The 102234-nt window shown below is 39.4% G+C and carries 90 protein-coding genes, 1 pseudogene and 2 other annotated features; of the genes and pseudogenes, 31 read left to right on the plus strand and 60 right to left on the minus strand.

Features of this window, described 5'->3' with window-relative positions; all coding sequences use genetic code 11:
• Positions 1 to 247: 247 nt before the first annotated feature.
• Together ACFQ19_RS11915 and ACFQ19_RS11920 are read left to right on the plus strand one after the other, a co-directional pair.
• Entirely contained in the window at positions 248 to 589 is a 342-nt protein-coding gene (locus ACFQ19_RS11915; protein WP_379592334.1) for a P-II family nitrogen regulator, read from the plus strand.
• Positions 590 to 607: 18 nt separating this feature from the next.
• Positions 608 to 1978: an ammonium transporter gene (locus ACFQ19_RS11920; RefSeq protein WP_379592336.1), complete on the plus strand. Its 1371-nt coding sequence runs from the start codon at positions 608 to 610 to the stop codon at positions 1976 to 1978.
• A 54-nt stretch (positions 1979 to 2032) separates the two neighbouring features.
• Here ACFQ19_RS11920 and ACFQ19_RS11925 read toward each other — a convergent pair whose 3' ends face one another.
• Positions 2033 to 2635 carry a GNAT family N-acetyltransferase gene (locus ACFQ19_RS11925; protein ID WP_379592338.1) on the minus strand — a complete coding sequence of 201 codons (603 nt, stop codon included), beginning with the start codon at positions 2633 to 2635 and terminating at the stop codon, positions 2033 to 2035.
• 139 nt (positions 2636 to 2774) lie between these two features.
• Entirely contained in the window at positions 2775 to 4007 is a 1233-nt protein-coding gene (locus ACFQ19_RS11930) for a putative glycoside hydrolase (protein ID WP_379592340.1), read from the minus strand.
• Positions 4008 to 4228: 221 nt separating this feature from the next.
• Positions 4229 to 4400, plus strand: a binding site (T-box leader).
• A 116-nt stretch (positions 4401 to 4516) separates the two neighbouring features.
• Between ACFQ19_RS11930 and trpS the strand changes: the two genes are divergently transcribed.
• Entirely contained in the window at positions 4517 to 5506 is a 990-nt protein-coding gene (gene trpS / locus ACFQ19_RS11935; RefSeq protein WP_379592342.1) for a tryptophan--tRNA ligase, read from the plus strand.
• A 48-nt stretch (positions 5507 to 5554) separates the two neighbouring features.
• Here trpS and ACFQ19_RS11940 read toward each other — a convergent pair whose 3' ends face one another.
• The 6 genes from ACFQ19_RS11940 to ACFQ19_RS11965 all read right to left on the minus strand — a co-directional run bounded on the left by ACFQ19_RS11940 (position 5555) and on the right by ACFQ19_RS11965 (position 10768).
• A complete protein-coding gene (locus tag ACFQ19_RS11940) occupies positions 5555 to 6316 on the minus strand; it encodes a DUF3603 family protein (protein WP_379592344.1) in 762 nt (253 codons plus the stop codon).
• 149 nt (positions 6317 to 6465) lie between these two features.
• Positions 6466 to 6672 carry a hypothetical protein gene (locus ACFQ19_RS11945; RefSeq protein ID WP_379592346.1) on the minus strand — a complete coding sequence of 69 codons (207 nt, stop codon included), beginning with the start codon at positions 6670 to 6672 and terminating at the stop codon, positions 6466 to 6468.
• 126 nt (positions 6673 to 6798) lie between these two features.
• Positions 6799 to 8043: a beta-ketoacyl-ACP synthase II gene (gene fabF / locus ACFQ19_RS11950; RefSeq protein WP_379592505.1), complete on the minus strand. Its 1245-nt coding sequence runs from the start codon at positions 8041 to 8043 to the stop codon at positions 6799 to 6801.
• A gap of 26 nt (positions 8044 to 8069) precedes the next feature.
• Positions 8070 to 9008, minus strand: a complete 939-nt coding sequence (locus tag ACFQ19_RS11955) for a beta-ketoacyl-ACP synthase III (RefSeq protein WP_379592348.1) — start codon at positions 9006 to 9008, stop codon at positions 8070 to 8072.
• A 182-nt stretch (positions 9009 to 9190) separates the two neighbouring features.
• A complete protein-coding gene (locus tag ACFQ19_RS11960; protein WP_379592350.1) occupies positions 9191 to 10147 on the minus strand; it encodes a BMP family ABC transporter substrate-binding protein in 957 nt (318 codons plus the stop codon).
• A gap of 18 nt (positions 10148 to 10165) precedes the next feature.
• Entirely contained in the window at positions 10166 to 10768 is a 603-nt protein-coding gene (locus ACFQ19_RS11965; protein ID WP_379592352.1) for a hypothetical protein, read from the minus strand.
• A 202-nt stretch (positions 10769 to 10970) separates the two neighbouring features.
• On the opposite strand from ACFQ19_RS11965, the gene ACFQ19_RS11970 reads away from it, so the two are divergent.
• Together ACFQ19_RS11970 and ACFQ19_RS11975 are read left to right on the plus strand one after the other, a co-directional pair.
• Complete coding sequence (locus ACFQ19_RS11970; RefSeq protein ID WP_379592354.1) at positions 10971 to 11147, plus strand: DUF2929 family protein; 177 nt, start codon at positions 10971 to 10973, stop codon at positions 11145 to 11147.
• A 463-nt stretch (positions 11148 to 11610) separates the two neighbouring features.
• Positions 11611 to 12432: an undecaprenyl-diphosphate phosphatase gene (locus ACFQ19_RS11975; RefSeq protein ID WP_379592356.1), complete on the plus strand. Its 822-nt coding sequence runs from the start codon at positions 11611 to 11613 to the stop codon at positions 12430 to 12432.
• Positions 12433 to 12549: 117 nt separating this feature from the next.
• Here ACFQ19_RS11975 and ACFQ19_RS11980 read toward each other — a convergent pair whose 3' ends face one another.
• Together ACFQ19_RS11980 and ACFQ19_RS11985 are read right to left on the minus strand one after the other, a co-directional pair.
• On the minus strand, positions 12550 to 12861 hold the full coding sequence (locus ACFQ19_RS11980) for a metal-sulfur cluster assembly factor (RefSeq protein WP_379592358.1): 312 nt from the start codon (positions 12859 to 12861) through the stop codon (positions 12550 to 12552).
• Positions 12862 to 12923: 62 nt separating this feature from the next.
• Entirely contained in the window at positions 12924 to 13688 is a 765-nt protein-coding gene (locus ACFQ19_RS11985; RefSeq protein WP_379592507.1) for a prolyl oligopeptidase family serine peptidase, read from the minus strand.
• Between the two features lie 152 nt (positions 13689 to 13840).
• Between ACFQ19_RS11985 and ACFQ19_RS11990 the strand changes: the two genes are divergently transcribed.
• Both ACFQ19_RS11990 and ACFQ19_RS11995 read left to right on the plus strand, forming a co-directional pair.
• Entirely contained in the window at positions 13841 to 14683 is an 843-nt protein-coding gene (locus ACFQ19_RS11990) for a Cof-type HAD-IIB family hydrolase (RefSeq protein WP_379592360.1), read from the plus strand.
• Positions 14684 to 14780: 97 nt separating this feature from the next.
• Positions 14781 to 15044 carry a NifU N-terminal domain-containing protein gene (locus tag ACFQ19_RS11995; protein WP_379592362.1) on the plus strand — a complete coding sequence of 88 codons (264 nt, stop codon included), beginning with the start codon at positions 14781 to 14783 and terminating at the stop codon, positions 15042 to 15044.
• A 58-nt stretch (positions 15045 to 15102) separates the two neighbouring features.
• Here the strand turns inward: ACFQ19_RS11995 and ACFQ19_RS12000 are convergent, their stop codons facing one another.
• Positions 15103 to 15522: a hypothetical protein gene (locus tag ACFQ19_RS12000; protein WP_379592364.1), complete on the minus strand. Its 420-nt coding sequence runs from the start codon at positions 15520 to 15522 to the stop codon at positions 15103 to 15105.
• A gap of 15 nt (positions 15523 to 15537) precedes the next feature.
• Positions 15538 to 16380, minus strand: coding sequence for a YitT family protein (locus ACFQ19_RS12005; protein WP_379592366.1), 843 nt, complete (start codon positions 16378 to 16380; stop codon positions 15538 to 15540).
• Between the two features lie 95 nt (positions 16381 to 16475).
• Between ACFQ19_RS12005 and ACFQ19_RS12010 the strand changes: the two genes are divergently transcribed.
• The gene (locus tag ACFQ19_RS12010) at positions 16476 to 17333 is read left to right on the plus strand and encodes a DegV family protein (protein ID WP_379592368.1); all 858 of its coding nucleotides are present in this window, start codon (positions 16476 to 16478) and stop codon (positions 17331 to 17333) included.
• Between the two features lie 80 nt (positions 17334 to 17413).
• Here the strand turns inward: ACFQ19_RS12010 and tyrS are convergent, their stop codons facing one another.
• Positions 17414 to 18691: a tyrosine--tRNA ligase gene (gene tyrS, locus ACFQ19_RS12015; RefSeq protein ID WP_379592370.1), complete on the minus strand. Its 1278-nt coding sequence runs from the start codon at positions 18689 to 18691 to the stop codon at positions 17414 to 17416.
• Positions 18692 to 18788: 97 nt separating this feature from the next.
• Positions 18789 to 19000: a binding site (T-box leader), on the minus strand.
• Between the two features lie 120 nt (positions 19001 to 19120).
• Here tyrS and ACFQ19_RS12020 point away from each other — a divergent pair.
• The 4 genes from ACFQ19_RS12020 to ACFQ19_RS12035 all read left to right on the plus strand — a co-directional run bounded on the left by ACFQ19_RS12020 (position 19121) and on the right by ACFQ19_RS12035 (position 24373).
• Positions 19121 to 21643, plus strand: coding sequence for a transglycosylase domain-containing protein (locus tag ACFQ19_RS12020; protein WP_379592372.1), 2523 nt, complete (start codon positions 19121 to 19123; stop codon positions 21641 to 21643).
• A gap of 266 nt (positions 21644 to 21909) precedes the next feature.
• A complete protein-coding gene (locus ACFQ19_RS12025; RefSeq protein WP_379592374.1) occupies positions 21910 to 22542 on the plus strand; it encodes a GNAT family N-acetyltransferase in 633 nt (210 codons plus the stop codon).
• A gap of 29 nt (positions 22543 to 22571) precedes the next feature.
• Positions 22572 to 23219 (plus strand): acetoin utilization AcuB family protein, encoded by a 648-nt coding sequence (locus ACFQ19_RS12030; RefSeq protein ID WP_379592376.1) that lies wholly within the window; start codon positions 22572 to 22574, stop codon positions 23217 to 23219.
• Positions 23216 to 24373: an acetoin utilization protein AcuC gene (locus ACFQ19_RS12035; RefSeq protein WP_379592378.1), complete on the plus strand. Its 1158-nt coding sequence runs from the start codon at positions 23216 to 23218 to the stop codon at positions 24371 to 24373. The genes ACFQ19_RS12030 and ACFQ19_RS12035 overlap by 4 nt, the downstream gene beginning before the upstream one ends.
• A 68-nt stretch (positions 24374 to 24441) precedes the next feature.
• Here ACFQ19_RS12035 and ccpA read toward each other — a convergent pair whose 3' ends face one another.
• From ccpA to ACFQ19_RS12080, 9 genes are all read right to left on the minus strand, one after another.
• Positions 24442 to 25437, minus strand: coding sequence for a catabolite control protein A (gene ccpA / locus ACFQ19_RS12040; RefSeq protein WP_379592380.1), 996 nt, complete (start codon positions 25435 to 25437; stop codon positions 24442 to 24444).
• A gap of 328 nt (positions 25438 to 25765) precedes the next feature.
• A complete protein-coding gene (locus ACFQ19_RS12045) occupies positions 25766 to 26842 on the minus strand; it encodes a bifunctional 3-deoxy-7-phosphoheptulonate synthase/chorismate mutase (RefSeq protein ID WP_379592382.1) in 1077 nt (358 codons plus the stop codon).
• Positions 26843 to 27024: 182 nt separating this feature from the next.
• Positions 27025 to 27567, minus strand: coding sequence for a YtxH domain-containing protein (locus ACFQ19_RS12050; RefSeq protein ID WP_379592384.1), 543 nt, complete (start codon positions 27565 to 27567; stop codon positions 27025 to 27027).
• Positions 27568 to 27586: 19 nt separating this feature from the next.
• Entirely contained in the window at positions 27587 to 28000 is a 414-nt protein-coding gene (locus ACFQ19_RS12055) for a DUF948 domain-containing protein (protein ID WP_379592385.1), read from the minus strand.
• A gap of 501 nt (positions 28001 to 28501) precedes the next feature.
• Positions 28502 to 29797 carry a UDP-N-acetylmuramate--L-alanine ligase gene (gene murC / locus ACFQ19_RS12060; RefSeq protein ID WP_379592387.1) on the minus strand — a complete coding sequence of 432 codons (1296 nt, stop codon included), beginning with the start codon at positions 29795 to 29797 and terminating at the stop codon, positions 28502 to 28504.
• 408 nt (positions 29798 to 30205) lie between these two features.
• Complete coding sequence (locus tag ACFQ19_RS12065; RefSeq protein ID WP_379592389.1) at positions 30206 to 32806, minus strand: DNA translocase FtsK; 2601 nt, start codon at positions 32804 to 32806, stop codon at positions 30206 to 30208.
• 132 nt (positions 32807 to 32938) lie between these two features.
• Entirely contained in the window at positions 32939 to 33544 is a 606-nt protein-coding gene (ytpR, locus tag ACFQ19_RS12070; protein WP_379592391.1) for a YtpR family tRNA-binding protein, read from the minus strand.
• Between the two features lie 11 nt (positions 33545 to 33555).
• The gene (locus ACFQ19_RS12075; protein WP_379592393.1) at positions 33556 to 34365 is read right to left on the minus strand and encodes a DUF1444 domain-containing protein; all 810 of its coding nucleotides are present in this window, start codon (positions 34363 to 34365) and stop codon (positions 33556 to 33558) included.
• Between the two features lie 16 nt (positions 34366 to 34381).
• The gene (locus ACFQ19_RS12080) at positions 34382 to 34699 is read right to left on the minus strand and encodes a thioredoxin family protein (RefSeq protein WP_379592395.1); all 318 of its coding nucleotides are present in this window, start codon (positions 34697 to 34699) and stop codon (positions 34382 to 34384) included.
• Between the two features lie 1373 nt (positions 34700 to 36072).
• Between ACFQ19_RS12080 and ACFQ19_RS12085 the strand changes: the two genes are divergently transcribed.
• Positions 36073 to 36513, plus strand: a complete 441-nt coding sequence (locus ACFQ19_RS12085; protein ID WP_379592397.1) for a YtoQ family protein — start codon at positions 36073 to 36075, stop codon at positions 36511 to 36513.
• 147 nt (positions 36514 to 36660) lie between these two features.
• Here the strand turns inward: ACFQ19_RS12085 and ACFQ19_RS12090 are convergent, their stop codons facing one another.
• The 3 genes from ACFQ19_RS12090 to ACFQ19_RS12100 all read right to left on the minus strand — a co-directional run bounded on the left by ACFQ19_RS12090 (position 36661) and on the right by ACFQ19_RS12100 (position 38832).
• Complete coding sequence (locus ACFQ19_RS12090) at positions 36661 to 37044, minus strand: hypothetical protein (RefSeq protein WP_379592399.1); 384 nt, start codon at positions 37042 to 37044, stop codon at positions 36661 to 36663.
• A 206-nt stretch (positions 37045 to 37250) separates the two neighbouring features.
• Positions 37251 to 37763 (minus strand): DUF84 family protein, encoded by a 513-nt coding sequence (locus ACFQ19_RS12095; RefSeq protein ID WP_379592401.1) that lies wholly within the window; start codon positions 37761 to 37763, stop codon positions 37251 to 37253.
• A 4-nt stretch (positions 37764 to 37767) separates the two neighbouring features.
• The gene (locus ACFQ19_RS12100) at positions 37768 to 38832 is read right to left on the minus strand and encodes a M42 family metallopeptidase (RefSeq protein WP_379592403.1); all 1065 of its coding nucleotides are present in this window, start codon (positions 38830 to 38832) and stop codon (positions 37768 to 37770) included.
• Positions 38833 to 39085: 253 nt separating this feature from the next.
• Between ACFQ19_RS12100 and ACFQ19_RS12105 the strand changes: the two genes are divergently transcribed.
• From ACFQ19_RS12105 to ACFQ19_RS12115, 3 genes are all read left to right on the plus strand, one after another.
• Complete coding sequence (locus ACFQ19_RS12105; protein WP_379592405.1) at positions 39086 to 39400, plus strand: PepSY domain-containing protein; 315 nt, start codon at positions 39086 to 39088, stop codon at positions 39398 to 39400.
• Between the two features lie 326 nt (positions 39401 to 39726).
• Positions 39727 to 39909: a hypothetical protein gene (locus ACFQ19_RS12110; RefSeq protein ID WP_379592407.1), complete on the plus strand. Its 183-nt coding sequence runs from the start codon at positions 39727 to 39729 to the stop codon at positions 39907 to 39909.
• On the plus strand, positions 39906 to 41375 hold the full coding sequence (locus ACFQ19_RS12115; protein WP_379592409.1) for a sodium:solute symporter family protein: 1470 nt from the start codon (positions 39906 to 39908) through the stop codon (positions 41373 to 41375). The genes ACFQ19_RS12110 and ACFQ19_RS12115 overlap by 4 nt, the downstream gene beginning before the upstream one ends.
• Positions 41376 to 41415: 40 nt before the next feature.
• Here ACFQ19_RS12115 and ACFQ19_RS12120 read toward each other — a convergent pair whose 3' ends face one another.
• The 7 genes from ACFQ19_RS12120 to ACFQ19_RS12150 form a co-directional block, all read right to left on the minus strand.
• Positions 41416 to 41604, minus strand: coding sequence for a hypothetical protein (locus ACFQ19_RS12120; protein ID WP_379592411.1), 189 nt, complete (start codon positions 41602 to 41604; stop codon positions 41416 to 41418).
• Positions 41605 to 41757: 153 nt separating this feature from the next.
• Entirely contained in the window at positions 41758 to 42807 is a 1050-nt protein-coding gene (locus ACFQ19_RS12125; protein WP_379592412.1) for an FUSC family protein, read from the minus strand.
• Positions 42808 to 43184: 377 nt separating this feature from the next.
• Positions 43185 to 44570, minus strand: a complete 1386-nt coding sequence (locus tag ACFQ19_RS12130) for an NAD-dependent succinate-semialdehyde dehydrogenase (protein WP_379592414.1) — start codon at positions 44568 to 44570, stop codon at positions 43185 to 43187.
• Positions 44571 to 44701: 131 nt separating this feature from the next.
• On the minus strand, positions 44702 to 45868 hold the full coding sequence (locus ACFQ19_RS12135) for a hydroxymethylglutaryl-CoA synthase (RefSeq protein ID WP_379592416.1): 1167 nt from the start codon (positions 45866 to 45868) through the stop codon (positions 44702 to 44704).
• A gap of 171 nt (positions 45869 to 46039) precedes the next feature.
• Positions 46040 to 49126, minus strand: coding sequence for an AAA family ATPase (locus tag ACFQ19_RS12140; protein ID WP_379592418.1), 3087 nt, complete (start codon positions 49124 to 49126; stop codon positions 46040 to 46042).
• A 285-nt stretch (positions 49127 to 49411) separates the two neighbouring features.
• A complete protein-coding gene (locus tag ACFQ19_RS12145; protein ID WP_379592420.1) occupies positions 49412 to 50560 on the minus strand; it encodes an exonuclease SbcCD subunit D in 1149 nt (382 codons plus the stop codon).
• A 62-nt stretch (positions 50561 to 50622) separates the two neighbouring features.
• A complete protein-coding gene (locus ACFQ19_RS12150; protein WP_379592422.1) occupies positions 50623 to 51837 on the minus strand; it encodes an EAL-associated domain-containing protein in 1215 nt (404 codons plus the stop codon).
• A gap of 641 nt (positions 51838 to 52478) precedes the next feature.
• On the opposite strand from ACFQ19_RS12150, the gene qoxA reads away from it, so the two are divergent.
• From qoxA to qoxD, 4 genes are all read left to right on the plus strand, one after another.
• Positions 52479 to 53357, plus strand: a complete 879-nt coding sequence (qoxA, locus tag ACFQ19_RS12155; RefSeq protein ID WP_379592424.1) for a cytochrome aa3 quinol oxidase subunit II — start codon at positions 52479 to 52481, stop codon at positions 53355 to 53357.
• 160 nt (positions 53358 to 53517) lie between these two features.
• On the plus strand, positions 53518 to 55467 hold the full coding sequence (gene qoxB / locus ACFQ19_RS12160; RefSeq protein WP_379592426.1) for a cytochrome aa3 quinol oxidase subunit I: 1950 nt from the start codon (positions 53518 to 53520) through the stop codon (positions 55465 to 55467).
• A complete protein-coding gene (qoxC, locus tag ACFQ19_RS12165; RefSeq protein WP_379592428.1) occupies positions 55467 to 56069 on the plus strand; it encodes a cytochrome aa3 quinol oxidase subunit III in 603 nt (200 codons plus the stop codon). Before qoxB ends, qoxC begins: the two co-directional genes overlap by 1 nt.
• 1 nt (position 56070) lies before the next feature.
• Positions 56071 to 56358 carry a cytochrome aa3 quinol oxidase subunit IV gene (gene qoxD, locus ACFQ19_RS12170; protein ID WP_379592430.1) on the plus strand — a complete coding sequence of 96 codons (288 nt, stop codon included), beginning with the start codon at positions 56071 to 56073 and terminating at the stop codon, positions 56356 to 56358.
• Positions 56359 to 56429: 71 nt separating this feature from the next.
• Here qoxD and ACFQ19_RS12175 read toward each other — a convergent pair whose 3' ends face one another.
• Positions 56430 to 56654, minus strand: a complete 225-nt coding sequence (locus ACFQ19_RS12175) for a hypothetical protein (RefSeq protein WP_379592432.1) — start codon at positions 56652 to 56654, stop codon at positions 56430 to 56432.
• Positions 56655 to 56851: 197 nt separating this feature from the next.
• On the opposite strand from ACFQ19_RS12175, the gene ACFQ19_RS12180 reads away from it, so the two are divergent.
• Entirely contained in the window at positions 56852 to 57634 is a 783-nt protein-coding gene (locus ACFQ19_RS12180) for a processed acidic surface protein (RefSeq protein ID WP_379592434.1), read from the plus strand.
• A gap of 103 nt (positions 57635 to 57737) precedes the next feature.
• Here ACFQ19_RS12180 and ACFQ19_RS12185 read toward each other — a convergent pair whose 3' ends face one another.
• Positions 57738 to 57977, minus strand: a complete 240-nt coding sequence (locus tag ACFQ19_RS12185; protein ID WP_379592436.1) for a hypothetical protein — start codon at positions 57975 to 57977, stop codon at positions 57738 to 57740.
• A gap of 265 nt (positions 57978 to 58242) precedes the next feature.
• Here ACFQ19_RS12185 and ACFQ19_RS12190 point away from each other — a divergent pair, with 265 nt between their 5' ends.
• Positions 58243 to 59058 (plus strand): ZIP family metal transporter, encoded by an 816-nt coding sequence (locus tag ACFQ19_RS12190; protein WP_379592438.1) that lies wholly within the window; start codon positions 58243 to 58245, stop codon positions 59056 to 59058.
• 60 nt (positions 59059 to 59118) lie between these two features.
• Here ACFQ19_RS12190 and prpB read toward each other — a convergent pair whose 3' ends face one another.
• From prpB to mmgD, 3 genes are read right to left on the minus strand one after another with little or no spacing between them, the layout of a single operon-like run.
• Entirely contained in the window at positions 59119 to 60030 is a 912-nt protein-coding gene (gene prpB / locus ACFQ19_RS12195; protein ID WP_379592440.1) for a methylisocitrate lyase, read from the minus strand.
• A gap of 16 nt (positions 60031 to 60046) precedes the next feature.
• Positions 60047 to 61480 (minus strand): bifunctional 2-methylcitrate dehydratase/aconitate hydratase, encoded by a 1434-nt coding sequence (locus tag ACFQ19_RS12200; RefSeq protein ID WP_379592442.1) that lies wholly within the window; start codon positions 61478 to 61480, stop codon positions 60047 to 60049.
• Between the two features lie 13 nt (positions 61481 to 61493).
• Positions 61494 to 62603, minus strand: a complete 1110-nt coding sequence (gene mmgD / locus ACFQ19_RS12205; protein ID WP_379592444.1) for a citrate synthase — start codon at positions 62601 to 62603, stop codon at positions 61494 to 61496.
• A 201-nt stretch (positions 62604 to 62804) separates the two neighbouring features.
• Here mmgD and ACFQ19_RS12210 point away from each other — a divergent pair, with 201 nt between their 5' ends.
• Positions 62805 to 63674 carry a LysR family transcriptional regulator gene (locus ACFQ19_RS12210; protein WP_379592446.1) on the plus strand — a complete coding sequence of 290 codons (870 nt, stop codon included), beginning with the start codon at positions 62805 to 62807 and terminating at the stop codon, positions 63672 to 63674.
• Positions 63675 to 63678: 4 nt separating this feature from the next.
• Here the strand turns inward: ACFQ19_RS12210 and ACFQ19_RS12215 are convergent, their stop codons facing one another.
• Positions 63679 to 64596, minus strand: coding sequence for an AEC family transporter (locus ACFQ19_RS12215; protein WP_379592448.1), 918 nt, complete (start codon positions 64594 to 64596; stop codon positions 63679 to 63681).
• Between the two features lie 182 nt (positions 64597 to 64778).
• Here ACFQ19_RS12215 and ACFQ19_RS12220 point away from each other — a divergent pair, with 182 nt between their 5' ends.
• Positions 64779 to 65207, plus strand: a complete 429-nt coding sequence (locus tag ACFQ19_RS12220; protein WP_379592450.1) for a thiol-disulfide oxidoreductase DCC family protein — start codon at positions 64779 to 64781, stop codon at positions 65205 to 65207.
• Positions 65208 to 65364: 157 nt separating this feature from the next.
• Here the strand turns inward: ACFQ19_RS12220 and ACFQ19_RS12225 are convergent, their stop codons facing one another.
• The 3 genes from ACFQ19_RS12225 to ACFQ19_RS12235 form a co-directional block, all read right to left on the minus strand.
• The gene (locus ACFQ19_RS12225; protein WP_379592452.1) at positions 65365 to 65655 is read right to left on the minus strand and encodes a DUF378 domain-containing protein; all 291 of its coding nucleotides are present in this window, start codon (positions 65653 to 65655) and stop codon (positions 65365 to 65367) included.
• A 143-nt stretch (positions 65656 to 65798) separates the two neighbouring features.
• Positions 65799 to 66995 carry an ornithine--oxo-acid transaminase gene (locus ACFQ19_RS12230; RefSeq protein ID WP_379592454.1) on the minus strand — a complete coding sequence of 399 codons (1197 nt, stop codon included), beginning with the start codon at positions 66993 to 66995 and terminating at the stop codon, positions 65799 to 65801.
• A gap of 383 nt (positions 66996 to 67378) precedes the next feature.
• Positions 67379 to 70519, minus strand: coding sequence for an SNF2 helicase associated domain-containing protein (locus ACFQ19_RS12235; protein WP_379592456.1), 3141 nt, complete (start codon positions 70517 to 70519; stop codon positions 67379 to 67381).
• A 219-nt stretch (positions 70520 to 70738) separates the two neighbouring features.
• Between ACFQ19_RS12235 and ACFQ19_RS12240 the strand changes: the two genes are divergently transcribed.
• Positions 70739 to 72310: a peptide chain release factor 3 gene (locus ACFQ19_RS12240; RefSeq protein WP_379592458.1), complete on the plus strand. Its 1572-nt coding sequence runs from the start codon at positions 70739 to 70741 to the stop codon at positions 72308 to 72310.
• Positions 72311 to 72410: 100 nt separating this feature from the next.
• Here the strand turns inward: ACFQ19_RS12240 and helD are convergent, their stop codons facing one another.
• From helD to trmB, 14 genes are all read right to left on the minus strand, one after another.
• Entirely contained in the window at positions 72411 to 74735 is a 2325-nt protein-coding gene (helD, locus tag ACFQ19_RS12245) for an RNA polymerase recycling motor HelD (protein WP_379592460.1), read from the minus strand.
• A gap of 288 nt (positions 74736 to 75023) precedes the next feature.
• Positions 75024 to 76193, minus strand: a complete 1170-nt coding sequence (locus tag ACFQ19_RS12250) for a M24 family metallopeptidase (RefSeq protein WP_379592462.1) — start codon at positions 76191 to 76193, stop codon at positions 75024 to 75026.
• Positions 76194 to 76373: 180 nt separating this feature from the next.
• On the minus strand, positions 76374 to 77435 hold the full coding sequence (gene dctP / locus ACFQ19_RS12255; protein ID WP_379592464.1) for a TRAP transporter substrate-binding protein DctP: 1062 nt from the start codon (positions 77433 to 77435) through the stop codon (positions 76374 to 76376).
• Between the two features lie 86 nt (positions 77436 to 77521).
• The gene (locus tag ACFQ19_RS12260) at positions 77522 to 78814 is read right to left on the minus strand and encodes a TRAP transporter large permease (protein ID WP_379592466.1); all 1293 of its coding nucleotides are present in this window, start codon (positions 78812 to 78814) and stop codon (positions 77522 to 77524) included.
• Positions 78815 to 78875: 61 nt separating this feature from the next.
• On the minus strand, positions 78876 to 79370 hold the full coding sequence (locus ACFQ19_RS12265) for a TRAP transporter small permease (RefSeq protein ID WP_379592468.1): 495 nt from the start codon (positions 79368 to 79370) through the stop codon (positions 78876 to 78878).
• A gap of 49 nt (positions 79371 to 79419) precedes the next feature.
• Positions 79420 to 80154 (minus strand): maleate cis-trans isomerase family protein, encoded by a 735-nt coding sequence (locus tag ACFQ19_RS12270; protein ID WP_379592470.1) that lies wholly within the window; start codon positions 80152 to 80154, stop codon positions 79420 to 79422.
• A 191-nt stretch (positions 80155 to 80345) separates the two neighbouring features.
• Positions 80346 to 81647 carry an aminotransferase family protein gene (locus ACFQ19_RS12275; RefSeq protein WP_379592509.1) on the minus strand — a complete coding sequence of 434 codons (1302 nt, stop codon included), beginning with the start codon at positions 81645 to 81647 and terminating at the stop codon, positions 80346 to 80348.
• A 157-nt stretch (positions 81648 to 81804) separates the two neighbouring features.
• Positions 81805 to 83241, minus strand: coding sequence for an aldehyde dehydrogenase family protein (locus tag ACFQ19_RS12280; RefSeq protein ID WP_379592472.1), 1437 nt, complete (start codon positions 83239 to 83241; stop codon positions 81805 to 81807).
• A 4-nt stretch (positions 83242 to 83245) separates the two neighbouring features.
• Positions 83246 to 84469, minus strand: coding sequence for a M20 metallopeptidase family protein (locus ACFQ19_RS12285; RefSeq protein ID WP_379592474.1), 1224 nt, complete (start codon positions 84467 to 84469; stop codon positions 83246 to 83248).
• 393 nt (positions 84470 to 84862) lie between these two features.
• On the minus strand, positions 84863 to 86554 hold the full coding sequence (locus ACFQ19_RS12290; protein WP_379592476.1) for a PucR family transcriptional regulator: 1692 nt from the start codon (positions 86552 to 86554) through the stop codon (positions 84863 to 84865).
• A 234-nt stretch (positions 86555 to 86788) separates the two neighbouring features.
• Positions 86789 to 88018 (minus strand): Zn-dependent hydrolase, encoded by a 1230-nt coding sequence (locus ACFQ19_RS12295; RefSeq protein ID WP_379592479.1) that lies wholly within the window; start codon positions 88016 to 88018, stop codon positions 86789 to 86791.
• Positions 88019 to 88037: 19 nt separating this feature from the next.
• Positions 88038 to 89225, minus strand: a complete 1188-nt coding sequence (locus tag ACFQ19_RS12300) for a hypothetical protein (RefSeq protein ID WP_379592481.1) — start codon at positions 89223 to 89225, stop codon at positions 88038 to 88040.
• Positions 89226 to 89845: 620 nt separating this feature from the next.
• The gene (gene uraA, locus ACFQ19_RS12305) at positions 89846 to 91111 is read right to left on the minus strand and encodes a uracil permease (protein WP_379592483.1); all 1266 of its coding nucleotides are present in this window, start codon (positions 91109 to 91111) and stop codon (positions 89846 to 89848) included.
• A gap of 1063 nt (positions 91112 to 92174) precedes the next feature.
• Entirely contained in the window at positions 92175 to 92810 is a 636-nt protein-coding gene (trmB, locus tag ACFQ19_RS12310) for a tRNA (guanosine(46)-N7)-methyltransferase TrmB (protein WP_379592485.1), read from the minus strand.
• Between the two features lie 83 nt (positions 92811 to 92893).
• Between trmB and ACFQ19_RS12315 the strand changes: the two genes are divergently transcribed.
• Positions 92894 to 93181 carry a YtzH-like family protein gene (locus ACFQ19_RS12315; RefSeq protein WP_379592487.1) on the plus strand — a complete coding sequence of 96 codons (288 nt, stop codon included), beginning with the start codon at positions 92894 to 92896 and terminating at the stop codon, positions 93179 to 93181.
• A 16-nt stretch (positions 93182 to 93197) separates the two neighbouring features.
• On the opposite strand, the gene ACFQ19_RS12320 is transcribed toward ACFQ19_RS12315, so the two are convergent.
• The 5 genes from ACFQ19_RS12320 to ACFQ19_RS12340 all read right to left on the minus strand — a co-directional run bounded on the left by ACFQ19_RS12320 (position 93198) and on the right by ACFQ19_RS12340 (position 98327).
• Positions 93198 to 94016 (minus strand): phosphotransferase, encoded by an 819-nt coding sequence (locus tag ACFQ19_RS12320; protein ID WP_379592489.1) that lies wholly within the window; start codon positions 94014 to 94016, stop codon positions 93198 to 93200.
• Positions 94017 to 94399: 383 nt separating this feature from the next.
• A complete protein-coding gene (locus ACFQ19_RS12325; protein WP_379592491.1) occupies positions 94400 to 95344 on the minus strand; it encodes an NERD domain-containing protein in 945 nt (314 codons plus the stop codon).
• A gap of 46 nt (positions 95345 to 95390) precedes the next feature.
• Positions 95391 to 95960 carry an RNA 2',3'-cyclic phosphodiesterase gene (thpR, locus tag ACFQ19_RS12330; protein ID WP_379592493.1) on the minus strand — a complete coding sequence of 190 codons (570 nt, stop codon included), beginning with the start codon at positions 95958 to 95960 and terminating at the stop codon, positions 95391 to 95393.
• The gene (locus ACFQ19_RS12335; protein WP_379592495.1) at positions 95960 to 96697 is read right to left on the minus strand and encodes a pseudouridine synthase; all 738 of its coding nucleotides are present in this window, start codon (positions 96695 to 96697) and stop codon (positions 95960 to 95962) included. The genes thpR and ACFQ19_RS12335 overlap by 1 nt, the downstream gene beginning before the upstream one ends.
• A 13-nt stretch (positions 96698 to 96710) precedes the next feature.
• A complete protein-coding gene (locus tag ACFQ19_RS12340; protein ID WP_379592497.1) occupies positions 96711 to 98327 on the minus strand; it encodes a putative polysaccharide biosynthesis protein in 1617 nt (538 codons plus the stop codon).
• Between the two features lie 257 nt (positions 98328 to 98584).
• On the opposite strand from ACFQ19_RS12340, the gene ACFQ19_RS12345 reads away from it, so the two are divergent.
• From ACFQ19_RS12345 to istA, 5 genes and pseudogenes are all read left to right on the plus strand, one after another.
• Positions 98585 to 99856 carry a BaiN/RdsA family NAD(P)/FAD-dependent oxidoreductase gene (locus ACFQ19_RS12345; protein ID WP_379592499.1) on the plus strand — a complete coding sequence of 424 codons (1272 nt, stop codon included), beginning with the start codon at positions 98585 to 98587 and terminating at the stop codon, positions 99854 to 99856.
• A gap of 117 nt (positions 99857 to 99973) precedes the next feature.
• Positions 99974 to 100168: a hypothetical protein gene (locus ACFQ19_RS12350; RefSeq protein WP_379592501.1), complete on the plus strand. Its 195-nt coding sequence runs from the start codon at positions 99974 to 99976 to the stop codon at positions 100166 to 100168.
• Between the two features lie 471 nt (positions 100169 to 100639).
• Complete coding sequence (locus ACFQ19_RS20335) at positions 100640 to 101140, plus strand: conjugal transfer protein (RefSeq protein WP_449290092.1); 501 nt, start codon at positions 100640 to 100642, stop codon at positions 101138 to 101140.
• An 11-nt stretch (positions 101141 to 101151) separates the two neighbouring features.
• Positions 101152 to 101220: pseudogene (locus ACFQ19_RS20340) on the plus strand (hypothetical protein); the annotation flags it as partial.
• Positions 101221 to 101363: 143 nt separating this feature from the next.
• A partial coding sequence (gene istA / locus ACFQ19_RS12360; RefSeq protein WP_379592503.1) for an IS21 family transposase occupies positions 101364 to 102234 on the plus strand: 871 nt, incomplete at its 3' end.

Genomic DNA, 102234 nt, shown 5'->3' on the forward strand with positions numbered 1-102234 from the left:
GTTAGCTGAAGCCGTCCCCATGGAAAGCGGAATGTTTTTCCGTAGCGGTCATTATCCTCTAAATTTAGTTGATTTTGATGAGGAGCTCTGATGAAGCCAAATAAGTTGGCTGTGAATAGTAACTTTTGAAAACGTTCTTATAAAAATATTTTTATAAAAGTCTTGCAATTGAAACAAGATACCATTATGATAAATAACATAACTTATTATGTTAGGTTTTCTGACATAAAGAAGGAGGATGCATTTATTGAAAAAGGTGGAAGCAATCATACGACCGGAAAAATTTCAGGACTTACGGCAAAAATTGTCCGCAATCGGCTTTGATGGGCTGACAGTGACAGAAGTTGCCGGGACAGGGAAACAAAAAGGCAAAGTGGGAGTTTATCGTTCCACCGCATTTGAGGTGACCTTACTTTCCAAACTGAAAATAGAATTAATTGTATCGGAAGACAGAGCAGATGAGATTGTCGGCCATATTATGGATGCTTGTAAAACAGAACAAATTGGAGATGGGAAAATTTTTATTTCGCCTGTCGAGCAGGTCATTCGGATAAGAACCGGTGAGAGTGGAACAAAAGCAATTTATTAAAAAGAAGGAGGAAACCATATGTTCAAAAAGGCTTTGTTATTCACAGTCCTATTATTTTTATGTACTACACCCGTATACGCCCAAGCACCGACACCCGAATCCTTGGAATTATCGATTAATCTTGTTTGGGTCATGTTAGGAGCCATTTTAGTTTTCTTTATGCATGCAGGTTTTGCCATGGTCGAATCAGGTTTTACGCGTTCGAAAAATACATTAAATATATTAATGAAGAACTTTTTAACTATCTGCACAGCTGCTTTACTATTTTTTATAGCCGGATACGGTATTATGTTTGGTTCTTCTACCGGTTCTATTATTGGAACGAACGGTTTTTTCTTAAATGGTGTAGAAGATATTGGATTTTTTGTATTCCAGGCGATGTTTGTGGCAACATGCGCTACCATTATTTCTGGAGCTGTTGCAGAACGCATTAAATTAGGAAGTTATATACTTATCGTTGTCGCGATGACTGCATTTATTTATCCCGTCGTCGGTCATTGGATTTGGCAGGATAATGGATGGTTAACAACTTTGGGATTCAGTGATTTTGCAGGTTCTACAGTTGTTCACTTAACCGGAGCAACAGGGGCATTAGTAGTGACACTCGTTCTTGGTCCAAGAATTGGAAAATACAGTGGCAAGAACGTAAATGTTATTCCAGGACATAATTTACCTTTAGGAGCTCTTGGTATTTTTATACTTTGGCTGGGCTGGTTCGTATTTAACGGCGGAAGTACTCTAGCTGCCGACCCGTCCCTGGTGCCATATGTTATTGGTACAACACTTTTATCAACATCCGCAGCACTCATATCTTCTTCATTCTATACAAAGCTGCGTTTTAAAAAAATGGATGCATCATTATCCATGAACGGTGTTTTAGGAGGTTTGGTCGGTATCACTGCCGGAGCGGCAGAAATTTCATTAGGCGGGTCTATTATTATCGGCTTGGTCTCCGGGATTTTATTAGTCGAAGCCATCCGATTTATCGATACTAAATTACGTATCGATGATCCAGTGGGAGCTATTGCCGTACATGGAGTTTGTGGAATTTGGGGTACTTTGGCTATCGGATTTTTCTCTATGGATACAGGGTTATTTTACGGCAATGGGGTTACCCAGCTAGGGATTCAAGCAACCGGTGTTTTATCAGTAATGATTTGGGTTTCTATCACAGCAGGAGGTTTTGCTTACGTATTAAATAAAATTTCACCAATCCGTGTATCTGCGGAAGAAGAGGAAGCCGGGTTGGATTTTACAGAACATGGATCCAGTGCATACCATTTTAAAGACAATTTGATGGAAGGAACAACAACCTTAAAAGCACCTGTTGGACTTGCGGATCGTTTGAATCAGGGTACATCCGGCCAGCCTTCAGCCAAATCTTCTTAAAAAGAACAGACTGCAGAGATCAAAACAATCCTCTGCAGTCTGTTCTTTCTTCCATTACTTGTTATCTTCTGTTTCTTTTTCCTCTACTCCAGCTAACAGATTATCTGCCTTTTTATCTTCATTATAATGTAATACTTCTTCAGAAGGCTGATATTTTTTTCCGTAGATTTCTTTGTCTTTGTATGTATGAATATCTTCATACATCTTTTTCATTTGACTGTAAATGACTTCTTCGGAATCATTTTCTGGCGACCAGTATAAAATCTCCATAGGCGTTTCTTCATCCGTTGCCAGCGATTTGCGGTTATATCCAATTGACGTTGCATGATGAAAACCTTCACGCGAATAAAATTTTAATCTCTTCTTAGAGTCTGTATCTTCATATTTAACTGGTTCTACTTCCAGTATAATCGCCTTGCCTTTTTCTTTCAGCTTGTCCATCAGCTGATGACCAATCCCCTGCCCTCTTGTATTTGCAGAGACCCAGAGATAGTCAATAAAAATAAACGTATCAAATTCTGCATACATCAATACATGCTTCGGGCTCTCATCTTTAAAATAAACATCGCTCTTTTCTGCCAGTAAAAGCTCCATATGCTGTTTAGATTTCATTTCTTCTACCGGAAAATAATCGTTCAGCTTTTCATACCAGTTCATACAAGTTGCTCCTTTTTCGATTATTGAGTTTTATTATAACCGATTATATTTTAATTGTGAAATCACAACTGGATGAAGTAACTGCCAGATACAAAAATAACAAACACAAAAGCCGCAGAATCCTCTGCGGCTTTTGTGTTTACTCCTCTTCTTCTTTTCCTTTTAAATAATCGACACCTTCTGTATACGTATTATTAGCATTCCACAGTAAAAATTCGTCGATGCCATTTTCATATAAGGCTTCAATTTGTGCTTCTACTTCGGCTTGCCCATATTCAAATGTTGATCCGCTATATAACCATGGAGCACTGAAATCCTGCAGCCACGGCCTGGACAGCGGCGGTTCATCCAAGTCGCCTAATACGTCATTTTCCACTTGAGAATATTCATCAACAAGAGCATACGGTTCTTCATCCGGATTATCAAGTCCGAAGTAAGGACCCCAATGGCTTGGATAAATCATAGATGAAATAATATCCACGTTCTCCGAGATTTTCGAGAAGTTTTGACCAATTCCAGGTGTTTCCTCGATCGTGGCTGCATATCCGAAAATGTCCACGGAAACATCTACATCATAATTACTCAGTTCTTCCCGGGCATAACTAACAAAATCAGTTACCGCTTCAACACGTTTTTGCGTATTATCCATGTCTAAGTCTGCATAATCTCCCATTGTATATTCCAAATCTTCGTCTCTTGTTTCAAAGCCTTCCGGAAAACGGACATAATCAAATTGAATTTCTTTAAAGCCCATTTCTGCTGCCATTTTAGCAATTTCTACATTATAATCCCATACTTCTTTCTCAAATGGGTTAACGAAAGCATCTCCCCCGCCATTTGTCCAAACTTCTCCGTTTTCTTGAAAGGATAAATCGGGACGCTCTTCAGCTAATATACTATCTTTAAACACAACGATACGTGCAATCGGATAAATTTCTTCCTGTTCCAAACGCTCCATCATCGCTTCCGGATCGGAAATATATGTTGTTCCGATATCTTCATAAACCGAACCTTCTTCCGGAGCATATGTGATATTCCCGTAATCTTCTTTCACGTCAATGACCATGGAGTTTAGCGACGTAGAAGATATTAAATCTATCAAACCATCAAACTTTTCTCCTCCAGCTGAATGGCCAGTAACATACAGACCCCGGACTGCATCTGGATATGTAAAGTCATAATCTGATGTAATGAGAAATCGGCTTAACTGCTGAGATGTATCTATTTCTTCTAAACTGGTGGTCCGCTCTTTATGAGATGTTGCTGTTACGTCTGCGCCATCTTCTGCACGAACTTCTTCTGCTTGCCCCATACCGACAAATGCTGCACCAGCAACAGCACAAGTCATCACCAAGCTCTTCCATTTCCTCATCCAATCAATCTCCCATATGTATATATTTTCTTACTATTATAAAGGAATTTTGAGCGTTTTTAAAAGGAAAAATCGAAAAAAGAGGAAAAAAGTTTTATTTTGTTATGATGGAAGGCTGCTTAAATGATTCAGGAAAAAAAGGCAGGGATTATCTTGATTTCTCATGTATAAGTTCCCTTGCAATTTGGCAAAAATAAACTTATAATAAACTTAATTTAATACCAAAAGCATAGAAGAAGATAAAGTACATTTTTTCCGCTGATTGCAGAGAGCTTGTGGTGCTGGAAACAAGTATCAAGGGAAGATGGAATTGGGCTTTGGAGCTTTTTAACAATGAAGTGATTCTATTTTATAGAATAATCAGGGTGGCAACACGGTTCATTCGTCCCTAATTTAGGGATGAGTGGGCTTTTTTATTGCCTGGGAAATAATTCAACCTTCCCCCTTGATGACGAAACCTTCTCAGGTGACACTATTTTTACTTATAATAAATAAATGAGGTGAAGACTTTGCAAACCATTTTTTCAGGAATTCAGCCCAGCGGTACTTTGACTCTGGGAAATTATTTAGGCGCACTACAACAATTTGTCGAGTTACAGGATGAGTACGATTGTTACTTCTGTATTGTAGATGAACACGCTATAACTGTTCCGCAAGACAGATTGGCATTAAGAAAAAATATTAAATCATTAGCTGCACTTTATTTGGCTTCAGGAATTGACCCGAATAAAGTCACCCTTTTTATCCAATCCGAGGTTACGGAGCATGTTCAACTGGCTTGGATTCTGCAGTCCATCAGCTATGTGGGCGAATTAGAAAGGATGACACAATATAAGGATAAATCACAAGGGAAAGAAGCTGTTTCTTCTGCTTTGCTGACTTATCCATCTCTGATGGCAGCTGATATACTATTGTATAATACAAATGTTGTTCCGGTTGGAGATGATCAGAAGCAACATTTGGAGCTGACTCGTAACTTAGCACAGCGTTTTAATCACCGCTTCAACGACATTTTTACCATCCCGGAAATCCGTATTCCTAAAGTTGGTGCACGTATTATGTCCTTGCAAGATCCAACGAAAAAAATGAGTAAATCAGATACAAATCAAAAGGGATATATCTCTATGCTGGATGAGCCAAAGCAAATCGAGAAAAAAATCAAAAGTGCCGTGACAGATTCAGAAGGCATTGTACAATTTGATAAAGAAAATAAACCGGGCGTTTCGAATTTATTAACAATTTATTCCGTTTGTACCGGGGAATCCATTGAAAGTATCGAAGAAAAATATGCAGGTAAGGGATATGGTGACTTTAAACAAGGCACAGCGGATGCTGTTATCAATGTTTTAGTACCAATTCAAGAGAAGTATAACGAATTAATCGACTCTGAAGAATTAGATGTTATCCTGGATAAAGGAGCAGACAAAGCTTCCTTTACTGCAGGTAAAACATTAAAAAAAGCGAAAAAAGCTGTAGGATTAGGCAGAGTCAGAAAATAAATAAATCCCGGGGAGTGTATAAGTTTGCACTTCCCAGGATTTCATAGTTTAGTTTTGCTTCGATGTATTTTCTTCAGATTCCATTTCAGCTTCCCACATTCTTTCCAAGAAATCCTGCCCGCGGATTAATTTCCTGCAGAGCTCTTCATGCGCCTGACTCCAGCCATTTTTCAAAGCCGTATACAGCGCTTCCCAAACTTCCTCTTCATCCATATATTTAATAGACGGATATTTTTTTGGATTCCATTCAGTAAGCCAGTATCGTAATTCTTGTTTATCATTCGTTGTCTTTAACTGATCTAAACCAATCATTAGAAGTTGTTTAAGCTGGCGTTCTCTTCTTGTCAGCCCATAAACAAAAGACGGCGGCATAGAAAGCATATGATATTCTTTTTGATAGTTCTCATATTGCAAATCGTATGTTTTTTGTTCTGCTTTTTCAATCATGCTATATACTAATTGCTCTTGTCTGGGAATTAATCTGCTTTTTCTCACTGGAATATAATATCCTGCCGTATCAAAAGCGAGAATTTCCATCCCGTCTGTTATCACAGCGGCATACTCCAACACCGTTCTTTTTTGTCCTTTTCGTATTGTTGCTCTTTTGTAAATCGAATCGAGTAGATCTTTTGGAAGTTCAAGAATATCGTTTTCGATATATTCAAAAAGCTCACTCGATATGTACAATAGTGGCACTTGATCCAACAATTCAATAGAATCAGATTTTCTCCATTCATGAAAGGGGCAGACATTATATCCATTTTCTTCCCCTTCAAACCAATTTACCCATGCATCATGTAAATATAACATTTCCCTAACCCCACCTTATCTGCCATTTTAAATCTCTTCGTTCAAAAAAGAATGCTTTCCAGCCATAACATACTGTAGACGTTTATTCTCTTTGAACTTGAAGGTTAAAATACATTATGACCATCTCACATATTTTTATGCGAAAACACTTATTTTTCTACGTTAAAATGACGGAGTGAAATCAATAACAGGAATAAGCCTAAAGGAAGAAAGTAACATTCCAAGCGTCCTGCTATAAACACAAAATAATCAGTCCATGTTAATCCGGCAGGGAGAAAATTAAAATAAGCTATCACGGTAACGCTTCCTGTAACTGTCATTCCGAATCCGACTAGAAATAAAAAGAAAGAACCCATCGCCTCGCCTCGCTTGCTTGTCCGATTAATATCATTCTATGTGCTTGTCCCTTAGAAAATACAAATTTTTATGACTTACATAAAAGAAAAAGCCTACCTCTTCTATAAGAGATAAGCTTTCCACCTTTAAGCTTCATATTTTTTAAATACGAGTGCTACATTATGTCCGCCAAAACCTAAGGAATTACTTAAGACTGCATTCACTTTCTGTTCTCTGGCTTCGTTAGGAACATAATCTAAATCACATTCAGGATCTGGATATTCGTAATTCACTGTTGGAGGGACAATACCATCAATAATTGCTTTAATGGAAATAATTGCTTCAACTGCCCCTGCAGCTCCCAATAAATGACCTGTCATTGATTTTGTTGAAGAAATAGCAAGGCTGGATGTTTTTTGCTCACCAAAAACATCTTTAATCGCCTGGGTCTCAAATTTATCATTTAAATCCGTGCTTGTCCCGTGCGCATTCACATAATCAATATCATTGGATTGCAGTTTCGAATCCTTTATTGCTTCTTGCATCGCACGCGCGGCGCCTTCCCCATTTTCAGCAGGTGCTGTAATATGATATGCATCCCCTGTTGCTCCATAACCGGCAATCTCTGCATAAATGTTTGCACCGCGTTCTAGGGCCGATTCAAGCGATTCTAAAATCAGAATACCAGAGCCTTCTCCCATGACAAAACCATTTCTTTCTTTATCAAATGGGCGGCTTGCTTTTTTCGGATCCTCTGTTGTACTTAACGCTTTCGCTGAAGAGAATCCGGCAAATGCCATATTACTGATTGGCGCTTCCGTACCGCCTGTAATCATGGCATCAGCATCTCCTCGTTGAATTGCTTTGAATGCATCTCCAATGGAGTTTGCGCCAGAAGAGCAGGCTGTCACTGTACAAGAGTTAATCCCTTTTGCTCCTAATTGAATGGATACTTGGCCAGCAGCCATGTCCGGAATCATCATTGGTACAAAGAAAGGGCTGACACGCTTTGGACCCTTCTCTAAAAATTTAGAATGCTGGTCCTCCCACGTTTTCATTCCGCCAATACCAGAGCCAATCCAGACACCAACACGGCTTGCATTTTCCTCTGTTATTTCTAATTTTGCATCATCAACTGCCATTTGGGCAGCTGCAACTGCAAATTGCGTAAATGGATCCATTTTACGAGCATCTTTCTTGTCCATATAGTCGCTTGGATCAAAATCCTTCACCTCAGCAGCTGCTTTCGCCGTAAATAACTCTTTATCTACCTTTGTTACAAAGTCAATACCCGATTTTCCATTACGTATACTCTCCCACATTGCAGCAACATCATTGCCGACGGGAGTGATAGCTCCTAGTCCTGTTATTACAACTCTTTTTTCCACGATTGTTATCCTCCTTAATTAAATAAGAATCAGCTTCCCCAGCGCAAAGCAACAGCTCCCCAGGTTAAGCCTCCTCCAAATCCAACTAATACGATTAAATCATTATCTTTTATTTTACCTTCTTTTACTGCTTCAGACAAAGCCATAGGTATCGAAGCAGAAGAATTATTTCCAAAACGCTCAATCGATTTTGCCATTTTGTCTTCGGAAATACCTAAACGCTCTCTGGCAGCCTCCATAATCCGGATATTTGCCTGATGCGGAACAAGATAATCCACATCTTCACGGGACAATCCTACTTTCTCAACAACATGAATAGTAGACTCCGGCATTTGCCGTACCGCAAATTTAAACACTTCTCTTCCATTCATAACAATATGGTCTTCTTTATTTAAATAAAGTTCCTTCCCGCCAGCACCATTTGCACCTAGTTCAAAGGATAGTATCCCTTTTCCTTCAGATACTTCCCCGATAACAGCTGCTCCGGCACCGTCACCAAATAAAACACAGGTGGAACGGTCTGTCCAATCCGTTATTTTCGACAGCTTCTCAGCCCCGACTACAAGTACTTTTTTGTATGCACCGGCAGCCACAAATTGATTTGCTGTAATGACTCCATACATAAACCCGGCACAGGCTGCACCGACATCCATTGCAGCAGCATTTACAGCGCCCAATCGTTCTTGAATCAGGCAGGCAATGGATGGAAAAGCTGTATCTGGTGTTACCGTTGCTACTAAAATTAAATCAATATCTGCTGCAGGAACATCCGCTTCTTTTAATGCTTCTACGGATGCTTCATATGCCATATCTGAAGTATCAATATCATCTGTAGCTAACCTTCTTTCATGGATTCCTGTTCTGGTTCGTATCCACTCATCATTCGTATCCACGATTTTCTCCAAATCATGGTTGGTAACTACATTTGTAGGTAAATAATGGCCGGTTCCTATAATACCGATACTCATCTAACCGCACTCCTCTTCTGTATAACATTAATATCAAACATTATGACTTGGTACTAATTTTAAGGTAAAATGCATGGGATAGCAAGTTACAATTTTCATGGAGTATACAAACGTTGCTACCCATTTCATCATATTACGGTCCTCTCCGTATGAGTTTATCTAAACAGCATCTCAAACCTGCATCAATATTCATTCGGTAACAAACCTGTTTCCATATATGCCTCAATATCATCTTCCACCTGCATTTGTACATCATCGGGGACAGAAGGATGAAATTCACCTAAAGAAATAAATTCATCATTGAAATCATAGGTGTAGATTTTCCCTTCTAATTCCTGCTGATTAAAATTATCTGCTACCAATTGGTATAGTTCACCAATATGCTGAATTGTGCTGGTTAAAACAGCATTAGGAGCAACTTCTCGCTGGTCAGTCATATAACCGATAGCATAAAGGTCATCTTGTTCAGCCTCTTGCAGGATACTTTCACTAAAAGCATCTCCAGTCGGATAAAAAACATCTACATTTTGCTCTTTCATCTTTGTATAATTATCCAAAGCTAGTTCCGTATCATTCCAGTCATTTAAGTAATCCAACGTAATCTCTGCTTCTTGATTTACATAATTTACACCTTCAAAAAAACCTTCTACTTCCGGCTGCCAATAATAAGCCGAAATAACTCCTATTTCATTGCTTTCTGTCATATTTCCTGCTACCATACCGGCAAAAAAACCCATTGCATGCGCATTAAAATTTAAAGAGGTTACGTTCTCACCAGATTCACCGCCATTTACATATACAAATTGGACGTCCGGATAACTTTCAGCAAGCGACATAAAATATTCTCCGTAGATATTGCTATGACCGTAAATCAGGTTAACACCATTATTTACAAATTCATCAACCGTTTCTTGCACTTGGTGCATGGTTTCTATCTTTTCCTCATAATACACATTAATATCGTAGGAATCGCCGATTTCTTGCATTGCTTCATATCCTTGTTCTGTCCAAGGATTATTATCTATTTCTGTATCCGTTATAAACCCGACATTTTGTATTTGATCTGCTTCAAAATAAGAACAAGCAGACAGTGTGCAAATCAGGGAGAAAAGGATTAGGGAATAGTAGATATATTTCACGTTAGCACACCCATTCTGTTATCGCAGTAGCTTATTAAATGTTTGTATTGCTTTGATGACTGTTTCTATACTTCTATTTTCCAGTAGAACCTGCTTTTTTTCAACTTTTGTGATTGTTACGTTATCATTAATGGAAATAATCTCTATGAAGGCAGGCAAATCAGTCAATGTTATCCATTGCATAAATACGCTTAAAAAATCTTTCATGTATAGAGCCTTCTTTTTCCATTGTTCATCTGTAAAGGACAGGGTACTGCCATCCAGAATCAATCCATTCTCATCCATTTCCATCCCCTCGCCAATCAGATATGGCGCATAAATGATTGTTGTACGAGGCGTTTTCAGTTTCACATTTAATTGACGGTTTGTTTGAATCTGAAATATTTTCTTTGCATGCCGGTCTAACGCTTTTATTTCTGTATGATTGATAACTATTGCCAGATCATACTCTTTTTTCACCTGGTCCACTTCTTGAAAATGACTGTTTCGTCCAAAAAAATCTTCTAATTCCGAATCAATTTGCTTATCACGAATACCATCAACATAACAACCATCCTCCAAGAACTTTGTTACAATATGATAGCCTGCCCAATGATTGTGGGGTATAACCAATATATGCAAGTAAAACACTCCCTTCTATTTCGAGTTATTCCAAATGTTTGTGTCTCTGCTCAAAGGTTATTTCGAAAAAGATGGCCATCTTCCGGATAAGATTTATTCATGATTTTTTAATTTCTTTCAAGCAAGGTAAGATTTTTCGTGTTAAAATGTTATTATATGAAAAGGATGTTTTTTAGACAAGTTAGTAAAGCGAGGTGGACATATGCGTTTTATTGGAACTATTTTTTGGGCTGTAGTTATTGCTTTAGCCGTTGCTTATGTATTAACAAGTATGGGAGCGCAGCCGTTTGTTATTCGTGATGCACTCATTGTAGCAGGCATCTTTTCTGTATTTGTTTTTGCTATAGCCGGTTTCGTATTGAAAGAAGACACCGAATAAGGAAAAACCCCTTGTCTTAGTATATGCGGCAAGGGGTTTCAATATTTCAGCGGAATCTGTAAAGATATTTATATACTCAACTTACGCATTTTAAAAGTAACTTCCTTTCCATAGGAACAGGAGCTGGTTGTTTCTTCCATCTATCTGTTGATAAATGTGGGAAGGGTGAGGTGTGAGGTATAAGAATACCGCTGCGGCGGACCGTTTCGCGTCGGAAAGCGGAGTGGTTGGCCGGAGCGGAAGCTGTACACCATACCCTGTTCAAAAAATAAAAGGATGACTTAACTCAAAGCAAGCATGATAATAGAGAGCCTGTTTATCTTGAAACAGCAAGGTTTATACGCTTATTCTTAAGTGCGAAAGTAGGGTACAAAAATAAAAGTTCTATGTCTGTATTTTTCAGCATATTTACATATAAAGGACATGCTCGAAATGAAAAGTAAAATAAAGGAAGGTATTTAAAATGGATGCTTTAAGTAATTTATGGACATTGATCCAGTATTTTATTCTTGGTATCGTTCAAGGAGTAACCGAACCAATTCCGGTATCCTCCAGCGGACACTTAATTATTATCAGGGAATTGTTCAATATCGAAGCCAGAGGGCTTTCTTTTGAAATATTTGTTAACTTTGCTTCCCTGTTAGCAGTTATGCTAATTTACCGTAAAGATATTGTGCGTTTAATCGTCAATACGTGGAATTTTTTATTCAAAGGGGATAAAACCGTCAAAAGTGATTTTATGTTTGTTGTTTATCTCGTCATCGCAACGATTCCAGTAGGGTTTATCGGTTTGCTGTTTGGAGACGTGCTTGGCGAAACATTAAGCGGCACAAATGTAGTTGGAATTACATTACTTATTACCGCCCTTTTTCTTTGGATTATTCGTAACCTCAGAGGGCGCAAACAAGATGGAGACCTCTCCACGAAAGACGCTGTGATTGTCGGTCTTGTTCAATCCATAGCTGTCACACCAGGGATAAGCAGATCCGGCGCTACCATCGTCGCTTCGATGCTTGTCGGCATGAAAAAGGAAACAGCTTTACGTTTTTCTTTCCTGCTTTATATTCCGGTAAGTCTTGGCACGGGTATTCTTGAAATCCCTGAAATCGCTCAGGATCCAGCAATTGGGCAGCTGTGGGCGCCTTATCTGGTGGCATTTATTACCGCATTTATTGCCAGCTTCTTCGCCCTTAAATGGTTTATGAATATCATGCGCCACGGAAAATTAGAGTATTTCGCATACTACTGTGTCGTCGTTGGTCTTCTTGTATTGCTTTTTCTATAATATTTTGTATAAAAAGAAGGCATCTGCAAAATGAATATAATGCAGATGCCTTCTTTTATTTAGCAAGGAGAACCGTTGTCACACTCCTGCGTCAAAAAGAACATGAAATTCAGTTTATCAATCCGGAATGCCTAAGGCAATTTTCGCATAACGTGACATATTCTCTTTACCCCAAGGCGGATCCCAAACAATATTGACATTCACTTCTTTTACCTCTGGAATATCTGATAAAGCATGTTTGATATCCGCTTCAATATGCGCAGACAGCGGACATCCCATCGCAGTTAATGTCATGGTAACTTCACATATACCTTCTTCATCCAAATCAACACCATATATTAAACCAAGATTGACAATATCAATACCCAATTCTGGATCAATTACATTTTCCAATGCTCCCATAAGATATTCTTTCATTGATTCATCCATGTGCGTTATCCTCCTTTCCCTTACTTCTATTAAACCATACTTTAACATGTTATAAAATCATTTTACAACAGATGCCACTCAAACCAGTCTGCAGCATAATGCATTGCTGGAACACTTACTTTATGTTCCCTGCCTTTTTCCCCAATAAATTGAAGGTTTTCTTTCTTTTTATAAAATGACTGTACTGTCTGATAAAAAGTATAGGACTGTTCAAAAGGCACTACTTTATCATTTTCACCATGCCAGAACATCAACGGGCGTTCTTTTAGCGAATCCATATGAGCAGATAAATCAATATCCGTCAGCTTTTGGAATAAATGATCCAAGTCTTCCCGTGTAAATGGAGACTGTCCATTCTTTTCCACATAATGCAATAATTGTTTAGCGTACATTTCCAGTTTTGGTGTCCCCATCATAACCGCTGCCGCATTCACCCAAGGATATTTGACAAGCGCAGCACTTGTGGTTATACCTCCCATACTCGTTCCGGCCACACCTAATGCGTTTTCTTTTAAAAGATTATTATCCAAGAGATACTGATGAAAGATAGCCAGTTCACTTATGTTTTTTAATACGATTTCAAAAAAAGCCAGTTGCCGCTTTTCATCGGACAAACCGCCGTTTCTCTCGCCATGATGCAGCGCTTCCGGCAAAAGCACACGAAAACCTTTTTCAGCAAGCATATAAGCAATAGGCAAATTCTGTTCTTTTGCGCTTGTAAAACCGTGAAAATAGATAACAGTCGGCCGCGCTTCTCCATCATATTTTTGATCCATAACATGTAAACAAGGTATCCCCTTAATTGGTTCCTGATAAATCCCTATCATCTTTGACACGCTTCCTTTCACTTAGCTACATACTACCTTTATTGTAAAGTTTTTGTAATATTTTTCGCAAATAAAGCAGCTTTTATTTAACTTTTCTTTACTTTACATATTCTCAAATCATGGTAGGATAAAGTTAGATGAGAGGTGAAGGAATGGAAAACAAAAACAGACATTTGATCGCACTTGATTTGGATGGCACCTTATTAAGTGATGACAAGAAAATAAGTAACCGGAATAAACAAGTAATCGCACAGGCTATTGAAGAGGGGCACGTGGTTGTCATTGCTACCGGCAGACCCGGCCGCGCCAGTATACAATACTATCAGGAACTCCAGTTAAAAACGCCCATGGTAAACTTCAATGGAGCTTTTGTACATCACCCTCTGGATACCAGCTGGAAAGGGATTCATACCCCGATGCCTCTGCCTACCGCGCATCGGATTATTGATGTTTCCAACGAAGTGAAAGTAAATAATATATTAGCTGAGGTACAGGATCAGGTTTATTTAGATCAATATAGTGAGGACTTAATGTCGATCTTTCAAGGCTTCCCGGAGGAATCTCCCTATATTATCGGGAATATTAAGTCGAAATTAAAAAATGATCCGACTTCTGTTCTTATCTATCCAGATGCCTCTCAAGTACAACGATTACGGGCACATTTAAATGATTATCACGCGGAGGTAATCGAGCATCGTAAATGGGGAGCGCCATGGAATATTATTGAAATCATTAAAAAAGGCATGAACAAAGCAGTCGGACTGAAACGTATAGCGGACGAATACCATATAGCAAGAGAAAATATCATTGCTTTTGGTGATGAAGACAATGACTTAGAGATGATTGATTATGCCGGTGTCGGCGTTTCTATGGGAAATGCGATTGATGAACTTATCTCCGTTTCCAAACACCAGACCCTGTCGAATGAAGAAGACGGTATAGGCGTGTTTTTAGAAGAATATTTAAATCTGAATAAGAAAAATATTATTATATAATTTTTGGAAAGCTGCCATTTGCAACTTTCCTTTCTTTATCTCTTTTTGATTTTCTGTTAATATAAACTTACGAACAATTACTTGAGGAGGTAAGTACATGGCAATACATATTTCGCCGACACCGAATCCAAATGCGATGAAATATACAGCAGACAGTGTTATTTTTTCAGGCACAAGCAGTATTTCTGTCATGCCCGGTGATGTAAGTGAACATGAAATTTTAAATGAACTAATGAAATTGGAAGACGTTGATAACGTTTTTGGTTACCAAAATTTTATTACAGTAAATAAACATTTTGACGCGGATTGGGAAAATATCAATCCAAAAGTAGAAGAAATACTTGCGAATTTTGGTTATTAAAAAAAGAGGCTGGGAATCCCGGCCTCTTTTTTTACTGTCTAAAAGCAAGTTCCAAACCTTATTCTTCTGTATCTATCGGTACATAATTTGGATTTATTTCCTCATTATCCGCGTCTTTTCCATACATTACAACAACTGGGGGCTCTTCTTGATTCAGTGTTTCTTCCGAGAAACTCTCCATGATTTCAAATTGTTGAAAAGAATCTGATTCTGCTTCTTCCAATTCAATCATTTCTTCCTCTTGAATCGTCTCATCATCCTGCTCTACTCGATAAAAGAAAGCCTCTGCGTCTGTCTGCACTTGACCAATAATATGGAACTGTTCTCCATCTGCTGTAATATCAATTTCCTGGAACATTACTGTGCTTGCTATTTCATCATTCTCACCGGGTGCAGACGGTTCAATTACTTCTTCCTCCCTATTCCCGCAACCTGCTAACAACATTACTGCAGCAATCATAACATACCAACGTTTCATCCTATACACACCTTTTTAATCTTTTCTGAAGAAACCATAAACACCGGCGGTTTCCACAATATTTGTAAATGCTTCCGGGTCTACTTCATTTATAATTCTTTCCAAATCATACAGTTCATATCTCGTCACAACCAGATACATCAGACTTTTATCCGCTTTTGTATAAGCACCCTTTGCAGGTAAAATAGTTATTCCGCGAACCATTGTATCATGAATAGCTTTTTGAAGCTCGTCAGTTTTCTTGGTAACAATAAATGCCGTCACTTTTTCATAACGTGTATGAATAGTATCAATGACCCGGGTTGTTACATACAATGTCAGCATCGTGTATAAAGCATTTTCAGGTTCATACAAAATACCGGCAATAACAATAATCAAAGAATTCATGATTAAAAAATATTTCCCAATCGGTTGATCTTTCAAACGGGATAAAATCATGGCAATAATATCCATACCGCCTGTAGAAGCACCTGCTTTTAATGTTATCCCGACAGCGACCCCGGCGATAACACCGCCAAACACCGCATTTAAAATAATATCTTCTGAGATCGAAATCAATGGCAATATTTCTAAAAATAAAGTAGAGAAAAATACGGATATAACACTATAAATCGTAAACCCTTTCCCTACCTTTAACCAGCCCAAAATCAGGACAGGAATATTTAGAATGGCTAATAGAATACCTGTAGATAAACCAATTCCAATGAAATCGTTAAAAATACTGGATAACAATTGGGCGGCCCCTGTAAAACCGCTGGCATAAACATTTGCTCCAATCAGGAAGAAATTTAGAGCAACTGCATTCAGTAATGCCCCAATGATAACAATACTTATCCTTTTTGCTTCAACATAAAACACAACACAGCCTCCTTCAGTGAAATTTTTGACTAAATATACAATGCAACGTAAACTTAATATATAATCTTACTCTTAAAGAAATGGATGTGGTTATAATGACAGTCACTATTCTGGCAGACAGTGCATGTGATTTATCCGAACATTATTATAACGAATATAATATTGAAATGATACCTTTAACTGTTCACCTGGAGTCAAAAGATTATCAGGACAGTATTGACATTTCCTCGAAGACAATTTATGATGCCATGCGGAAAGGCGAAGCACCAAAAACTTCGCAGGCGTCAGCAAATCAGTTTAAAGACATCTTCACATCCTACACAGAAGCTGGAAAACCTTTACTCTATATTGCATTTTCTTCCGAATTATCAGGAACCTGTCAAGCTGCTAAAATGGTAGAACAAGAAATCAAAGAGACTGACCCGGAAGCACCTCTGCATATTATTGATTCCAAATGTGCCTCCCTGGGACTTGGTCTGGTTGTACTGGAAGCTGCTAAAATGGCGCAGAAAGGTTTTTCCTTCCAGGATATTATTGAACAAACGGAAAAAAATACTGCAAAAATGGAACACATATTTACAGTGGATAACTTAGAATATTTGTATCGTGGCGGCCGTGTCAGCAAAACAGCAGCTTTTGTCGGCGGCTTATTAAATATAAAACCGCTCCTGCATGTAGATGAGGGAAAACTTATTCCTCTGGAAAAAATCCGCGGCACAAAAAAAGTACTTAAGCGTATGGTCGATGTCATGGACAAGCGCGGCAGCAATTTGCAAAAACAAATCATCGGCATCAGTCACGGAGATGATTTACCGCGGGCCCGCGAACTGTCAAAAATGATACAGGACAGATTCGGAGTAAAAGAAGAAAACATTATCATCGAAATGGTCGGATCTGTAATTGGTGCCCATTCCGGCCCTGGAACACTGGCGCTTTTTTTCCATAATACGTAAAACATACACATTCCTTTGAATGAAAAATAGATTTGACGTTTTCTGTTTAGCGTCAAATCTATTTTTTTGACCTCTCTTCTTTACTGAAAACGAATTAAGAAGTATTTTTTCTTTCCTCTGCGGATGACTGTGAAAGCATCACCTAAACGGTCCGCTTCATTGACGGTATACGCTGCATCTTGAACACGTTCCCCATTGATGTAGACAGCTCCATTTTTCACATCTTCCCTTGCTTGGCGTTTGGATGAAGAAATAGAAGCATCCACTAGTAAATCAACCAGTCCGATTGGTTCTTTTACTGTATCATAGTTTGGAACATCCTTAAATGCCTGCTCTACTTCATCCAGCTGCAACTGTTTAATATCCCCGCTGAATAATGCTGCGGAAATTCTCTGTGCCTGCTCTAGAGCGGCTTCATCATGAATGCTTCGAGTCATTTCTTCCGCCAGACGGCGTTGCGCAACACGTTTTTCCGGCTGTGTTTCTACTTCTTTTTCCAATTCTGCGATTTCTTCATCAGCTAAAAAAGTAAAATATTTGATAAAACGGATGACATCACGGTCATCGGCATTAATCCAAAACTGGTAAAATTCGTATGGTGACGTTTTTTCAGCGTCTAACCAGATCGCGTTTCCAGCGGTTTTTCCAAATTTGGTACCGTCTGCTGTTGTAATCAATGGCACGGTCAAACCGTAAGCTTCAGCCGTCTCCCCTTGATTTTCTCTGGAACGTCGAATAAGTTCCAATCCAGCTGTGATATTTCCCCACTGATCACTGCCGCCAATCTGTAATGTACAATTTTCTTCTTCATATAATCGTAAAAAGTCTAAAGATTGCAGAATCATATAAGTGAACTCTGTAAAGGTAATTCCCTGTTCCAGTCTTGCAGCAACTGAATCTTTGGACAACATGTAATTGATCCCGAAGTGTTTTCCCGCACCGCGCAGGAAATCAATAATTGTCATATTCCCAAGCCAGTCATGGTTATTACGAGCTACAACTTGGTTATCACTGGATGAGTCATCCAGATCCACAATTCTGGCGATTTGCTTTTGGATACTTTCGGTAAATCCAAAAACAACTTCTTCTGTATTGAACCCCCGTTCACTGGAACGTCCGCTGGGGTCACCGATCATGCCGGTCCCGCCGCCGACTAATGCAATCGGCTTATGGCCAGCCCGCTGAAATCTGCGCAACATCGTTAAAGGAACCAGATGCCCAATATGCAAGCTGTCTGCCGTCGGATCAAATCCGCAGTATAATGTTACTTGATTATTTTCGAGATGTTTCTTTAATCCATCCCGATCTGTTACTTGATTTACTAGCCCTCTGTTTTCTAAATCCTGCAAAATATTCATGTTCTTTCCTCCATTAAGATGTTTTCGTTTTAACAGTACCTCTTGCTGCTAATCTGCATATTTCAGACACAATAAAAACCCGCCTCCTTTCCGGTGAGAAAGGGACGAGTTGAATTCGCGGTACCACCCTTGTTGCTATCATAAAATAGCCGCTTAAGATTTGTTAACGATGTTTTGCACCGTTCTTTTTATACAAAAGAAAAAACTCCAGACTGTAATTCGCACGTGAATATATACTGACTTACACCAGCCGTCAGTTCTCTGGGACAGGGATTCAGCAATGCTACTTCGATCTTTCAACGTTTATATAAAATAAATGGATATAATACTATTCATAGCATATATTCTTCTTCTACGCAAGCCATTTATCTTCTTACTATCAAATTATATTTTCGCTATGTTATAATAAATGTTGAATTAGGAGGTTTAATGTCAATTATGAAAGAAAAACTGCAACGTTTTTTGCATACTGTTCAAAACTGGTGGGAGAAGGGCATCCTCCAGCGGACATCAAGAATTACGTACGACGTTGTTTGGAATATTATATTATTTGTTATTGTTATTGGCGTTATCGGTGGCATTTTTGCCGGTGGAATCGGGCTTGGATATTTTGCATCTCTCGTTTATGAAGAGCCTTTGCGAAGTGAAGCGTCGATGGAAGAGGACATTTATAATTATTCAGAGACGTCCAGTATTTATTTTGCAGATGAAATCTATCTAGGAGATGTCCGAAGTGATTTATACCGGGAAGAAGTAGGTCTTGATAATATCTCTTCTGTCCTGACGGATGCTGTTGTTGCTACAGAGGATGAATACTTCTCGGAACATAACGGAGTGGTGCCAAAGGCTATTTTAAGAGCGACAGCACAGGAATTTCTTAATACTTCTGTCCAGACAGGGGGAAGCACGCTGACACAGCAGCTTATCAAAAATCAGGTTCTTACCGATGAAGTGTCCTTTGATCGAAAGGCGAAAGAAATCCTGCTGGCAATGCGACTGGAAAATTATTTTACGAAAGATGAAATTATGGAAGCTTATTTAAATATTATCCCTTATGGAAGAAATTCATCCGGTCGTAATATTGCAGGTATTCAAACAGCCTCCAAAGGCATTTTTGGTGTTGAAGCTTCAGAATTGACGCTTCCGCAAGCTGCTTACCTGGCAGGACTCCCGCAAAGTCCGTCTGGATATACCCCCTTCACCTCAGCTGGCGAGTTAAAATCTGAGGAAGAGTTACAGCCTGGTATTAATCGTATGAAAACTGTTTTAGACCGTATGCACGATATGGAATTTATCACGGATGAAGAACTGGAAGAGGCAGTGAATTATGATATTGCCAGTGACTTTACTGATCCCGTCCCTTCTTCTAGAGATCAGTATCCTTATGTTACTTATGAAGTAGAAAAACGCACAACCGACATTATTCAGGAAATGTTAATGGAGGAAGACGGCGTTACCGAGGAAGATTTGGAAGAAGATGACGATTTGCGCGCAGAATATATCGAGCGCACGGAAAAAGAATTACGTGACGGCGGCTATCAGATTCATACAACCATTAATAAAGATATTTATGATGCGATGCAAGAAACGGCTCAAGACTATTCTGATTATGGTTATGCCAGAACCTTTACAGCTACCAATAGCGAAGGAGAAGAATATGAAGTAACACAGGAAATTCAGACCGGAGCTATTATGGTCGAGAATAACAGCGGAAAAATTATTTCCTTTATCGGCGGACGCGGATTTGATGAGGAACATCAGGTGAATTTTGCAACAGACACAAGGCGTTCCATCGGCAGTACGATTAAACCGTTACTGGATTATGCACCAGCATTGGAAGAAGGTATTATTCAGCCGGGAACACCTATTGCAGACTATCCACGGTCGTTCGCTGACGGTTCATTTTCACCTGGAAACTATGGAGGCGGGAATTATGGGCTGGTTTCTGCCCGTACTGCACTTGCCAATTCCTATAACATTCCGGCTGCTGCTATCTATATGGAAATGATTGATGATGATCCTGCTGAAACGTATTTGGAGAAAATGGGTGTCACTTCTTTAACAGAAAGTGACCATTCTATCCCGTCCCTGTCTATCGGTGCGATGGATTACGGCATATCTGTAGAGGAAAATGTTAATGCCTTTTCTACATTCGGCAATAACGGAAAGTTTGCAGATGCTTATATGATCGATAAAATCACAAATGCTGAAGGAGATGTCATTTACGAGCATGAAACAGATCCAGTAGAAGTATTTTCTCCGCAGGCATCTTACTTAACGATAGACATGATGCGCGATGTTATTGATAACGGCACAGGTGGTTATGTGAATTCGCAGCTTCAAAATACGAATGTCGACTGGGCGGGAAAAACCGGAACATCCCAAGATTATCATGACGCCTGGTTTGTTGCTTCAAATCCGAATATCACATTTGGTACCTGGATTGGTTATGAAACGCCTGCATCAATTAATCATCCGTATCATCTTTCCTATAGTGAGCGGAATATGAAATTGTGGGCGGAGGTCATTAATGCTTCTGCACAGGTCGATCCAGCCTTAGTTACTCCAGAAACAACGTTTGAACGCCCGGACGGTGTTGTAGAGGAAAGTTATTGCGCTGTTTCAGGAATGCAGCCATCTGATTTATGTGAAGATATTGGACTTGTTAAAACAGACTTATTTGACTCTCGCTATACACCAAGCGAGGAAGACAATAGTTTAACAAGAGGAAGCCGGCGTGTATTAGAATCTGACGACGATGGAAACTCCTTCACCAGGGACAATGGGATTATGTTTAACCCAGATTGGCTGAACGAAGAAGGCTATGATGACATGGATGACTTTTCCATGCTTTATCCGAGAACAGAAAGTGATAAATGGCTTAGAATCGGTATACCCGCCAACATGTCATCCAATTCCGACGATGACAATGATGATGACGAAGACGACTGATGAAATCAATTTATTTAAAAGCTTCACGCTATACAAGGGCAGCGTGAAGCTTTTTTCTATATAAGAGGACAAGCCCACGGAAAGTGTAGTGTTTTTCCGTAGCGAGCAGCAAGGGTAAAATATTAATTTCAAATTATATAGTTTTAATAATTTAAATTATATATCTTGTTTTTGCTGACAATTCTTAAAAAAGACTAAAAAAACACAGCTATTTTCTGTATAATAGAAAGTAAGCATATTTTGTATTTCATAAAGGTGGTGGATGAATGAAACACACAAAGGAATTTGATACGATTCTTTTGGAGACAGCGGCAGGAACATTGACTGTCGAAGGTCCCGTTTCACGCTCCCAGCTGGAACAATATCATTTCCATAACGAATTGACTGCATTCAGACCGGCTGACAAACAAATTGAAGCATTATTAGAGATTGCCGATTTAAAAGAAGCAAGAATAATTATTGCCCGAACATCAGATACCATTATCGGCTATGTAACTTACTTGCACCCTGACCCGTTGGAAAGATGGTCCAATTTCAACATGGAGGATTTAATTGAATTAGGTGCTATTGAAATCATCCGGAAGTACCGGGGAAGCGGAGTTGGTTCTGCCCTGCTGCGGCAATCCATGAAAGATCCTTACATGGAAAACTATATCGTTATTTCCACGGAATATTACTGGCATTGGGATTTGGATTACAGTCAGTTAAGTATTTGGGATTATCGTAAAGTAATGGAAAAAATGATGGCAGCTGGCGGACTGCTTCCAGTTCCAACAGATGAGCCTGAAATTAACTCTCACCCGGCTAACTGTTTAATGGTGCGCATCGGAAGTAATGTGCCGCAAAAATCAATCGAGTTATTTGATAAATTGCGATTTTTGGGACCGAATCATTATTAACAGAGATATAACTAAAGGGGGATTCTAAGATGCTAGTAGAAGAATTAATGAACAGAAATATGATAACGCTTCCACCGACAGCAAGCATTAACGAAGCTTTACAACTGCTGGAAAAACATAAAATCAGGCATATTACAATTGTTGATCAAGATATGTACGTTCTTGGTATTGTCTCTGATCGCGACGTCAGAGATGCGAGTCCATCCACTTTTTTGGATACGAGTGATTTTCACATCCTCAATAAAGAAATCCAGACCATTATGACAAGCCCTGTTATTACGATTCATCCAATGGATTTTGTGGAAGAGATTGCTTATATTTTCTATGATAAAGAGATTGCCTGTTTGCCTGTGGTAAGCGGTGATAAACTGGTCGGTGTCGTAACAGAAAAAGATATGCTTTATAAATTAATCCAATTAACTGGAACGCATGAACAAAGTTCCCTTATTGAAGTGAAAGTTCCTGACCGGCCGGGCGAGCTCCCCAGAGTTGCAGGTGTTTTCGGTAATCATAACGTCAATATTGTTTCTGTATTGCTGTATCCTTATAAAGATCCTGACTATAAAATACTTGTATTCCGTGTCAAAACGTTAAACCCGATGCCTATTATTAACGATCTTCGTAATGCCGGCTATACGCTCCTCTGGCCAAATAATATTATGGAGCCGAAAAGATGATAAATCAAGCCGGTTTTATTTATACCCCTGCTTTTTTACATTATCAGTTCTCTGAAAGCCACCCCTTTAATCATAAGCGGGTGCAGCTTACCAAAGAATTGCTCGAGGGGCAATCCACATTAGCTCAAGCGGATTTAATCACGCCGCGCATAGCTGCAGATGAAGAGATTGCTCTATTTCATGATACAACTTATATTGAAGCGGTCAAAAGAGCCGCGGGCGGTGAATTAAAAGAAGATCGGGCACAGGAATATGGCATTGGGACAGAGGATACACCTATTTTTCCAAATATGCATCAAGCTGCTTCCAATTTGGTAGGAGGAAGTCTTACCGCGGTGGAAAAAATATTGAACGGAGATTATAAAAAAATAACAAACATAGGCGGCGGGCTGCATCACGGATTTCAACGTAAAGCTTCCGGATTTTGCGTTTATAACGATTGCGCTATTGCGATTAAGTACCTGCGGGAGCAAGAAGATTTGAAAGTACTTTATGTTGATACAGACGCACACCATGGTGATGGCGTACAAGCGGGATTTTATGATGATCCTAATGTATGCACCTTTTCCATACATGAAACAGGCCGTTATCTTTTTCCAGGTACGGGAAATGTCAATGAAAGAGGGATAAAAAGCGGACACGGGTACAGTTTCAATTTACCTATCGATGCTTTTACAGAAGATGATTCCTACTTGGAATTATACGAAACAGCACTGCGGAAAATTGCCGCGTTTTTCAAACCGGATATTATCGTTTCACAAAATGGAGCTGACAGTCATTGCCTGGACCCTTTAACACATTTATGCGGAACCATGAAGATATTTGAAAGAATACCTTTGCTGGCTGCAGAAATTGCGGATGAATATTGTAATGGCAGATGGCTTGCTTTTGGCGGCGGAGGTTATGATATGTGGCGTGTTGTTCCACGTGCATGGGGACAGGTATGGAATGTCATGAAAACAGGCACATACTGTGAAGGAGCCTTACCTGCAGATTGGTTGAAAAAGTGGCAGCAAGAAGCCCCTGTCACGCTTCCAGCAAACTGGCAGGATACAGCAGACATACAGCCGGTTATCCCGCGCAGAGCAGAAATAACAGAAAAAAATAAATTACTGTTAAAAGATATGCTGAAATACACTGCTATGATTCAATAATTGATCATCATAAAAAGCCAAAGGCGCCCTTACATTCTAGCGTGCCTTTGGCTTTTGTTGTTTCATGTTTATTTTGTGGAATCTCTGTACTCCATACGATGCGGCAATACAACATTATTTTCGTCTACTTCTTCATCGTTCATATATTTTGTCAGCAGGCGCATGCCTACTGCTCCAATATCGTACGTAGGCTGAACAACCGTTGTCAATTTCGGACGAATCATACTTGCCAGGCGGATATTATCAAAACCGAATACCTCTACATCTTCTGGCACATGTAATCCGTTATCTTGCGCTCCGTGGATAACCCCTAGCGCAATTTCATCATACATCACAAATACAGAAGTCGGACGTTCGTCTAATTTTAAAAAGTATTCCATTGCTTCTATACCAGTTGAGTATGCATAAGCATCTTTGTAGATATATTCTTCATCCGGTTCTATTCCAGCCTCTTTCAGCGCACGCAGATAACCATTGGTTTTCAATGCATTCACACTGGTATCTGATTCGCTCCCTACTAATGCAGGCTGTTTATTGGATTTGTCAATTAATGACTTGGTAGCTTCATATGCAGCCAGTTCATAGTCAATGTTTACAGAAGGAATGGTATCTGTCGGGTCATACGTAGAAGCAAGAACAACCGGAACAGAGCTTGTCTGAAATTGGTGAATATGTTCTTCTGATATATTTCCACCCATGAATAGAATACCATCCACCTGCTTTTCCAGCATGGTATTGATTAATTCCAATTCTTTATCCTTATTTTGGTCGGAACTGCTCAAGATAATATTATACTTATACATTGTTGCTATATCTTCAATTCCACGGGCGAGCTCGGAAAAGAAGATATTAGATATATCCGGGATAATAGCGCCGATGGTTGTTGTTTTCTTGCTCGCCAGACCACGCGCTACTGCGTTAGGGCGATAGCCTAATTGTTCTATCGTTGCCAATACTTTCTTTCTTGTTGTCGGTTTTACATTCGGGTTTCCATTAACAACACGAGAAACGGTTGCCATCGAAACATTCGCTTCTCTTGCTACATCATAAATTGTTACTGTCATGTTTATCTACCTCCTAAAATTCAATATATCGCAGTTCGACTAATATTCAGCAGGGCTATCGTCCACTGAATAAAGTTTCACTTTATACAAGAACTAATGCTGCATCTATTTATACATCATACGCTACTATGAAAAAAAATACAAAGTTTTCATGAAAACAAAATGAAAATTTTCATGAATGCGCTATAACTATAATATACCTTTATACCATTATATCCAAACATGAAACTTTGAAAACATTTTCACGAATGCATCTTGGTGCATACCCTGTATTTTTCACAAAAAACTGCCTCAAAAATTATAGCCCTAATTTTTGAGGCAGTCTTTATTATTGTCCTAAACGATTTTCTACATTTTTAATTTCTTTGAAGAACGAATCAAATGTCGGAATATCCATTTGTTGAGCGGAGTCAGACAGTGCAACTGCAGGGTCCGGATGAACTTCAGCCATTACCCCGTCTGCACCGACTGCAATGGCTGCTTTAGCTGTCGGTAATAGTAAATCCCTTCTGCCTGTTGAGTGAGTTACATCTACAAAAACAGGTAAATGAGTTTCTTGTTTTAAAATAGGTACCGCAGAAATATCCAACGTATTGCGTGTTGCTTTTTCATAAGTGCGAATTCCTCGTTCACATAACATAATATTTTTGTTTCCTCTGGACATGATGTACTCTGCCGCATTGATAAATTCCTGAATCGTTGCAGATAATCCTCGTTTTAACAGTACAGGTTTTCCGGCATCTCCTGCAGCTTTTAACAATTCAAAATTCTGCATATTTCTTGCGCCAATCTGAACAACATCGATGTAGTCTACTGCTTGTTCTAAGTCAGCAGGGTTTACAATTTCACTGATTACAGCTAAATCATATTCATCTGCTACCTTTTTCAAAATTTGCAAGCCTTCAATTCCAAGTCCTTGGAAATCATATGGAGATGTTCTTGGTTTAAATGCACCGCCGCGAAGTAATTTTAAACCTTTTTCTTTTACTGAAGCAGCTACCGCAGCAACTTGCTCATATCCTTCAACGGCACAAGGACCAAATACATAGCTGAGGCTGCCGGCGCCTACTTGTTCTCCTTTTAGCTCCACTACTGTATTCTCAGGCTGTTTTTTCCTGGATACTAAAAGTGCTTTACTATTATCTTCTTCTTGCAGCTCAAGACTTGCTTTAAAAATCTCTTTAAAAATATGTTCAAGTGTTGAATCCTGAAAAGGACCACTATTATTATTTTTAATTTTATCCAGCATTTCCCGCTCACGAACCGGATCGAAACGTTTCATGCTCTGCTTGGTTTTTAAATCACCAATTTCTTGATTAATACTTGCTCTTTTATTAATCAATTCCAATATTTCCAAATTAACCTTGTCCATTTGTTCTCTAAGTTGTTCCATTTCGTTACTCATTTTGCACGCTCCTCAAATCGCTTAATTATTATAAATATTGTAGAATAATTAGAGACCATTATAGCTAAGATTTTTCTGTTTGTCACCATTTAATTAATGTAAAATTATAATTCTTAATGAAAATCCGATAATAGCAGTAAAAAAAACATTGATGAGTGCAATCTCATCAATGTTTTTAAGTATTATGATTTCTTATTTGCTTCTTTTTTTACTTCACTTGCTGCTTTTTTAGTTTCTTTTTTTACTTCTGCAGCTTTTTTAGTAGCTGTTTCCTCTGCTTCTGCTTTTTTATCAGCAGCATCTTTTTTAACATCTTCTATTTTATCAGAAACGTCATCTTTTACATCTTCCGCTTTGTCTTGCACATCGCTTATTTTGTCGTCTACTGTGTCTTTTAACTCAGCTGTTTTCTGCTTTACATTTTCAGTTACTTCCTGTGATTTGTCGGCAACTGTTTTGGTGAAATCAGAAGTTGCATCTACCGCTTTCTTGGTAAAATCAGACGTCGCTGAGTATGCTTTGCTAGTCAATTCTTCCCCTTTTTCTTGGGCAGCTCCTGCTAATTCTGTTGCGCGGTTTTTCACTTGAACAGCTCCATCATTAAGATCACCGCGAAGTTCTTTACCAGATTTTGGTGCAAGCAATAATGCTGTTGCAGCTCCTACAAAACTTCCTACAAGTGTTCCAATAATAAAATCCTTCGTGTTAATTTGATTATCTGCCATCCGTATAACCTCCTAAGATTTAATTTGACTCCTGTTTCCGCTTATTCCAATACTCAAAGAATGAAGCACCCCATTTGACTGCTTGGGCAGCTTTTTCCTGATCCTCTTTTGAGTGCTTTGAAATAATATTAGATAATTGCTGTAATGACTTATTAAAGTCCTCTACTGTATCACCTATCCCTCTTGCTCCTTGGATTATACCATCAAGCTGGTTTGATTTTTGCGTTAAATCATCTACCAATCCTTTTGATTTCTGAACAACCTCCGTTGCTTCTCCGGTAACATCCTTCACTTGATGATCAATCTTACCTAATGTCTGCAGAACCTCGTCCATGGTTTTCTTGGTGTTGAATAATAAAATGACCATATAAATAACTAATATGAGCAAGGCTGCTATTGCAATTGCCAGCGCACTATAGAGGATAACTTCCATAAACTTATATCACTCCTTTATTTCCATATTCGCTAGAAGGGCACATGTTTTTTAAGGGATAGTATGTACTTTCAAACAAAAAAAGTCGTCCACTCTTCTTGTCAGAAATGCAATCGAGGATAAATACTATATATTTTAGTTTATCCCGCATCATACACAAAATACGAAGCCTAATTTATTCTTACCCTTCCTTTTCTAAGAATAAACCACCATTCCCTAAAAAAATAATCCATGTTCTTATTGTATCTTATTTTTCTGTTAAAATACAACATCAACCTAAATATAGGGTGAAACAAAGATTGTTTTCTTTACAGCGGTAATTACAGCAATTTTATCAAATATATCTTTACTCTACATGATACGGCTATATTTTAAAAGCCCTGTATCCGATGATTGCTAATAAAAAGCCGTATTCTATGCAAGTTTTTCCCCACAAATCCTTTCTACACCCTTTTCTCTAAATGAAAAAAAGCAGTGAACTTTCTCACTGCTTTTTTTCATTTAGACTAGCGTTTCCTCATAGGATTTTTGGAATTTTTGAATGTCTCCTGCTCCCATAAAAATTAGCACACTGTCCTTATATTCCTGTAATACATTTGTTTGTTTTAATTCTAAAATTTCACTTTCAGGAATCAATTTTTGCAAATCCTCGATAGTCAATTGACCGGATTGTTCACGAGCTGATCCAAAAATATCACATAAATACACTTTATCTGCCTGATTTAAACTATCAGCAAATTCCTGTAAAAATGTTTTTGTGCGCGTAAATGTATGTGGTTGAAAGATAGCAACCACTTCCTTATCCGGATATTTTTTTCGAGCTGACTCCACCGTTACTGCTATCTCTTTAGGATGATGCGCATAATCATCAACAACTACTTGCGAACCGATTGTTTTCTCTGTAAAACGGCGTTTCACCCCTTTAAAGGAGCTTAATTCTTTCATACACTCAACCGGAATGCCTTCATAGTGGCAAATCGCAATCACAGCAAGTGAATTTAAAATCGTATGATTTCCAAATGTCGGTATAAAGAAATGCTCATAATACGTGCTGCGGACAAATACATCGAATTCCGTACCCTCAGTTGTCTCTGTTACATTTTTTGCTTGAAAATCGTTGGTTTCATTGAATCCATAATAAATAATCGGCACTTTGGTGTGTATGCCTTGTAATTCTTCATCATCACCACAGGCAACAATTCCTTTTTTCACACGGTCAGACATAGATTGAAAAGCATCTACGACATCATCCAGACTGGTAAAATAATCCGGATGGTCAAAATCAATATTTGTCATAATTGCATAATCCGGTTCATAACTTAGAAAGTGTCTGCGGTATTCACATGCTTCAAACACAAAATATTTACTGTCAACATGTCCACGTCCTGTACCGTCCCCGATTAAATAGGAGATTGGATAAGCACTTTCTAAAACATGCGACAATAAACCGGTCGTTGTTGTTTTTCCGTGTGCGCCTGTTACAGCAATACTTGTATATTGTTTTAACCATTCTCCTAAAAATTCGTGATACCAATAAAACTTACATCCCAGCTCTTTTGCTTGTTTGATTTCATCATGGTCTTCTGAAAAAGCATTTCCTGCTATAATTGTATAACCTGATTCAATATTCTCTTTTGAGAATGACAAAATAGGAATGTTCTTTTCTTCTAATGCAATTTGTGTAAAGATACGGCTATCAATATCTGAACCCTGTACCTTTTCACCGGAATCATGAAGAATTTGTGCCAGTGCACTCATTCCTGTCCCTTTAATACCTATAAAATGGTAAGTTGTCATAAAACGAACCTCCAGCGTTTTTCATCTATTCATTTTCTCGTTATTATACCTGTCATCACCGTCATCACATGCAATATAATTGATGCAAAGCCGTTCAATGGATTATAACAAATAAATAACTTATTTTAAAGCAAAATTATCATTTCAACGTTTTTGTAAGTAAATTCAAGATGCATCGAATATATTTTAAAAATGTCTATTTCTGTACAGTTAAAGCGCCTATACCCCATTCTATACAGAACATGTATCATATGTGCTTTTGCTTTAAATATTCTTTCCTTCTTGGAAAGCTCCTTTTATATTTTAGTAACTTTCAGGAATTATAGCAACTCTTTTAGCTTCATACATATTCAAAAAGTTGCATATTCTCCCGTTCCTATGATTTTACATCATAAAACGAGAGACAGTTTACATACTGTCTCTCTGCGCTTTCGTAATTAATACTTCCCGCGCCCGGCTGCCATTCTGTCCTGAGATGATTCCCCGCTGTTCCAGAGAATCAATTAATCTCGCTGCACGATTATACCCTATTTTAAAGTGTCTTTGCAGGGAAGATGTGCTTGCACTATTCTGATCCAGCACGAATTCGATAGCGTCTTCCAGCAAATTATCCTCTTCTTCATCTATCTGCACTTGCTCTAATAAGTCATCCTGTTCAAACAGATATTGCGGTTCGGCCATTGATTTCGCATAATTTGCAACACGTTCAATTTCTTCATCAGAAACAAATGGTCCTTGCAGACGGACACTTTTTCCGGCTCCATTTTCGATAAGAAGCATATCGCCTTTACCGAGTAATTTTTCCGCACCGCTGGAATCAATAATGGTACGTGAATCCACTTGAGAAGATACACTGAAAGCAATTCTTGTAGGGATATTAGCTTTAATTAAACCAGTGATGACATCCACAGATGGACGTTGTGTCGCCAGCAGAAGGTGAATACCGCATGCTCTTGCTTTTTGAGCAATTCTGCTGATAGCATCCTCCACGTCTTGCGGAGACATCATCATCAAATCGGCTAACTCATCAATCACAATCACGATGTACGGCATTTTTTGATCTTTTTTACCTTCCCGCAGCATTTTTTGATTGTATTTCCCTATATCTCTGACGCCTTCATTAACAAAACGGTCATAGCGATCTTCCATTTCTGAAACAGCCCATTTCAGACTTTGCGTAGCAGCTTTCACGTCAGTGATGACAGGTGAAACAAGGTGCGGAATCCCATTATACGGAGCGAGTTCCACCATTTTAGGGTCAATTAAGAGAATCCTTACATCTTCGTGACTGGCATTATAAATTAAGCTTACCAGAATCGTATTAATACAGACACTCTTTCCAGATCCGGTAGCCCCGGCAATTAAACCATGCGGCATCTTATTAATATCGATCACTTTCGGCATTCCTTCAATCGTGAGCCCGAGAGCTACATTTAAAGAAGAATTGCTGTCTTTAAAATCATCCGATTCAATAATGCGCTGAAGACCTACCATTTCTGGATGGAGGTTCGGAACTTCGATGCCAACCGTGTTTTTACCCGGAATCGGCGCTTCAATACGGATATCCTCTGCCGACATATTCAGTTTAAGGTCATCAGCTAAGTTCTTAATTTTACTGACTTTGACACCCATCTCCGGATGTACTTCAAAACGTGTAACAGACGGTCCTTGCGTTGCTTTTACCACTTTCGCCTTCACCTGGAAATGCTTTAACGTCTCCTCCAGTAAATCCTGCTGTTCTTGCAACCATTCTTCATCTTCTTCTGTAGACTTGACCGCAGGATCATTTAATAAGTGTAAAGGAACTTCTTTGGATTGCGGTTCTTCCACCACAGCTGCCGTTTCCAAAAAAGCGTTTTCCGTTTCTTCTTTCACAGCATATCTTTCGCTTATTTTTTCTTCCGCTTTGCGCTGATCGTCTTCCCGTTTTTCATGAGCTTGCTGTAACCGCTCGAGTGTTGTTTCCCTTTGTTTCTGTTCTTGTAAATTTTTCTTGTCCCGCGGGGTCATCATTACGTTAAAAGCTGATGTTGTATTGTTTTTTCTGGTATTATCTCGGGTTTCTCTCCCGCTCGTTGTGTGAATTGGGTTTCTTTTATCCGTTACATTCTCTGTTTCCGATTCTTTCGGTTCCGGCGTTGTTTCTTGTACTGGCGCTTCCTGCATTTCCGGTTCTTCGATGGTATTAGCATTGTCCTGCTGTATTTCCCCGGCCTGTTCTAATTGTATATCTTCCTCAAAAGAACGGTCGTCCGGGAAGGTTTCCACTTGTTTATCTGCTGTCTCTTCTGATTCGGGTACTTCCGTTTCCTCTTCCTGAGAAGATTGGCTTTCTATATCAGCCGGCGCTGAATCCGGTACTTCTTCTTCCCTCTCTCTTAATAGGGATGCAGATGAAAGGGGTGTATCCTCCATGCTGCTTGCTGCTTCTTTATCATTTTGCTCAGTGGTTTCTTTTCTTTGATATGCTGGTATTTCTTCTATAACTTTTGATTCTCTTGGCTGAAAACCATAGATAGGAGATGGAACCTCCGTAGGCTGGAAAGGCTCATCCGGATTTTTCTTATATACCTTTCTGCCCTGATCACTACTTTCTTGTAATGTGCTTTGGGTTTGATTCGTATGACGATAGGAAGCTTTTTTTCTATTTTGATTTGGTAATGGGTGATGTGTTTCCGTCTTTTTCTCAGCCGTTGCTTCTGTTTTGTCGTTACTTTCTTTTTTCGTTCTTCTGTTTCTTCTTTCGCTGACAATATCTTGATTTCTTCTTTTATAACTTGGTTGATTATCAATTGTGGTTTCTTTCTTTTGATCCGTTGTATCTGGAATGACCGGAAACTTAAATGATCGTCCGGAAGGATAATGGTATCTCATTTTCGCCTGTATATTCGGTTGTTTTTCAGGGTTTTCCTTTTCAAACGCAACAGGGTCTTCCTCTACTTCTATTTCCACTTCTTTTGTAAATATGTTTTTGAGCCGTTCTTTCCATTGCTCCCACCACATATGCATTCACTCATTTCCTAAATTGTTCATACTGTCATTTTAGCAGTTTTTAATGGGGATTTACATGATTACTGCAATAAAATTTAGCGCTGCTTTTCCTGATAAAAAATCCCCTGCTCTCACAAGGGATTTGAAAAGTTAAAATGTAAATACTTCACCAGTTTGATACGTGTCATCTAACACATAAATACCTTTTTCTTTCGGAGCATCAGGCAAACCGAGCTCTTTTTGAGAACAAACCATTCCATTGGAAGGCACCCCTCTTAATTCAGATGCTTTTATTTTCATTCCGGATGGCATGGTAGCTCCTACTTTCGCTACAACGACCTTTTGACCTTCGTCAATATTCGGAGCACCGCAAACAATTTGTAAGGTTTCTTCTCCAACATCGATTTGACATACGCTTAATTTATCTGCATTTTCATGAGGCTGTTTTGACTTTACAAATCCTACTACAAATTTCGGACGTAAATCAAATTCAAGGGGGTCATCTATTCCTTCTTTTTGGAAAACTGTGCGAATCTCTGCTAAAAAGTCTTCGGTTAAAGGAATCGCACCATTTTTTTCATCTAAAGAAAAATAGTGAGAAGCATGAAAAATATTATAGCCGAGCACTTCTCCGTCAGTTGACGTTATTTTTGTAATATCACCATGGTTTTCTTCCTTTACTTCATAGCGATTTCCTTCTTTGACAGGGAGAACCAATACATCTCCAATTCCCTGGCGATTATAAAAAACATCCATCTCTTTCACTCCTACTTATTTTCAGGTTTGTTTTTTGCCAATATAAATACCGGCTCTAATTTTTTATTTTCATAAACAAAAGGCAACGAAGTAATCGGGATTCTTCCATCAGCAAAAAACTTCATTGTCATTTGCGCTAGAATATCGTACCCTGCCTTATTTTGAATATCGCCTAAAATAAGGACATCCTGATGCGGTACCGCAACGGTTAATTCTCCTTTTGCATTGGCAAGCCTTTCTTCTAAAAAGGCTTCATTAAGAATACGGCTTGCATCATAACCGTCCTGTGTTGCCAAGAAATAGAAATCATTGCCTGCAACCTGATCCACTTTCGGTTCATACGTCAAGGAGCGGATATTAAATGTCGCTATTTCATCCAGCCTCTCCCTCGACCAATCCTCTTCATTCAATAATTCTTCATCAATAAGACGGTAGGATTTGCCTAAATCAAGGGCATAAAAAACGCGGGTTTCTGCAGTATGATCTTTATAAATTAATTTCTTTCCGGCATTGGTTTCCGTTGGGAAAGAAGGAGAACGCAATACAGGGAAAATTTGTTTCTCCATTCCTTTTAAATGCTGCGTCTCGTTCATAATTTTCAGAGCTTCGTTTATATGCTCCACGATTTCATCGACAGCGTCTTCTCCCCGCTCATTATATTTTGAAATGACATTAGGCAAAGAAACTGTCATACCTTCTTGTGATTCTTTCCATTCAATTCGTACAGCGTCATCGTCCCGCTTGTACACAATACTATATTCGGGATTTTTCAGTTTATCCTCCAGCAGGCGCTTCATCTGGATGCTCGTCATTTTTGCCATAAAGATGCCTCCTTACTTATTTTCCAAGCCCGTCTAAAAAGGATTCGATTTCTTCTTGTGTTTTTCGGTCTTTACTAACAAACCTGCCCAGTTCTTCTGCATTTTCAAACGCCAGAAAACTTGGTATACCAAAGATATCATACTCTTGGCACAGCTCGATAAAGTTGTCCCGATTCACTTCCACAAAATCAAATTGCGTATATTTCGCTTCAATATCAGGCAATACTGGCTCAATCACACGACAATCCGGGCACCATCCGGCTGTAAATAAAAAGACAACAGGCCCTTCTTGAATATACGTATGAAATTCTTCTGTATTTTGTAATTCTTTCATTTTTATACACCCTTTCTACTCCTCTATCATAGCGCGCTGCGCATTTTCTTTCAATCATACAACCTTGATTGAAGCATTTAAAGCGGCAGTTACATTATTCTTCAAAATAATTCTTTTTCACTCAACTTACACACTAAAAAATTAATTTCCATTCAATAGGAACAAGAGGAACAAGAGTATATTGTTTCTTCCATATGACTGTTGACAAAGAAGAGAGGTAAGGTGTAAGGCGACCGCTGCGGCGGACCATTTTGCTTTCCTAGGGGCACGCTCTTCAGCTAACTTTTGCCAAGAAGATCGCTTGGCAAAAGTGAATCTTCAGAGGGTGCTGATCCCTCGTCCAGCTACAAGCGTCAAAAACTAGACAACTTCCCGAGAGCGCCCTACGATAAGTCATCATCCGTTCGTAAACTCACGGTGATTCCTTTATCTCAGTTGCTTCGGTCCAGTTGTTACGTTTTTAAACGACGCTTTCCGCTTTCCTTTCAGGAGTCAAAACGGTCCGCCTCCGCTAGTAGGATGTTCTATGCATGAAATAGTTGAACAAATAAAAATAGATCAGACAGAACACATTTTTCGTGGTGCATGGTAAAAATGTTCCGCAATTATTCTTTTCTGTGCATGAAACTATTCTCGATAAGAACGATTCATACTGTCATGCTTTGAACTGCTAAATCAACCATTGGAAACACCAAAATGAATATTTATTGAGACTAAAAAAGCGATTATTTCTTCTCACTTCATCAGGATGTTATTTCTTCCAAGCGCTGTAGCATCCCATCATAGCGCAGGCCAACCACGGAGACTCCTAGTCGGCTAAGAACGGTCACGTCCTGTGACCAACGGCCGACACTAGGACGTCCTGGGACCGCGCTTACTCGCCCCACCGAAAACATTTGTCCGTCGTGGGAACAGGGCGAGCTGAAGATCCACTTGAAAAGCGGGTTTCTTTTCAAGTTAGCTGAAGCCGTCCCCATGGCAGACTAAGAACGCAACGTCCTGGGGTTGCGCTTACTCACCCCATTAAAACCGTTGTTGCAACGTCTGCACTAGTACGTCCTGGGACTGCGGTTACTCGCCCCATCAAAAACCGTTGTACGTCGGAAAGCGTAGGGCTTGGTCGGAGCGGGAGCTATACACCATACCCTTTTCAAAAAACAAAAGGATGATTGAACCAAAAGCATGCATGATAATAATGATCATGTTCATCCTGATACAGCAAGGTTTATATGCTTATTCTCAGATGCGTTAGTTGAGCTTGTTATAAAATATAAGTTACCTTAGAATAATAACGTGTGTAAGCATCAAATAACTTAACAAGTTGAAGAAAAACATTTACCATTAAAAGATAACATTGATTGGGAGGGATTGGAATGAATTTAACTGTTTATTTAGCTGGACAAATTCATGATAATTGGAGAGACGAGGTGAAAAAGCTTGCTGAAGAAAAAGATCTGCCGCTCACATTTGTTTCTCCGCAAACAAATCATGATCGTTCCGATGATATTGGCGAAGCAATCTTAGGAAAGCAGCCCGGAAACTTTTATCGTGACGATGCCGCTTCCAGTGTCAATAACTTTCGAACGCAAGTGTTGATGCAAAAATCTGATATTGTGATTGCTCTATTCGGTGAAGAATATAAACAATGGAATACAGCGATGGATGCAAGTACAGCAATAGCTTTAGGAAAACCGACGATTATTATTCGTCCGGAAAAATTAATTCATCCGCTAAAAGAACTTTCCAACAAAGCAAATATTACCGTGGAATCCGTAGAGCAAGCATTGGATGTTATCGGATATATTTATGAATAATGATTTTTTAAGAAACGGTGGTCCAATACATAATATGTATTGGACCACCGTTTCTCTTTCTGCGTTAGATTAACCTTTTAAAATCGGTAATTCCCATTTTTTAATCGGTATTCAACTAATTCAATGATTATGATGTTAATATCTTATTTATATCTTTTTTTCGTATTGTAAAGCTTGTTTATGCGCCTCTTCTTTGGAAAGACAGTAAAAATCTGGTTTTTGTGATTCTTTTGTTTGGGATACAGATTGTATTGAACTAGCGCGTTGTTCCATGTCATAGTTAAAATACCGTATATTATTCCATATTTCTTTTTCTAGTGAATTATCTCCAGGCAAAGAAATTGGAAACCACGTACCATAGGGCTCTAAATATATATTACTTATGCTGTATTTTCCTTTTGCCTTATGGATTCTTTTAACTTTATATCCTTTTCCGCCTTTAAATTGAATAACATCGCCCACATTAATAACATGAAACTTATTTTTTGATTTTAAATCATGCTTTAATACATTAAATATTTTGCTTATCAAAATAATACTCCTCTGCTACATATTAAAAATGTCACCGTTTACATATCCAAAATTATAAAATTGCAGGATGATACACTTCATCTAGTTTCCGACTTTAATGGATCCAATTTCAAAATTAATGATACAAAATAGCCCGGTGATAATCAATTTTGTATTCAAAAAAGGTATTGCACAACCAGATACCTGATTGTGCAATAGACCGATATTCAATTAGCATTCGCAAAATCATATTGCCCTCTTAAAAGCTGTACAACATGTGTAAACATCTCTTCTCTGGTTACGAGGTTATTTGTAAATACTCCAATCGCGCCTTCATGATTGCGGACATTTTCTTTCTTCGTATAAGCGTCCATCATAGCACTTAATTCTCCCGCTGTTTGCAGCCCAGTTTCAATTTCTTTAGGCAGAGCTATTCTCGCTCCGCTGGCTGTGTACAGTTTACCATCTTCCGTTGACAGCGCGCCCCAGTTACAGAGGAATAATGTATCTCCGACATACATTACCCCTCCTTCCAAACCAATCCCGAGTCCGTCAGCACTGCTTGCGGAACAGGCCTTTGCACGATTTATCGCACCAAGCCGTGTTTCTTCATCTGAAAAAGGTTGTTCAGAAACATTCGAAGGCACCTTGAGCGGGCTTACTTCAAAATCATGATAGATATTTTTCACAGCCGCTATTTTGGTTGGATTTTCCGATCCGATGATGATCTGTTTTTTCATTCTGTTATCCTTGATGCAGCTTGGAAACAACCGTTTCATCCGTTGACTTGACAAGCTTCGTAATCATTTCTTTTGCTGCTGCATAATCATCAATATGAATAATCGATGCCGACGTATGAACATACCTGGAACAAATACCGACAACCGTAGATGGAACGCCGTCACCAGTTAAATGTACACGTCCGGCATCTGTACCGCCCGGCGAGACAAAGTATTGATAAGGAATATCGTTTGATTCCGCTGTATCCAGTACAAACTCTCGCAATCCTTTATGTGTAATCATTGTGCCGTCAAATATACGCAATAAAGCACCTTTACCCAGTTGACCGAATGCTTTACTATCTCCTGATGCATCATTTGCCGGCGAAGCATCCAGCGCATAAAAAATATCCGGTTTAATCATATTTGCCGCTACCTGTGCTCCGCGTAATCCTACCTCTTCTTGCACCGTTGCACCAGAATAAAGCTGATTTGGAAGCGTTTCACCTTGAAGTTCTTTTAACAGTTCAATGGCAAGCCCGCATCCGTACCGATTATCCCAAGCTTTTGCCAGGATTTTTTTCTCATTCGCCATCGGTTCAAACGGAGTAATTGGAACAATGGTATCCCCTGGACGAACACCGATATTTTTTACATCTTCTTTATCATCTGCTCCAATATCAATGAGCATATTCTTTATTTCCATTGGCTTGCTGCGTTGTGCTTCTGTTAATAAGTGAGGCGGAACCGAAGCAATAACACCTGTGACCGGTCCATTCTTGGTCATTACCTGTACACGTTGAGCCAGCATAACCTGACTCCACCAGCCTCCTAAAGTCTGAAAACGAATCATGCCGTTATCTGTAATTTGTGTTACCATGAAGCCGACTTCGTCCATATGACCAGCAACCATAACAGTCGGACCTTTGCCGTGCTTCACTCCAAATACACCGCCCAGATTATCCTGGATCAATTCATCGGAATACTTATTTAGTTCCTGTTTCATAAAATTGCGGACAGCATGTTCATTTCCCGGAGCCCCCTGCAACTCCGTTAAATTCTTAAATAAAGCTAGCGTCTCTTTATTCATTAAAAAAGCCTCCTATTCGTACGTGTTCAAAAAGTTCGTCAACGCAGATATCACGTCTTCTTTTCTTAGACCTTTTGAACTTCCTCTATTATCTTAAGCATGCATGAAATATATCAATTACTACTGTAAGTATACTTGAAAAAGTCCAACACTTTCCAGCCATAATGTTCAATTATTTGTATTTCCCAATCCCGATACGGTATACTACACTTATAAGCAGACATTGAATCTTACTAAAATAGAGGTGAACAAATTGAGTAAAAAGAAAGTATTACTTGCAGCAGCACTCGGTATTGCCGTTGGGTATATTGCACGTGAACAAGTAAACAATCAAACAAAAGTCACACCGGAAAAAGCATTAAATCATGCCAAAGAAATGTTTAAACGCCAAGGACCAATCAGCGGTTCCTGGATTTATATGAAACCGGAAGAATTAGAAAGAAATGGCCTGCTTTATGATGTATATCGCGGTGGCGTAACAAGAAACATCGACGGTTCAAATAAACAGTATGATTTCTACGTAGACACAGCAACTGGTGCTGTTATAGACACAGAAGCAGCAGTTTAATTTTATTTTACAGAAAAGCAGCATGCCCATTGGGAGGCATGCTGCTTCTTTATGTTACAAGACCGTTATTGGAAAAACGGCTTTGTATGCGTTTGTCTCTCATTTTTATTTCAATACCAACATACTTCTCTGTGAAAGTTGCACAATAACAACTTGTATCCCTTCCACCTCTTCTCTGTTTTGTACCATTGTGCCCCTCCCAAAAATAGGTTATTATTTACAACTTAAATAATGTGGCAAAATAGTGAACATTCTGCTATGATTGTTAACGAATTCACATAATCTTTATTGTGAATAATATCACATTATGATTTGGAGGCAGACGTATGAAGGAAAAACACGCAGCAATAATGATTACCATCAGTGTTTTTATTGCTTTTGTCGTCCCATTTACACTTTTTAGCAACGTGGAAAAATGGTACGGAAGCTTTCTTTTCTGGTTAATAGTAACTATTATTGTTATCGTTTTCAACGCTATTTTAACAAAAGATTGGAGCAATGAAGAATGAATGTTTCGCTTATTTGGTGGGGATTAGGCATATATATCATTATATCCCTTGTTGTCGCTTTTTTATCACGGACCGGTAAACAAACAAATATGGATGCTTATTTTCTCGGCGACCGTAAACTCGGCGGGTTTGTTTCCGCATTAAGCTACAGCGCTACAACATACAGCGCCTTTATGCTGGTCGGACTGGCAGGCCTTACTTATCAAGGCGGTATTGGTGCACTCGGTTTTGAATTGATTTACTTAATGGGCGTGTCCCTGATTGCTTTTTTCGGACCTCGCTTTTGGATTGTCGGAAAAAAATATGGCTATATTACGCCATCTGAAATGATTGGTGACCGTTATCAAAGTAAAGCTGCAGCAATAGCCATCGCTGTCAGCAACTGTATCTTTTTAATCCCGTATAGTGCCGTACAGCTGGCAGGTGTCGGGTATTTGTTACAAGGAGTCTCTGACCAGCAAATTTCTTTTCGTACCGGCGTTATTATTGCTGTCGTTTTAGCCATCTTCTTTGCATACATAGCCGGTATACGTTCTGTTGCTTGGACAGATTCCTTGCAGTCCCTATTTATGATTGTCGGTTCCACCCTTGTTGTTCTTTTTTTAATCCGTGAACTTGGCGGGATGACAGGTTTTTTCCGGCAGCTCGAAAATCACCATCCGGAAATGTTGACCGTACCGGGCAATGGCTATTTTAGTTTCTTGACTTTTATCGGATTAACCATACCCTGGTTTTTCTTCAGCATTTCCAACCCGCAAGTCAGTCAACGTCTGTTTATGCCAGCTTCTCTGAAGAGCATGCGGCACATGCTGTTAGGTTTTATGATATTCGGATTTATCTATACACTGGTGTCTATTTTTTGGGGTTACTCCGCCTTTTTATTAGAACCCGGTTTAGATAACCCTGATTTAGCTACACCGGTAGTACTGACTTCATCTGGAGTGCCGCCTGTTCTAGGTGTTATCGTGATGATAGGTATTATCGCTGCTGCTGTCTCTACCATCGATTCTATTTTATTGACCGTATCATCCATGTTTGCAAAAGACGTCTATGGGAACATCCGTAAAGATACAACAGATCAGGTTCAACTTAAGATTGGAAAATATATTATTCCTGTCATTGCCTTGCTGGCGTATATATTTGCAGAATTACAACTCAATTTAATTGCGGTCTTATCCGTCGCTTCTTCTGCCGGCTTAATTGTCGTTGTTCCAACCATTTTCGGAGCTTTCTTTTGGAAAAAAGGAACAGCTGCTGGAGTATTAGCAAGTACCACTATTCCCGGTGCTGTTGTGCTGTTACTGGAACTGCTGCAAGCAAAACCGCTTGGACTGGCTTCCGGTTTATGGGGGCTAATCTTATCTACACTTCTATTTATCGGCGTCAGTTTATTTACGAAGCCCCCTGCAGATAAAGCAAATGCATTTATTGACTATATCAAAAAAAATCTTCAATCTGAAAAATAATATAAAAAACAGCGTGCAGGCGATGGAATTGCACGCTGTTTTAAGTTAGTGAAGCAAGCATTTGACGCTGTTGTTTCTTAACCATTTCCATTTGTTCTTCCAATTGTCTTTGCATTTCTTCCTGACCATGGTCTTCTTTTCTTTCCAGCAGCGTTTGATAGACATCCTCATATTTCCCGTATATATAATAAAGATTTTCTAATTCATGACGAGACAGAAAACGACTCAATTCCATCCTCCCCTTTTCTTTTCACATAATATTATTACTATATGCAAAGGAAGGACATTTTATACCTGATTGTTTCAGATATCGATACGGAGACCATTCATTCTGCCACATGCATCTGATTGATTCCTGTTTCTATACACTTGTTTTTCATCCCTATTCTTCTTCTTTTCTCTCTTTATTTCGTACATACTTCTCCAGCTTATCCAATTCATAAAAGAGCTCTACAATGCTATTGGCAACAGGGAAGACATAATGCCATTTTTCATAGTCTGTACCCTGTAATGCTTCAATCAGATTATTGATTGTTACACTCATTGCTTGTTTTGTCTCTTTTTGCAAGTCTCTGTCCAGGACGATACGATCTTCATACATAAGAAAAACATTTTCACTATAATTATTAATCTCACTGACCAGTTTTTTAATTAAAAACGATTTACCAGCAGCCATCTGTTCAATTTCTTTTAAATTCTTTTCCAGTTCAACAATCAGCGTATGTTTTTTTCGCAATACTTGTATCATTTGTTTATAAATCACAATATTCCGGAAAAACGAGCGGCGTTTTCGAATAAACAGCCTGTTTTTCTCATCCGTAATGATATCAAAATAATCTCTTAACTTATTGATTTGTTTTTCCACATTTCTTTCCTCATCACGGATTTGCGGAACACTCATCGTATTGCTCGGAATAACACGCAGAAGAAAATGAGAACTTTCACTGGCTTCCTTTATCATTTGAAACAGAATCTTTTGATGGTTGGGCGGGTTAACAAATACATTCACTATAAATGCGGAAACAACCCCAATTGCGACCAGGGATACACGCGATAAAATATATACAAAATTAACATGATCGCCTTGACTCGCCACCATCATACTGACAATGGTTAAAACCGTTAAGTTAGTTGTTTTGGTCAATCCCAGTCTTATATTAATCGCAATCGATAAAATGACGACTGCACCGACAGAAATCGGATGGCTGCCAAGTAAGAATACGCCTAAAATGGCGAGTGTTCCTCCTATCGAGTTACCAATAACGACTTCTTTTATATAATTAAAAGATCGCATGATAGAAGGCTGCATCGCTATGACAGACGCAATCGCTGCAATAACAGCATATTGCATATCAAAGATACTGGTAATTAATAACGTCAACGTCACTGCCAGCCCTGTTTTTAACATCCTGGGACCGATATTAAATTCCATTTATCTGCACCTCTCTAGAAGTAGTATACAGCTTTCCTGCAAACATGTCATCAGAAAAACGCAAGCAGATGATACGCTTAAGCATTTCTCCTCATATAGATAAGTCTACACATGTTTTCACGGGTAGGACAAGCAGTTTTATCACGGAGAACCGCCCGTAAAACTCCCGCCTCCAAATAAAGAGAGAAAATCCATTTATTTAGGCGAGAGAGAACGGGTGCTGACTCCCTGAATCACTCAGCTAATCATTCAGTGAGAGAAAAGCAAAACCTCCCGCTGAATAAAGTTTCGTTTTATCTCCGCCCCAGGATATTTAACACAATATTGTCAGTTACACTGTGATAAAGATTCGCAGACCGTTCTGCCTTTTGGAATCTTTACAATTGAATAGACAAATATTTTATCTCCACATACTCATCTATTCCATGGTGGCCGCCTTCCCGTCCAAGACCGCTTTCTTTAAATCCTCCAAATGGGGCTTGTGCGGTTGAAGGCGCACCATCATTAATACCGACAATGCCATATTCCAATTGGTCGCTGACCTCAATGGCTGTCGTCAGATTTTCTGTGAATAAATAGGATGCCAATCCAAAAGGAGAATGATTAGCCCGGGCAATCACCTCTTCCTTGGTTTGAAAGGTTGTAATTGGCGCCAATGGACCAAAGGTTTCTTCCTGCATGCATATCATATCGTCATTTACATTGGTTAAAATGATCGGATCAACTAACAGACCTTCCTTTGCTGTTTCGCCGCCTAGCCATTTTTCGGCTCCTTTACTCAGCGCGTCCTCGACATGATATTGCACTTTTTCAACGGCAGACTGATCAATTAAAGGACCAATATCTACCCCTTCTTTCAAACCGTCTCCAACCTTAAGCTGTGCAACTTTTTCTTTAAATGCCTCTGCAAATTCCTGTTCAATGGATTCGTGCACATAAATGCGGTTGGCACATACACAGGTTTGCCCGGCATTCCGATATTTAGACGCGATGGCTCCATTTACTGCTTTTTCAATATCTGCATCTTCCATGACAATCAATGGAGCATGACCGCCAAGCTCTAATGAAAGTTTCTTCACTGTATCCGCAGATTTTTGCATGAGCAATTTCCCTACCTCGGTAGAACCTGTAAATGATATTTTCCGAACACGTTCATCTTCGAGCCACGCATCACTGATTTCTCCGGAGCTTCCTGTAACGATTTGCAATACATCTTCTGGAATGCCTGCTTCTACCGCAAGCTCTCTCAGCCGGATAGCAGTTAATGGTGTCGCACTGGCCGGTTTTACAACAGCAGTACATCCTGCTGCCAATGCCGGTGCAACTTTCCGGGTAATCATAGCCGCCGGAAAATTCCACGGTGTAATCGCTGCGATGACACCGACCGGCTGCCGGTTAACAACAATCCGTTTATCACTTGCAGTAGCGGGAATCGTTTCACCGTAAAGTCTTTTCCCTTCTTCGGCATACCAGGAAATAAAACTATTGGCATATCGGATTTCACCTGCTGCTTCCTTCACCGGTTTTCCCTGTTCGATGGTCATAATTCTAGCTAATTCTGCTTCATGCTTTTCCACAAGCGCAAACCATTTATTTAATAAAGCACTTCTTTCATATACAGATTGTTTTGCCCAATCCCGAAATGCCTGATGTGCCTTATCAACGGCCTGCACTGCTTCTTCTCTTCCACCTTTTAAAACTGTGTCTACGACGTCACCTGTTGCTGGATTTGTTACTTCAATAACTTCTTTATGATTTGTCATGAAAACACCCTCCAACTTTTATGATATGTTTGCCTATACCCTGATTATACATTTTAAAATCTTCTCTATCACGAAATTAACATTCAAAAAACTCCTGGACAACGTGGGTCATCCAAGAGTTTTTTTTCGAGTTATTTCACGACATAACTGCGCATATGATCGTTTACGCCGGCTAAACAGATTTTTGCCGGATCTTCACTGGTTTGAAGCTGCTTTTCACTTCCGTCTGTCGGCAATGTTTGTTCAAATACATCTTCGTATGTTGCTACAGAAATGCGTTCTCTGTTTTCAAACATCGTTTGATGCACTGCTGTCTGCAAGTGCTCTTTGAATCCTGGCTGCAGTTTGCCGGATAAAAATTCACCAACAGCTCCAGAGCCGTAGCTGTATAAACCGATTATATCTGCTTCTTTTAATTCGTCCTGATTTTCTAATAAAGAAAGCAGACTGAGATAAAGCGAACCAGTATAAATATTTCCAACTTGACGATTGTATTTCGTACTGATTTGATAATTATTCTTTAATCGCTCCTGTGCTTCTTCAGGTACATCTTCAATCACCGTGCGTAATGCTTTCCAGCCCATTTTCGTATATGGCAGATGGAATGCAATCGCAGCAAAATCTGTTAAACTTCTTCCTGTTTGCTCCTGATAGTCTTCCCAAACTTTATGGAAGAAAGCAATGTATTGTTCGTTGGAATACTTGCCATCTACAAAAGCCGTTGAAGAGTATACCGGCCGCCAGAAATCCATAATATCTGCTGTATAATACGTGCTTGTGCTTTCCAATGCAAGTAATCTAGGAGAAGCACTGACTAATATAGCAACTGCACCGGCGCCTTGAGTTGATTCCCCAGGTGTATTTAAACCATAGCGTGCAATATCCGATGCCAATATAAGTACTTTTTTATCCGGATGAAGCGCGATATGTCCTTTTGCCATCTGTATACCTGCTGTCGCACCGTAACAAGCCTGCTTCAGTTCGACAGAACGCGCTTTGGGATTCAACCCTAATAATTGATGAACATAGACAGCAGCTGATTTGGAGTGATCTACGCCAGATTCTGTTCCAAACAGCACTAAATCGATCGCATCTTTATCATCCTCATCTAAGATTTGTTCTGCTGCATTACTTGCTAACGAAACAGGATCCTGTGTAATCGGCGGAACAGCCATTTCTTCCTGCCCCAAGCCGACCGTAAATTTACCCGGGTCAATACCCCGTTCTTCTGCTAAATCATTCATATCTACATACAAATGCGGTGTGTAAAATCCCAGCTTGTCAATTCCAATTTCCACGATGATTCCTACCCTTCTTCTGACTATAATCAAAGTCCTTGTGAGCCTTGATTACACATTAAAATATCTGTTGCCGAAAATGCAATAAATAAATGATAATATACAGGCTGTTTAAATAGCAAACGATATAACGCTTTTTTCGGGAGGATTCATCCGCGAAAAACCGCTCTTTTATTTCACAATAATATCTGTTTTACTATGCCCTTCTTTTGTTTTACGCACTTCGATAGCTGCCGGAAAGACATCTTTCAATTCTTGAACATGGGAGATAACGCCAATCATACGCCCAGACTGCTGCAATTGAATCAGTGCGTCAATGGCTTTTCGTAAGGACTCTTCATCCAATGACCCGAATCCTTCATCAATAAACATGGTTTGAATCACAATATTTCCTTGAAAACTTTGGATAACATCACTCATCCCCAGTGCGAGGCAAAGCGAGGCGTGGAATTTTTCTCCTCCAGACAGCGTTTTTACATCTCTGTTCTGACCTGTATATTGATCATACACGTCCAACCCTAAACCGCTCTGTTTGCCGCGCGCTTCCTGACGATCGCTTCTTATCAAGTAGAATTGCCCATTCGAAAGCTCACGCAGACGTAAATTGGCAGCTTCAATAATCTGATCCAAATACTCCATTTGCAAGTACCGTTCAAAAGAAATCTTTTTGGGATTTTGCCCTCGCAGTGTGTCATATAATTCCGTAACAAGGCTTCTTTTCTTTTCCATCTTCTCCGCCTGAAGATGAAACTCCTGCAGCTGATTTAGATAGAATGTCATATCTTTCTTTTCCTGCTGCAGCTGCTGCAATTTTTCAAGACGTGATGTTGTCTCCTGTTTCCATTTGGCTAAAACAGCTTCGATTTCAGATTCATCCTGCTTGGATTGTCCTTCTAATTTCTTTTCCAGCTCGGAAATGTGTTTCTCCAATTGATAACCTTGTTTCTCGTAATCCCCGAGTCTTTGTTTCACCGATTGATAAGTTGCTTCATCCCATTTTGCTTCCTGGTAAGCCTGTTCTGTAAAACCTGCCTGTTCCAACTTGTCTTGAAATGTTTTTTCCAGCTTTTCTGTTTTCTGCTGTATTTTCGCTTTATTTTCTCTCAGATGATGTACATCTGCGACCCATTTTGTATAAGCTTCATGAACGTTTTTATACTTTTCCTGAACTTCCTTCCAACGCTGTTCCAGTTGTTGCTTTTCCGTCTTTAACTTGTTTATTTCTGCTTCCAAATCAGCAAGCACACGTAAGTTTTCAGGAATCTGTGTTAATTGCTGCTGATAAACAGCCTCTTGACTTTGGTAATCGGATTGCAGCTGATTGACCTGGGTGCTTTTTTCATTCCATTCCTGCTCACTTTTCTTCTGTTCCTGCCGCTCGTTTGCCAATTCTTTTTTGCATTCAGATAAACGGGCTTTAGAACGAGTTAAACAATCCTCTTCCGCTTTTTTCTGTTTTCCTTTTTCAACGATTTCCAAATAACGCTGCTCTGGGTTGGTATCATCTAACTCATGCCGTGCGAGTTCTTCTTTCAGTTCTTTTTTCTCTGTTTGGAAAGCTTTGACATTGGCAGTCTGTTCCCGCCAGGCCGATTCATACTGGTCCATCAGCTTTTTCGCCTGTTCCAGCTCTTCTTTACTGACTGTTGCTTCTTGTATTGCTGCTGGGGAAGGATGTTCCAAACTGCCGCAAACCGGGCATGCTTCTCCAACATGTAAATGCGAGGCCAATACATGCGCCTGATTGGCAAACCATGCCTGTTCCAGCCGGTCATACTGTTCTTTTTGTTGCAGGTAAGCCGTTTCTTTCTCCTTCTGCTCTGCTTCCCCTTTTTGGATTTGTGCTAGTTTATCCCGATATTTTTTCATCAGCATTGCTTGCTCACGCAGGGCAGTTAATTCTTCTTTCACTACACTCCATTTTTCCGCCTCTTTTTCTAATTCCTGTTCTTCTTTTTCTAAGCGTTCCATTTTTTTATACTGTTCTTCCCGGAAGCCTTTCAGTTTTTCAAGCTGTTCTTTTCCTTGTTTGACATCTTCAGCCAGCTTTCTGATGGTTTGTTTTTTTGCTTCTAACTCTTTAACAACAGGCAAAAATCCTTCCAGGCGATTTACTTCGATGGAGAGGTTATCCCGTTTTTCTGCATTTTCCTGCTCCTTCTTAAAATCCTCTTCCACCTGCTGTTTTTGTTTTTCCATTGCATCTTGCTGCGCTTCCAGCTGTTGCAGCCGCTTATTCTCTTCTTGAAATTCTTTGTTTGCTTCATTGCGTTGCTGTTCATAAGGAATAATTAATTTTGCCTGCTCAGCTGCGGATAAGCTTTCTTTTAAAGCCTCCATCTCTTCCGCTTGTTCTTTCCATGTTTTCAGGTTCGCTTGATGCATCTCCAATTCAGCAAAACGTTCATTTACCTGTTTCACTTGAAATAAATGATTTTGCGTACGCTCCTGCTGTTTTGTTGCCTCTTTATATTGGGCATCTACTTCTGTAATAAGACCTTCATTCTTTTCCAATTCTGCCTGCAATGCTTCTATCATTTGATTTGTATTGACATGGTCCCGTTCTGCCAAAGTACGTATGGGAGAACCTTCCGGAAGCTCCAGAGAAAATACTTGGGTCCGCAGCTGTTCCATCCGGTTTACAATACGCTGATTTTCTGTTTCTATGGCTGCTTTTCGTTGCCGGAGCAATTCATTCATATATTTATAATGCTCCGTTTTGAATAAACGTCTTAAAATTTCTTCCTTATTTTCTGTATCGGAAGTAAGCAGTTTACGAAACTCCCCCTGTGGAAGCATCACAATTTGCTTGAACTGATCTGGAGTCAGCCCAATAATAGCTTCTACTTTCTGATCAATTTCGCTTACCATCTGCCTGTCTACACAAGGGACTTCTCCGTCAGCCCGTACTTCGTAAAATTCACATTTATCCCCAGTTTTACTCTTATTTCCTTTTTTCACATGGCCCAGCTGCCGGAAAATACGATACGTTTTATCCTGGATTTGAAAAATCAGTTCCGCTGAAGTATGTATATCCTCATCTGCAAAGTCACTGCGCAGCATACGCTGATCTTCCCTGTCAGAACCGCTCGCTCTCCCATATAATGCAAAAGCAATCCCGTCAAATAAAGTTGTCTTTCCTGCCCCTGTTTTCCCGGAAATAACAAATAAAGTATTTCCCTGAAGCTCAGAAAAATCAATCGTTTCCTTCTCTTTATACGGCCCAAAAGCATTTAAAGTTAAACGTAATGGCTGCATTCTATCCTCACCTGCTTTTTTTGGGTAATCACCAAAATTTATGGTTAGAGTTATTCAATAAGTATGGCTATTGAAACTAGCGGAGGAAAAACACGGAGACTCCTATGGGAAAGCGTAGTGGGAAGACCCCGCAGGAAAAAGCGAACTTCTTTTTTTCGAGGAGGCTGAGCGCAAGCCCATGGAAAGCGTAGTGTTTTTCCGTAGCGGCTTCTGTAATTAACATAAAATTCATTTACCATCCATAGATTTTGGTGAAAAACCCTTTTTTTATCTGGATGCTTTCCGTTATTTGTCTGCATCCTGGATTTCTTGAAATATTTCTTTCATCATCGCATTCATTTCTTCGGAAGCTTCTTGTTCTGTTACTTCCTGATAAAAAGCATCAAATAATTCCATTTCACTCATCCCCGTCTTCGGAGTCTGCTTTTCATCATGACGATTCCTCTCTACAGCTGTTCTTATTCTTTCTACATGCATCGCATTCGGAAAAATAGACCGTACTTTTTCCATCGGAGACAAAACCGGCAGTACATCAAGTAATTGTACAAAAACATAATCTTCGCTCCGAGGCTGGTTATAGATTTCTTCCATTTTCATTTTCACAGAACGAATATCACGTTTCGGAACAAGGCTTTTTTTCTCCACTTGGATAGCGCCTTTTTCATCCAGTTCCACAACCAAGTACCCTTTTTGATGATGTTCTTCAGACAAAGAATACTTCAGGATGGAACCGGAATATCGAATTTTTTCATCCAAAACATAATGCGCCTGATGAAGATGTCCCAGTGCTGTATAATGAAAGTCTTCAAATAAATGCGCATCCACATGTTCTGCACCGCCAATAGACAACGGACGCTCCGAATCACTGGTGTTTTCTTCCGTCCCGCCGGAAGGAGTCACAAAAGCATGTCCGACATAAACATGACGTGCATCTTTGTCCATATTCGCTTTTATCTGCTCAACTAAAAAGGCTGTTGCATCCTGATGACTGCGAATGGTTTCTTCTTGAAATAACGTCTTTACGACACTCGGATCTGCATATGGAACAAGATGAAAATGAACTTCTCCAAATGCATCTGTCAGAACAACAGGTTTGATATGTTCCGATAACTGGCCAATAATATGATAGCCTTTGTCCTTCATCAGACGGCTGCCAAAATGCAGTCTGCCCGGACTGTCGTGATTACCAGAAATTGCCAAAACCGGAATGCCAGACTGATTAACGATTCGATCCAGTGTTTGATCCAATAAATCCACTGCTTCGACCGGCGGAACCGCACGATCATATAAATCTCCGGCAATAATAACAGCATCCGGTTTTTCTTGCTCTACCGCTTCAACAAATGCATCCAGAATATATGCTTGATCTTCTGTCATATAGGTTCCCTGAACTAATTTGCCTAAATGCCAATCTGCTGTATGAATAAATTTCATTTAAAAACCTCCTCGTTCTGCAGGCTGTTGATTTTATATACATACAAAATCACGCTAACATGCTACAGCAATCCCTCTTTTTCTATTAAATAACTATAAGGAATATCAAAAAATATATATCGTTCTTGGGATAATGGATAAGCATATGTTCGAATCAATTCTGAACGCGAGATATCCGTGTATAAATCAGATAAAATACCTTTTTTCTCCATATTCATCCGCATAATATTTTCAAAAAAATAGGGGCGCCAGCTCCAGTTTTTATGCATTCCTTCCTCCATTAACATCCAATTTCCTTCCCCGTCTTTTTCCACATTTGCCGAAACCTGCAGTCCGACACTATTGCAGATATAGATTCGAAAGATAAAGTTTTCGCATCCTTCCGCTAGCCGTAGCAACCATGTATCATCCGGTGTTCGTTTTGTCCGGGAGAGGAAACCGTCAATTGTCCCGTAAACGGTATCCAATAATTCATACTGTGCTTTTGCTTTTTGCTGTTCATACGTCACAAATTCTCTAAAGTACTCTGTTAAGTCATTTTTACAGAAATCTTCTTCTATAAAATCCTGCTGCGGATGCGTCAGATAACTTCCCTGGTAATACTCACCGCCGCTCTGCCAGGCAAAATTCAATTGTTTATAAGACCGGATGCCTTTGAATAATAACGAAGCGCCAATTTTCCTGGATAACATGGAAACGCCAAAGTAAACGTCTTTGTACAAATGCGGCAGCAAATCATCTTTTAAAAAGGATGTATCCACCTTAATTAAAGAAGGATGCAGAATAGCCAGCTGATTCAGACTGCCGCTAGGGTTTGCCAATTCGATGCTGATTTGAACGCCAATTGTTTTTAAGTATTTAATAATATGAATAAATTGATTCGTATTCTCCGGAAGGCAGGTATCTTTGATTTCAAGAATAATGGTATTTAAATCCAATCCTTTTTCCTGAAAATCATGTAATAAATGAATAAATGTTTCTCCATTATCTCGGACAAACAATGCTGCGTCATAATATAAAGTCAGATTCCCTGTAAAATTATCCTGCAATTTCTTTTTTATTGCTTTTTGATGAATATAATGATTTACTTCCAGCCGAAATTCATCCGGAATAGAAGGATCATCAAAGAGCCAGTCTAAACGCTGCTCCTTTTGATTCTCATCTAAAAAGTAAGCAATTACTTCATAACCGCTCACAAGTTGCTTATCTGCACGGATAATCGGTTTATAATAAGGAAGTAATTGTTCTAAATCTATCAAAATATCTAATGGATCCATGTAGACTCCTCCTTCCGTTCATTATAGCATATTCTATTTTGTACTTAATGCTATGACATTTTCTTAAAGAGGATGTTCAAAAAGTCCAATAAAAATGACACGGCGAATTTCTGCGTTGGCTTGCTTTTCCGGTACTCACGTATGTAAAAGCATACGCTCCGTTCCTCAAAGCTGCGCCGCCTTGAACTTCTTGGTCCTATTTATCAGACTTTTTGAACACGCACTTAAAGAGGATACTTAAAACAGCAACATATTATTTGAATTTTATCCAATACTACTATTTGAAATAATTGTCAAGCCTTTTCTGGCACATTTCGACATTTTTCAAAAATATGTAGAAGTTTTCATGAACATTTTGTGAAGTGTTTTTCAATCTCTTGTAATTTAGCCATATGCGTATTAACATTATTCCTGCCATATAGCAATACTTAATTAATTGTGTGTGTTCATTCAAAATTTGGACAACCTCTTATACATAGAGATGTTCAAAAAGTTGTTAAATGTTTTTGACGGGATGAATAATCGCAATGCAGGCGGCCCTGGCAAAAGGTCATTATTTCGCCGTTTATCGTTTAGTATCTTTTTGAATATCCTCTAAAAGTTATCAAACGAAATTCAACATTAAAGGAAGGGGTATCAACATGAAATTAAAGTGGACCTACCTAGCATTTTTAGCAGCTATTACCGCATTTCTTGCAGGCTGCGAACCATTACTTGTACTTGATCCAAAAGGTCCTCAAGCAGATACAACTGCATCAGTGATTTGGATATCGATCATTACAATGTCTTTCATTGTAATTACTGTTTTAGTAATGCTTGTCATTATTTTATTTAAATACCGAGCATCAAAACAAGATCCTGACTATGAACCGCCCCATATTGAAGGAAATAAATATGTGGAAGGAATCATTGTTACCGTTCCAATTCTCATTGTTGCTTTCTTATCCGTCGTTTCTGCCATGTCTATTTATACGGTGGAAAGCGCACCAGAAGGATATGAAGAAGATGAACCTCTTGTTATTTATGCATCGTCTTCCAATTGGAAGTGGCATTTCAGTTATCCGGAACAGGATATTGAAACAGTAAACTATGCTTACATCCCTACGGATCAGAATATAGAGTTACGCTTATATTCACACAGTACCATTTCAAGTTTCTGGGTGCCGCAGCTGGCAGGACAGAAATACGCTATGGCTGATATGACAAACTATTTAAATGTAGTCGCAGAAGAGCCAGGAGAATACGTTGGAAGAAACTCTAACTTTAACGGAGAAGGTTTTGCAGAAAATGAATTCTTAGTAACAGCTGTCCCTCCAAATGAATTTGATTCATGGGTAGAAGATGTTCACAATACTGCTGACCCGTTAACGGAAGAAACATTTGAAGAATTAATAGAGCCTGGACATTTAGGTCAACAGACTTATACTGGTACGCACCAAGAATTTAACCCTGCACCTGAAGGAGAAAACAGTCCTCACGATCACGGTGATGGCGGCGGTCACGGCGGTCATGACCACTAAGGATCTGAATATAACGAAGGAGCTTTCATCATGATTGAATGATTCATGATGAAAGCTGCCTCCGATAATGAAAAAGCAAATTTGCTAAGGAATTAGCAGATAAAGCTTTTTCTTAAGGTGTTTCAAATATCTAAGCTCTAGAAAGGAGTTTCGAATACAAATGGATTTTTTAGATAGATTTTCTATTCCACCCAGTGATGACCCAATGCTTTATGCATCTCTTGTGGCAATTACACTTGTCAGTATTGCAATTGTTGCAGGTCTTACCTATTTCAAAAAATGGGGTTATCTATGGAATGAGTGGTTAACAACTGTTGACCATAAACGTATCGGTATGATGTACATTATTTCTGCATTGCTGATGCTTTTCAGAGGTGGCGCGGACGCCGTTATGATGCGCCTGCAAACGGCCGTTCCTGACAATTCATTCTTAGACGCGCAACATTATAACGAAATCTTTACCACACATGGTGTTGTGATGATTTTCTTCATGGCAATGGCCTTTATTATTGGTATGATGAACTTTGTTGTTCCGCTGCAAATCGGAGCGAGAGATGTGGCATTCCCTCGTTTGAATGCGCTCAGCTTCTGGTTATATTTTGCCGGAGCAATGCTGTTCAACCTGTCCTTCGTGGTCGGAGGATCTCCAGATGCCGGTTGGACGAACTATTATCCACTGGCAGGACCTGAGTTCAGTGAACATGTCGGAGTTAACTACTATAACTGGGCACTGCAAATTTCAGGTATTGGAACACTTATGACAGGGGTTAACTTTATTGCTACGATCATGAAAATGCGTGCACCTGGTATGACATTAATGAAAATGCCAATGTTTACCTGGTCCGCATTAATTACAAACTTGATTATCGTATTTGCTTTCCCTGTGCTAACCATTGCTTTATTAATGGGAACGCTGGACCGTCAATTCTTCACCAACTTCTTCACAACCGGAGACGGCGGTATGGATATGATGTGGGCGAACCTGTTCTGGGTTTGGGGACACCCTGAAGTTTATATTTTAATACTCCCTGCGTTCGGGATTTATTCACAAATTATCTCTACATTCTCAGAACGTAATTTATATGGTTATAAATCGATGGTAGCTTCCATGGTTGTTATTTCCTTGCTTTCCTTCGTTGTATGGGTTCACCACTTCTTTACAATGGGACAAGGTGCATTGACGAACAGTATCTTCTCCATTACGACGATGGCGATTGCCGTACCGACAGGAATTAAGATATTCAACTGGCTGTTAACAATGTGGCGAGGCAAAATCCGATTTACCACCCCAATGATGTATTCCGTGGCATTTATTCCATTGTTTACCATTGGCGGGGTTACTGGTGTTATGCTCGCAATGGCAAGTGCCGATTATCAATATCACAATACCATGTTCTTAGTGGCGCACTTCCATAACGTAATTATTCCTGGTGTCGTATTTGCGATGATTGCTGCGTTCATTTATTACTTCCCGAAAATGTTCGGTTTCATGTTAAATGAACGTATCGGTAAATGGTCATTCTGGAATATCGTTATTGGTTTCTGTCTTGCCTTCTTCCCGATGTATATCACGGGATTAAACGGACAGGCACGGAGAATGTACACGTACTCTGAGTCAGCAGGATTCGGACCGCTAAGTATGTTATCCTTCTTCGGAGCATTACTTATGGCTGTCGGATTTATCATACTTGTCTATAACGTGTACTACAGTTTCCGTTATGCACCAAGAAATGTAGGCGATGACCCTTGGAACGCACGTTCACTTGAATGGGCTACGCATAACCCTGTTCCAGAATATAACTTTGCAATTACACCAAACGTGAATTCCGAAGAAGCGTTCTGGGATTATAAGAAGAATGGACATGACTTATTTAAAGGCGGCATTAAAGACATTCACATGCCAAATAACAGCGGCTGGTCGATTATTTTTGCCGGTATCTTCTTTGTCTTTGGTTTCTTCTTTGTCTTCCATGTATGGACCGGAGTAATTATCTCCTTCTTAGGAATCATCGGTTGTCTGATTTATCGTTCCTTTGAAAAAGACGATGGACATCACATTCATAAAGAAGAAGTCGAAGAAACAGAAAATAAATATGGAGGTGCTAAATAATGAAACAAGATTCTCAAAATCTGCCTCTTGAATATAGCACCGAAACGAATAAAATGAATATCCTGGGATTCTGGATTTTCTTAAGTGCGGAAATCATGCTGTTCGCGACACTGTTCACAACTTACTTCGTGTATGAAGGCCGTGGCGTGGGCAGCGGTCCGTCCGGGCCGGAGATTTTTGAATTGCCGCCGGTATTGATTGAGACATTCGTTCTCCTGACAAGTAGTTTTACGATTGGATTAGCCGTCCATGCCATGCGTATTAAACGTGTGAAAGCAATGATTGTATTCATGGTTATGACGCTTCTGTTAGGCGCAGGATTCCTTGGCGTAGAAATATATGAATTTGTTCATTATTACCATGTTGGTGCAACGTTGCAGACCAGCGGTTTTACCGCAGTCCTTTTAACAACGCTTGGAACACACGGAGCGCACGTAGCGTTCGGCCTGTTCTGGGGAATTATGATTATCATTCAAATCGTGCGTAACGGTTTAAATGCGCAGACAGCGAATAAATCATTTATATTCTCGCTTTATTGGCACTTCCTAGACGTTGTATGGATCTTCATTTTCAGCTTTATTTACTTGAAGGGAATGATGTAACATGAGAGAACTTTTTCCACTAAAGCAGGTTAATGGATATATCTTTTCACTGCTCCTGACTGTGATTGCATTAAGTGTTTATTTCTTTGACATGTCTTTTGCAATGGGATTAACCATTCTGATTGTTACAGCATTTATTCAAGCAGGAGTACAGCTCGTCGTGTTTATGCACGCCGGGGAAAGTGAAGATAAAGCAGGCATCTACCTCCATACCGTTTACGGCGTCGTGATTGCCATCTTAACCATCCTTGGTTCGATGCTGGCAATGATATGGGGATATATGATTTAAAAGATAAAAAGCTCAAGCAGCCTATTTGCTGCTTGAGCTTTTATTTTTGATTTATTTACTCATTTTTTAAGCTATGACTCTTTTCGATTCTTATTGTTCGTATTATCCTCTACAGCAACCAGGAACAGCCCCATAATAAAAATCAACGTTGCTCCCCTTGCCAAGCCGATGCCAATTGCTGTCACAATTGGTACAGCGCTTACAAAATATCCGTATATAAACATCAATGCGCCAATCGTAATTAATGTCCCGCAAAATAGAGACAAGCCTTTTAATAATTTGTTATTCGTTTTCATTATCCTCATCTCCTTTATCTATAGTATGCATTTCGTTCAATAATTTGTCAATAAGTTTGTGTCAATTTATTGAACGGTCTATTTCATCCTTGACTTCATTATGTGTGATTATTTAAACCTTTTCTAATATTCATGGAATTATATGAGAAAAACCTATATACTTAATGCATATTATATTGGAGAATGGGGGATGAAGGATGCGTAAAAAAATATTATCTATTTGTTTTGCACTAATACTTATGATTGGTCTATTGCCTGCTCATGCTTTTGCTCTTGATGTCGAAGATCCTGAGGTGGAAGCTTTTTTAGAATCAATTGATTGGGAAGCAGAGGATTATGAAGAACATCTGGCAGAATACGATTACGAATTAGCTGATTTCGACGATGTAACCGAACTCGGCACACCCACTACCGAAGAAGCACTGGATGAACTTCTTGATGCACATGATTTAACATATGAAGAATTAGAAGAACAATTTCGAGAAGAAGAGTTGCTATTAGAAGGTGAAGAAATTACAGATAGCATCGTATTTATGTTTATTGAAAATGTCGAGATTTTTATCGATCTTATTTCTACGGAATATTCCGATGAGTTTGAGGGCGGTTCTGAAGATGCTTTTGGTTCCCTGGACGAAGAGATGACAGACGAGAATTTAGAAGCACTTGCTCAAGAATATGATTTTCAGTCCATAGAAGAATTAGAAGAGGTTTTCAATGCTTATGAAGACAGCATCAATAATTATACAACATTTGTTGAAGTAGAAAATGCAACAGAATATTATACATCAACGGAAGGTAGTTCCGAATCAAAAACTGACTTGGCCGAAGAAGCAGATTCCAGCCAGGAAGAGAACATCTGGAATACGAATACTGATATTACAGCAGACATGTTCCAGAGTCCTTTTCTAACAGACGATCCGGTTGTTGATATATATACCATGATTTCGATGGTGATAACAGAAGCAATCATGGATTTATAAAATCATTTGAAGACAAATGGAGGAAGAAAACTTCGATAATCAATCTGTTTTCTTCCTCCATCTGTTTTTTAGTCCAATATTATCGCTGCGATTATCCTGTTTTTCAACAGAAATCATGCACCGTTTTTTTCCCTAGTAATTCTCTTATCTCCATCAAATCATATTCTTCTTCTATTTTTTCTTTTATAAATGTCAACACTTCGACTGCTTCAATTTCAAAATAAATTATTTGATTCATTGTTTTTGTTGGTATATATCCATTAAAGACTTCCAGCCACTGCCAAATTTTATAAATAGGTGCTTGAATTACTTTACTCATTCCCAAAAGACTAATGACATACATTTTCATTCACCAACCTTATCGTTCTTTCATTTTATATGTCTTATTATACCTTCTGAATCCATGTAAGGTGTGGAATAAATAAGTAAAACGAATAACAAAGCAAAAACACCTTATTTTACATTTTTTCATCCAAAATTTGTACGAGATTCTCTTTTGCATCTTCCCTCTAGAAATGTCTATTGTTGAATTTTTTCTTCTTTTTATGATAAAGTACTAAAGTTGGCATACTACAAAAGATAATTAATTAAAAAAGAAGGTATATATTATGTTAGCTTTTTTTCAAAGTCTTAGTCCTGTCATGCAAGCTTTGATAGCAACACTTTTTACATGGGGAATGACTGCATTAGGAGCGGCGATTGTATTTGCTACAAAAACCGTACACCAAAAACTGTTAGACAGTATGTTAGGCTTTGCAGGAGGAGTTATGATAGCAGCCAGTTATTGGTCCTTGCTCGCTCCATCTATTGAAGCATCAACAGATAATGCTGTCGGTCCTTGGTTTCCTGCGTTGGTCGGTTTCTTACTGGGCGGCGGATTTTTATGGGGCATCGATAAAATTCTCCCCCATCTGCACCCAAATACTGAAAAGAAACAAGCAGAAGGCCTGGCGCCGACGAAAAGAAAACGCAGTACCTTATTAGTGCTAGCCATCACTATTCATAATATTCCAGAAGGACTGGCTGTCGGAATTGCTTTTGGTGCATTGGCAAATCACAGTACAGAAGCAGCTTTAGCCGGTGCAATCACCCTCGCTCTCGGAATAGGGATTCAAAACTTCCCAGAAGGTGTTGCTGTTTCGATGCCATTGCGCGGAGAAGGCATGTCCCGTGGAAGAAGCTTCATGTATGGACAGCTTTCAGGATTCGTGGAGCCTATTGCTGCTGTTATCGGCGCATTAGCGGTCGCTCATATCGAACCATTGCTTCCCTATGCGCTAAGCTTTGCAGCAGGTGCTATGATTTTTGTCGTCGCAGAAGAAGTCATACCAAGCTCTCAGGAAAATAACAATAGAGATTTAGCAACCATCAGCCTGATGATTGGTTTTGCTCTTATGATGGTGCTTGATGTTGCATTAGGTTAGATTTTAGAAAGAAGATGCCTATGGTTTCAACCTTATAACCATGGGCATCTTTTTCTTTCCCTATTTAAAATAATCCTCTATCACCGTTTTCGCTATCCCCTGATCCAATTCCTCAAATTCTTCATACTGAATCGTTTCATAAAGTTCTTTTCGAGTTTGCATATCCGCTAAAGCATTTTTTTGTGTGCCTTCATCCCGAATCAGACCAAACACACGCTCATAAGCTTTTGCAGCAGCGCGTAAAGAAGTTACCGGGTAAATAACCATTCTATACCCCAAGTCTTCAAATTCTTCCGCTGTATAATAAGGCGTTTTCCCGAACTCTGTCATATTTGCCAGCAACGGAACATCTATTTCTTTTGCCACCGTCTGAAATTCTTCATTATTTTGCAAGGCTTCTGGAAAAATAGCATCCGCTCCGGCTTCTACATAACCTTTAGCACGTTCCACCGCACTGTCTAAACTTTCCACTGCCCTGGCATCCGTTCTTGCTACAATATAAAGTGTTGGTGCCGCTTTTTTAATAGCAGCTATTTTTTGCATCATCTCTTCCTTGCTGACAACATTTTTTCCATTTAAATGCCCGCATTTTTTAGGAAGCTGCTGGTCCTCCAGCTGCACAGCGGCCACATTTGCTTCCATCATTTCTCTCGCTGTCCGGGCAACATTTAAAACACCGCCAAAGCCTGTATCAATGTCTACAAGCAATGGTAAATTGGTTGCTCTGGTAATTTCCTTCGCTCGATCTGCCACTTCATCGGAATTAATAATTCCTAAATCAGGTAATCCTTTGCTTGCAGTAAAAGCAGCTCCGGATAAATATAATGACTGAAATCCAGCCTGTTTCGCTACTAATCCCGCCATCGCATCATGAGCCCCCGGAATTTGCAAAATCTCCTTTTCCGCCGCCATTTCCCGGAATTTCTCAGCTAATTCATGCTGAGGTACCGGAGTATCTACAATCCAAGCCATCTTTTTCCTCACTCCTCTAACCTAAAAATAATTCGATAAAATCCGTAACCGGCATTTCCTTTATCTTATCATAATCCACACTCTGTTTCTTGATATGCACGGATTGTTTGGCTGTAAATTGTGTCGCCAGATTGGCTTCATATTTTTTCATGATTTGCGGGAACGCTTCTTCCCTGCGGAAACGATGTCCCAAAGGAAATTCACAATCAATCCAATCTGTCGCTGTTCCATCGGTAAAATGAACCTGTACGGCATTCGCAATGGAACGTTTTTCAGGATCTAAATAATCCTCCGTATACCGTTTGTTTTCGGTTACGACCATTTTATCGCGGAGTTCATCAATCCGCGGATCTTTCGCCACATCATCCTCATAATCTTCCGCAACAATATTGCCTTTTAATAAACCTATTGCTGTAATATACTGCAGGCAATGATCTCTATCTGCCGGATTATACAGCGGTCCTTTCTTATCGATGATACGAATAGCCGATTCGTGTGTAGATATAGTAATTTCTTTGATTTCATCTATACGATCAACGACTTCTGGATGCAATTGAATAGCTGCTTCTGCTGCTGTTTGCGCATGAAACTCTGCCGGATAAGAAACTTTAAACAAGACATTTTCCATGACATAGCTATCTAGCGGCCGGCTTAATTCCAATTGATTCCCTTTGAACAGAACATCCTGGAATCCCCATCCTTCTGCACTTAAAGCAGTAGCATACCCCATCTCTCCTTGGATAGCCATCAGCGCCAGACGAACAGCTCGGCTTGTTGCATCTCCTGCTGCCCAAGATTTTCTGGAACCGGTATTAGGAAAATGACGGTACGTCCGCAAACTGGAATTATCAATCCAGGCATTAGACAGCGCATTAATAATCTCTTCTTTCCCGCCGCCCAGCATTTTGGTAACAACAGCTGTTGTTGCAATCTTCACATATAAAACATGATCCAGACCAACACGGTTCATACTGTTTTCTAAAGCAAGAATACCTTGAATTTCATGCGCTTTAATTACCATTTCCAAAACCTCTTCTACCGTGAAAGCAGCTTCCCCTTTTTTCTGACGTAACTGGCTTACATAATCAGCCACAGCTAAAATGCCTCCCACATTATCAGAAGGATGCCCCCATTCCGCTGCAAGCCAGGTATCGTTATAATCCAGCCAGCGTATCATGGTACCGATGTTGAATGCACCCTGCACCGGGTCTAAGACATGCGGTGTTCCTGGTACTCTCGTTCCATTTGGAACTACTGTGCCCGGCACAATAGGTCCTAACAGCTTCGTACATTCCGGATGGTTCAAAGCAAGAATGCCGCACCCTATCGCATCCAGGAATGTATAATGCGCCGTTTGAAAAGCCTCTTCACTCGTAATTTCTTTATTTAATACATAGTCAGCAATTTCTTCTAACAACTGATCGGTTTGATTTGTTTTTACTGATTCCATTTGTACTTCCTCCCTATTCATAACTTTTTCCTGTATACGCTACTCTTGGTCTGAACAGCCGGTTATTATCATGCTGTTCTACAATGTGTGCTGCAAGTCCTGCTGTTCTGGCACTGAAGAAAATAGGCGTATAGAGCGGAATTGGAATGCCAAGTTTCCAATAAACAGGCGCAGCATAATAATCCAGATTAGGATATAAACCTTTTTCCTCCCGCATGATTTCTTCCCCTGCTTCACACATTTCCAAAAGCGTATAATCATTATCTCTGTCACAAAGTTTCCGCAATGCTTCTTTGGTGATTGTAGCCCGAGGATCCATCTTTTTCATATAAACCCGATGTCCGAATCCCATGATTTTTTCTTTATTTTGTAGTTTATGACGAATCAACGCTTCAAAGCCATCCACTGTATCTACCTCACGAAGCATATGCATCACAGCTTCATTGGCCCCGCCGTGCAAGTTTCCTTTTAAGGAAGAGATAGCTCCTGTCAAAGCGCCGTACATATCTGCATTTGTGGAAGCAATCACACGTGAAGCAAACGTTGAATTAGGCATCTCATGTTCAATATAAAGTAATAATAATTGATCAAATATAGCTACTTCCAACGCAGACGGTTTTTTCCCTGTAATCATATACAAGAAATTGGCGCTGTATCCGAGACTTTCATCCGGATAAGCAATCGCTTTGCCTTCTGTCGCAAAATAGCTGTTGACTGTAATAAAAGGCAGCTGTCCCAGCAGTTGGTACGCACGCTGTTTATTCTCCTGCGAGGAACGATTTTCTATATCTTTGTCGTATCCGGCTAATAACGAGAGGACTGTACGCATCCCGTCCATTGGATGCATTCCTTTCGGCAACAGCTGAAACAGAGGCAGGGTATCATCAGGCAAGCGGTAAAAGTGCTTGATATAATCCTCCAGACTGGTTCTTTCTTCTTGGTTTGGCGTCCTTCCTTCCAGTAATAAATGAACAACATCAAAATACGTTTTCTCTTCCGCCAATTCGATTAAATTCTCCCCGCGGATAATAATTTTCTCTTTTTCAACATCTAAAAATGATATGGATGTTTCAGCCGCAACCACACCATCTAACCCAGGAACAAAATCTTTACGAGTATGCATCCTATCTCCCCCTTTAAAATGAAAGCGCAGTCATTTGATTTTTAAAAATACAGTTATGATTATCCAATTGGTAACCAAATAAAATCACGATGAACGGTATTCCTATATTCAGTATAACCTTGCATTGAAAATTAGAAAAATATATAATTTTAATAAATAGCGATAGTTTTTTTCTATTTCTCATATACAGGAGGAAAAACCTTGAATCTACAAGATTGGAAAATGCTTTCTACACTTTATGAAACGGAAAATGTAACATTGGCTGCCCATCGGCTTTTTTTATCGCAGCCCACTTTAACCGCACGCATTCAAAAACTCGAAAATCATTACGGTATTTCTATTCTATTAAGAAAACGCCGGGGAATCACATTTACTCCAGAGGGAGAAGAATTAGCAAAACATGCCAAAAGAATGCTGCAGGAACAGCGGCATATGGAAGAAAAGCTCAACAATATGCGCGATGAAGTGAGAGGAACATTGCGGGTAGGTGTTTCAAATTTCTTTGCTGCCAATAAAATGCCGAAGCTTCTGCAGCTGTTCAAGGAAAAATATCCGGAGGTGGAATGTCAAGTAGTGACAGGATGGAGCAGTGATATGCATCGCCGGTTGTTAAATCATGATGTCCATATCAGCTTTATTAAAGGGAATTATGCCTGGAAAGAAAAGAAAGCGCTGTTATACGAAGAAGACATCTGCGTTGCCTCTCCTTGGGATTTCACATGGGAAAAACTCCCTCAGCTTCCAAGAGTAGACTATTTCACAGACGAGCATATGCGGATATTAGTAGATGACTGGTGGCACCAAAATTATATTGAACAGCCGAATATTACCATCCACGTCAACCAGGTAGAGACCTGTAAGGAAATGGTTATTCACGGGCTTGGTTACGCCATCGTGGCTAACCTGGTAGTACGCCCTTATCCTGAATTATTTATTAAGCCCATTATAGACGCAAACGGCGATCCGTTAAAAAGACAAACCTGGATGTATTATCAAGAAGACACTTTACAAATGAATATCGTCCGGGCATTTGTTGATTTTGTACAAACCTTGGATGTCAAGGCTTTATAACAGCCTAATGGTACGCTACAAAACTGGCCAGCACCCAAATCAAAATAAAACTGAGAATAATGGTGATATTGACGATGGTCCCAACGATTTGCGTTTGATACTTGTATCGGATAGCATATACCACAGCTGTTGTGGAAGACGGAAGAATAAAACCAATTAACGCCGTATTAGCAAGCATCGGGTAATCGGAAAACAGCCAAAAAAGCGTGAATCCGAGTATTAAGCCTGCTCCATATTTGACCATCAGATACTTCCCTATAAACGGAAGCCATGATGTTTCCAACGAAAAATTCAAATACAAACCAAGCAGCAGCAAAGCCATAGGCATATTTGCTGCAGATATAATCTCTGCTGTATCCAATACTAATCCCGGCAAGTGCAGATCAAATATATTTAATGCGACAACAAACATATACGTTAAAAACGGAACGGATCGGAATAACGGCCCAATTGCTTCACGCAGATAAAATGTTGACGTTCCTTTGGCGAAATAACCGGCGAGAAAGTAACATAATCCGAACACGATTACCGCATTACCGACATCGAACATACCAAAATGCTGTATCCCTTCTCTCCCCCAGATTGCTTCGACCAGCGGGAAGGCGAATAAACCGACATTAACACCAGGCACCAGCATGATAGCCATTCCCTTCACGCCCGGATCGGCATTTCGAAATGAAAAATAGCCAATGGCAGCGAAAGCAAACCCGAATAATATAGCAATAAAAATCAGAGATACCAGTGATAAGGTCATCTCCATCTGATCAAACGTCACAATTACCAGCGCCGGCAAAGTGATATTAAACACAATTCTAGCAATGGTCTGTCCATCCGATTCCTTTAAAATCTTGATCCTTTTTAAAACATAGCCAAGTAAAATAATACCTATCGAAATAATAAATTGCTGTTGAAAACCTTCCAAAACATTTCTACCCTTTCAGTACATTCAAAATGCACAACTATTATCATATCACACACGCCATGCGGATTGCACAGAAAGGACTTGTGCTTTCTGTTTGGACATCGGTACATACATACTTCAAACGCATAACTTGTTCTCTAAAAAATGAAATTGTATGATGATAATAAAGGATTCTTTTCGAGGTGATTGCAGTGAAAATTATTGTATTTGACGGAGAATGTAATGTTTGTGACAGTTTCGTACAGTTTATCTTGGAAAAAGATAAAGAAAATCAATTTCTTTTCACTTCCCTGCAAAGTGAAGCCGGAGAATTTATCAGAAAAAAATACCGTGTTCCTGATGATCTCGACAGTGTTCTGTTTATTGACGGCGAAAAAATTTGCTTGAAATCGGATGCCGCTTTAAACGTGTTGCAAAAGTTGCCGTTACCTTGGAAAATACTGACGGCCGGCAAAGTTCTGCCTTATGTAATCCGGGATACGCTCTACGATTTTGTAGCACGCAACAGGCATAAATGGTTCGGTAAAAAACAAAGTTGCCGCCTCCCTACACCTCAGGAACGTAAACAATTTGTGGAGACCAAAGCAGATTTAGAAAAAATGACTGTTTAAATAAAGGAAAACTTCATTAAGCGGGAATGCTTCACTTCCCGTTATGTAAAAACGGCATTTCTAAGGGGACTTCCCCTCCCCGCAGAAATGCCGTTTGTATTTCCCGGGTTCAGACTGTTTCATATAACCCGTAAGGAAAAATCAACCTTGTTTTCATTTACGATCTATCTTCAATTTCCTCTTCAATACCATGTTCCTCACTAAATTCTGTTTGGAAGCCTGGTCGCAAATTGTCTGTATCCTCGATTGGTTCTCCGATTCCGGAGAATAATGTGGTAAGGTAATAAATCGCACTGAGCCCTACAAGTCCATAAATAATTCGAGAAAGGATTGCGTTTTGCCCGCCAAAAATAGCTGCCACTAGATCGAATTGGAAAAAGCCAATCAGTCCCCAGTTAATCGCACCGATAATCAGTAAAGTAACTGCAATCGTGTGTAAAGTTTTCATTGCTTCTCACCTCCTCATACCTTATCCTTTGCTTCAGCCCATTTAATCATACTGGCACTGTTTGGGATTCTTGATGGATGATGGAAAAGGAGGTTGTCAGCATAGTTAAAGCCCCAATGATGCTTCATCAGGGCCATATTTTTTTAGCTTTCTTGGATTACTTTTCTAATTTTATCCAATGCCCAATCCAGCTCTGCTTTTTTTATAACTAATGGTGGTGCAAATCGGATAGTGGTTTCATGTGTTTCTTTGCAGAGAACACCGTTTTCCTTCAATGCTTCACATATCGTACGAACAGGTTTATGAAATTCTACACCGATAAATAATCCTCTGGATCGGACTTCTTTTAAATCAGGATGATCGATAGCAGACAGTTCGATTGCAAAGTACTCACCTAGTTCAAGGGATTTATCTGCAAGTTCTTCTTCTTCCATCACATCTAATGCAGCCATAGAAACAGCACAAGCCAGCGGATTTCCTCCAAATGTTGACCCATGGGAGCCAGGAGTAAATACATCCATGATCTCTTTATTCGCAGCAATAGCAGAAATGGGCATGACTCCTCCGCCCAACGCTTTTCCTAACACATAGATATCCGGCTCCACATTTTCCCAATCACAGGCAAACATCTTCCCTGTACGTCCCAATCCGGTCTGTACCTCATCGGCAATAAATAAGATGTTTTCTTCATCACATAGTTTACGGACTTCCTGCAGATAACCATCCGGCGGAATAAGAATCCCCGCTTCTCCTTGGATAGGTTCGATAATAACTGCGGCTGTATTTGGCGTGATGGTTTCTTTTAATGCTTGAATATCACCGTAATTGATTTTATAAATACCAGGAACAAATGGACCATAATTAGTGGTTGCATCCGGATCATCCGATAGTGAAATCGCATTCATTGTTCGGCCATGAAAATTACCTTTGCAAGCGATTATCTCCGCCTGGTTGCCATCAATTTCTTTTTTCTCATACGCCCATCTGCGGGAAGCTTTTATCGCGGTTTCAACTGCTTCAACGCCCGTATTCATCGGCAATACTTTATCTTTTTTCGTTAATTTGGCAAGGCGCTCTGTCCAAGGGCCTAATTGTTCATTATGAAAAGCTCTTGAAGTAAGTGTGACTTTATCCGCTTGATCTTTCAACGCCTGAATGATTTTTGGATGACGGTGTCCCTGATTGACAGCGGAATAAGCACTTAGCATATCCATGTATTCATTTCCTTCAGGATCTTTCACCCAAACACCCTCCGCTTCTGAAACAACAACCGGTAATGGATAGTAATTATCTGCGCCATAAGCAGAAGTAAGCTCCATCATTTCTTTTGATGTCACCATAAAAAGCAGCCTCCCTTGTATGCAAGTAAAATATTATCTTTCTTCTTAAACATAATCATGTATTCACCGAAACGTCAAGCCTGTAATGCACAGGAGGAGATCAAACATCAATGTTGTCAGGTTAATGAATTTTAAAAAAGTATTTTCGATATCAATGTATAGCAATAAAACTATCTAGCGAAGGGAATACACGGAGACTCCTGTCACAACGCTTGCACTTGCACCTCGTGTGCATCGCAGGGCGAGCTGAAAATCCACTTGAAAAGCGGGTTTCTTTTCAAGTTAGCTGAAGCCGTCCCCATGGAAAGCGTAGTGTTTTCCCGTAGCGGTCATATTAACCTGATAACATTGAATCAAATACCCCCTCCTATGCAGCAAATAATTTATTCCAGCGCTTCCTGCAGTAGGTGCGCTACATCTTCATCTGTCAGCTGATTATTCCACATATCTTTGGTTTGTATCATCTGTTCGATCAGTTGTCTTTTTTTCTGCTGAAGTTCATACATTTTATCTTCAATGGTTCCTTCTGCCAGCAACCGAATCACTGTTACGTCATCTGTCTGGCCAATCCGGTGAGCCCGGTCAATCGCCTGGTCCTCTACAGCCGGATTCCACCATGTATCATATAAAACAACCGTATCGGCGCCGACTAAATTCAATCCGGTTCCGCCTGCCTTCAGAGAAATAAGACATATATCATTCTTGCCCTGATTAAACGCCCGACAGATTTGCAAGCGTTCCTCTGGAGGAGTCTGACCGTCCAAATAAAAATAAGAAATATCTTCTATTCTTAATGCATCACCGATACGCTGGAGCATTTGCGTAAACTGGGAAAAAATCAACATCCGCTTTCCAGAACGTTTCGCGTCCTTAACAATTTCCATTAATCGCTTGCGTTTGGCTGATTCTCCCTCATAATCCCGGACAAATAACCCCGGATCACAACAGATTTGCCTTAATCTTGTCAGTCCTGCCAGTATCCGGATCCGGTTTTTCCGAACAGTATCTTGATCCAGGTGTTTCCATTTCGGATGCTTTAATTTAGACAAATAGGACATATAGATTTGTTTTTGTTCTTCCGTTAACGGCACCCGTTCCAGATATTCCGTTTTCACCGGCATATCCTGCAGTACATCTTTTTTCTCTCTTCGCAGCATAAATGGGTGAATTCTTCGCAGCACCTGATTATTCGTCAGCCAGGCAAAATCCTTCAAACCGCCCAGTAATTCCGGAAAAACAACATGAAAAACCGACCATACATCCTCTATTTTATTTTCTAAAGGCGTTCCAGTTAAAGCAAATCGAAACGTCGCTTGTAATTTTTTCACCGTACGAAAAATCTGCGTCGCCGGATTTTTAAAATACTGCGCCTCATCAAAAATAATTGTTTGCAAGGTAACATGTTTCTTCAGCCAGTCAATTTCATTTTTCAAAATACCGTAAGAAATAATCCATACATCATATGTCTGCCATGCTTTCTTTTTCTGATTCCTTTCCTTCACGGTTCCTTCCATGATGCCGACAGAAAAGGACGGCGCAAACATTTCCCACTCCTGCTTCCATTGGTGGCACAGAGACGTCGGACAGACAACAAGCACCGGCTTTTTTTCCTCCGCTTGTTCTTGTTGCTCGTATTTCGTCATACAAAAAGCAATCGCCTGCACCGTTTTGCCAAGTCCCATTTCATCTGCCAGCACACCGCCAAGACCCGCTTCAGCCACCGCCAGCATCCAGCGGACGCCATCCTGCTGATACGGTTTTAACACGGTCTCCATCTCTGCTGCAATTGGGTATTTATCCTTTGCCGGCATTTGTATTTCATACATCATTTCTTTAACAGTTGTTTCTTCTGCCAAATAACCGTTCTCCTCTATCCGGTAGGCAAAAGACAGTCCCTCTTTTAGCGGTAATTCCATTTCCTCCAGCATTTCAGAAGGCGTCATGGGAATAGTGAGGAGGTCCTTTTCTAATTCCTTGATTTCTTCTGTTTCTAACGTAAGAAAAGATCCGTCCTTCAAACGATAATATGGCCTTTTTTCTTCGATAGCATCCAAAATCTGCCGAACTTCCTCTTCCCAGAAGCCTTTCATCTGAAAGGAAAAGGAAAGCCAATTCGTTCGATCCCGCTCATGCTTCACCCGGATTGTCGGCTGAAACCGTTTCTTGCTAATCTGGTTACGCACCGCATTGGTCACAAAAACAGCTGCTATTTTGTACAATTCAGGTAAATAATGATATAAAAAATCATATTCCAACTGCTCATTTTGCAGAATAAAACTGCCCTCATCATTGACAAAACCGCATCGTTCGAGAAAAGCAATGATTTCCGCTTCCTGCTCTCGATCCCTGCGGACCATCGTTGTTTTTTCAAATGGGTTCAGCTTTTTATCACCATATTGAAATTCGACCCCAGCTAAAAGCCGATTATGCACCCGGTCGATATAAATACTTGTTTCAAGCGGCTGGTGCAATTCTTTTAGCATCCCTGTGGTATCTTCCACTTTACCAACCCGTTCTAAAAGGGCGGAAATCGACACCATCTGTTCCCTGCTGATATCAATTGCCTGTGCTTGACCTTTCCATAATTGTGCACATAACTCGATCAGCTGTTTTTCTTCGTCAGTCAGTAAATAAAGTGATCCATTCTGGTAAATCAATTGATAGCGGATCAAGAAAGTCGTATCGTTCCTCTCTTGAAAGGTAATCGAATAGGAAGTTCCGGATTGATCGATATGAAACGAAAAGGATGGCAGTGCGTCATAAAAGTGTAATGGCTGCTTATGATACGCAGATGTGTCCATATAGAGCGAAACGAACGCGCTTGCGGACAGCCATTTTTCCATGCGTTCCCAAGCTGTTGCCGGGACAGGGAGCCAGCTTGGATGTTCTGTGACATCTACCCCAATTATTTGCTGATCCTCATAAATATAATGCAGCTGCCCTAACACTTGGCTGATGTCATCTTCAAAATAACAGGCAGCTGCATCATAAATCTCATCCTTAACCGAAAAGTTTGTACCATGCTTCCATGCTTCCAAAAACTGAGCGATATCATCTATCCATGTACCGTTTATTTCTACAGCCATCTGCATTGCTTTCTGTTCCTGTTCTGCTGGTATGTGCAGGTAAAATTGAACCGGAATGCTCTTCCTTGTTTCAAAGTAACCGCGATGCTGGAATATGCAGTCTGATTTTCCCGTTAACGCCTGGTTGCCTGCTTCCGGTTCCCCAGTTTCATGGATACCGATTAAAACAGCAGCAATATGCTGACAATCCAATGTATACGAGCCCAGTTTCGGACAGCTGCAAACCGCATTTTCTATTTTATTATTCCGATATGTCAGCGTAATATGAAACGTATCTGTCGACATCACTGTTCCAATAATCTGCTGGTCTAGAAAAGTGAACTGCACATTTCCTTTTTTCCACAATCGCTTTCCATATTTATACGATAATTCACCGCATCGTTCTTTCATTTCCTGTCTGGATATCCATACCATCATTTGCACGACCTTTTTTCTCATTTCTCAGACTGCTATTGTTTTCTTCAAGCTTATGCACCATTTTCATTTCACGAAAGAGGTTCATTTGTAGTATCATATATCTGTGTTTATTATAAAGCAAGAAAGCATGAACATCTAATAAACAAATGCAGATTTTAAATATAGCTTCTGATTCCTGGATAAACGTGTTGTATATCTGTTCATCATGGATCAGTTACTATAAATAGAAAGGATTTCCTTATGTCAACTCAAGAAGAAGTACAGAAAAGAAAAACATTTGCAATTATCTCGCACCCCGATGCCGGGAAAACAACCATGACGGAAAAGTTACTATTATATGGTAATCTCATTCGTTCTGCCGGAACCGTAAAAGGAAAAAAATCCGGCAAATTCGCCACATCCGACTGGATGGAAATCGAGAAGCAGCGCGGTATTTCCGTGACATCGAGTGTGATGAACTTTCAATATGAAGGATTTCATATCAATATTTTAGATACGCCAGGGCACGAAGATTTCAGTGAGGATACGTATCGGACCTTGACCGCTGTAGACAGTGTTGTGATGATTATTGATTCCACGAAAGGGATTGAAGCACAAACGATCAAGCTGTTCAAAGTTTGTCGTATGCGCGGCATTCCTATCTTTACGTTTATGAATAAACTGGACCGTGAAGGAAAAGAGCCGCTTGCTCTATTGGAAGAACTGGAAGAAGTATTGGAGATCGATACGTACCCTATGAACTGGCCTGCAGGAATGGGGAAAGGCTTCCTCGGCATTTTCGACCGCGAAAATGAGCAATTTGTACAGCATCATCCAGGAGAAGAAGAAAGCTATATCCCTTATACAGAACTAGAAAATCACCCGGAATTAACGGAAAACGCAACCTATCAAGATGCGTTGAATGAGCTGGATTTAGTTGCGGAAGCTGGCAATACGTATTCCGAAGAAGCTATTTCAAATGGCGAATTAACGCCTGTGTTCTTCGGTAGCGCCCTTTCTCCTTTCGGTGTGCAAACCTTTTTTGATTCTTTTATCCGCTTAGCGCCAAACCCGACACCGCGTAAGTCGACGAAAGGTGCAGTGAAGCCGGAAGAAGAAAATTTTTCTGGTTTTATCTTTAAAATTCAGGCCAATATGAACCCGGCGCACCGTGACCGGATTGCCTTTTTACGAGTTTGTTCGGGAAAATTCACCCGCGGCATGAACGTGACCTTGGCCCGGACCGGGAAAGAATTAAAGCTGGCGCAATCGCAGCAAATGATTGCCTCTTCCAGGGACACGCTTGAAGAAGCTTATGCCGGTGATATTATCGGGATTTATGATCCAAATGCTTATCAAATCGGGGATACTCTGCTTACCGGTAAAGAAAAATTTGAATTTGATGAATTACCGCAGTTCCCGCCGGAAATCTTCAAAAAAGTAATGGCGAAAAATGCCTTGAAGTCCAAGCAATTTCGTAAAGGGATTGAACAGCTTGTCCAGGAAGGCGCGATTCAGCTGTTCCGGGATTATTTAACAGATTCCTTTATTTTAGGTGCTGTCGGAGAACTACAATATCAGGTTTTCACATACCGCATGGAGAATGAGTACAACGCCGAGGTGACAATGGAACCAATCGGAGAACGTGTACCTAGATGGCTGAAGCCGGAACAGGCAGACCCTTCCTTATTTGATTCCGGAAACTTGTTGGCCCGCGACCGGTATGATCAGCCGCTTGTGCTTTTCCGCAATGAATTTGCAAAAAACTGGTTCAAGGACAAAAATCCGGATGTTGAACTGATTGACCTGTTTGAAACGAATGATTTTCAATAAAAAAATGGAAGGCTGGATCAAAACAAGTCCAGCCTCCCATTTTTTATACATAACGCACCATGCTGCAAGATTTACTCCGAACGAATCATTGATTCCTTTTTTAGCTCTCTTCCTCTTGCCGTTCTACAATCGTCGTATAACGATATTTTTCTTTAGGAACATCTTTTAAGAAAGGCGACATTTCCTCTGTATAAAGCACAGTTAAATCGTGCATTGCCCGGGTACAAGCTGTATAAAGCAGGTATTTATCAGCCGGATGCCAATACACCTCGCTGGAAGCATCCGCAAGAATCACCGCATCAAATTCAATGCCTTTCGCCAAATAAACCGGAACAATGACAACGCCTTTTTGATACGTTTTGGTATCTTCATTAATCTGTTTGACATCTATCTCTTTATGCAGCTGCTGATATATCTTACGGCAGGCATCTGCTGTTTTCGCTATAATAGCAATGGTTTCATGCCCCGCCTGCTGCTTCTCCTCTATTTTATGAAGCAAGGCATCTTTTTCAGAGATAGATTTGGTCAGGCGAACAACCTCCGGAAGCGGACCACTGCGTTCAAAGGCTTCTATCGGTTGATCGATTGGTGAAAAATAAGACGCGAAATCAACAATCGGCTTCGTGGAACGATAGCTTTTCGTTAATTCAATCCGTTCAACGCTCTCCTCTAATGAAATATCTTCTTGAATCGGGTTCTCTTCGGACGCATAAGAATAAATGGCCTGATTCACATCCCCAAGCAAGGTAAAGCTGGCATAAGGATAAAGGTATCTTAAATATGCAAATTGAAAAGGCGTATAATCCTGTGCCTCATCTATGACAATTAAATGGACAGGTCGAGTCACTTCATGCCCTGTTATTTCCCCTTTAAAAAAGTTATAAGCTGTAGCCAGTTCCCATGGAAGCTGTTTTTTCCGGAGCAGTTTAATGGCGTCCACCTTATACTCCTGAACAGCCCCATTGCCATTCAATTCTGCTATCAAATCCATAAACATTTTAAATGTATTGACAAAACGATTTTGACGTATCATGTTTTGCAAAGGTGCAAATGCTTTGCGGATAATTTTCTCTCTCAACACCTTTTCTTCATCCTGAATACTGCTTTCTCCCTCTTCTTGTTCCGTTTCATGATAAGCTTTCGCATAATCATCTTTGCTTAACAGCTGCATCTGATCGAGAACCCAGTCTTTTTCCATTTCTTCTTTCTGAAACGCACGGACTCGCTGCAGAAGCCACTTTCTGACCTGTTCCATTTTATTCGGAAGCCGCATGTCTTTTTCCAACGATGCAAAATAATCCTCAATCTCTGTCTTATCGATAAGCAGTTCATTCCGAAAACGGATGGAACGGAAAGTAAGATTGGATTGATTTAATTTTTCTAACTGCCGCTTGATATCATCCATAAAAGCCACACTAGAGAAATGCTGAATGACTTCCATCTGTTTCTCCTGCTCTTTTTCCTCTAAACGCATCAATTTTTCGATCTGTTCAAATGGGCTATCTACATGCAAGGCATTGTCCGTGCTGTTTACCACAAATTGATGGAACGTTTGCTGATTCACAGGCTCTTCTCCCAATTCCGGCAGAACATTGGATACGTAACTTGAAAATAAATCATTCGGCGATAATAATAATACCTGATTCGCCGTTAAATTCGTCCGATGATGATAGAGCAAATAAGCGATTCGCTGTAATGCCGCTGATGTTTTTCCGCTTCCCGCTGCTCCTTGCACAACAAGCACTTTGCTGCCGCGATGGCGGATAACTGCATTTTGCTCCTGCTGAATCGTCGACACAATCGATTTCATTTGCGTATCAGCAGCCTCGCTTAGACTCTCCTGCAACATCTCATCAATAATAGTAACCGACGTGTCAAAAATTCCTTTCATCTTTCCATTGCGAATCATATATTGCCGTTTCAAGCTCATCTCACCTTGAACCGTTTCTTCCTCTGTCCGATATTCCACCGGACCGGGGGCATAATCATAATATATACTCGATATCGGAGCACGCCAATCATAAATCAGAAAGTCTTTATCCCCTTCATCCATTAAAGAGGAGGTTCCAATATAAATTTTTTCGATATCTTCACTGCCTTCCTCCTGGAAGTCAACTCTTCCGAAATAAGGCTGGTTTTTTAACCGCTCCAATTGTTTCATGCGCTGATAATTCTTTCCATAATGACGTTCCTTTTGTGCAAGAATATTGGATTGCTGCTTAATACTTTCCTGTGTCTCAATAATATCGTCCATCTCATCCATATTAACCGTAATATCATCCCAGAATGTTTTACGTAATTCAACGACATCTTCTTTCACCTTGGAGGATTGTTCCTTCAAAGCACTTTGTTTATTATCTATAATTTTTAAAACCTTTTCCAGCCGTTGATATTCAAATTCATGACTATTGCTTTGCTTATCCATCAACTTCCTCCCTAAATCAAAAAAATATATTGACAAACCTTTTATTAAAGTGTATAATTATAATGCATATATTTATATCGTTAATCATCTCTTCAACTTTTATATTTTACCATTGTTGGCTTAATTAATCAATACATACATGTAAAAAGCTCGCTAAAACATCTTAGCAAGCTTTTTTGTTCGTTAAAAATCTTCTTATTATTGAAGAATAGGTAAAGTACGCTCAAGATCTCTTTACTTATATCTTGCAGTTAAAATTTATCATTTCAATAGAGAAAATGCTGCCTATTAATTAATAAATAACTTGCGATCCACATTTGCAAGCACCTCTACCCCATTTTCAGTAACACGAAATGTTTCACTTATCTCTATACCGTAAGTATCCATCCAAATTCCAGGAATCATATGAAAGACCATGTTTGGTTGTAACACCGTTTGATCTCCAGATCTCAGACTTGCCGTGTGCTCTCCCCAATCAGGCGGATAATTTAATCCGGTGGAATAGCCCAGTCGTGACTCTTTTTCAAACCCTCTTTTTTCAATCGACCTTTTCCATGCCAGTTCTACTTCTTCACATGTAACTCCAGGTTTAATAACATCAAGCGCCGCTTCTATACCTTCTATCGTTACATCTGCTAATTCTTCCATTTCGGAAGTCGGTTTACCTATTACTAAAGTTCTTGCAAGTGGAGAATGGTAACGTTTATGACATCCGGCCAGTTCTAAAACAACAGGGTCTCCCTCTTTATAAACTTCATCTGTCCACGTTAAGTGGCATGCAGATGTTTTTTCGCCTGAAGGTAATAACGGAACAATCGATGTATAATCCCCTCCAAATTCTTCTGTCCCTGAAATTTGTTTATGGAAAATATCTGCCACGACATCACATTCTCTCACGCCGGCTTTAATTCGCTCAATTCCTTTGTACATTGTCTCTGTCACAATGGTCGCAGCTCGCTTAATATACTCTATTTCTTGTTCAGACTTAATAATTCGAATCCAATTCACAAGTGTTGTTCCGTCTACAAAGGTAGCATTAGGAAGTTGCTGCGTAAGTTGGATATAATTTCTGGCAGTAAAATAATATGCATCAAATTCGGCTGCAATCGTCTTATTGGATTGGCCTTTTTCTTTTAAAATACCGGCGACAAAGTCCATTGGATGTTTTTCTGTAGATTGAACATGATCATCTGAATAGGGGAGAATATTATCCTCACTTAACCAAGTAGTGATTTTGGCCGCACTGGCATCAATTCCCCGCCCCGCCCAAATAGGTTCTTTTTCTTGATCTATAATGATTAGCAATTGATGTACATAAAATGACCATGCATTAAACCCAGTCAAATAACTAATATTCGCCGGGTCTGTGATTAACAAAACATTTATTCCCTGCTTTTCCATGCTTTGTTTTGTTTTTTTCAATCTTGTTTGATATTCTCTTTTCGCAAAGTTTAACATATTATCAGTCCCTTCTAACATTCAAATTAAGATTTTAACCATTTTCTATTTCACAGAAGTACTAAAAACAAAATCAAATCATGAAAAAAGAAGCCCAATTCAAATGGTGTAGTCAATGAGATTAGACTCCTTATCAAAGTGTGAAAAAAATATAATTTTCGCTTATGTTTCAATACAGATTTATTCTGCCAACTCCGTCTCAGCTTCTTTTATTTCTTTCTCAAGTAATTCAATCATTTCTTTCGCGTCATCACTTTCTTCCTTATATGCCTTACGAATCGGCAATGATACCTCTTTAAATGCTTCTCTTTGTTCAGATGGCAGCTCTATAATTTCTATATCATCTTCCTCGGCTATTTCAAGCGCTTTTTCTGCCTCCTCATCCTGCATATCAAAGGACCAATCGTTCACTTCATTGATTGCTTCCTGAATATCCTGTTGATCTTTTTCGGGTAAACCTTCAAAAAATGCTTGATTCGTAACGGTTGCCGTTGTATAAATATGATGTTTCGTGTCCATTAAATAATCTTGCACTTCCAGGAAATTACCGTTGACAATATAAAACAGCGGATTTTCTTGTCCGTCTATACCATTTGTTTGCAGCATTGTATAAATTTCACCAGAATCCGTTGTTGTCGCTGTTGCTCCCATAAGTTCATATGACTTTATGATTAAGTTTGTCGGCATGGTTCTCATCTTAACTCCATTCATGTCATCAGGAGCAGTAATTTCTTGATTAGCTGACCAATACATAAAGCCTTCCAGCCAGAAATGAAAAGGGATGATGCCGATTTCTTCATATTTATTAGCGAGTAAACCATTTAATGCTTCACTTTCCTTCAATACTTTTTTATTGACCTCTAAGTTATCAGAAAATAAAAATGGTATGGACATAATTTGAGATTCAGGTATCACATCTCCAGAGAATCCGGGGGATGTAATCGCTAGATCTATCGCGCCAGTTTGTAAAGAATGTAAGATATCGATACTCGTTCCAAGTGTCCCTCCTGTATAAACATCCACTTTTATTCTTCCATTTGTTTTTTCCTCGATAACTTCTTTAAATTTATTGGCATATAGGTCCTGCACATCTCCTTGACCTTCTTCATGAGCAAATTTTAATGTTATTTCTTCACCGCCCGAACTTGCTTCACTACGCATTCCGTCCTTGTTGCATGCTGCTAAAATGCTAAACGTTATAACGATGAAAAAAAGCAAATAGAATCTCTTTTTCCTACCCAAATTACTTCCCCTCCCTTTGACATATTCCTTTTATCATCAAAACTGAGATACCTCTCAAAAAACATCACCATATGTAAATAAGGTAATCATGAACCTCCTTCCGATAAGCCTAAAATATTTTGATAAATCATAATAATTTCCGGAAAACAAATCAGCAATATGTTGATCACCATAAAAATAATAATGTATGGAATGACGCCTTTTACTACTTCTAAATAAGGTTTTTTGAAGATAGCACAAGCGGTAAATATATTAACCCCGAATGGAGGTGTAACAGTGCCAAGTGTTGCTTGCATCGTAATAAGGATTCCAATTGCTACAGGGGGAATCCCTGCCGTTACAGCAATTGGAAAAAAGATAGGTGTCAGTATGGCAATGGCTACCAATGAATCGACAAACATACAAGATACTAAGAAAAACAATGACATAATAAGAAGTATTTCCAGTTGTGAAGGGTTGGAGCTCAATACAGTTTCTGTTAAACTTTGTGGAACTCTTAAATAAGAAATAATCCAAGAAAAAACGCCGCCAACTGCTAGTAAAATAAATACAATACTCGTTACTATTCCAGTTGATATGGCAATTCGGTATATATCTTTCAATTGAATAGACCGGTAAATGACAAGTTCTAAAAGAGCTGCATAAAGCACGGAAAACGCAGCCGCTTCTGTCGGGCTAAACATCCCGGTATAAATTCCTCCCAAAATTAATATTGGAAACCCAAACGTTAAAATGGCGCTTTTAAAAGAAGACCAGCGCTGTCTCCAAGATGCTTTAGGCTCAACCGGGATATCCTTCTTTATGGCAATAAAGAACTCCCATAAAGAAAAACTTAAAAATATGATTAAACCCGGAATAATTCCGGCGATAAACAAATCACCTACCGATGTTCCTGTGAGCATTCCATAATAAATCATTACGATACTTGGCGGTATTAAAATTGCAATGCCCGCGGAGTTAATAATTAAACCCGTGATATGCGAATCTTTATATCCATATTCTAAAGCTCTTCTTCGCATTGGCTTTCCAATTGCAGCAATCGTGGCCTGTGAAGAACCAGATACGGACCCGAACATCGTACTTGTTGCTGCTGCAACAATGCCCGTTCCTCCACGGATATGTCCAAACATATCTTTAACAAAATCTAATAATCGATTCGCTGTTTTACCTTCAACAAGGATATCTGCTGCAAATATAAACATTGGTATAGCCAGTAATACATACGATTCAATACTGCTTGTCATCACCTGACCAAACATAGCCATATCTATATTCGGCGTAAAAAACAGCATTAATAATAAAGCAGGCACGAGCAGGACAATCATAATGGGAAAATTTAAAAATAACATAATAAATAATAAGATGATAATTAGCCACATGGTTCTCTACACCCCCGTTCTCCGTTTTGTTCCTTTTCAAAAGTATTTCAGCATCTCTTCGTTATACACTATCCTGAACATTTTCTTTCATCCGTTTCCCAAAATTAACAAAATAACGGATACTTGCTAAAAAGAAACCAATTGGAACAAACATCATCGTAAGATACAAGGGGATTCTTAAAATAGTCGATACTTGACCCAATGTATATAAATGTTGAATATACTTCATACCTAAATACGTGCAAAAAACCAATACAAGAGCAGATATCAAATTAATGAATATTCCCAAAATTCTTCGTGCCTTTTCAGACATTAAATCATAAAACCCGGACATCTCTATATGCATCCCTTTCCGCGCAGCATAACCAAGTCCCATAAATGTAAGTATAATAATTCCCATCTTCCCCAATTCTTCCGTGAATGGCCAGCTTTTACTAAAAAAATAACGGCTTATTGTATTACCTACTAACATCAAACTAATGGAAATGATTGTAATACTTAAAATCCCAGCTTCTATCTTCTCCCAAATTTCATCCATCTTTCGTAAAGTTTGCATCAACATGCCCCCTCTTTTTTGAATGCGTTTACAAAATAGTATTCATTATTTAGCTTTCAAACAGCTTCCCATAATTCTTTATCTTTGCATTTACGCTACTTAGTTTTAATGCATACCAAAAGGTCGCTTGATTTGAAGTAATTACAGGTTTTTGAAGATCTTCTTCTAACACACGAATGATATTCGCTGCCGAAAGACCGGTACAGGAAAGAAATACTGCTTCTGCATCCTCCGTATCTACGTTCATAGCCATCTGATAAATTGCATTGGTATCTAATGTTGAGATTTGGTAATCATTCGTTATATTTAAGCCTGTCATGTTGGTGATCTGCAAGTTACCATCCGTAAAATACTGATATGCCATGTCATTGACATCTTTTTCATAAGGTGTCGCAATGGCTACTTTTTTGATATGAAGCGATTGAAGTGCTTCTAGAGCTGCATTTGCTGTCGTTGTACACGGAATATTAGCAACTGCTTCCATCTGGTTGATAAATGCTTTGTCATACGCAAAACCATTTATAAAGCTTCCACTCGTACATCCAAAAGCAATGGAGCTTAACGGAGCTTGGGCAAGCAGTTTCGTTGCTGCTAGGGCGTCTTTTCCAAGTTTTGACAAATCGCTGACAGTAAATTGCTCTGGCTGCTCGCATAAAGCTATTCTTGTCGTGTGGGTTGTTACTCCTGGCGGCGCCATCTGGTTAAACTCTACTTCCATAGCGTAAGCGGAAGCAATGTAAATTAATCCTATTTTAGCTCTCCAGCCATAAGGGGCGGCATCCAATGATATACGCTCTCCCATCTTTTAATTTAGAATTACTACACTTCACATCACGTATAAAGTAAAATATGATTGAGGAAAATTATACCTTACATTATAAAAATAGTCACCTATTAAAATAGTTCATTAGAAAATGTTATTCTATATGAGAAAAAACAGGGGAGAATAAGTGAACTCCACCTGTGTTTTTCATTCTAATTCACGGCCCGAATAGATTCATCAACAATGGTAATCATCTCATCCATTTGTTTTTTATTGATGACAAATGGCGGAGCAAACGCCAACGTATCTTGCCCATCATATACGACCGAGCGGCAAATTAAACCTCTTTTTAATGCTTCTGCAACGACTTTAGGTCCAACTGGAGCCACATCCGCCGATTTTCTGTCTATACTAATGGCACCTAATAAACCAATTCCTCTAACATCAATCACTTGCTTATTTTGTTCCTGGATCCATTTGAACCCTTTTAACATTTCTTCTCCCATTCTATTTACGTTATCAATTAAGTTTTCATTTTTTATAATCTCCAAGTTTTTTAATGCTACTGCAGCAGCTGTTGGATGACCGCTGTAAGTGTATCCATGCCAGAAGTTCCCCTCTGCCTTTTCATAAATTTCTTGATGCAATTTCTCGGAAATAATCATTCCGCCAAGCGGAGCATACCCACTTGTTACTCCTTTAGCCATTGTAATAATATCCGGTATAATTCCGAAATTCTCCATCCCGAAATGTGTTCCTGTTCGGCCAAACCCACAAATGACTTCATCAGAAATAAGCAAAATATGATGTTTATCACAGATTTTACGAACTTCTTCAAAATATCCTTCGCTTGGTAAATTAACGCCGCCTGATCCTTGAACTGGTTCAGAGATAAACGCAGCAATGGAATCTGCTCCTTCTTTTTCAATTAGCTCTTTTAAAGATTCGATTGTACTGTCTACATAATAAAAATCAGGAGCAATCGATTCTGTAAATGTATGAAACTCCGGGATTCCGGTAGCACTTGTGGAGCCCATCGCCACTCCATGATACGATTTCTTTCTAGATATAATTTTTTTCTTTTCAGGATGCCCTTTTAGTTTCCAATAATGACGTACTGTTTTAAAGGCCGTATCATTTGCTTCCGACCCGCCAGATGTAAAAAACGTTGCATTTAAGTCCCCTGGCGTCCATTTGGCAACCTCGGCTGCAAGTCGAATTGCCGGCTCATGACTCCAGTTGCTGAAAGTCGATGTAAACGCCAATTTTTCCATCTGTGCTTTCGCAGCCTCGCCAAGTTCCTTTCTGCCATGCCCAATGTTTACATTCCATAGGGATGATAAACTATCCATGAGTGTTCTGCCTTCCATATCTTTTAAATAAATGCCATCCCCCTCCGTAAAAATAAAGGACGGTCCTTCCTCCTGCAACTGTTTCATGTTAGATGTGGGATGAATAAAATGCTTTTTATCCAGTTCCGTCAATTCTTCTTTTAATTGATTCTTTTTTATCATTTGTTTCATTTTAAATTCCTCCTTGGAAACATTTTATCTTACTATCTAATCTATATAATGAACAAAGATATTTTCTCCAAATAATCCAGCACATTTCACTTTAATCCAGTTTATAATTGGTTATTCTGCAAATCACGTTTTCAAGTAATACAAACATTCACCCTAAATTAAAATGAACTACTTTGGGTTCTGTCATTTCTTGAATCGTATATATTACCCCTTCACGTCCTAAACCGGATCCTTTCACGCCGCCAAAAGGCATGCTGTCTATTCGATAATCACTGCTATCATTAACCATGATGCCTCCTACTTCCAATTGTTGAATGGCTTGAAAAGCGAGATTAATATCTTTTGTGAAAATGCCTGCTTGCAACCCATAGTTTACTTGATTCGCTTTTTCAATTGCTTCCGTTAAATTTTCCACTTCAAAAAGAAGCACTACTGGACCAAAAATCTCTTCCGTTGCAATTCTTGCATCTGCCGCTACGTTCATTAATACAGTCGGGGTATAAAATGCATCGTCCCTCTTTCCGCCAGTGAGTAAAATGGCATTTTCCTCCAGTGCCTCATTAACCCACTCCTCAACACGAATAGCTTCTCTTTTTGAAATCAATGGCCCCATATCTGTTGTTTCATCTTTTTTATTACCTGTTTTATATTTCTTGGTCTCCTTCACAAATTTACGAACAAATTCATTAAATTGAGAAGTTTCAATAAATATTCTTTGAACTCCGATACAATTTTGACCAACTGCTCCAAAAGCTCCGGCCACGCAACTGCTTACTGCATCATCTATATTTGCATCTTGTAGAACAATGGCGGGGGAATTAGATCCTAATTCCATACTCAATTTTTTTAGTCCAGCTTTTTTAGCAATTTTCTCTCCCGTTTCCATTCCACCAGTAAAAGACACCATGCGAATAGAAGGATGCGTAACGAGGATATCGCCGATTTCCCTGCCGCTGCCCGTTACGACAGAAAGTACTTTCTCCGGTAAACCAGCAGCTTCAAATGCTTCAGCCAATAAAAGACCACTTAATGGTGTCAGCGATGCAGGTTTTACGATGATTGCATTCCCAGACGCAATCGCAGGTCCCACCTTATGAGCCACTAAATTAAGCGGATCATTAAATGGCGTAATAGCGGCAATAATGCCAATGGGAAAACGATAATAATAGCCGACACGATTCTCATGGCCAGGCATTTGGTCAAATGAAATTGTTTCCCCAATAATTCTTCTAGCTTCTTCCGCTGACAGCCTGAGGGTATTGATACATCGAACAACTTCTCCTCTTGCTTCCGTGATGGTTTTACTTCCTTCCCTAGCAATTGTTTCTGCAAAAATAGCCCGATGTTCTTCCACATAGTCTGCCGCTTTGTTAATAATGGATATGCGTTCGTGGACAGGCATATTTCCAGCAATTTTCACACCTTCCTCCGCTGCTTCAATGGCTGCGAGTATGTCCGCTTCAGAAGCTTTTGGTACGGTAGTAATAATTGCATTATCCTGTGGATCATAAACATGAATTACTTCATCCTTTTCTACCCACCTTCCTCCGAGAAACATCTTTTTTCTTTTTTCCGTTAGCATCATGTTCTCACGCACCTTTCTCCATAGAATGTCTTTTTAAAGGTTGAGGTAATTCTATATGATTTAAGAACTTATTGACCGTTGCCACAAAAATGTCTGTGCCAAGTGGTAAGCATCTTTCATCCATATCAAAAATAGGTGTATGCAAGTCTCGGTTCAAACCATCCTCTAAGGAACATCCCAGAAAAAACATTGCCCCCGGTATTTGTTCCGTCATATAGCCAAAGTCTTCTCCGCCCATTCCAAAAGGACCCCAATGAATTTTTATATTTGGATATAATTCACGTATGGCTTCTTCAATCAGCGTATTTACTTTTAAATGATTATTTAAAGCAGGCTCTCCCTTTTTTAATTCAAATTCAAAAGAACCACCGAATGTTTCCACTACCCTAAAAATATTTTTCACTTCTGCTTCCAGTTTTTCTCTCGTTTCTGGTGTGTAAGATCGCAATGTCCCTTCTATGCTGACTTCAGAAGGAATGACATTGCTTACGCTGCCAGCCTCTATTTTTCCAATGCTTGCAGCAACAACATCCAGGGGGGAAATCCTTCTTCCTACTGTTCCATAAAATGATTGTAAAACCAAACCAAGCATCCATAATGGGTCTCTAGCCAAATGCGGATAACCGCCATGTCCCCCTGATCCTCGGATGGTCGCTTCAAATACATCTACATTTGCCATACTAAAACCGTTATTCATTTGAACGGTGCCAACTGGATGCCACGGGCAAACATGAAGTGCAATAATTGCATCCACATCTTGGATTGCTCCGGCTTGAATCATATATGGGGCACCTGAAAGTCCATGTCTATCTGTACTTTCTTCTGCAGGCTGAAATATAAATTTCACCGTGCCGGTTAATTGTCCCTCCCGGAATTGTTCCGCTAATATATGAACAGCACCTAAGAGCATTGCTGTATGGGCATCGTGTCCACATGCATGCATAACGCCATCGTGCTTAGACACAAAGGAATGATGGTTCTTCTCTTGAATTGGCAATGCATCCATATCCGCTCTGAGCGCAATCGTCGGCCCCTCTCCTGTCGTTAATGTTGCTACAACACCGTTTCCTCCTATATTTCTTTCTACCGAAATATTTTCTATCTTTAATAGTTCAGCAGCAACAAACTTTGCTGTCTCCGTTTCTTCAAAGCTTAATTCCGGATGTTCATGTAAGTGTCTACGCCATAAGATTAACATTTCAAACAAAGATGCAGCTTTTATATTCATAGCACATCCCCCTTTTTTTCTAAAGACGCTTTATTTGTATGAACTGCAGAGTTTACACAATTCCTGCAATTCCATTAGATTGAATAATCACTCCTGATTCATTGTAAGCGCAAACATTTTTATTCATCATGAAAGCAGCTTTCTTATTTTCTTTTCAGAAAACTCATATCTTTATTTTATCCACAAACAATGATAAGAACTAACTTTAAACTAATTATACGATGTCCTTTGTAAAAGAAACAATTGCGATATTGTATGAACTTTTCCGTAATCTTTCTATACAAATTGTATGAATCCTTATTTTTTACATCATTTTTGAACCTCGTCTATTGTTTCCCTTTCCTTCATTTCCTTCACCATTTGGCACTTGCAGCGCACACCAAAAAACCTCAGCTATTCACCGAGGTTTTGTAAAGCATTTCTTTCTCTATCTTTTTTCAACGTACCAGTCAACCATACTTTGATACTGATTTTCAATAAAAAAACATCATCCGGATTATCCAGAGACAAATTGGTCAGGCTTTCAATTTTTCGTAATCGATACAGTAAAGACTGACGGTGTAAATTCAGGACTCGGGAAGCTTGGCTCACATTCCCATTTTGATTGTCATACGCTATAAACGTATCAATTAAGTTCATCTCTCTTTTTTCTTGATATTCTATCAGCGGCGCTATGGTCGATAATGTAATATCCTTTACTTCAGCATTGTTGGCAAGATGTAATAATAAACGATTCAGCTGTGTATCTTCAAAGTTAATTCTCTCTCCTGGACTGTTTAGCTTTAAGCCGATATCTAATGCGGAATGCGCTTTTTTATAACTTTGATAAAACGCCATCATTCCATCTTTGTGCATGCCGATTCCCCAAGTAAAAAGCATCCCGGATATTAACATATTCAATCGTTTATCTACTACATTTAAAAATTGATGAACGGTGCTCTGTATGTCACCTTGCGCTTCTAAGAAAATAATAAGCTGGTCGTTGTCAAAAGTAAATGCAACTTGTTTATTGACAACCGATGCAGCATATCTAACTTCCTCTTCAATATAATAAATAATACTTTTAAAACCAAAGTCTGTTCCATTAAATTGCTCTCTTGTTAAGTCACCCAAATTTTCTGAATAACCAACCATACATATATAGGGAACATGTAAATTATACCCAAATAACGTCGCGCGTGATTGAACATTTTTATCCAAACTTTTATCCGGGGTTTTAGCTAACCCCCAAATAAACTCATTGCGCAATCGAATCTCTGTCCTGACAATAGCATCTTCCCGGGAGATCCATAAAGCTACAGCTGCCGAAAGACTTTCCAATACCTGCAACATGTGATGATTCAGAAGCGTATGATCTTCTACGAGAATAATAAAATAACCGTCCACTAAATCATCCGATTGAGTCGCAATGTCTTTCTTTAGTAAATAACCATCTTTATAAGGCATTTTTTGAACTTGACGGTAGACGGACTCATCGATGTCCATTTCTTCTTTTACTTCGAAATCGTTCCATAATTGAATGATTTCCTCTGGATTTTCTTTAGAGGATTTCAGGCGTCCTTTTCTATCTGCAAAAATAATAACACAATGGAGTTCACGTTCCACATACAGAAGAATGTCCTTTAAGTCTTTACCTTGAATCACAAAATCAATCAACATCTTTTGAATGTGTATGGCATTTTGAGAAATCTGCTCCTGCCTCAAATTAATTTCTTTCATCGTTTCCCTTTGAATATCAGCAAACCGTAATTCCCAGGGCAATTCAATTAAAATAAATTCATTTTCTTCTGCAAAACGGATGATTTCTGCTGGTATATCAAAAATGTATCGACCAACAGCTATTGCTAATGCCGATGCACCTGATTCATATACATCTTTAACAAATTGGAAAAGTAATGTAGGATCCCCTGCACAGCCCATACCGGTTGTTAGAACAAACTCCTGTTTTCGGACAAAATTTTCTACGGGGCTTTCTATGACAGCCGTCCAGTCCACTTGTCTTTTGTCTAAAAACGCCTTACCAGCTTTTATTTTAGCAATATTAAAAATTTGGAGATTCACTATTTCTTTCACAGTACAAGCCATTTTTCACCCTCCATTACATCATTGATATATAGCACCAACATGATTTCATCTGTTATACTATCCATATTTTATCATGTAGGGAATAATGAATACTAGCTTATAATTAGCTTGGAGTAAATGACACATGAACGTGCGTAACCTAATTGCAACACGGGTCTTTTTGTAGAGAGTTTCCTGCTGCACTTGCCCCATGGAATTCGTTAAAGCAGAAAAAATCCCAGTGCTAAATGAGCACTAGGATTCCTCTGTTAATTTTAATGCCGTTTCATATAATACATCAATTCCAGCAGCAAGTTCATGTATTGCTGTCCATTCTTCTGGACAATGACTAAGCCCATCTTTACTAGGAACAAAAATTAAGCCGACATCCGTAATGTCTGAAAGAACCATCGCATCATGACCTGCTCCGCTGTGCATATTGGTGTAAGAAGTTCCAAGCTGGTCCGCAGATGTTTTCAACAGAGATCGAATGTCTTGATCAAGCTCTTTAGGCTGCATGTACAAGGATTGCTCTACCGTAGCCTGCACCCCGTCCGATTCATAAGCGCGGATGACATCTTTTACTTTTTGTACAACACTTTTGATATGCGTTTCTTTACTGGAACGAATATCAACAGAGAAAACAACTTTATCCGGGATAACATTCGCTCCATCCGGAAATACCTGATGTCTTCCTACTGTTGTCACCGTTCCTTCGCCTTCTTCTATGGCAATCTGCGGGAGTTTGCCAATGATGTTTGCTGCAGCTACTAAAGCATCCGAGCGCCGGTCCATCGGAGTTGTACCAGCATGCCCTGCTTTCCCGCTAATCGTTACTTCCAGCTGTGTCAGCCCGACAATCGATTCGACAACGCCGACAGAAAGTTGCTCCTCTTCTAAAATAGGTCCCTGTTCAATATGCATTTCTAAAAACGCTTTGATGGTTTCCGGATTCCGTTTCACCTCTAAGGAAGGATCTAAACCAATCTGTTTCATCGCTTCCGGAACAGAAATACCATCTTTATCTTTCAACTGTTCAATGTCCTTCTTCTGAAGATAGCCCGCAATTCCTCTGGAACCCATTAAACCGCCGCCAAATCTGGAACCTTCTTCCTCAATCATCGCAATAATCTCTAGTGGATAAGCAGGTTTCACTTTGTTTTCCTGAAATAAGGCAGCAATTTCTAAACCGGCGATCACACCGGCTGGTCCATCATAATCTCCACCATGCGGAACACTATCAAAATGGGAACCTACAATCACACTCGGTGCACCTTTTTTCTCACCTTCTAACTTTCCAAAGATATTTCCGAGACCATCCTCCCGTATTTCTAATCCATACGCTTTCATCTGGGATTTGATATAATTACGAGCTTGTAAATCTTCTTCGCTATAAGTTAACCGGGTCGTTCCTTCCTTTGGTGTCGCAGTATATTGACTTAATGTTTGAATATGTTTTTCTATTCTTTCTTGATTCGATTTCATACTGTCATACCTTTCCTTCTTATAATAAGCTAACGAATACGCCTGCCAGCAAGACCGATACAATCGTGACAGTTACAAATCCTCCCACTAGCATCGGCGGCAGCATATGGCTCGTTAACACTTCTCTTTCTTCTGGATCCTTTGTTAAAGAGTTGATCACTTCATTGGTAATCACATAATCTGCTGGGAAACCGTAAAAAGCAGTTAATGATATCGCATAGGCCATTGTTTTGCTAACTTTGAACAACTTTCCAACAAAAAATGAGAAGATATACATACCGACAACAGCGAGCAAAATACTTCCTATTAACAAGTATACAATATCCAGCATCATCGTTGGTGTTGCATTGCGCAATCCATCAAGAATGTATAGCATTAATCCTAACATGGCAAAACCAAAACCATTTGCTTTTTGCAGCGCCTGCTTTTCCAAAAATCCGACGCTTCTGCCAATGACACCAAACACGAGGCAAAGTACCATCGGACTGACAGAGACAATCGGTTCGAGCCAAGCAGATACCTGATAAGCAAGAAAACCGGCTACTGCTAACCGGAAAAAGATAAAATAACTGGTATTATATTGTTCCGGAAGATTTCGGAACATTTTCGCGCCTTCATCATTTTCGACCGCTGTTTGAGAAGAGGATTCCGCTGCTTTTAATTCCCCGCTGCGCATTTTATTCAATAGCTGTTTTCCCTCTTTTTTCAACATGATAGAAGTTAAAGGATAACCAGCAAAACCTTGTATTACATAAATCACAATAGCAAAGACAGATAAACTGGCCAGCCCTGCTTCTGCAGCACCTTCAGACATAATCAAGGAAGATACCATCCCGCCTACTAGCGGGGGAATCGCAACAACCATTGATTGAAAACCAAAAATCAACGTACCAAAGCTAAGTAAAAAGACCACTACTCCTAAAACGCCGCCAATAGCAATGAAAACCGTACGCCATTGCTGCTTCAACTCCTGTAAAGATAAGAGCGTCCCCATATTAACAATCAATAAGTACATAAGTGCCGTAGCAACGACAGGAGGAATTCCTGCAATTTCAACAATATCCTGCGGGAAAAAGGTCCAATAACCCGCTAAAAACAATACGGCACAGACAAAAATCGAGGGCACCCAAGCTTTTGTTTTCGCCGCAACGACATCTCCAATATATAAAATCAATACAATAAGAACTAATGCAAGCATCTGTGCCATGTTCATTCATCCTTTCATAATAAAGTTAGTTGTGTTATTCCTGATGTCAGCAATCTAAAAGGTAATGAACATTCTTACCATCAAAGACAATCAAAACCAGAGGAAATAATCAAAAAATTCAGCAGGTATAATAGTTATCATTTATTTTTTATTCCCGCATTTTTCAGATTATTTTTTGCTGCTTATTTGTGCGATAATTATCCTCAAAATATCAATTTTCTTAATATATTCATTATAATTTTGAAAAAAATTCATGCTTTCAGTGCTAAAAATACCTATATCACGATGGCGTTGATTTTGTTTCAACATATGTAATGAATAAGGCATTACCAAATCATGAACTTCTCTGTTGCAAATGATACAAAAAATAAATTATTTTGGAGATAATCGACATGTTATCACCAAACAGACGGCTCGTCAATATTATTTTAACTGGATTCCTGCTTGAGTTGACGCACTTTTATCCTTATTTCGCCTGCCAAAATCAACTGTACTGCATATGATATCGCTTCCCATATATTAGTGTAAGATACATAAAAAGAAAACTGCTGCTCTTCCTAAACAACCTCTCTCAAGGATAGTTTTCCGAGCGCAGTTTTCTTTGTTTATCCTTATTTTATTTAGTCCTCTTCATTGGATAAATGGAATATATCCAATAGTTTAAAGAACAAGCTGATGATAATGGCTACAATCGTCGCCAGTCCCATTCCTGTCAGCTCAACCGAACCGAGTTCGATGCTGGCCCCGCTGACACCGATTGCCAATACAACACAGGTCAGGATTAAATTTTGCGATTTATTATAATCAATCTGCTGCTCTACAAGCATACGCAAACCGCTTACCGCGATAATACCAAACAACAGTAAAGAGATGCCGCCCATAACTGGCGTCGGTATAGATGAAATTAACGCAGCCAGCTTACCGCAGAAGGAAAGCAAAACCGCTAATACTGCAGCACCACCGATAACCCATGTGGAATATACCCTAGTAATCGCAAGAACACCAATATTTTCACCATATGTCGTATTTGGTGTTGATCCGAAAAAGCTGGATAGCATTGTGGAAATACCATTACCGAATAAGGAACGATCCAAACCGGGATCCTTCACCATATCTTTCTTTACAATATTCCCTGTCACCACTAAGTGACCGATATGTTCTGGTACAAGAACAAGCGCAGCAGGAAGAATAATAAGAATATCAGACCAGTTAAATTCAATTTGATAATACGTCGGCAGTTGAATCCATGCTGCCTCACGAACTGCCGCCAGATCAACAATGCCAAACAGCGCCGCGATGACATAACCAGTCACGATTCCCAGCAGTATCGGGATAATTTTCAAAAACCCTCTTAACGTTACCCAATAAATAATCGTTACACCTAACGTCAGTAAAGAAACGGTTATTGCCGTCATATCTCTCGGGGCATCTGCTGCCGGCAATAATCCAGCCATATCTGCAGCTGTAGGTACCAGCTCAAGACCGATAACAGCAACAATAGCACCCATGGCTGCAGGCGGGAAAATCACATCAATCCAGCTTGTACCGGCAAATTTTACAATCACTCCGATAAGCGTTAAAACAAGACCAACGACGAAGAAACCACCTAATGCAGCACCGTAGCCTCCTCCCTCTGTCAGAACCATGGTGACAGGGGAAATAAATGCAAAACTAGACCCTAAGTACGCTGGAATTTTCCCTTTTGTAATAAAGATATATAATAACGTTCCGAAACCATTCATCATTAAAATGGTAGCCGGATCCACATTAAATAAAAGCGGGACTAAGACTGTGGAGCCGAACATCGCAAATAAATGCTGCAAGCTTAGGGGCAAACTTTGTGATAGCGGCGGTCTTTCATGTACTTGAATTTCTCTTGATTTCATGGATACCTGTTCCCTTCTATGTGTATATTCTTTTATCTGATCAAAAAACACCTTACCAGTCCTGCCGGGAAAGATAAGGTGTCAGAATATACAAAGGAACCATGTCTTCTTAAACCATATTTGTCCAAAAAATCGATGAGTAAGCGTGTATACCAATGCTTCTTCCTTATCTCTTTTTTCAAATATACTGTTTAATAGACGTGTTTATTTTTGTTTTATCCGAGTAACCTTACCAGCCTCACCGGACTGGGTTAAAGGTTCATGACATACGTTCACATCTTTTTATATTATGACAAAAAAAGATAAGAGCTGTCAATTGGTTATTTTAAAAAAAAGCTAAAAAAAGTTACTATTCACAGCCACCAAATAAAAATAATATATTTTCAGAGCTCTTCACCAAAATTTATGGTAGACAAATTAAGTTTTAAGGGTAGCCACCGCTACGGCGGACCGTTTTGCTTTCCTAGGGGCACGCTCTTCAGCTAACTTTTGCCAAGAAGATCACTTGGCAAAAGTGGATCTTCAGATGGTGCTGATCCCTCAGGAGTCAAAACGGTCCGCCTCCGCTAACGGTGTGTTCTATCCTGTTTGATATAGCTGTGTTATAAACGTTAAACCAGAAAAGAATCTATTTTTAGAGCATAACCCCAGCACAGCTATTTTCTTTTCGCCAAAACTATTCTTGATATGCATCATCTATGCTCCTTCAAACTGCTGAAGCAACCATTTGAAATACAGAATGACTTTGTTATCCGGCGTAAAATGATTCATTAATCACTTTATCAGATCATTTTGTATTGCATTCGCTGTAGAACGCTATATGAGCGAAGGAAAAACATGGAGACTCCTAGTCGGCTAAGACCGGTCACGTCCTGTGACCAACGGCCGACACTAGGACGTCCTGGGACTGCGGTTACTCGCCCCATCAAAAACCGTTGTACGTCGGAAAGCGGAATGTTTTTCCGTAGCGGTCATTATCCTCTAAATTTAGTTGATTTTGATGAGGAGCTCTGATGAAGCCAAATAAGTTGGCTGTGAATAGTAACGAAAAAAACAAGCGCGTTTAAAATGCTGCTTTACAACGATAGATAACGTGTCCCTGCGAAGCGAATTTTTCTTCATATTCTGTTTGCACATTAGTTGCATCCTCTATGGCATGCAAATCTAAATTTACTTCGATCAGCTTCATCCCATATTCAGAAAAGCTGACCAGCGAATACTCAAATAATCCGCGATTATCCGTTTTAAGAACAATTTCTCCTTTATCCGTTAAAATATCCTGATACTGTTCCAAAAAATGTTTAAATGTTAATCGACGCTTCTCATGACGATTTTTCGGCCATGGATCGGAGAAGTTCAAATAAATTTCTCCAATTTCATTTTCTGCAAATAATTCGCGAATATCAGTAGCATCTACATTCAGCAGACGTGCATTATCTACTCCTGCTTCATCAACCTTCTGCACAGCGGAGACAATGATGCTTTTGGCAACTTCAATACCGACAAAATTAATATGAGGATACTGTTTTGCCATTCCGGAAATAAATTGTCCCTTTCCTGATCCAATTTCTACATGTACTGGGTTGTCATTGCCAAATACTTCTTTCCACTTGCCTTTATGTATCGTTGGATTTTCTAATACGATATGTTCTTTTTCCTTTAAATAATCGTCTGCCCAAGGCTTGTGTCTTTGTCTCATGTCTATTTCCTCACTTTTATGACGTTATAATGGTGTGAATAAGAATTGCTTATCCGCTTAAACTATCCTCAGGAATGAGGTGAATGCAAGTGCAATTATCTTTACAAAACAAGCTGCAATTACTCTGTGATATTTTGGACGAGCACCAAACTGGTTCCTGCGTGTCATGTAATGAACACGCCCAATTGGAACGTCTCGCGGCTTCCCTGTTAGCACATGAAAAATTATCCGGCCAAGATATTCAAAATGTCCTGACAAACATTCAACAATATGGTAAGGGCGGGACTGCCGCATCTGATTTATCCATGCATATCGATAACCACCAGGAACAATTTGCACATTGGATTGATACTGTCCAGCAAAAAATGTAACGGTTATCTCTGTAGATCAGGACACAATAAAATCTTTAATAGACCGGTTTATTTCCTGCAATTCGTTTAATCTTTGCTGGACTTTCCCGCGTTCATTGCGGTCAAAGTGCCAGCATAAGAATTGCAGGTTATCCTGCAAAAGGTACCAGTACATACGAATAAACCATTGTCTATCCGGTTCGATTCCGTAATTGATAAGCCACTCTTTCCAATCTTCTTTTGGAATATACCATTTTAAGAGCATACCAATATCCGTCGCAGGATCAGCAATGGTTGCATTATCCCAATCAATTAAATAAATGATGTTTTCATTTGTTAAAATTAAATTGTTATGATTCATATCACAATGACATACTGCCAGGTTTTGATTTCTGGTATAAGGAAGCATAAGTTCCAATAGACCGAGTGCTTCTTTCACCGCTTCCTGCTCATGCATTAAACCATTATCTTCTAACTTCAAACAAAGTTCAGAAAAACTCTCATCCGAAGTTGTCGGTTTTTTACCCATTTTCAGCAGCATATGCATTAATTCCGAGGAATGATGTATTTTATATAATAAATCAGCTACAGCTTGCTGCTTCATTTCTTCTTCATTCAAGGAACGTCCTTCCAGCCATTCTTGAGCGGTAATCACATCACCATTTTCTATCCGCTTTGTCCAAATAAGCTTTGGTACAATTCCTTCTGCAGAAAGTACCGCTAAGAAAGGTGACGTATTCCGTTTCAAAAACAGCCGTTTTCCATTTTTTTCAGCTATAAACGCCTCGCCTGTCAAACCGCCGGCAGGTCTGACAAGCCATCCTGTACCTAAAGCATGTTCGAGCCAGTTAATCATAATGTCTTCCCATCTTTCAAAATTAGCATTCAAGGATCATCCGAAAAAATCGTTATTTACTTTATAGGCCATTCCTGCTTTTTATCTGTATGTATACAATAATAATCAGACAGCCAAACAGTCCTATTCTATTTTTGATAAGTAATATGATTCTTTTAATATGTTAAGTCTTTATTGTAACGAGAAATGATTAAAATTACAATATCTACGTGAATTGTCCATTTTATATTAATGTAAAATGAAATCTCAATCAATTTGTTTTGGTCATTGTATTGCATAGTAAATAATTTTTGTTTCGCAGCCTGAAAGCGTCGAATATACTTGGAAATATCCTCGAAAAAGCTAATCGATTGGGATAAACATAAAACAGAAACCCAGCCGTTTTATTCCTGTTCCCATTCGGGTCTTGGAAAAGAATAGGATAGGCTGTTTCTTAACAAGGATTCCGACACAGTCAACTGTCTTTTTTTCAGCGGTAAATGAACGGAACGCTTTTTTTCAAACCAATCCGGAAAGATGAGTTTATCAATAATTTCCGTTTGATATGGTGCAGTAGCATAAAGGATCCGATTCGTCCTGGAGATGACTGTTTTCTTTATGGGAATATCGATATTTTCTTCTTTTAAAAAACGTGCAACCCATTTTTCTGATCGTTTCAAGGAGAGTAAAGGATTAATCATTCGGCCCGGTGCTTCCTCTTGCTGGGCTGTAATTGTCCAAGTACGTTCATTGCCAGCCATAATCACTTTATCCGCGTCTTGTTCAACAAACGACAAAATTTCTACTGCAACTGGCGTAATAACGATAATATCCGTTTCAACCGCAGCTTGTTTCACTTCAAATATGGGACGATACATAATCAGAAATGTATCGGGAAAACGTTGCAGCAAAAATTGTAATAACGAGTCCTTATAATACTTAGAATCCACAACAGAGACTTGTGAAACTGTCGAGGAGGCCCATTTCATCTGCACTTCCAATAAACGGTCCAGAAACACTTTCTTTAAAGCTTCTTCGGTATCAGGGAGAGTCATCAGCGGTTTATTTCGTTTGACTACATGCTCCTTCGGTGTCAAATCTTCAACCACAACCGGGGATTTGATAAACCGTTGTTTCCACTTTTGAAATAAAGAATGCTTTTCCTCCCCTTCTTCAGCTTCTGTCTCCTCTTCTTCTTCTTGCGCGTCCGTCTGCAGCAATGGGTCTTTCCATTCTGCATAGAACCGTTCCCACTGCTCTTTCTTTTGCCGGATATATTGTGTAGGGTAGCGGTATGTATCCCACTCATACCTCGAAATATAATCCTGCAGCTTGATTAATTGTGCCATCAGCCTTATTCTCTCCTCTTTCCCATAAAAATGTACATGCCCTGTCTTATTTCTTTTCCCTTAAAGGAAAACGTTGAACAACCTCATATTTCGGATCGGAAGCAGGATGTACTTTATATAAATGAATCGCATCTACATGGAACGATTTATCTAAGGCAGGCATATCCGCTAACATCGCATTCCAAGATTGTTCTGATATTTCTTTTCGCTGATCTGCCCATTTTTTAGCAATCGTAACGTGCGGAGTATATTCTCTCTTTTCTCGTTTATAGCCGATTGTTTCACAGATTTGAACAACATGTTCCTGTATTTCATGTAATAGCGGGTGATGCTCCATCCCGAGCCATATCACTCTCGGCTGTTGCGTATTGCCGAAAGTTTGTATATCCGACCTTTTTAAGTCAAACGCTGGATAAACTGTCATGGATGCAAGTTTTTTCTGAAGCATTTCGATGGATGGATCATCCACCTCTCCCAGAAAAGCAAGTGTTATATGAAAATCAGACCTGTTTGTCCACTGTTTATATGGAAGGTACTGCTTTAATGTTGTCTGCCATTCTGCTAATTGCTTTGCTAACGCCGGTTGCACTGGAACGCCTATAAAATAGTGGGACATCATCGAATCTCCTTATTTTTCAACTGGAAACAAGCTGCAATTTCTTCCTCCGTCAATGGCCGGTAAGTTCCGCGGGACAATTGACTGTCCAGCGTCAGCCCGCCCATTTGGCATCGTTTTAAATAGGTTACTTGACAGTGCACTGCTTCAAACATCCGTTTAATCTGGTGAAACTTTCCTTCTGTAATTTCTATTTGTACTTCTGATACATCCGCTTCCTCTTCTGAAGCTAATATTTCCAGCTTAGCAGGTTTGGTCTGGTATCCGTCGTCCAATGTCACACCCTCAGCAAATTGCTGAATAACATCTGCCGGCAACTCTCCCTGCACGTTAGCACGGTACACTTTGGGTACTTCTTTATTCGGTGAAGTCAGCTGGTGTGCTAGATCGCCATTATTTGTAATTAATAACAGCCCTTCTGTATCTTTATCCAGCCGCCCTACAGGAAATGGCCGGAAATGCTGATCCTGTTCTGACAATAAGTCAATCACCGTTTTATCTTTTGCATCTGTTGTTGCAGATACAACTCCCTGTGGCTTATGAAGCATCACATAGATATATTTCTGATAGATAACAGGTTCCCCTTCCACACGCACACTATCGTTATCCGGGTCTACCTTTACAGAACTATCTTTGACGATTTCTCCGTTCAACGTCACTTTTTTAGCCTTTAATAATGCCTTCACTTCTTTTCGGCTTCCGACACTCATATTGGCCAATAATTTATCCAGTCGCATATCATACTCCTTACTACTTATGTTTTAATCGATTCAATCCTGGTATATTCCCTTGAAAAACATGATTCAACAACGTTGATTTATACGCTAAAAACAGATAAAACAGCCCGCCTGCAGATACACCGATTATAAGCATAATAATGGTCGCCCAGCGCTCTTCTTGATAAGGCAAGAAGAAACTGAAACCAAATTTTAATACAGCAATCACAAAGCACATCATGCCTGTGAAAATGAGTATTAAAGTCGTTCGTTTCACTGTTTGTTTATACGAAAAATCAGCGCTTTTTCGTATACGGATTAAATTAAGCAGCACAGCAATGCCTGCTGCCAGGGCCGTGCCTAAAATAGCCCCTTTTCCACCGAACATATGAATAAACTGGCTGTTAAATAATATTTTGACCAACAAGCCCGCTAATAAACTGATAACCGCATAATTTTGCTGGTCAAGTCCCTGCAGCATTCCTGCAGTCACGGTAATCAGACCAAATAGCAATGCCACTGGAGCATACAAGGCCATTAACGTTCCGGTAATCTCAATGTCTTCCAATGTAAATAACGAACCGAAAATTTCATCAGAAAGAATCGCAATCCCAGCTGATGCAGGAATGACAAATACCAGAATAACCTGCAGAGCCTGATTAATCAGTTTCGTATAAGTCGTTTGATCATTCTGTGTAAAAGCATTTGTTAAAGATGGAATCATTGCCATCGATAATCCTGTTGCAATCGTCATCGGAATAATGATGATTTTATGTCCCAAATTATTAATAACCGCGATTTCCGTCTCCCAAAAAGCTTCTCTGCCGCTGGCAACCATGGCCGGTTGAAAGGTAAATTGATCGACAAACTGATATAATGGAATCGCTAAGCCGACGATAACGAACGGGCCGGCATACCGAAATAACTCCTTAAATAAATCGATGGTGCGAAAATCATGTGTTGATTGCTGCATAGCAATTTTCTGATCGATAAACGGCTTTCGTTTTCTCCAATACCAGAAAAGTACCACACAGGACGCCAACGCGCCGATTAACGCGGCAAACGCAGCAAAACCGACCGCTAATGTAATGGATCCGTCAAAATAACTTACAATAATATAAGAACCGGCTAAAATAGCGATGATACGGACAATTTGTTCGATTGTCTGAGAAACCGCAGTCGGCCCCATTGATTGATTCCCTTGAAAAAAGCCCCGGACAATACTCATTGCCGGAATGATAATTAACGCAAAGCTGACCATCCGAATCACAAAAGCAATATCATCGGAGGTAATGGATCCACTTTCCCCTTGTATTTGCTGTGACCCGATCAAATCAGCAGATAAAAACATAACAAGAAAAGCAACAGTACCCGTAGCCAGCATTAAAGCACTGCCAGCCCGAAACATCCGCATGCCAATCTGATAATCCCCTAAAGCGTTATATTTAGACACAAACTTCGATACTGCCGCAGGGATTCCAACAGTGGATAAGCTGATAAAAATACTGTAAGGTGTATACGCATATACAAACAATGCATTTCCCGTCGTACCCACAATCGCAAAAAACGGTATAACAAAAATCATTCCTAAAAACCTGGATAGGAACGACGCACCTGATAACAGCATCGTTCCTCTTAACATATTTGACATTGTAACTTTCTCACCTACAATTAGATTAATAAAATAGATTGCTTTATTTTAGCACTTCCTTATAATTTTAGCATACTTTTTGTCTGCTTTCTTTGATTTCATTTGCTGAATTTCGACAAATCATTTACTACCATATCAAGGTACGTCATTTTCTCTTTTTATATAAGGAAAAAATGGATGAGATTGCTTTCTATCAAGATTGTACATTTTTTTAGAACATGCTACGATACGGGAGGAATAGAAAGGAATGAGATCTCTTGAATTATGATGTTATCGTCATTGGCGGAGGGCCTTCTGGATTAATGGCAGCTATATCTGCGGCGGAGCACGGAGGTAAAACGCTGCTTGTTGAAAAAGGAAAAAAGCTTGGCAAAAAATTAGCCATCTCCGGCGGCGGCCGCTGTAATGTTACGAACCGTTTACCGCAAGAGGAAGTAATTAAGCACATTCCCGGCAATGGTAAATTTTTATATAGCCCGTTTTCAGTATTTAATAATTATGACATTATTGATTATTTTGAAGGACTTGGTATTGCATTAAAAGAAGAAGATCACGGCAGAATGTTTCCTGCGTCCAATCAATCCATGGACGTGGTCAATGCATTGATTCAGCAATTGGAAGAACAAGGCGTTACCGTGAAAATGAATACGCGCGTTGCTGCTTTAGAATACGGAGAAGAGATGCACACAGTACACTTGGAGGAAGAAGCCCCAGTGACAGCAGCATCCATTGTTATTGCTGCCGGTGGAAAAGCTGTACCGCATACAGGCTCAACAGGAGATGCCTACCCATGGGCTAAAACGGCCGGCCATACGGTAACGACACTGTATCCAACCGAAGTGGCGCTTACTTCGAAGGAAGCTTTTATTAAGGATAAGAAGCTTCAAGGTCTGTCTTTACGGGATATTCGTTTAAGCGTTCTGAACAAACGCGGAAAACCAATTATCACCCACCAGATGGATATGATTTTTACGCATTTCGGTATTTCCGGGCCTGCTGTTTTACGCTGTTCCCAGTTCGTTGTTAAAGAGCTGATGCGTGGCAGAGATACCGTTGAAATGCACCTTGATATTTTACCGGAAATAACAGAAGGCGATTTATTAAAACAAATTAAGGATATTCTTGCAGACAATCCTAAAAAAGCGTTTAAAAACGCCGTCAAAGGAATCATTCCTGAACGTCTTCTTGACTATTTTATGGAGAAACATGCTATCGGCGCCGAACAAAAATGCGCCAATATCTCGAAAAGCACCACCCTTTCCTTTGTGAAGGATATCAAAAACTTTTCCTTCCAGGTACATGGCAGCCTTCCAATGGAAAAGGCATTTGTGACCGGCGGAGGTATTTCGATTAAAGAAATTGTTCCTAACACGATGAAATCTAAAATCATGCATGGATTATATTTTTGCGGAGAAGTCTTAGATATCCACGGCTATACCGGCGGATACAATATCACCTCCGCCCTTGTTACCGGAAGAATCGCCGGCATGAATGCGGCATTAGATGCAACAGCTCATGCTGCCAATTAATGCCTTTCATAATTTATATTCTTCTGGAAAGGATAAACTTGTCTGAGCTGGCCATCTATCGATCGGCCACCAGCTAATAACTGCCTTTTTCACACTTATTTGAAGGGACGGATTAGCATGGAAAAAAACGCCATTTGGCTACCATTGGTTGCCTCTGTCGGTATTGGAGCAGCCACATTTTACTCAATGACCAGTCAGCAGCAAAATGTAGGCCAAGCGCTGCAGCAGGCAGCTCCTTTTTTCAGTTCAAAACAAAACGCTGCCTCAGGAAAAAAGGATGCGGAAACATTAGGACCATTTGGAATGAGTTAATAGCTTAGGCTGGGGAAGCATCGGTGATGGTGCTTCTCTTTTTTGTTATCTATAGAAAATGACTTGGAAGTTATGTGATAACAAAAAGAAAAGAAGACATTGCTTTTTATGCTAAATCTCCTTTATATTTTCAACGCTATTGAAAAAGAATAGTCTTTACGAGACTTTTGTAAAGGTACTACAGCCAAAAAATCCGAGAGAAAAGTAAGAACTATTGGTAAACGAAAAAAATCAGTCATTTTTTTATGGGTACTACTTGTTAGTAGCCTAGCTTTTGGAATCTATAAAAACTTTACTGCCGTCAATCAGCACATCATTCATGAAGTGGAAAAGGTAGAAACAAGCATCATAGATACGAATGCAATTGAAAACTTCACCAAACAATTTGTGCGAGATTATTATACTTGAGGAAACGAATTAGAAGCATTAGAAGAACGAAAAGACAAGCTTCAAGGGTATTTGACGGAGGAATTGCAAGTTTTAAATGAGGAAACGATTCGAGATGATATTCCAACTAAATCCACTGTTGAGAATATCAATATATGGTCCGTTACCGAAGAAGAAGATAATACTTTTTCGGTTGTATATTCTGTGCGACAAAAAATAACAGAAGAAAAAGAAACCACATTTACAAACTCAACCTACCGTATAGTCCTTCATCAGGATGAACAAGAGAATCTAGTTATTACCCAAAATCCTACAATGTGGACCCAGCCTGAAAAGTCTAATTTTTCACCAGATCAGGTAGAAAGTGATGGAACGGTGGAAGTAGCTACCGAAGAAGAAATCACTGAGTTTTTAGTGACCTTTTTCTCTTCCTATCCAACGGCTACGGAGCAAGAGCTTGCTTATTATGTAAAAGGTAACGTATTAACGCCCATTGAAAAAGAGTATGTATTTTCTGAGCTGATTAATCCGGTTTTCAAGCACAAGATAATCAGGTTAAAGTATGGGTTACAGTTAAATATTTAGATGAAGAGACAAAAGCGATGCAGCTTTCTCAGTATAAATTGACGCTAAACAAAGACACTAACTGGGTAATTGTAAATTGATTATTGCCATTCAATTGATCCAGCTCTGCCATCTTTTTGACCCATGCTTGCCATGATTTTGATCCACTTAAGACATTACTGCCCACTTCCTATATAATTAAGGAGCACAAATGTGCAAATTTATTATATGAGGAGGTTTTTTTGTGATTAAATATCGAGAAATATTAAGACTTCAGTCTCAAGAAGTCTCAAAAAGGGGGATAGCTTCAAGTTGCGGTCATTCTAGAAATACAATCAGAGAAGTCTTGCGACGCGCAGAAGAAAAAAATATACATTGGCCATTAGAGAAAGATGTTACAGATGCAGATTTACAAACAATATTATTTCCAGAGAAACAAATCCCTTCTGATCACAGAAAAAAACCAGATGGAGAATATATTCATAAAGAATTGGCGAAATCAGGAGTGACGTTGTCTCTTTTATGGGATGAGTATTCTTTACAGTGCCGCACAACCGACGAGATTCCATATAGTTATCGTCAGTTTTGTAGATTTTATAATGATTATGCAAGAAAAACGAAAGCTACGATGCGTATTAAAAGAAAACCGGGAGAACAACTTGAAGTAGATTGGGCAGGGCAAACGATGTACTTAACCCATCGCTTAACAGGAGAAGAAATACCAGTTTACATTTTCGTTTCAGCCTTATCTTGTAGTCAATATGCTTATGTAGAAGGTTTTTTGTCTATGGATTCGGAGAGTTGGATTACAGCTCATATTCATGCTTTTGAATTTTATGGAGGAGTTACGAGAGAACTTATTCCAGATAATTTAAAGACGGGAGTTACAACATCGTCTCGTGTCGATCCAATTATTAACCAGAGCTATCAAGAGATGGCTGAACATTATCAAACAACTATTATTCCAGCACGTGTTCGTCGTCCGAAAGACAAACCGAACGTAGAGGGAAATGTTGGTCATATTTCAACCTGGATTATTGCTTCTCTTCGAAAAGAGAAATTCTTCTCACTGCCAGAATTAAACAAAGCTATTTGGGAAAAGTTAAAGATTGTGA

The sequence above is a fragment of the Oceanobacillus locisalsi genome, from assembly GCF_042675985.1.
In the GTDB taxonomy this organism is placed as follows: Bacteria; Bacillota; Bacilli; order Bacillales; family Amphibacillaceae; genus Oceanobacillus; species Oceanobacillus locisalsi.

Excerpts from the sequence above, each read along its gene's own strand:
- ACFQ19_RS12100 (WP_379592403.1), bottom strand. The coding sequence starts at position 38,832 with ATGAATAAAGAGACGCTAGCTTTATTTAAGAATTTAACGGAGTTGCAG.
- ACFQ19_RS12080 (WP_379592395.1), bottom strand. The coding sequence starts at position 34,699 with ATGAAAGAATTACAAAATACAGAAGAATTTCATACGTATATTCAAGAA.
- ACFQ19_RS11995 (WP_379592362.1), top strand. The coding sequence starts at position 14,781 with ATGGCAATACATATTTCGCCGACACCGAATCCAAATGCGATGAAATAT.
- ACFQ19_RS11920 (WP_379592336.1), top strand. The coding sequence starts at position 608 with ATGTTCAAAAAGGCTTTGTTATTCACAGTCCTATTATTTTTATGTACT.
- ACFQ19_RS12055 (WP_379592385.1), bottom strand. The coding sequence starts at position 28,000 with ATGGAAGTTATCCTCTATAGTGCGCTGGCAATTGCAATAGCAGCCTTG.
- ACFQ19_RS12020 (WP_379592372.1), top strand. The coding sequence starts at position 19,121 with ATGTCAATTATGAAAGAAAAACTGCAACGTTTTTTGCATACTGTTCAA.
- ACFQ19_RS12325 (WP_379592491.1), bottom strand. The coding sequence starts at position 95,344 with ATGGCACAATTAATCAAGCTGCAGGATTATATTTCGAGGTATGAGTGG.
- ACFQ19_RS12335 (WP_379592495.1), bottom strand. The coding sequence starts at position 96,697 with ATGCGACTGGATAAATTATTGGCCAATATGAGTGTCGGAAGCCGAAAA.
- ACFQ19_RS12260 (WP_379592466.1), bottom strand. The coding sequence starts at position 78,814 with ATGTGGCTAATTATCATCTTATTATTTATTATGTTATTTTTAAATTTT.
- ACFQ19_RS12240 (WP_379592458.1), top strand. The coding sequence starts at position 70,739 with ATGTCAACTCAAGAAGAAGTACAGAAAAGAAAAACATTTGCAATTATC.
- ACFQ19_RS12115 (WP_379592409.1), top strand. The coding sequence starts at position 39,906 with ATGAATGTTTCGCTTATTTGGTGGGGATTAGGCATATATATCATTATA.
- ACFQ19_RS12275 (WP_379592509.1), bottom strand. The coding sequence starts at position 81,647 with ATGATAAAAAAGAATCAATTAAAAGAAGAATTGACGGAACTGGATAAA.
- ACFQ19_RS12285 (WP_379592474.1), bottom strand. The coding sequence starts at position 84,469 with ATGAATATAAAAGCTGCATCTTTGTTTGAAATGTTAATCTTATGGCGT.
- tyrS (WP_379592370.1), bottom strand. The coding sequence starts at position 18,691 with ATGAATATTTTGCAGGATTTAGAAAACAGAGGGCTAGTAAATCAAGTA.
- ACFQ19_RS12185 (WP_379592436.1), bottom strand. The coding sequence starts at position 57,977 with ATGTATGTCATTAGTCTTTTGGGAATGAGTAAAGTAATTCAAGCACCT.
- ACFQ19_RS11985 (WP_379592507.1), bottom strand. The coding sequence starts at position 13,688 with ATGATAGGGATTTATCAGGAACCAATTAAGGGGATACCTTGTTTACAT.
- ACFQ19_RS12125 (WP_379592412.1), bottom strand. The coding sequence starts at position 42,807 with ATGGAATTTAATATCGGTCCCAGGATGTTAAAAACAGGGCTGGCAGTG.
- ACFQ19_RS12140 (WP_379592418.1), bottom strand. The coding sequence starts at position 49,126 with ATGCAGCCATTACGTTTAACTTTAAATGCTTTTGGGCCGTATAAAGAG.
- ACFQ19_RS12075 (WP_379592393.1), bottom strand. The coding sequence starts at position 34,365 with ATGGCAAAAATGACGAGCATCCAGATGAAGCGCCTGCTGGAGGATAAA.
- ACFQ19_RS12110 (WP_379592407.1), top strand. The coding sequence starts at position 39,727 with ATGAAGGAAAAACACGCAGCAATAATGATTACCATCAGTGTTTTTATT.
- ACFQ19_RS12035 (WP_379592378.1), top strand. The coding sequence starts at position 23,216 with ATGATAAATCAAGCCGGTTTTATTTATACCCCTGCTTTTTTACATTAT.
- ACFQ19_RS12300 (WP_379592481.1), bottom strand. The coding sequence starts at position 89,225 with ATGGCACAGATGCTTGCATTAGTTCTTATTGTATTGATTTTATATATT.
- ACFQ19_RS11945 (WP_379592346.1), bottom strand. The coding sequence starts at position 6,672 with ATGGGTTCTTTCTTTTTATTTCTAGTCGGATTCGGAATGACAGTTACA.
- ACFQ19_RS11980 (WP_379592358.1), bottom strand. The coding sequence starts at position 12,861 with ATGGATGAATCAATGAAAGAATATCTTATGGGAGCATTGGAAAATGTA.
- trmB (WP_379592485.1), bottom strand. The coding sequence starts at position 92,810 with ATGAGACAAAGACACAAGCCTTGGGCAGACGATTATTTAAAGGAAAAA.
- ACFQ19_RS12290 (WP_379592476.1), bottom strand. The coding sequence starts at position 86,554 with ATGGCTTGTACTGTGAAAGAAATAGTGAATCTCCAAATTTTTAATATT.
- qoxC (WP_379592428.1), top strand. The coding sequence starts at position 55,467 with ATGAAACAAGATTCTCAAAATCTGCCTCTTGAATATAGCACCGAAACG.
- ACFQ19_RS12000 (WP_379592364.1), bottom strand. The coding sequence starts at position 15,522 with ATGAAACGTTGGTATGTTATGATTGCTGCAGTAATGTTGTTAGCAGGT.
- mmgD (WP_379592444.1), bottom strand. The coding sequence starts at position 62,603 with ATGCATACTCGTAAAGATTTTGTTCCTGGGTTAGATGGTGTGGTTGCG.
- ACFQ19_RS11940 (WP_379592344.1), bottom strand. The coding sequence starts at position 6,316 with ATGTTATATTTACATGATGCATGGGTAAATTGGTTTGAAGGGGAAGAA.
- ACFQ19_RS11975 (WP_379592356.1), top strand. The coding sequence starts at position 11,611 with ATGGATGCTTTAAGTAATTTATGGACATTGATCCAGTATTTTATTCTT.
- ACFQ19_RS12280 (WP_379592472.1), bottom strand. The coding sequence starts at position 83,241 with ATGATGCTAACGGAAAAAAGAAAAAAGATGTTTCTCGGAGGAAGGTGG.
- ACFQ19_RS12085 (WP_379592397.1), top strand. The coding sequence starts at position 36,073 with ATGAATTTAACTGTTTATTTAGCTGGACAAATTCATGATAATTGGAGA.
- ACFQ19_RS12230 (WP_379592454.1), bottom strand. The coding sequence starts at position 66,995 with ATGGTGACATCAAAAGAAATGATGGAGCTTACTTCTGCTTATGGCGCA.
- helD (WP_379592460.1), bottom strand. The coding sequence starts at position 74,735 with ATGGATAAGCAAAGCAATAGTCATGAATTTGAATATCAACGGCTGGAA.
- uraA (WP_379592483.1), bottom strand. The coding sequence starts at position 91,111 with ATGAAATCAAGAGAAATTCAAGTACATGAAAGACCGCCGCTATCACAA.
- ACFQ19_RS12130 (WP_379592414.1), bottom strand. The coding sequence starts at position 44,570 with ATGACAAATCATAAAGAAGTTATTGAAGTAACAAATCCAGCAACAGGT.
- ACFQ19_RS12235 (WP_379592456.1), bottom strand. The coding sequence starts at position 70,519 with ATGAGAAAAAAGGTCGTGCAAATGATGGTATGGATATCCAGACAGGAA.
- ACFQ19_RS11990 (WP_379592360.1), top strand. The coding sequence starts at position 13,841 with ATGGAAAACAAAAACAGACATTTGATCGCACTTGATTTGGATGGCACC.
- ACFQ19_RS12030 (WP_379592376.1), top strand. The coding sequence starts at position 22,572 with ATGCTAGTAGAAGAATTAATGAACAGAAATATGATAACGCTTCCACCG.
- murC (WP_379592387.1), bottom strand. The coding sequence starts at position 29,797 with ATGACAACTTACCATTTTATAGGTATTAAAGGGACAGGAATGAGTGCA.
- qoxA (WP_379592424.1), top strand. The coding sequence starts at position 52,479 with ATGAAATTAAAGTGGACCTACCTAGCATTTTTAGCAGCTATTACCGCA.
- ACFQ19_RS12180 (WP_379592434.1), top strand. The coding sequence starts at position 56,852 with ATGCGTAAAAAAATATTATCTATTTGTTTTGCACTAATACTTATGATT.
- ACFQ19_RS11955 (WP_379592348.1), bottom strand. The coding sequence starts at position 9,008 with ATGAGTATCGGTATTATAGGAACCGGCCATTATTTACCTACAAATGTA.
- ACFQ19_RS12010 (WP_379592368.1), top strand. The coding sequence starts at position 16,476 with ATGACAGTCACTATTCTGGCAGACAGTGCATGTGATTTATCCGAACAT.
- ACFQ19_RS12065 (WP_379592389.1), bottom strand. The coding sequence starts at position 32,806 with ATGCATATGTGGTGGGAGCAATGGAAAGAACGGCTCAAAAACATATTT.
- ACFQ19_RS12145 (WP_379592420.1), bottom strand. The coding sequence starts at position 50,560 with ATGAAATTTATTCATACAGCAGATTGGCATTTAGGCAAATTAGTTCAG.
- ACFQ19_RS12295 (WP_379592479.1), bottom strand. The coding sequence starts at position 88,018 with ATGAAATCGAATCAAGAAAGAATAGAAAAACATATTCAAACATTAAGT.
- ACFQ19_RS11970 (WP_379592354.1), top strand. The coding sequence starts at position 10,971 with ATGCGTTTTATTGGAACTATTTTTTGGGCTGTAGTTATTGCTTTAGCC.
- ytpR (WP_379592391.1), bottom strand. The coding sequence starts at position 33,544 with ATGGATGTTTTTTATAATCGCCAGGGAATTGGAGATGTATTGGTTCTC.
- ACFQ19_RS12025 (WP_379592374.1), top strand. The coding sequence starts at position 21,910 with ATGAAACACACAAAGGAATTTGATACGATTCTTTTGGAGACAGCGGCA.
- ACFQ19_RS12225 (WP_379592452.1), bottom strand. The coding sequence starts at position 65,655 with ATGAAAACTTTACACACGATTGCAGTTACTTTACTGATTATCGGTGCG.
- ACFQ19_RS12315 (WP_379592487.1), top strand. The coding sequence starts at position 92,894 with ATGCAAGTGCAATTATCTTTACAAAACAAGCTGCAATTACTCTGTGAT.
- ACFQ19_RS12250 (WP_379592462.1), bottom strand. The coding sequence starts at position 76,193 with ATGTTAAACTTTGCGAAAAGAGAATATCAAACAAGATTGAAAAAAACA.
- ACFQ19_RS12050 (WP_379592384.1), bottom strand. The coding sequence starts at position 27,567 with ATGGCAGATAATCAAATTAACACGAAGGATTTTATTATTGGAACACTT.
- ACFQ19_RS11930 (WP_379592340.1), bottom strand. The coding sequence starts at position 4,007 with ATGAGGAAATGGAAGAGCTTGGTGATGACTTGTGCTGTTGCTGGTGCA.
- ACFQ19_RS12265 (WP_379592468.1), bottom strand. The coding sequence starts at position 79,370 with ATGCAAACTTTACGAAAGATGGATGAAATTTGGGAGAAGATAGAAGCT.
- thpR (WP_379592493.1), bottom strand. The coding sequence starts at position 95,960 with ATGTCCCACTATTTTATAGGCGTTCCAGTGCAACCGGCGTTAGCAAAG.
- ACFQ19_RS12200 (WP_379592442.1), bottom strand. The coding sequence starts at position 61,480 with ATGGAATCAGTAAAAACAAATCAAACCGATCAGTTGTTAGAAGAAATT.
- ACFQ19_RS12320 (WP_379592489.1), bottom strand. The coding sequence starts at position 94,016 with ATGATTAACTGGCTCGAACATGCTTTAGGTACAGGATGGCTTGTCAGA.
- ACFQ19_RS12175 (WP_379592432.1), bottom strand. The coding sequence starts at position 56,654 with ATGAAAACGAATAACAAATTATTAAAAGGCTTGTCTCTATTTTGCGGG.
- ACFQ19_RS12150 (WP_379592422.1), bottom strand. The coding sequence starts at position 51,837 with ATGGATCCATTAGATATTTTGATAGATTTAGAACAATTACTTCCTTAT.
- ACFQ19_RS11925 (WP_379592338.1), bottom strand. The coding sequence starts at position 2,635 with ATGAACTGGTATGAAAAGCTGAACGATTATTTTCCGGTAGAAGAAATG.
- ACFQ19_RS12190 (WP_379592438.1), top strand. The coding sequence starts at position 58,243 with ATGTTAGCTTTTTTTCAAAGTCTTAGTCCTGTCATGCAAGCTTTGATA.
- ACFQ19_RS12350 (WP_379592501.1), top strand. The coding sequence starts at position 99,974 with ATGGAAAAAAACGCCATTTGGCTACCATTGGTTGCCTCTGTCGGTATT.
- qoxD (WP_379592430.1), top strand. The coding sequence starts at position 56,071 with ATGAGAGAACTTTTTCCACTAAAGCAGGTTAATGGATATATCTTTTCA.
- qoxB (WP_379592426.1), top strand. The coding sequence starts at position 53,518 with ATGGATTTTTTAGATAGATTTTCTATTCCACCCAGTGATGACCCAATG.
- ACFQ19_RS12340 (WP_379592497.1), bottom strand. The coding sequence starts at position 98,327 with ATGTCAAATATGTTAAGAGGAACGATGCTGTTATCAGGTGCGTCGTTC.
- ACFQ19_RS12095 (WP_379592401.1), bottom strand. The coding sequence starts at position 37,763 with ATGAAAAAACAGATCATCATCGGATCGGAAAATCCAACCAAAATAGCG.
- ACFQ19_RS12045 (WP_379592382.1), bottom strand. The coding sequence starts at position 26,842 with ATGAGTAACGAAATGGAACAACTTAGAGAACAAATGGACAAGGTTAAT.
- prpB (WP_379592440.1), bottom strand. The coding sequence starts at position 60,030 with ATGGCTTGGATTGTAGATACTCCGGTACCTCAGCATGAATTAGCTGAG.
- ccpA (WP_379592380.1), bottom strand. The coding sequence starts at position 25,437 with ATGACAGTAACAATTTATGATGTAGCAAGAGAAGCGAATGTTTCGATG.